The organism is Ralstonia sp. AU12-08 (assembly GCF_000442475.1).
GTDB classification, from domain to species: domain Bacteria; phylum Pseudomonadota; class Gammaproteobacteria; order Burkholderiales; family Burkholderiaceae; genus Ralstonia; species Ralstonia insidiosa.
Map to the genome: position 1 here is coordinate 112,764 of NZ_ASZV01000007.1, position 115,343 is coordinate 228,106.

A 115,343-nucleotide genomic window follows, 5' to 3' on the forward strand; every position below is an offset into this window, starting at 1 on the left:
CAGTTGCGCCAGTTCCTGTACGACCTGCCGGACAACGCGCGCCCGCGTATCGTCGGCAAGTCCGATGGGGTGGGCGAACTGGCGGGCCCTGCTGGCAACGGCGTGTTTTCCGCCAAAACGGATCTTTCCGTCGCCCAGATCGCCATGGTGATTGCGGATCGGCTCGCACAGTTTCATCCGCAGGGCCGCCTTGCCAAGACGGCAGCGTGGCTGCGTGACCGGCAGGCCTTTCTCGACCGCGAGGTGGCAACGCCCGCGCGCTCGGCTTACTACTGCTCGGGGTGCCCGCACAGCACGTCCACCAAGGTGCCCGAGGGCAGCCTGGCGCTGGGCGGCATCGGGTGCCACATCATGGCCACCGCCATCTACCCCGAGCACAACAAGACCTTCACGCAGATGGGCGGCGAGGGGGCAACGTGGATCGGCCAGGCGCCGTTCTCGCAGGTGCCGCACGTGTTTGCCAACCTCGGCGACGGCACGTACTTCCATTCGGGCTATCTCGCCATTCGCGCGGCGATTGCCGCCAAGGTGAACATCACCTATAAGCTGCTCTACAACGATGCGGTGGCCATGACCGGTGGCCAGCCGGTGGACGGCACCGTGACCGTGCAGGCCATTGCGCGGCAACTGGCGTCGGAGGGCGTGACGCGCATTGCGCTGGTGTCGGAAGACCCATCGCGCCATGACGGCCGTACCGGCTTGCCTGATGGCGTGACCATCCACCCGCGTGAGTCGCTCGATGCCGTGCAGCGCGAGTTGCGTGAGGTGCAGGGCACCAGCGTGCTGATCTACGAACAGGTGTGCGCCGCGGAAAAGCGCCGCCGCAAGAAGAAGCAAGCGGTGCAGGCACCGGCCCGGCATCTCTTCATCAACCCGCTGGTGTGCGAGGGCTGCGGAGACTGCGCCACGCAATCGAACTGCTCCTCCATCGTGCCGCTGGAAACCGAGTTCGGCCGCAAGCGTGCCGTACACCAGGGGTCGTGCAATCAGGACACCTCGTGCGCCAAGGGTTTTTGCCCAAGCTTCGTGACCGTGGAAGGCGGCCGGCTGCGCGGCAGCGGACGCAAGCAGCAGAAGACCGCGTTGCCGGACAACCTGCCAGCCTTGCCGACGTCGCAACGCGCGGCGCTCGACGCGCCGTTCAACGTGCTGATCTGCGGCATTGGCGGCACGGGGGTGATTACGGTCGGCACCATCCTCGGCATGGCCGCGTACCTGGAAGGCAAGGGTGCCTCGGTGCTGGACATGACCGGTATGTCGCAGAAGAACGGTGCGGTGATGTCGCACGTTCGTATCGCGCAGCGGCAGGACGCACTGCACTCGCAGCGTATTCCTGCCTGCCAGGCGGACGTGGTGCTCGGCTACGACATCCTCACCGCGGCTGCGCGTGATGCGGTGGACAAGATCAAGCCCGGCCATACGCAGATCGTGCTGAACACGGAGGAGACACCTCCCGGCCACGCCATCCGGCAGGTGGACTGGCAGTTCCCCACCGAGCAACTACGCCGGCTGTTGGGCGAGACCGCCGAGGCAAAGCTGGAGTTTGTCGATGCAGGTGCGCTCGCCCAGCACCATCTGGGCGATGCGCTGTACACCAACTTGCTGATGCTCGGCTATGCGTTTCAGCGTGGGCTGCTGCCGTTGTCGGAGGCATCCATCCTGCGCGCCATCGAGCACAACGGTGTGGCGGTGCAGGCTAACCAGCGTGCGTTCCAGTGGGGGCGGTATGCCGCGTTCGATGCGGGCATCGGTGCGAGCAAGCCGCTGGCGGAATCCATCATCAAGCTGCAAAAGCCTGCCAGCCTGGATGCTGTGCTCGCGCATCGCCGCGGCTTCCTGACGGCCTACCAGAACGAAGCCTATGCGCGCCGCTACGTGAACTTTGTCGAGCACGTGCGCCAGGCCGAACGCGCCGCCACCGGTAAGCAGACGTTGGCCACCGCCGTGGCGCACAACCTGTTCAAGTTGATGGCCTACAAGGATGAGTACGAGGTGGCGCGCCTGTTCAGTGGTGAAGACTTCCGCCGCGCGCTGGCCGAGACCTTTGAGGGCGACGTCACGCTGCGCTTTCATCTGGCGCCGCCCATCCTCTCTGCGCTGTATGGCGGCGCACCGCGCAAGCGTACGTTCGGGCCCGGCACACAGCGCCTGTTTGCCATGCTGGCACGCTTCAAGTGGCTGCGCGGAACGCGCTTCGACCCGTTCGGCTACACACACGAGCGCCGGCAGGAGCGCGCGCTGATCGTCGAGTACGAGCAGGCCGTGGACATTGCGCTGGGCAAGCTCAATGCGCTGACGTACGACGCTGTGCTGCAGCTTGCCAACCTGCCCAAGCAGATTCGCGGCTATGGCCACGTGAAGGCCGCCAGCATCGAGTCTGCCCGCACCCGCCAGAACGCACTGCTGGCACAACTGACCGGTCACAGCCTCGCGCAGGAAGCGCAGGCGCCCACGTGGCCGGCATTTTCCGGTGCGGATGCCTACGGCCTGCCGCACGAGGTTTCCTGGTAAGGAGGGTGATCGCCATGTCCCAGCTACGCTATATCGTTCCGGTCGGGCGCACGCCCGTGACTGCGCCGCGCCTGCGGTTGTACTGCTTCCACCACGCGGGCGGCAGCGCGGGCAACTTTGCCAAGTGGCCGGCTGGGCTGCGGAGCTTCGAGGTGCGGGCCATTCAGTTACCGCATCGCTTTCTGCCGGCAGGGGTGGCGCGTGCCGGCCATCTCGATGCACTGCTGCCCGGCATGGCTGATGAGGTGGCCGGTGCGCAGGCTGATGCGTTGCCGTTTGCGTTTTACGGGCACAGCCTGGGTGCGCTGGTGGCTTTTGAGCTGGCCCGCACGCTGCGTGCGCGTGGTGGGCCGCAACCGGTGGCGCTGGCCATTTCCGGGCATCGCGCACCGCATCGGCTATTGGGCCGCCCGCCGATCTGCGAGCTGGAGCAGACCGCCTTTATCGACCGCCTGCGTGGGTTGGGCGGCATGCCGGAATCCGTGCTGACGGACACGCGCACGCTGTCGTACATCCTGCCGACATTGCGGGCCGATCTGCGCCTGTCGGAAATCTATGACTACCGTGAGGAGCCGCCGCTGTCGTTGCCGCTGTTCGGTTTTCGCGGCCAGGATGATCCATTGCTGAACGAAGCAGACTATGCCGCTTGGGCCGACGTCACGCGCGGCCCGAGCGTGCTACGCACGCTGCCCGGCCACCACTTCTTTGAACAGGAAGGGCTGGGGGCGTTGCACGCACACCTTGAAGCCGATCTCACGCCGCTGGCCAACCGCCCGACTCGCCGCCGGCGCGATCCGGCGGAGGCGCTCTAGCAACCGACGCTCAGGCGATGGCCGACAGGGTTTGCGCGGGCTGCATCGCTTCCAGGTAGAAGCCGCTGTCGCTCTGCTTGGCGCGGCGCTTGGCCAGTGCGGCTGCCGTGCCGATATCGTCGCTGTTGCGCGCGGCGCCCGGGACCACATGCAGCGCGCCCACCGCCATCGTCACGAAGCGGAAGAACGCCGGCAGGCCCTTGCGGTCTTCCGCGTGGATGCCGCCGGCCAACTGGTCTGCTGGCGTGTACATCGCCAGTGCATTGGTGTTGAACGTGGCGATGGCATGCTCGACGCGTGCATGCCAGTCGGCGCTCTGGAACAGGATCAGGAAGTCATCCCCACCCACGTGGCCGAGAAAGTCGCGCGTCGGTTCGCACGCCGTGGCCAGTACGGCGGCGGCCATCTTCAGCATCTCGTCCCCCTGCCAGTAGCCGTACTGGTCATTGAAGGGCTTGAAGTGGTTCAGGTCCACATAGCAGGCGTAGAACTCCGCGCGCGCTTCCAGCAAACGTTCAATGTGCAGGTTCAGCGGAATGTTGCCGGGCAGGAACGTGAGCGGGTTGGCATAGCGCGCCGCTTCAATGCGGATCTCGGTGACGGTGCGCACGAGTTCTTCGCCCGTGCCCAGGCCCAGGTAGCGGCCGTGCTCGGTGATGATGAAGCCGTCGGTCAGGTAGCGCTGGTCTTCGCTCATCAGCAGCGCCGACATGTCTTCCAATGAGGCGGATTTTTCCACCAGCACCGGCTGCCGGTTGGCAAACGCCAGCGCAGATTTCTTGCCGTACAGCTCACGGTGATACGGCATCGCATAGCGATCAATGAAGGCGCGGCGGGCGATGAGCGCCAGCGGCCGTTCGTCTTCATCGAGCAAGGCCACGGCGTGCAGATCGGGGTGACGGTTGAACAGGTGCAGCACGTCGTCGTTCCTGCAGCGCAGGGGCAAGGTCGGCGCCACGCGCAACAGCTTGCTGGCCGTGATGGCACGCCAGCCCACGCGCACGGCCTGTGGGAACACTGCAATCTGCGACGACTGCAGCACGCGCGCCGCCTGGCTCGACATGTCGCCAGCCGGCTTGTCCTGCGGTCGCCCCAGGAAGAAGCCCTGGCCAAAGCGGATGCCCAGATCGCGCACCACGCCCAGTTCATCTTCCGTTTCCAGCCCCTCGGCAATGATGCTGGTCGCGCCGCCCTTGAGCGTTTGCTGCAAAGAGCGTGCGACGTCCAGCTTGGCCGGGTGCTTGGCAATGTCGCGCAGGAAGTATTTGTCGAGCTTGATGAAGTCCGGCGTCAGCTCGATCAGCAGGTTCAGGTTGGCATTGCCCGTGCCGAAATCGTCCAGTGCGCACTGCATGCCGAAGTCGCGCGCCACCGACAGCGCCTGGGCAAAGCTGGCGAGGTCGTCGATGGGCGTCTGCTCGGTCAGCTCAATGACGATGCGTGACGGGTGCAGATCGTGGTCGGCAATCTCATGCAACAGGCGGGCGTGATTCTGCAGCAACTGGCGCACGCCGAAGGCGCTGAAGTTCAGGAACAGCTTGCCCGGCAGGCGCATGGCCGAGAAATTGGCAATGGCCAGGCGCGCGGCGGTGGTCTCCAGCGCAACCGCGCTGTCCGTGTCCGATGCCGCGGCAAACAACGCGGCGGGCGACTCCATGGCCGTGCCCGCCGGCCCACGCAGCAGTGCCTCGTAACCAAGCACCTCGGTGGTAGACAGGCGGAAGATCGGTTGAAACACCGTACGCAGCATCTCGGGCGCAATGCCCGCCGGCAGGGGAAGCGGTGATGAGGTCATGGGTCAGGACGCAGGATCGGACATTCCGCCTAACGGCCCACTGAACACAGAGTTAAATGAATTTTTTGTGACGTACGCTGTGGTGCGGGTTGGCGGATGATGGCCCCCACCACAGAGGGGCTCAGGCCAAAATGCTGTGTGCGCTTGCGTTTCCCTGCGGCGCCATCCATTCACGCTGCGCTTGACCCTCACACTGCGTGAGGTCCTAGCCTGGGTTCAAGCTAAAAGACAGGAGCAGGCCATGTTGTTGAAAGTGGGCGATCTCGCCAAACGCTGCGGCCTCACGGTCCGCATGCTGCATCACTACGACAGCATCGGCTTGCTCACGCCTTCGGCTCGCTCCGACAGCGGCTACCGGCTGTACGACAAGGCTGACATCGCCCGGCTGCACCAGATCCAGGCATTGCGGCGGTTCGGCATGTCGCTGGCTGACGTTGGAGCTTTCCTGGCAAGCCCGGACGTTGCCCTGACCACGATCATGGAACGGCAGATCGCGATGCTCGATCAGCAGATCACGCAGGCCAGCGTGCTGCGCGACCGGCTGACCCGTCTGCACGACCAGCTCATGCGCAAGGAAGAGCCCGAGCTTGCCGAGTGGCTCACAACCTTGGAATGGATGACCATGTACGACAAATACCTTTCGCAGGAAGAGCGCGAGCGCGCTGAACGGCTGGATGCGGATACCGCGCGCCACGAGCGCTGGGCAGCACTGGTGGCAACCGTGCAGGAGGCGATGACGCGCGGGGTACACGCCCGCAGCACAGAGGCACAGGCGCTGTCCAAGCGCTGGATGGAATTGCTCGCGCAGGATACGGCGGTGGACCCGATTCTCACGGCCAAGCTACACACCATGCACATCAACGAGCCGATCCTGCAGGATCGCACCGGCATCAGCCTGGCCATGCTCGACTTCATCATGGAGGCGGCCAACGAAACCAAGCTGGCGCTCTATGCGAAGTACCTGTCGGCGCAAGAGCTGCAGTACATGCGTGCGAACTTCGGCAAGCGTGCCAACGAGTGGCCGACACTCATTGCCGAGGTGCGGCAGCACTTGGCCAAGGGCACGGCGCCGCATGCGCCAGAGATGCAGCAGCTTGCCCGGCAGTGGATCGATCTGTTCCGCTCCTATGCGGGCGATGATCCGCAGACGCAGGCGAAGATCCGTCTGGCGATGGAGCGTGAGCCGGCGCTTTCCGCCAGCCCGTGGATGGGCCCCGACCTGATCGCCTACGTGCGCGAGGCGATGGATGGGTTGAAGGCGGCGTAGCGGTAGGGCCAAAGCAAAAGCGCCCGCTGTTTCCGGCGGGCGCTTTGCTATTTCGTGATCGATCAATCGATCGAACGATCAGTCGGCCGACTTCTGTTGCCGCCGTTTGCGCCGCACGCGTGCAACCAGCACGCCCACGATCGACAGCACGATCACCCACGGCAACAGGTAGGCCACGGCCGAGATCACGCTCGCGCTGGCATGCACCAGCGACGGCAGGAACTCTCGCAGCGCATTGCCGATGGGCGCCCACAGGCTGCGCGCCGCAGTCTGCCGGGTGCTCAGGTCGATCGACAGCACCTCGCGGTTCACGCGGTCCATCAGATGCGCGCTCTGGCCAGTGGCAGCTTCCAGTTCCGATTGCGTTTCCGACAGCTTTTCTGCGATCAGGATCAGATCTTCCACCTTGGTCGCCTTGCGTTGCAGGTCGAGCAGGCTGGCGCGGTAGTTCTTGAGCATCTCCAGGCGCTTGCCGACCTCGGCGATCGGCTGGCCCAGGTCGTCCACGTGGGTACCCTGGCTGACCACGCCACCGCTGTCGGCAAGACGCTTGCGCATGGCGCGTACGCCCTCGGCGCTGGCGCGCAGGTTCAGGTGAGCGGTGCCGCCGCGCTGGTCACGTTCAAGTTGGATGCTGGCATCCATGACCGTGCAGTGCCAGGTGGCTTCGTTCACGCAGGCGTCCTGCAGCTCGTGGTACAGGTGCTCCATCTGCGGGGCGTCGACTTCCAATGAGACGCGATGCTCGTAGGCGAGAAAGCGGCGCTCGGCACCATCAGCCTGCTTGGCGCGGGCTTCCGGTGCGGCGGCCACCATGCCAGTCGGTCCGGTGCCACCGGCTGCGCCGGGCGCTTCTTCTTTCTTGCCGCAGGCGCTAAGTGACAGCGCGATCAGTAGAACGCCGAGGAGTCTTGTCATGGGCTATATCGGTTCGGGAGAGATCGGGGGAAAATTGCGTGCGCAGTCTAGCGCACGTTTCTGAGCAGCTTCCCGGCCCGGTTTCGCCTGTTCGTTCCGACTGCACCCTCGACGTTTTGGCCATGAACGCTTCCCGCCCATGTGGGAAGCGCCGTTGCATCGACGGCCACGCCGTCGCTTTGCGCGTACTGTGCTGGGCGAATCGTCAGAAGCCCAGGTCGCTCAGGCCGGGGTGATCGTCTGGGCGGCGACCCAGGGGCCAGTGAAAGCGGCGCTCGGCTTCGCGGATCGGCGCATCGTTGATGCTCGCCAAACGACGGCGCATCAATCCGTTTTCGTCAAACTCCCAATTCTCATTGCCGTAAGAGCGGAACCAGTTGCCGCTGTCGTCGTGCCACTCATAGGCGAAGCGGACGGCCACGCGATTCCCACCAAATGCCCACAACTCCTTGATGAGCCGGTAGTCCAGCTCGCGTTGCCACTTGCGCCGCAGGAAGCCGACGATCGCTTCACGCCCCTGCACGAACTCGGCACGGTTTCGCCAGGTGCTGTCGACGGTATAGGCGAGCGCGACTTTTTCAGGGTCGCGGCTGTTCCACCCATCTTCGGCCAGGCGGACCTTTTCGACGGCGGTTTCCATGGTAAAGGGTGGCAAGGGCGGGCGCTGGGTGCTCATTGATGGTCTCCAGGATTGGCAAGGCGAGCGCGTAGCTCGGCGTTTTCGGTTTCGAGCCGGGCCAACTGATCGCGAAGTGGACGGACTGCGTCGCTGACTTCCTGCTCGGTGAAGCGCGGCGTGATGTGCTGCGGGCAATTCCAGTCGAAGCTCGCGAGGTGCAGCCGGAAGATGCGTTCGGGCATCGCTCGGTAGCCGGGCGCGGCAACGCGTGCAGCCAGCACAGGGTCCGCGTCGAGCGCCAGGGTTTCAACATGGACATACATCTTGAGCCGCGCGCGGTGTGCATAGTCCATGAGGAACAGGCAAGCGCGATCGTCGGCCGCGAGATTGCCGGTGCTGATGTACTGGCGGTTGCCGCGATAGTCGGCAAAGGCAAGCGTGCGGTCATCCAACACCTTGAGGAAGCCGCGGGGGCCGCCTCGATGCTGGACGTAGGGCCAGCCCGTCTCCGAGACGGTCGCCATGTAGAAGCTGTCGCGATCGGCGATGAAGGCTGCTTCGTTGTCGGCGAACCGATCGAACTCGCGGCCCTCCTTCAACTTCAAGGCCTGCCAAACGTGGTCGACACCCATGCTGGCCTGCACCGCCCGCACGCTGGGCGTCACCGCAATATCGAGAAAACCATAGGACATCGTTGGCCTCCGCTGGTGAGAAAGCGGACCAGGGCTTGATTCAGGCCAGGTGCCTCGGTCCGGTTGCCATCGGGTTGCGATTAAGCGGCTTCTGCAGCGAGCACGACGGGAAAATCGATCTCCGTCTTCGCGACTTCGTTCAGGTAGTTCGTGAAGCTGTTCTCAGCAACGAGGCCGACAATCTCCACGATCTGGGCATCGGTAAAGCCGGCGTCGCGGACCGCCTTGATATCGGCGTCGCTAACGTGGCCACGCTCCTTCGCCACCTTATAGGCGAACTGGACAGCCGCGTTTGCCGTGGAATCGCCCGACGCACCCTGGCGATTCAGGGCGATTTCCTCCGCGCTGATCTTCGCCAGGTTCAGGCCGAGATAGGTGTGCGCCGACAGGCAGTAGTCACAGCCATTCACCTGGGCCACGGCCAGCGCGATCCGCTCGCGGGTCTTGACGTCGAGGGTCTTCGAGAGCGCGCCCTGGAAGCTGGTGAAGCCCGCCAGCGTGGCAGGGCTGCTGCCGATCAGCCGGAATAGGTTCGGCACGACGCCGAGTTGCCTGTTGACGGCGTCCAACGTGGGCTTGGAAGCTTCCGGCGCGGTATCAAGGGACGGGATGGAAAGGCGGGACATGGCGTTCTCCAGTGACTCGAGCGCGGAATACGCTCGGTGAAACGGATCTTGCCTCTTTCCATTTCTGTTGATAATCCGGCAATATCAAGAATATCTCTACCAAATTTTGGAAGGATAAGATGGATCGCCTGGAGGCCATGTCGTTGCTGGTGGCGGTTGCGGAGAAAGGCAGCCTATCTGCGGCGGGACGCGATTTGAAGGTGCCGCTGGCCACCCTCAGCCGCAAGATTTCCGAGCTGGAAGCGCGGCTCGGCGCGCGGTTGCTGATCCGCTCGACCCGCAAGCTCACGTTGACGGATGCCGGGATCGCCTATGTGGCGTCAGCACGCCGCATCCTCGACGAGGTGGAGGAGGCGGAGCGCCAAGCGGCCGGCGAGTTCACCGTGCCCAAGGGGGAGTTGGTCGTCACCGCGCCGCTCATGTTTGGGCGCCTGCACGTGCTGCCGGTTGTCACCGACTTTCTGGCGGCGTTTCCTGAGATCAACATCCGGCTCATCCTGTCCGATCGCAACGTGGATCTGATTGGCGACCACGTGGACATGGCGGTGCGCATCGGGAAGCTGCCGGACAGCTCGATGGTGGCAACGCAAATCGGCGTCATGCGAACGGTCACGTGCGCCAGCCCCGGGCTCCTTGCCGGTCGCGGCACACCGCAGGCTCCCGATGATCTGTCGCGTCTTCCGTGTGTGAGCGTGGACACGCCCATGCCATCGCCGTCGTGGCGTTTCCTGCACCCGCGATCCGGCACGGTGATCGACGTCCCCATCCTGCCGCGTCTGACCGTCACGACCCCGGAAGCGGCAATGCAGGCGGCAGTCCGCAAGGTCGGCATCACGCGGTTGCTGCATTACCAGGCGGCGGAGGCTGTCGAACGCGGCGAGCTGCAAGTCTGCTTGGAGGCGTACGAGCCGGAACCCGCCCCTGTTCATCTCGTGCACGTGGCACGTGGGCAGATGCCGTTGAAGATGCGTCGCTTCCTTGATTTTGCCGCGCCACGCCTGCGGCAGGCACTCAGCGACGTGGCTTCTTCTCGGGGCAAGTCAGCGATGCGCCGGGAGTCAAACTGAGGCGCTGTCCAGCGAACAACGGTGCTGAATGAAGCCATCGTGAAATAAAAAACGCCCGCCGGCGAACCGGACGGGCGTTTTTTCTGAGGGTGGCGATGCTGGTATCAGACGCCTTGCGGTACGCCGCGCGGTGCGCGCTTGCCGCTTTGCGCCGGCGCGTCTTCATGCACGTGCTCGACTTCATCCAGATAACGGGTGTGCCAGCCGCTGCGCACACCCCAGTGGTAGAAGAACAGAGAGATCGCCGCCACGATGCCCATGTCCCAGCCGTACGGGATGTAGCCATGGCCGCCAAACTCCTTGCTGCCGCAGTACGACAGCGCGGCGATGGTGGGCAGGTAGGCGATCATCCACCAGGCGCCCTTGAGTTCCGTCTTGAAGTCGGGCCAGCCGGCCTTGGCCTGGTAGTAGAAATACACGGGCAGGGCCACCAACATCAGCACGATGATCTCGCCGGTGAGCGGCCACTTGGCCCAATACAGGATCAGCGATGCGCACACGAAGGCAAACGGTGCGATCAGCGACAGGCCTGCCAGGCGCAGCGGGCGGTGCAGACCCGGGGAGGTCTTGCGCAGCGACATCACGCTGATCGGGCCCGTCAGGTACGAGATGACGGTCGCCACCGAAATGACGGCTGCCAGCGCACCCCAGCCGCGGAAGAAGAACAGGAAGATGAACGACACGCCCAGGTTGAACCACATGGCCGGACGCGACACGCCAAACACCGGGTGCACGCGGCCGAAGATGGCCGGCATGGTGTTGTTGCGCTCCATCGCATAGATCATGCGCGTGGTGGTGGCCATGTACGTGCTGCCGGTGCCCGACGGGCTGACGAACGCATCGATGTACAGAACGATGGCCAGCCAGTTCAGGTTGAGCGCAATCGCCAGTTGGGCAAACGGTGAGTGGAAATCAATGCCGTGCCAGCCGCCCACCAGCGACTCCGGCGGTACCGCGCCCAGGAAGGCGATCTGAAGCGCCACGTAGATCACGGCCGCCAGCAGGATTGAGCCGATCACCGCAATGGGCACGTTGCGGCCCGGGTTGCGTGCCTCGCCCGCCAGGTTGATCGGGCTCTGGAAACCGTTGAAGGCGAACACGATGCCGCTGGTGGCAATGGCGGTCAGCACGGCGGACCAGCCATAGGGGGCGAAACCCTGTGCCGCGCCACTCGCGCCTTCGGTCATGCCGAAGTTGCTCGGGTGGAAACCTGCGCCAATGAGCGCCACAGCCGTCGCCGCCGGAATGATGAACTTGAAGATGGTGATGGCGTTGTTGGCCTTGGCAAACACCTTCACGCCCCAGTAGTTCAGCAGGAAGTACACGATCACCAGCACGGCAGAGAGCACCAGCCCCACCGGCGTCAGCTCGCCATGTTGGAACAGCCCCTGCGCCCACGGCCACGGCCACGAGCTCATGTACTGGATGGAGGCCTCGGCCTCAATGGGGATGACGGTGACGATGGCGATCCAGTTGGCCCAGGCCGCCACAAAGCCCACCAGCGAGCCGTGCGAGTAGCGCGCATAGCGCACCATGCCGCCGGACTCGGGGAACATCGCGCCCAGTTCGGCATACGTCAGGGCGATGGCCAGAATAACGATTGCGCCGATGACCCAGGTGAAGATGGCGGCAGGGCCTGCCACCTGTGCGGCGTGACCTGCACCGAACAGCCAGCCCGAACCGATGATCGAGCCCAAGCCGGTCAACATCAGGGGCCAGGCGCCAAGGTTGCGTTGTACGTTTTTTTCCAAGGGAGTCTCCACCCCGGCGAGTTCGGACGCTCGACAGGGCATCGCGGCTTGCTTAACAGTCCGCTTAGTTCTACCGAGGCGACGCTGTTTTGGCATCGCCCACCGTCCCATGTGATGGGTTTCACCAGCCTGGGACATGCGTGCACGGATTGACGCGTAGCACCAACCGTACCTGTCCGGTCGCGTTGAAAGGCGGGGGCACGGTGCCTGCCTTCCGGGGGGATTCGCGTATAGTCATCGGCGACGTTGTGCAGGGTGCCGCACTTGTCGCAAGATTGCCGGAACTCGCAATGGGGCGCAATCATAGCGAAATCGCCGGCGGTTGCACCTCTTTTTCATCCGATTTTCACTGTCCCTCCCCATTTTTTACCCCCATGGAGTCCTCATCCGTCACATCGGTTGCACCTGCTGCGCCTGTGCAGTGGCATCGGCGCGTGCTGACGCTGGCGTTTCCCATCGTGCTGGCCAACCTGACGCAGCCGATCCTGTCGGCGGTGGATACGGCCGTGGCGGGGCACTTGCCGGGGCCGGAATACATCGGCGGGGTGGCGCTGGGCGGGGTGTTCTTCAACTTTGTGTTCTGGGGCTTCGGCTTCCTGCGCATGGGCACCACGGGGCTGGTGTCGCAGGCGCATGGTGCGGGCGATGCACGTGCACTGCGGGCGAGCGTAGTGCGTGCCTTGCTGCTGGCACTGACCATTGGTGCGTTGTTGCTGGTGCTGCAGGGGCCGGCCATCCGCATCACGCTGACGCTGCTGGGGGCAAGTGACACCGTCACCCGCATGGCCGAGGTGTATTGCCATGCGCGTATCTGGTCAGCGCCGTTTGCGCTGGCCAACTATGTGGTGCTTGGTACCTTGCTCGGGCGCCAGCAGGTGCGGCGCGCGTTGCTGCTGCAGGTGCTCATCAACGCGGTCAATATGGCGGCGGTGCTGGGCCTGGTGCTGGGGGCGGGCATGGGTGTCGGTGGCATCGGTGCGGCGACAGCGCTGGCGGACATCGCCGGTTTTGCGCTGGGCATGTTGCTGCTGTGGTTGCAGCGGCCGCTGGGTTTGCCCCCGCTCACGCGCGCTGAACTGCTCGCGCGCGATGCCTGGCGCCGGCTGATGGGTTTGAACACCGACATCTTTCTGCGCACGCTGTGCCTGTTGGGCGCCTTTGGCTGGTTTGCCCACGGGGGCGCCAAGCAGGGCGACGTGGTGTTGGCTGCCAATGCGCTGCTGCTCAACTTCCTGACCTTCATGGCCTACGGGTTGGATGGCTTTGCGCATGCCGCCGAGGCACTGGTGGGCGCCGCACTGGGCGGGCGTGACCGCCATGCACTGCGCATGGCAATCCGCGTATCGACGTTCTGGTCCGTGCTGGGGGCGGGGCTATTTGCGGCGGTGTATGCGCTGGCGGGCTCGGCCATCATCGGTGTGCTGACCGATCAGCCGGCCGTGCGCGAAGCCGCGCGCCACTATCTGGTGTGGGCGGCGCTGCTGCCGATCGTGTCGGTGTGGGGCTTCCAGTTTGACGGCGTGTTCATCGGCGCCACGCGCACGCGTGAACTGCTGGTGACGATGGCCGTGGCCGCCGCTGCGTTCTGGGGGCTGTCGGTCACGTTGCAGCCACTGTGGGGTAACCACGGGCTGTGGGTGTCGATGCTGGGTTTTATGGCGCTGCGCGGGTTGATGCTTGGAGTATTGCTGCCGAGGGTGTGGCGGGCGGCCTAGGGTTCAAACGGAAAATGCTGCGCTTCGTACCGCTCGTGTTCAGATTCACTTAACTTTGAACTTTGTTCGTTTAACTCTGAACTCCCCGCGGCACACGCCCCTCGGTACGGTCGTGGGTAAGGAACACGGAAGTGCCAAACGGGGACGGCCGGGCAACCGGCAGAAAGCGAGGCAGAGGTCGGAACCGGGGCGCGATCGGCAGAACGGGGAGGATATTAGGCTCAGTTCGGCCAGGAAGCGGGCACCCAATAGGTCAAAGAACATAACATTCAGCTATCGCGAGGAACCAACTAATCATGCATAGAACAGAAATCTCTCATTTTTATCTTGGCCGGGTAGTTGATTCCTCACGATATACAAAATTTCTCGCAGAACACTACGGCGAGGATGAAGAACAACCAATTTCCGAATTTTACGGCTCTCAGGGTGAGTTCTTTTGTGACCACGATTTCATGGAAACTGGGCTGCGGGAGCCGGGCACTTCGCTGGAGGAATTCTTTGCTCCCCACTCGTACTCGGACAAATGGTCGGGGGCGCTATGTGAAGCGGCGCGCGCGGCCAATTTGGGAGATGCGAACGCGCTGATTTTCATAAATTGCGAACAGATAAAATCACCAAGGTCAGTGCATGGAGAAGGGTTCGAACTGGTCTACATCGGGATGTTCGAATATCCAATTTGAGCTTCTCGAAGTTAATTTTGCCCGATGCGACGCCTGCTGCTAGGCGACCGCTTTCGGCCATAAGCAGTCAGTGTCCAGTAAGCCGAATCCATCAGAAAACAGCTCCGCCGGTCTTCAATATTTGGAAGTGACACGTGTGAGTAGAATTTTCTAATGGCCGCAAGTAGAACTGCTTAACTTCGAAAATATCGTCGAAAAGCGAGAGAACATAATATCCCTCAATGCTGAGGATCGCTGATATTCTCCAGCGTCTATTATCGGTGGTGCTAATGTGGGCTTGCTCACGAAAGCAATCTCCATTGGCGTACTCCACGATACCCACAATCGTATTGTCGTCAATATAGTCAAGAAGACCGCAGCAGAACAGAATGCGAAAGGCTAAACCAATTATCCCCCCGCCCCGCGATTAGTCCTGAAGCGTAAGGCCCGTCGCACTTCCACTGGAGGGACAAGCGATTGTCAGCATCACATTGGTAACGCGCCACACGAAGAACGTCCGCAGTCTCGGCGCTTAGCACTCGCTCAAAAACCGCGTGCCTGGGCGCCATATTCTCGCAAGTTCGAAGTGCGCACCCCGTAAGCTTGCTATTGACCGTATATTTATCAGCGTCGATGCCAACTGAGGAGCGGAACTCCTTCTGGGCTGCAGCGAGATCCTCTGGCAGCAAAATACCCGCGTGTGCCTGTTTAGTCAGTAAGACGCCGATAGCCATCCCGCAAAGCAGCTGGCGGATTAGTCGATGTGTTCGCATGATCACAGACACTACCAGCCTCGATAGGCTACTTGCTATCCGCATGGTTGGAATTTGTTGCCAATATGCGACTGCCAACTAAATCGAAGCAGATTGAGTCGCGTGGATTGTCAACATTCTGTCGTTCCGCTCTGTGAGTTGCGCTGATGTCCGCTTCCGGAGTAACCGAACTTCCCCAACGGGTCGATCACGGCCGGCCCGTGCTATTTCTGACGTTGGAAACGTAGCCGGAAAGTTCAGAGTTAAGAGAACCAAAACTCGGATAGTTCAACGTTAAGTGAACCAGCGATTCAGACTTAATTGAGCGCGGTCTTTGGAAAGCACGGCGCTCGCTGATGCGAGATTCAGCGTTGAGTGAATCTCAACAGTTCGATCGGCCCGGTCATGATTCCGAGGCGATTTCCATCTGTCGTGCCTGGCTTAGCGGCAGCATCGACGAGTTTCGACACGATGGCGAGCGCCTCGTTGTAATCGTCTTCAGTCTGTAGCAGTTGCGTGTCCGTTGTTTGCGTTCACTACTGCGCACACTCCACCACCAGCAACGCCGTCGCCACCGTCTTCCCCGCATTCGAAATCGCGTGCTGCACGTCCGCCGGGTAGCGCGCAGATTCTCCGTGCCGTACCTTTTTCTCGCTCGACCCGGATTGCACCGTCAGCGTGCCGCTGAGCACCGACAGGTGCTCCTTCGTCCCCACCTCATGCGGTTCTGACGCCAGCACACCGCCTGGCTGGATCGACAGCTCATACCACTCAAAACGCGCCGCCAGGTCCACCGGCCCAAGAATCTTCAATTCGCACTTGCCATCCGGGCTTTTGATGACTGGGATGGAGTGAGCCGGGATGACCGTGACGGACGGCGCTGCATCCGCTGCACCTTCGGGCGAGAGGAAATCTGCCAGCCCCACACCCAGCGCGGTTGCCAAGCGCCACAGCACGGCCACGGTTGGGTTGGCGAGGTTGCGCTCGACCTGCGAGAGCATCGATTTGGACACGCCGGCGCGGCGCGAGAGTTCGTCCAGCGATAGCTTGCGTGCCTGACGCAGCACTTGCAGCTTGGCGCCAACGGCGGGCGGGCCTTCGGCAAGCCCTTCATCGAACGGACGGGTGGCAGGGGCTTGTGCCATCGGTTGGTATCTTGTAAATTGAACAAATTATTCGATATATCGAACTTGTTCGATTTATCGATCAACGCAGTCTACAGGAGGAGCACCATGGGGACAACGGCAGCGAATGCTTCCAACAACGCTTCGACGGGGGCTTCGATCGAAGCTTTCTACGCCAACATCCGCCACGAGTTGGAAGCCATTGAAGAGGCCGGTCTGTACAAGACCGAGCGCATCATCACCTCGCCGCAGGGCAGCGTGATCCATACGGCTGACGGCAAGGAGGTCATCAACCTCTGTGCCAACAACTACCTGGGTCTGTCGTCGCACCCCGAGGTGCTGAAGGCCGCGCATGAAGCGCTGGACTCGCACGGCTTTGGCCTCAGCTCCGTGCGCTTCATCTGTGGCACGCAGGATCTGCACAAGACGCTGGAAGCGCGGCTGGCCAAGTTTCTCGGCACGGAAGACACCATCCTCTACGGCTCGGCGTTCGATGCCAATGGCGGGTTGTTTGAGACGCTGCTTGGCGCGGAAGACGCCGTCATCAGCGATGAGCTGAACCACGCGTCCATCATCGATGGCATCCGCCTGTGCAAGGCACAGCGCTATCGCTACAAGCACAACGATCTGGATGACCTGCGCGCGCAACTGAAAGCCGCGGATGCAGCCGGCGCGCGCTTCAAGCTGGTCTTTACCGATGGCGTGTTCTCGATGGACGGCACCATCGCGCGCCTCGATGAAATTCGCGCCATTTGCGATGAGTTTGGCGCGCTGCTGGGCATTGATGAGTGCCACGCCACGGGCTTCCTGGGCAAGCGCGGGCGCGGCTCGCACGAGCACCGCGGCGTGTTCGGCAAGATCGACATCATTACCGGCACGCTGGGCAAGGGCCTGGGCGGCGCATCGGGCGGTTTCACCAGCGCGCGCAAGGAAGTGGTGGCGCTGCTGCGCCAGCGCTCGCGGCCGTATCTGTTCTCGAACACCGTGGCACCGGCCATTGTTGGCGCCAGCATTAAGGTGCTCGACTTGCTGGAAGCCGATACATCCCTGCGCGACAAGCTGGAAGACAGCGCACTGTACTTCCGCCGCAAGATCGTTGAACTTGGTTTTGACATCAAGCCGGGCGACCACCCCATCGTGCCGATCATGGTGTACGACGCGCCCAAGGCGCAGGCGCTGTCCAAACGCCTGCTGGAGCTGGGTGTGTATGTGATCGGCTTCTTCTACCCGGTGGTGCCCAAGGGGCAGGCGCGTATCCGCGTGCAGATCAGCGCAGTGCACGAGCGTGAGCAGCTCGATGCGGCACTCAAGGCGTTCGAAACCGCCGGCAAGGAACTGGGGATCATCTGATGAGCAGCAGTACTAGCACTGGCACCGCGCCGCGCATTCTCATCATCGGCGCCAACGGGCAATTGGGGACGGAGCTGGCGGCGGCGCTGGCCGAGCGTTACGGCACCGGCAACGTGGTGACGAGCGACATGGTGCCCAAGGGCCGCCATCCGCAGATCCGCCATGAAATGCTCGACGTGACCGATCGCGGGCAGTTGCGCGAGATCATCGAGCGCCACGGCATCACGCAGATCTATCACCTGGCGGCAGCGCTCTCGGCAGCGGCGGAGCAATCGCCCACGTGGGGCTGGCAGCTCAACATGAACGGCCTGCTGAACGTGCTGGAGGCCGCGCGCCAGCACAATATCGAGCGCATCTTCTGGCCGAGTTCGATTGCGGCATTTGGGCCCACCACGCCGGCCGACAACACGCCGCAGAGCACGATCATGGAGCCCAAGACGGTCTATGGCATCTCCAAGCTGGCGGGCGAGGGCTGGTGCCGCTGGTACTTCGAGCACCACGGTATCGACGTGCGCAGCCTGCGCTATCCGGGGCTGATCTCGTACAAGACCGCGCCGGGCGGCGGTACGACCGATTACGCCATCGACATCTTCCATTCCGCCGTGAAGGGCGAACGCTACACGTGCTTTCTGGAGAGCGACGAAGCGCTGCCCATGATGTACATGCCCGATGCCGTGCGCGCCACGATCGAACTCATGGAAGCACCGGCCGAGCACATTACCGAACGCGGCAGTTACAACCTGGCGGGGGTAAGCTTTACGCCGGCAGAACTGGCGGCGGAAATTCGCCGGCATCATCCGGCGTTTGAAGTGGCGTACGCGCCGGATTTCCGTCAGGCGATTGCCGCAAGCTGGCCCAATTCGATTGACGATTCGGTCGCCCGGCGCGACTGGGGCTGGAAGCCCGAGTACGGCGTGGCGGAAATGACGACCGACATGCTGAAGAACCTCGCGCACCTGGCGCATTGAGCACCTGCCCGGCAGTCGGCGGAAATAGAGCCGATGTGCAGGGCTGCTCCCAGTATCGGCCGGACAGGTTGTGCCAACCATGCGGCATGCCCTGTCCGCCGCACCCTCTTCGTGATGCGGCGTAAGCGCCTGAGCGGCGCTGCATCCGTCACCTCCGCATTGCTTGCAGCACATGTTTCCGTGACCCAGCGGCGCCGGCCTCTCTTGCCTGGTAAGTTTTAAAACAGGTTGTAAAAACGTTCAGTTATCGACCAACGGCACGAGCGTGCATTCGCCACGCGTCCTGAAGTCGTCACCATCCGGTGACAAAATCGGGTGCGTGCGCGGCAGTGCAGCAAACGGTGCTGCAGGCCATTGAGCCTTTGCTACAGCAGGTTTCAACCACCTTCCGACCGGTCGGTTTTGTGCCAAGTGTGTAAGCAGATGTTGCATTGCACGGTTCTGGCCCGATGCTTGCTCCAATGTCGTGCGGTCACGCTGCGTGAGCAAGCGCTTTGCGCCTCACGCACACAACGTTCTTCCAAATAAGCGGATCCGGAGCAATCCACGGCATTCGCACTTCGCTTCTCCACTGCTGGCGCTCTCGCACTTCGCCGGTGGCAGGGCGCTTCTTTCGGACGGGCCCGGGGTTTCAACGGTCGACTACGCGCACGTGCACGCCTGCCGCGGCAGGCTCGGTATGCGCGCGACCGGAATCGCTTCACCAGAAAACGAGGAAACCATGAAAGCAGTCCTGCTGGAGAATCATCCGTTGCTGCGAGCCGGACTTGGCGCACTGCTCAAGCATCCCACCCTGGGCCTGGAAGTCGTTGCCCCCGTATTGCCGGTTGGCGAGCCGGGCGACGTGCATGCCGTTGATACGCGTGCCGACCTGCTCGTCATCGGCCTGGACGAAGCTGATGGCCCTGTCGACACGGCCCAACTGCGTGAAGCCATTGCTTGCAGCGAGGCCAGCCGCGTGGTTCTGCTCGCGGCCCGCCTGTCGGCAGAAGAGGCGCACGTTGCGATGACGTGCGGGGTGGATGCCTATGCCGCCAAATCACAGCCGCCTGAAGTGCTGCTGGCCACGCTGCAGCTGGTGCTGGCGGGTGGGCAGTCGTATCCGGCATTGATGCCACGCCCGGCCGCCACGGCCGTCACCATGCTCGCGCTTGATGCGTCGGAAGCCGCGCAGCGGTTGAATGTGTCGCTGCGCCAGTACGAGGTGCTGGTGCTCCTGTCGCGTGGGCATTCGGTCAAGGGTGTTGGCCGCCTGCTCGGCATTTCGGAAGCCACCGTCAAAACGCACGCGTGCACGCTGTATCGCCGCCTCAATGTGCGCAACAAGAGCGAGGCCGTGTACGCGGCTATGCGCCTGGGCATTCCGCTGGAGCTGCAAGGCAGTGCCATGGCGCAGGGTGAAACCACTGCCGCCGTGCAGGAGAGCGCCGCCGTGTTTGTCCAGACCGCTGCCGGCCCGTCGCGCGCGTCTGCGTCCACCTCGATGTCTGCTACCGATGCTGTGATGAGCGCGCCCCGCGTTGCGGTGGCCGACCACGGTGCGGAATCGCGGTGGGCGGCCATGACACGCGCCTTTGGCGGCGTGACACCCGCCAAATCACCACGCCCGCCCGTGCGTACCGCCAACGGCACAGCCCGTCTGGGCTGACGCGCTCAGGTCTCCTGGGTCCGATCCCCACATCACGCGGTTGACCGCGTTGAGCGCATCGACGTGCTGTACGGCTTCTGGCGTCGGGCAACATCGTTGCGGACGAAGACTGATCGCTTGAACCGGCAGACGGCCATGGCGCGCCTTTCCCTGGAAGGCGTGCGTCTTTTATCGCATGTCATTCACGCTTGTTGAGGCTGGGCGCTCTTGGGCGGATAGGCCTCCTCCAGCGCAATGGCGCCCGTCTCCAGCAGCGACTTCAGGTTGGAAAGGATCTTCGGCCAACCACCCGACACGGCTTCGATCAGCTTCGAAGGTGCACGCTCAATGGTGTGCGTAATCGTCAGCTTGACTGCCGTGCTGCTGGGCTCCAGTTCCATCGTGCAGAGCGACGGGCCCTCGGCCTTGAGTTCGGGTTTGGTCTGGTGCTGCCAGCGGATCACCAGACGGCGGGGTGGGTCGGCCTCCATGATCTCGCCGTCGTCGAAGACCACACCGTCGCCGGATATCAGCGCCCACGAAGCGCCCGCCGTCCATTCGCTTTCACAGCGCATGCCGAACCAGTACTGCTTTATGGATTCAGCATCGGTCAGGGCGTGCCACAGCCTCTCAGGTGTCGTGCGGATATAGGTCACATAGGCAAAGGTCGACTGCGGCATGGGCGTTCTCCCGTTGTTGTTTCAGCATAGAACGCGCGACTACGCACGAAAACCGGGGTGGCGCGTTGCGTCGCCCACGTTATGAGTTCCAGTTTAATGGATGCGAAATCCAGTATGATGGAAATCATCGAACCGCTGCACCGGAGCTTGCATGACTTCCCCCGCACCCCATGACGACATCCGCCTGATCGACTGCACCGAGGCCGAGCATGCGTCAGCCATTCTTGAAATCCTGAACGAGGCCATCGTCAACTCCACCGCGCTGTACGACTACGTGCCGCGCCCGCCGCAAGCCATGGAGACCTGGTTTGCTGCCAAGCGCGCGGGTGGCTTTCCGGTGGTGGGCGCGGTCGATGCCGCGGGCAAGCTGCTGGGCTTTGCGAGCTGGGGCACGTTCCGCGCGTTTCCCGCCTACAAGTACACGGTGGAGCACAGCGTGTACGTGCATCACGCATGCCGTGGCCGCAAGCTTGGCGAGCGGTTGCTGCGCGAACTGATCCGCCGCGCAAAAGAAAAGCAGGTGCACGTGCTGGTGGGCTGCATTGATGCGGCCAATGGGGCGAGCATCGGCCTGCACACCCGCCTGGGGTTCGTGCACGCGGGCACCGTCAAAGAAGCCGGCTTCAAATTCGGCCGCTGGCTGGATGCCGCGTTCTATCAATTGAATCTGCAAATGCCTGAGCAACCGGTCGACGGTTGATTGCTGCACCAGCAACAAGACGCAGATCAGCCTTCAGATGCCTTAGCGCAAAAAGACTAGGGCACACACACAAGGCCAGCGCAATCGTTGTCACCCGTTCGCGCGTTTTGAGGGCAAACGTATGTCGCCCGGCAAGGCGCGTAAACGTGTGAACGATCGTGCAGCGCATCACGCAGACGTGGTGAGCGGGCGCCTTGATTGGTCGTTCACGCACGCCTATGCTTGGTTCTCCTGCAGGCCGGCACAGCACGCGCGCGCTCATCTTCATCGGCTCTTGCAGTGCTCATGGTGTCAGTGAATCAAGCCTATCGTCACGGCGGCCCTTCCGTGACCGACAACCACGATGGAGTCGACTGTGCTGAGTCCCCATGAATTTGCCGTCCTGCTTCTCGTCAACGATGGTGCCGAGCCCGATGAACTTGATCGTGCCGATGTCGAGGCGCTGATCGAGCGGCAGCTCGTCACGCTGGAGCATCGTGGCCCCGACCGTTGCTACGCGCGGGTGACCCTTCAGGGGTATGTCTTCCTCAAAGCTTCGGGCCTTGTTCGCGCCAGCGGGCGAAGGTTGGCCACCGCCACTGCGCATTGAACGCACGGCTTCGCGCACGAACGTTTCCTCATTCCTGATGTGCAGCCAATACGGCATCCGGCCGTGACCGTTGCCATTTGCGGCCTCGATCGTGCGCGGTGTGCGGATCACCGCTGTCCATAGGCCGCCAAGGATCACGAGCGCGAAATGCGCGATGAAATGCGCGAGCACGTGGAGCATTGATCCACTCACGCGATGACAACACCAAGCGGCCCATGTGGTGCATCTACATGGGCCTTTTTGCTGTGCTGAGGCGGGCGAATATGGGTTGGGGTCGCGACGGTATCGGTGCAACACTGAAGCAGTTGGTGTGCCTCGCACGGAGGCGGACATGTTGAAGATCGGTCGAAGTGTGGGCATGGCAGCACTGATGTCCATTGCGCTTGCCATCGGCACGGCGCAGGCACAGTCACCGCAATCGTCATCGTATGAAGGCGTTGCCGTGCCGATTGGCAGTGCACCGCACGACGTTGCGCCATCCCCCGACGGCACCGTGTGGTACACCGCACAGGCGCAAGCCGCGGTGGGCCGGTTGGACCCACGCAGCGGCAAGGCGGATCGTGTTGCGTTGGGCACCGGTTCAGCGCCGCATGGCGTGATCGTCGGCCCCGACCTGGCCGCGTGGGTGACCGACGGCGGCCTCAATGCCATCGTGCGCGTTGACCCGAAAACGCTCGCCGTCACGCGTTTTCCGCTGCCGAAGAACCGGGCGGGCGCCAACCTGAATACCGCCGTTTTCGACAAGCAGGGGCACCTGTGGTTTACCGGACAGAGCGGCATCTACGGCGAGCTGGACCCCGCCAGCGGAAAGATGCGCGTGTTCGATGCGCCGCGCGGCCCCGGTGCCTACGGCATCTGCGTCACCCCAAACGGCAACCTGTACTTTGCATCACTGGCCAGTAGCTACCTGGGCCACATCGATCGTGAGAGCGGCGCCGCGCAGGTCATTGAGCCGCCAACGCCAAAACAGGGCGCACGCCGCGTCTGGGCGGATTCAAAAGGGCGCGTCTGGATCAGCGAGTGGAATGCGGGAAAGGTCGGTGTGTTCGATCCGGCAACCCGTCAATGGCGCGAATGGAAATTGCCCGGTGAAGACCCACACGCCTATGCCATCTTTGTCGACGACAAGGACATCGTTTGGCTCAGCGAGTGGACCGCCAACGCACTGGTGCGCTTTGACCCCCGCACCGAGACGTTTGACGTGTTGCCGATGCCCCGGCCGCATGCGCGCGTGCGTCATATGATGGGGCGACCGGGTGAGCTGTGGCTGTCGGAATCCGGCACTGATCATTTGCTGCGCTATCAGACGAACGCAGCAGGGGCGAGCGGGAACTGAAGGTGCAGTGCTGCCGCGGGGATGATCCGCTACAGCAGCCGGATTCCGGCAGCAGCCACAATCGACGCCAGAACATGTGCGGGTGCCATCGGAGCCGGCTTATCAGGGGGCAGGCGCAGAAAGATGCGAATGGTCCCCCAGAGAAGCAGCGTGCCGGCCAGCACGATCAGCAAGGTTGGGACGGCGCTGATGCCGAACCAGGCTCCCGCCATTGCAAGACATTTGGCATCTGCCCCGCCCAGAGAGAGCTCTCTCCCCCTGCGCAACTGGATCAGTGCGCCAAAGGCTGTTGCCACCACGTATGCCGCCGCTGCTCCAAATACAGCCTGCGCGCTGCTGCCGAAATAGGCGTGCTGCAGTAATCCGGCCCACAGCACCGGCAAGACCACGAAGTTGGGCAGTAAGTGGTGCTTGATGCCGGTGATAGCAAGCATCACGAGTGCAAAGCCGTAGAAGCACAAGAGCAGGCTGTCGACGGACACGCCCTGCCGGATCAAGATGGCGGCTGTCACCACGGGCGCAACCACCAGGATGATCAGCTTGCCGCGCAGTGTCAGTACGTACGGCGATATGGTGGCAGCACGTTCAAACTCGTGCATGTAGTACTCGACTTCCAGGCGCCAATGCGCTTCTTCACGGCGCGGCAAGACCTGGATCAGGTAAATCATCGCTGCTGCGGCGCCAAGGCCGACGATTGCGGCAAGTACCGCCGTGGAGAGAATGTCAGGCATCACGCGTTCTATGAAATGCATGGGTTGCTGCGCGCTTTCAGGAAAACCGCACGATGTGCGCGGTGGTCACTCCACGTCGGCCGATGCACCGGTCGCAGTGGACTCCTTGAAGACACCCTGCTGGTGCACCGCAGGAGCCGATGGAGGCTGGTTCGGCTTGTCACCACGCAGATAGAGATGGTCGATGTCGGCCTGGAGCTTTTTGTTGTTCGCGGCCAAGCGTGCCTTCTCGCGGCGCAATGCTTGCTGGACGGATACGTCACTCATCATCGACATCGGCCAATGCCGCTTCGCAACGCAGGCGACGATCTGACGATCGAATGCCGGGCCTGGGTTCGCACTCTGGTAAGGCGTGTCAAGGTCATAGACCTGCGTGATTCGGAAGACCTCGTCGCAGACTTCGGGGCTCGGTGCTTTCTTGACGAGCGCCGCAACGGCTTTTTGTGAGAGCGGTGGCGGCGGTTGCCGACCATGGCGCGGGTCGACCGGGTCTGAGCGGAATGCCTGCGTTGGTGGAGGCACGGGCATCGGATCGGTTGGTGCCAGGAGCTTGTTGGCGATGGTGCTCTGCCCCGAAGACACGGTTGGCTGTGGCCCCGAGCCATTGCTGAGGAGGCGAGCACCATTCACCAGGATGACAAGCAGCAGCACCATCCACCAGCCACTCCTGCGTGATCCGGTGGAGGTTGGGTGCTGTGGCAGTTGCCCCAGGGGTACTTGCTTGCCGCGCTTGCTAGGCGGCAACGCGGCATACAGTTCTCGCCAACGCGGCAATTGGCTGACGTCGGTGATGATGCCCAGCCACGTTGGAAAATTCCTAACCGTGTTTTCCAGCAGTAGGAAAGAGTCCTGCAGCTCCCGACGGTTCGGCTCCGACGGATTGCGCAAGCGCTGGATGAGCGCGCGTTGCTGAGCGCGATCCTTCGGCGGCAGGCGATCGAACAGCGCGCGCTCCTGCAAAGCACGGTCGAGCACGAAGCCAATGTTTCCGAAGCTCTGCAGGTGCCGGCGGTCTTCGTTCCAGCGGAACACATTGGTTGCCGCGACGAGCAGCGCTTCATGACCGGGCTTCCACCCCTGTGTGAGCAGGGCCGCGAACTTGTACTCGAACAGCTCCCGCGCGGTCATGCTGATTAACGCGTCGCCGGCCATGATCTTTTCGAGTGCGGCCTGCCACGTGTGGTAGTCCGGCATGGTCTTCGGGTTGGCCGCGGCTGCCTTGAATGTATCCATGAAGCCGGCAAACGCGGTGTTGGCATGCGCTGCGGCGTCGTCTTGCTGTGTCGGCACCGGCACGGGCGCTGCTGCTGGAGGCGGCGAGGTCGCCTCCACGCGTAGCTTGGGGATCGCCACGTTCGGCGGCGCAAAGGATGCCGTGGGCGCCGGGCTTGGCGCCGCGTCGGCTTCGTCCTCGTCCTCTGCGTCAAGGTCTTGTTCCGGCGCTGATCTGCTGGGCTGTCGCGCCCACATCAGCGCCGCATCGTAAGCGGCGCGCAGAGCCTGAAAGCCCGCCGGGTCGGCTTCCTGGTCGATCTTCTTGAGCTTCTGGGCGTACGCGCGCCGTATTGCGCGCTCGTCCGCCGAGGTATCGAGTTCGAGTTGCTGCAGAAAGCGCGGCACCATGATCATTCCGGTCACGAATCAGGCTTGGGGTTCTGGCTGCGGGAAGACGCGGATCTGGCGCTCGACGTGCTCCACCAGTTCGTCGAATTTCTGTCGATCAGCCTGAATGCGGTGCAGCTCCTGCGATGCCAGTGACGCTTCGAACAGCCGGATCTGGGCGCCGAACCATTCACGCTCCTTACCGCGCAACTGCTGATACAACCGTTCCGCGCGCGCCATCAGCGTGCGGTTCTCCATTTGGTCACGCGGATGGATCTTGAGCGTCGACAGCGCGGCGAGCTTCTCTGCGATCTCCTCTTCAGACAACAGGCCTGGGTTGTCTTCGATGATGAGGCTCACGGTTTCCTGCGTCTTCTGCACCGTGGCTTCGACCTGCAGCAGGCCATTGACGTCATAGGTGAAGCGCACGTCGACGGCACACTGGGCGCGCGGGAGGTCCGGTAAGGGCACTTTCAATGTGCCCAGCTGAATGTTCTCGGTCACGAGACGGGCTTCGCCTTGATAGACGTGCAGATCCACTGCGCGTTGCTGTTCGCGGATCGGGCTGTAGGTCTTCACCCGGCTGATCGGCACCGGGCTATTGCGCTCGATGATCGGGTCAAAGTGGCCATCGGTATAAGAGCCGTCAGGGAGCTGCATGGCCACGGCGACGCCGAGCGAGTAGGGCGCGACGTCTGTCATGACGACATCATCCAGCGCGGCATCCTTCATCTTCAGGCCGGCCTGTACGGCAGCCCCCAACGCCACCACCTCATCCGGATTGATTTCGCACTCCGGAAAGCGCCCGAACATGCGGGCGACCATGCGCCGGACCACTGGCATGCGCGTGGCACCGCCCGCCAACACGATCTTGTCCAGATCCGTACCGCGCAGGTTGGCGTCGCGCAGGGCGCGTTCCACCGGCGCACGCAGCCGCTGCAGTAGCGGTGCGCAGATCTGTTCGAACGTGGCTTCATCCAGTTCCAGCGTGTACGTATCGCTGTTGTGAGCGACCTCGATCGTGGCCGCAGGCTGTTCCGACAGCGCGCGTTTGGCTGCTTCGACCTGCGCGGTGAGCCGTTGCATGAATGCGGCATCGGTCTTGAGCTTGGCCGGTGCCTTGGCTTGGTCGAAGAAGCGGTCGATGATGCAGGCGACAAAGTCTTCGCCACCGAGGAAGTTGTCGCCGGCAGACGCCCGGACTTCCATGACGCCCTCGAACATGTCGAGCACCGACACGTCGAACGTACCGCCGCCCAGGTCGAATACAAGGAAGCGGGTCTCGGCGCCAAGCTGATGAATGCCGTAGGCCAGGGCTGCCGCAGTGGGTTCGTTCAGCAGCCGATCGACTTTCAGGCCTGCCATGACACCCGCTGCGCGCGTGGCCTTGCGCTGCGCATCGGAGAAATAGGCGGGAACAGTGATGATGGCTTCGGTGATCGGCTGGCCCAGCGCGGCTTCCACGTCTTCTTTGAGCGAACGCAGTACCAATGCCGAAAGCTCTTCCGCACGGAACTCGCGCTTGCCAAGGCGAATGGTGCGCTCGCTACCCATGAAGCGCTTGAACACGGCGGCGGTCTTGTCTGGATGTGTTTGCAGCCGCTCGCGCGCCGCGCGCCCGACCAGGATGGTGCCGTCTTCGTCCAGGCTCACACAGGAGGGTGTGAGGAATTCCCCGAGGCTGTTCGGAATCAGGCGTGGTCGCCCATCTTCCCAAACGGCCGCCAGGCTGTTTGTCGTTCCCAGATCAATGCCGATGATCATCCCGCCCCCAACAACTTTGATGCGGCCTTCAGGCCACTTGTGATTTCTGTCGGATGCGTAACGTGAATCGCAGGGGCCTGTCTGTCATGCCGCCAATGCGGCGACCGACATAGCATCGCGCACCGGATGGCGCGATCAGGCAACGGAATCACGACGCGGCGGCCAAGATACCACGGCAGAAGTGCCGGGGCCGCCGCACAGGAGAGGGGTGTTGTGGTGTTGCGTTGAGGGGCGCGCTGCCTTTAAGCCTCCACTTCCGCCAGCGCCTTGAGCCCCACCGACAGCATGGCCAGATCGGCCTGCCCGGCAGCCACCTGATCGGCAATCACGCGGTTGTAGCGCGCCAGTGCCTCCTGCCGGGTGGCTTTCCACGTATCGACCAGCGCCTCCGCCCCTACGCCGGCTGGCGCATCGCGCAGCACCGAGCCGGTCAGCCTGCGGCGCAGTTGCCCCAGTTCCTCAAGCAACGTGGCACGCGCCAGCATCTGCCAGTGGGTTTGCGTGGGCAGGTTGAGGATGCCGCCTTGCAGCCAGCCATAACCCAGCGGCTGGTCGAGCGCAAAGTACACGCGTGCGGCGAGTTTGGCGTCACAACCGCTTGCGGCGGCCACTTCGGCAATGTCGAGCAGCGACACGCGCGCCGGCACACCTGCCGCGGTGCGTGCCAGCGCTTCGGGCACGCCCTCGTCGGCAAGTGCCTGTTGCTGTTGTGCCGACGTGCGCGCGGAGTCTTCCGTTTGCAAACCATCCACTTCCGGCGCCAGCGCATCCACCGCATCGCGGAAGCGCACCACCGTGGCCGGCACGTCTGCTATGCGCCGCCGCAGGAACCACAGCGTAGCGCGCTCGTGTAGCTGTGCAAATGCGGTGAACAGCGCCGTCTGCGTTTCGTGCGGCACCTGCGCATCCAGCCCGTCGACTTGCTCCCAGAGCGGGTCCATCCGATAGACCGCGCGCGCCACCAGGCTGGCCCACACAACAGCTAGCGGCTCGGCGCCGGTTTCTTCGGCAAGGCGGTGCACGAACGTTACGCCGGCGCGGTTGATGAGCGCATTGGCGTGCATGGTGGCAAGGATCTCGCGCCGCAGCGGGTGCCGTGGCATGGTCGGGCCGCAACGTGCCTGCAGCGGATGCGGAAAGTAGCCGGGCAGGCCGTCGGCCACGAAGGGCTGGTCGGGCAAATCGCTGGCCAGCAGCGCGTCATACAGCCACATCTTGCTGTAGGCCATCAGCACCGCACGCTCCGGTGTGGTGAGGCCCCCGCTGGCGGCGCGCCGGGCGTCGATCTCCTCGTCGGGTGGCAGGAATTCAATGACCCGGTTCAGGCGTCCGGTGCGTTCCAGATAGCGCATCAGCCGCGCTTCGGCATCCAGCCACTGTGTCGTGCGCGTGCGTGCGAGTGAAAGCGCCTGCGTCTGGAAGTAGTTGTCGCGCAGCACCAGCGTGCCCACTTCGTCGGTCATCTCGGCGAGCAATGTGTTGCGCTGCTTGAGCGTCATCTCGCCGTCGGCCACCACCAGGCCCAGCAGGATCTTGATGTTGACCTCGTGGTCGGAGCAATCGACACCGGCCGAGTTGTCGATGGCATCGGTATTGATGCGGCCGCCATGCAGCGCATATTCAATGCGGCCGAGTTGCGTGCAGCCAAGATTGCCGCCTTCAGCGACGACCTTGCAGCGTAGCTCTGCACCGTCCACGCGCAGCCCGTCGTTGGCGCGGTCGCCCACCTGGGCGTGCGTTTCGCTGCTGGCCTTGACGTAGGTACCGATGCCGCCGTTGTAGAGCAAATCCACCGGCGCCTTGAGGATGGCGTGCAGCAGATCATTCGGCGCCATCTCCGTCGCCGTCACATCCAGCATCGCGCGCACTTCGGGCGATAGCGGAATCGACTTGACTGTGCGCGGGAAGATGCCGCCCCCCTGGCTGATCAGCGTCTTGTCATAGTCGGCCCAGCTTGAGCGCGGCAGGTTGAACATGCGTTCGCGCTCGGCAAAGCTGGTGGCCGCATCGGGGGATGGATCAAGAAAGACATGCCGATGATCGAACGCCGCCAGCAGACGGATATGGCGTGATAGCAGCATGCCATTGCCGAACACATCGCCCGACATGTCACCTACGCCCACCACGGTGAAGTCCTGTGATTGCGTATCGACGCCCATCTCACTGAAGTGCCGCTTGACCGATTCCCACGCGCCGCGTGCGGTGATGGCCATCTTCTTGTGGTCATAGCCGACCGAGCCGCCGGAGGCAAACGCATCGCCCAGCCAGAAGCCGTATTCCGCAGAGATGGCGTTGGCGTAGTCGGAGAACGTGGCGGTGCCCTTGTCGGCGGCCACCACCAGGTAGGGGTCGTCCTCGTCATAGCGCACCACGTCGCGCGGTGGCACGAGGTGGCCGTCGACGTAGTTGTCGGTCAGGTCAAGCAGGCCGCGCAGGAAGGTCTGGTAGCACGCTACGCCTTCGGCCAGGTACGCATCGCGGTCACCGGCAGGCGGCGGTTGCTTGACGATGAAGCCGCCCTTGGAGCCCACCGGCACGATGACGGTGTTCTTGACCATCTGCGCCTTGACCAGTCCCAGCACCTCGGTGCGGAAATCTTCGCGCCGGTCAGACCAGCGCAGCCCGCCGCGCGCCACCTTGCCACCACGCAGGTGCACGCCCTCCACACGCGGCGAATACACCCAGATCTCGAACATCGGTTTGGGCTCGGGCAGGCCCGGCACGCGTGCGGGGTCGAACTTGAACGACAGGTAGGGTTTGGATTGCCCGGCCTGCCCACCGTCTGCCGCACTCTGGAAGTAGTTGGTGCGCAGCGTGGCCTCCAGCACGCCCAGGAACTGACGCAGGATGCGGTCTTCGTCCAGGTTCGGCACCTCTTCCAGCGCTTCGGCAATCTGTGCGCGCAGCTTGTCGGCATCGCGCGTGCGTTCGGCCTCGTTGAGTGCCGGGTCAAAGCGCACCAGGAACAGGCGGACCAATGCCCGGGCAATGGACGGATTGCCCGTCAGCGCGCTCTCCATGTAGGCGTTGCTGAACGTCGAGCCGATCTGGCGGATATAGCGCGCATACGCTCGCAGGATGCGTACCTCGCGCCAGGTCAGACCCGCCTGCAGCACGAGACGGTTGAGATCGTCGTTCTCGACCTCGCCCGTCCAGATGCGGGCGAAGGTGTCTTCAAAGCGCACGCGTGCTTCATCGAGATCGACTTCGCTGCCGTCAATGGTCTCCATGCCGAAGTCGTGCATCCAGATGGGGACGGCATCGGCAGGTTCGACGCAGTAGGGGCGCTCTTCGTTGACGCGCACGCCAAGGTGCTCAAGCATCGGCAGGCTGCGCGACAACGAGGTCGGCTCGCCTGCGCGGTAGATCTTGAAGCGCAGGGCACCGGTGGGGGCCTCCAGCGGCCGGTAGAGCTGCATCGTGAGGGTGCCGGCGGCAGCGGCTTGCTGTGCCGATGGTGCAGCCGCCAGCAGTGGCTCCATCAGTTCGATGTCGCGCACGGCGAGTCGCGCGGGGTAGTCCTCGCGGAAGCCAGCGGGGAAGGCATCGCCATAGCGACGCAGCAGGCGGTTGCCGCGCTCCTCACCACCGCGCTCCAGCAGGGCATCGGCCAGGTCGTCCTGCCAGCGCCGTGCGGTCTGCACGATGCGCTCTTCCAGTTCGGCCACATCCACCTCGGGCACGTTGCCCGGCTGTGTGCGCACGGTGATGTGGATGCGCGCGAGCATCGACTCCGACAGCAACGGTGTGAACTCAACCCCCGTACCGTGATAGGCGTCCTGCAGCAGCTTCTGAATGCGAATGCGCAGGTCGGTGTTGAACTTCTCGCGCGGCACGAACACAAGGCACGATACGAAGCGGTCAAAGCGATCACGCCGCACAAACAGGCGCGTGCGCTGCCGCTCCTGCAGCCGCAGGATGCCGAGCGCGATGTCGTGCAGCTCCTCACCCTCAAGCTGGAACAGCTCATCGCGCGGATACTGTTCGAGAATCGTAATGAGTGTCTTGGCAAGGTGCCCGTTCGGCAGGAATCCGGTGCGCGCGATCACGCTGGCGACCTTGCGCCGTGCCAGCGGAATGCTCTCTGCCGGCACCATGTACACGGTGGAGGTGTACAGCCCCAGGAAGCGCCGCTCGCCGCAGGTGCGGCCTTCGGCATCAAAGCGCTTCACACCCACATAGTCTAGATAGCCGGGGCGGTGCACCGTGGCACGCGAGTTGGCCTTGGTGATGAAGATGGGGGCCGGGGCGTTGATGATCTTGACCGCGCCCGGAGCAAGTCGCGACAGGTCTGGGCTACCCGCATCGCGCAACGCTTCGCGCAGCACGCCCAGGCCCGTGCCCGGCAGACCTTGCAGGTAGTGGCCATCTTCTTTCACGACGAGTTCGTAGTCGCGATAGCCCAGGAAGGTGAAATGCCGATCAAGCATCCATGCCAGAAAGGCTTGTGCCTCGGCAATCTCCGTGCGCTCTGTTTCATCGGCCGAAGCATGCGCGGCGCGCGCGCCCAACGCATCGATGGCGGATTGCGCTGCAGCTTGCATCGGCTTCCAGTCTTCCACGGCGGATCGCACGTCGCGCAGCACGCGCACCAGGCCGTCGTGCAGCGCCTGCAGCCGTTGCGGCTCAGAGAAACGATCGACCTCGATGTGGATATACGACTCGTAGTGCGCGTCGCCATTCGTGTCGTCGTTGGCGTCGGCTGGCGTGTCACCCGCGAGTGCGGCCGGCCGCAGCACGCCGCCGGCTTCTACCGCCGTGCGGGTGCCCGAAGCATCGCGCCGCATGCGGTAGACGGGGTGGAAAGCGGAATGGAGCGCTAACCCTTGCCGGTTGATCTCCATGGTGACGGAGTCAAACAGGAAGGGCATGTCGTCGTTGACGATCTCGACCACCGTGTGGCCGCAGTACCAACCGTGCTGTTCCAGGCTTGGGTTGTAGACCCGCACGCGTGGTTGCCCTGACACGAACTTCTGGCCGAGCTGCCAGTGCGCCATTGCTGCGCCGTAGAGATCGGCCACGCTGCGCGAGACGACGTCTTCGGGGTCGGCCAGTCCGTAGTAGTGCCGCATGAATGGCTCGAACAGCGTGGCTATGTCTGGCGCACGTCCGCGTGCGAGGGCCACTGCATCCGCCATGTGCTGACGGACTTTTTCTTCGTGCTGGGCAGACATGGGCGATCTCCCGAAAAGCGCGGAAAAAACGGCTTTTCCATGCTACGCCGCGTGCCCTTGGGCCGCAACGTGCAACCCGTGTCAATCGAAAAGGGGAGCGTGGGTCAGGCGCGCTTTTTTGTGCGGCGCGTTTGCAGATCGGTTGAGGGTGTTTTTGCGGCGCCTTGCGTGATCTTGTCGAGCACGCGCTTGGTCCGCCCTGCGCAGCTCTCGCTTTCCGTGCGGTTGTTGATGTCGCCGACGAGCGCGAGCAGGTGGTGTTTGGTCTGTGCCAGGCGTTGCTCCAGCAATTCGATCTCGCTGATTTTGCGGTGCAGCGCTTCGAGCAATTCCTGATGCGGCCATTTTTCCAGATCGGGCGGCAGGATGGCGCGGATTTCCTCCAGCGAGAACCCCGCACCCTGCGCACACAGGATGATCTCCAGCCGGGTCAGCGTGTCGGGCGTGTACTCGCGGTAGCCGTTGGCTTGTCGCTGTGCGGGCTGCAGCAGGCCGCTGGCTTCGTAAAAGCGGATGCGCGAGGCGGCTACGCCACTCTGCTCCGCCAGTTCGCCGATTTTCATACGTATGCTCCGTGGCTTGACATTAAAGTCAACTTTAAGCTTAAGGTTAGGGCGTCGTCAAACCGGAGTGCCCCTCATGAAGCTGTTCAGACCTCTTACGTTGCCCAATGGCGCGGTGATTGCCAACCGCCTGGCCAAGGCCGCCATGGAAGAGAACATGGCCGATGCGGACCACGCGCCGTCCGATGCGCTGGTGCGCTTGTATGAAGCCTGGGCGAAAGGCAACGTCGGCCTGATGCTCACCGGTAACGTCATGGTGGACCACCGCGCCATGACCGGGCCCAACGGCGTGGTGTTGGAAGACGATGCCCACCTAGACCGCTTTCGGCGCTGGGCAAACACCGCACGCGCGCACGGCGCGCATGTCTGGATGCAGATCAACCACCCAGGCCGTCAAATGCCAGCGGCGCTTGGCCAGACCACGGTGGCGCCGTCTGCCGTGGCGATGGATCTGGGCGCGCTATCCAAGCAGTTTCCCGTGCCCCGGGAGATGACCGCCGCCAAAATTGCCGACGTGCAGCAACGCTTCACGCGCGCAGCGGTACTGGCCGAGCAGAGCGGCTTTACCGGCGTGCAGATTCACGCGGCACACGGCTATCTGCTGAGCCAGTTTCTCTCCCCGATCACGAACAAGCGGCAGGACCAGTGGGGCGGCCCGATCGAGAACCGCGCGCGTTTGCTGCTCGACATCGTGCGTTCGGTGCGCGGCGCGGTGTCGCCGCAGTTTGTGGTGGCAGTCAAGCTGAACTCGGCGGACTTCCAGCGCGGCGGCTTCAGCCCGGACGATGCCAAGCGCGTGGTCGAACTGCTCAACCCGCTGGGTGTGGATCTGGTGGAGTTGTCTGGCGGCAGCTACGAAGCGCCGGCCATGCAAGGGCAAGCCCGCGACGGCCGCACGTTGGCCCGCGAGGCCTACTTTCTGGAGTTCGCACGCGACATCGTTGCCATTGCGCAGATGCCGTTGATGGTGACGGGTGGCATCCGCCGCCGCGCGGTGGCAGAGCAGGTGGTCGACAGCGGTATCGCCATGGTTGGCATCGCGACTGCATTGTCGATTGAGCCGAACCTGCCGCGTGATTGGCAGGCGGGCAAGAACACCGCACCGGTGCTGCGCCCGATTACGTGGAAAAACAAGGTGCTGGGCTCGCTGGCCAACATGGCGGTGGTCAAGTTTCAGCTGCAACGGCTGAGCCAGGGGCGTGGGACGCACCCGCGTGTTTCGCCGTTCAGGGCGCTGGTGGTGCAGCAGTTGGCCAACGCCTGCCAGACACGGCGCTACAAGCGCTGGACGGCGCAGCGCGCTGTAGATTGACCGCGCTAGTGCAGGAGGGTGGCTTGGGCAATGCCAGCGGCTGCGCAGAGGGCCACCACGGCAAGCGGTGGCAGCTTCCACCGCGTTAGCAGGCAGAACCCGACGGCGGCAATCGCAAAATCCAGCGGAGCATGCACCGCGCTGGTCCAAACCGGCGAGTACAGTGCGGCGGCCAGCACGCCAACCACGGCCGCATTCACCCCTGCCAACAGCGCCGCCATGGACTTGCGCGCACGCAGTGCCTGCCAGTACGGCAACGCGGCAACAACCAGCAGCAAACCAGGCAGGAAGATGCCCGCCGTGGCGAGCACGGCACCGCCCAGGTGATTGGGCACGCCGCGCATCATCCAGCCGAGAAACGCGGCGAACGTAAACAGTGGCCCCGGTACCGCCTGCGCGGCGCCGTATCCGGCAAGAAAGTCGCTGGACGTCACCCACCCCGTGGCAACCGTCTGCTCCTGCAGCAGTGGAAGCACGACATGGCCGCCGCCAAACACCAGCGCGCCTGAGCGGTAGAACGCGTCGAATACACGAACAGCATCGCCAGCGCCGGCTTGTACTAGCGCAGGCAACCCGAGCAACAGCACGCCAAAGAGCACCAGCGCGATGGCACCCGCGCTGCGGGAAATGCGAAACCCCGCGTGCTGCGCAGGCACAGCGGTGACGCCTGTCACGGATGTGTCTTGGCACAGCGCAAGGCCCAGCACCGCGCCGAGCGCAATGGCGATGAGCTGCGCATAGACAGAGGCCGTCAGGCCCAGCAGCACGACGGCTGCCAGTGCGATGCCGGCCCGACGCAAATCGGGGCACAAGCGCCGCGCCATGTCCCACACGGCCTGCGCAACCACGGCAACCGCCACCAGCTTCAACCCGTGGATCAATCCATCACCCAAGGGGCCGCCGAGCGTTGGCGCCAGCATGGCAAAGGCAATCAGCAGCACGACGGATGGCAGCGTGAACCCGCACCACGCAGCCAGACCGCCAAGCCACCCGGCGCGCAGCAAGCCGATCGAAAAGCCGACCTGGCTGCTGGCCGGCCCCGGCAGGAATTGGCACAGGCCAACCAGATCGGTGAACGTTGCATCGTCAAGCCAGCGCCGCCGCTCGACAAACTCGCGGCGGAAGTACCCGATGTGTGCCACCGGGCCGCCGAACGACGTCAGCCCCAGCTTGAGGAAGACAGCGAGCACGCCCAGCGCGTTGGTTGCCTGTGCGGGCCGTGATGCATCCATGTTGGTGTCCATTGCTGTCTGCGCGCCGTTTAACGGATGTCGCTTGCCGCGTCCCACAGGTCGCGCGTGCCGAGCGTTGCATGCCAGGCTTCGAAGCGGGATCGCCATTGCTCAAAGGGCTCGCCAAGCGGGTGCCTGGGGTCGTCGCTCAACGCATAGGCCATGCCCTCGATCAGCCATCCGGGGCGGGTGGCCACCGCATAGTTGCCCAACACTTCCGCCTGCCGAAAGTGAATGAGCTCATGCGTTACGTAATAGGTGTGCCACCCACGTGGTGCGATGACCAGGCCGAGGTTGCCCACGGCTTCTGCCGCACGCCGCCCAATGCCGAACGTATTGGCACAAGCCGTTGTTGTGCAGAACACCATGCGCGGTGCGCGCTGGAATGGCCCAACCACATCAGCGGTCTTGGCGTAGCCCTCCTGGTACAGCCGTTGCGCATCGCTCAGGCTGGCAATGTTGTCGGTGCAGATGTTGGGCAGCGGACAGGACACCCCCGGCATGAGCGATGGCGCTACAACCCGCAGCGGCTTGACGAAGGCAAGCGCAGCAGCGGGCAATGCGATCAACAAGGCGGCACTGGTGGCCAGCAGGATCCGGGTGGGCTTCATGGGTTGGCGGCAGAGAGATAGGCGGTGGCGAACATTATCAGGTATCCGCACCGCCCGAGGGGTGCCGCCGCCACTGCGCGGCCGCCATGTCAGTCGTAGAGAATCTGCACCGTGACCACGGCAGTAAACGGTCCGATCTTCGGCGCGCCGAGCGGTTTGAGCGTGGCGCTCAGCGGTACATCGATATGCGTATCGGCAGCACCGAAGTTTGCCAGCGGAAACGGTTCACCGATCGGTAACTGTTGCCCGCGCTGATCCTGGATGCTGATGCCGAAGTTGCTGTCGGCGGTGGGCAGGATCAGATTGTTCTGCACCGGGTTGGCGGTTTCAAAGTAGCCGTTGATGTTGACCGGTGTTGTGCACTGCGTCTTGTTTAGGGCCAGACTGAACGGCTTCGTGGGTGAGGTCGGAGAGAACCCGGTGGGTGTGGCCTGCACCTGCCCGAAGTTGACGATGCCAGGCTCGGGTGTGACCGTCACGTCAACAATGCATGGTGTGGGTTTCAGGTTGTCCAGCCCGCTCAAGATGTACTGGAAACTGGTGTTGCAGCAGTTGATGCCGTAAAAGCCATCAAACTGAAACGCAGCGTAGGTGTCCTGCGGAACGCCAACCCAGGTGCCACGTTTTCGAATGACGACCTGATAAGTGATGCTCACGGGGATCTTTGGGCAAAGCCCTGCATTGAAATCCGCGTCAGAGCAAATGGGTACGACATAGCCGGTTGGCACGCCGGTGCCAGGCTGATTGCCTGCGCCAAAGTAGTCGACCCCCTTGTAGCGAATGCCAATTTCCAGCCCCCACGCTGCCGGGTCCATCTTGCCCGGGTTCGCATAGAAGCTGACAGGGTCCTCATAGGAGAGACCACCGCGCAAGTCCTTGTAGCAGTAGCCGGTGGTGGTGCGGGTGGGTGAGATCCAGATGATGTAGCCGTCCGGCGCGTTGACCGGGTAGGTCTGCACAGAGCCGATAGGTTCGATGAACTTGTCCGCGCCGCCGGAGGTAAGGCAGCGCAGGGCCATTGCCGACTGCGAACCCAACAGGAACGCCAGAGCAAGCAGCGCTTGCATCAACACACGCTGCATCTGGCTGTAACGGACGGTGTTCATGGCTGCACGCTCCGGCACGTGCTGGCATCACACGTGTATTTGACGGCATTTTGGCCGCCCCAGTCGTTCATGTGCGATACGTAGAGCGTAGCGGGCAATGCACCCGTGAAGTCCACCTCTGCGGTGGCCTTGGGTTCGACCATCACTGCGTCGAACTTCAACACCTTCTTCTCTTCGCCCGCGGCCAGCTCAACCACGGTCACGTGGTAAGGCGTGGGGTTGTCGAACACCAGTTTGTGATGTGTGGCATCCAGGCGCAGCGTCATCGGCAAAGACACATCCTCATCCTGCTGAGGCTGCACGCCCTTGGGGCGGTAGAACAGTTTGATCTTGGAATGCAGCGCAATCTGGATAGCGTTCTGCACATCCGTCTTGGGCGGGATCTCGCGCACGTTCAGGTAGAACACTGATTCACGATCAGTAGGCAACGCATCGCCCGGCAGCTTGACGATGCGCACGATGTTGCGCTCGTTTGGCTCAATGCGTTGCAGCGGTGGCAGCACCATGAACGGCGAGGTGATACGGCGGCCGGTGCTGTCTTCAATCCACGATTGCACGACGTACGGGTACGTTGCGCTCTTGTTGGAGATGGTCAGGCTTTCCGATTGCGCATCGGCGTTATAGATGACACGGGTGCGATCCGGCACCACGGCCGCTTGAGCGGCGGCGGCACACAGTTGCAGGGTAAGGGCAATGCCGGCTAGCCGGTAGAAATGGGTAGGAAAGCGTCGCTTCATGATGAGGGTGTCGGAGTGGGGTTGGCCGACGCCACGCAGGACATCGGGATCGGATCTGGCGTCAGGTGGAGCGGCTGGCTGAGCGGGCCGATGTCGCAGACCGCTTGGTCCGCTTGTCGAACTGACAGCACGGTATCTGGGCGAATGCCCGCGAGATAGACGACGCCATGTTCACCAACGATGCCCAGCTCCTTGCCGCTGGTGAGGTCGATGACAGATGCCCCGAACGGCACTTCCTTGCCCGATGGCAAGGTCAATGCAACCAAGGCGTTGCTTCCATGCGTGGCGTCAAAGCGCAGGAAGCCGATGGCGCCGTCCGTCAGGACGACGCGCTGTACAGGGTTGGCCACCGTGGTTTCCAGTGACATGGCTTTGGTGTTGACGCGGGCGTCGTACGGATTGAACGGCGCCACCGAGCCGATCACGGCGTAGCCGCGGGCATCCGTTCTGGCTTGCGAGCCCGAGAAGGCCACGTCAGGTACGCCGTCGGATGACACGAGCAGGCGTGTGTCGCCGTTCATGCCGACTGCGTGTGGTTCGACGCCGTACTGGGTGGCCACCAATGAACCATCCAGTTCAAGCGACGCCGCGCTGTAAGCGTTGCCCGTGGCCGAAGCCTGTGCGTTGACTTGCACGGCGCTGGTTTGCTTGCGCACGTTGGCGCTGAACGATGCGCGGCCATCGGTGGTGCCCGCGTAGGCGGCGTAGCTCAAGCCCTCGTCGTTGCCACCTGAGTAGCCGGTGCTGATGTTGGTGCCGCCCGTGCTGGACGAGGTTACGCTGGTGGACACCACTTGCCGGTTGCCCAGTGGAATCGTCACCGCCAGAAAGACCTGATTGCCGTTGCCCGTCACACCGCGTGTGTGATACGCAGAAACGTTGAGCGAAACGTTGCGCAGCGCGCCAATTGACACCGTGCGTGCCAGCGTCAAACCAAAACGATCGTCCGACGAACGGTTCCAGTAGCTCGTGTGGTCAATTGACACGAAGGTCGAGATATTGCCAAGGCGCTTAGCCAACGATACGGAAACGCGTTGTCGGCTGCCAGCCAGCCCGGCGGCGGTCGGGTCTCCGAAGAACTGAGGGAAACTCGTATAGGTACTGTCGGAAAAGCGGTAGCCAAAGAAGCGCAAGTCCGAGTCGAGCGTGTCGAAGTGCTTGGCGTAGTTGAAGCGATACGACCGGCCAGTTTGTGTATTGCCAGTCCACCACAGGCGGGCACGCGCGAAGGTCACGTCTGCGGAGACGGCGCCGAACTTGCCGAGATTCTTGCCCGCCCCCGTTGCCACGGACGTATAGCCATCAGCCCCGATGGCGCCGCCGTACACCGTCAATTCATGGGGCAGGCCGTAAGCGGCTTCGACAAAGCCAAAGGTGGGTGAAATGCCGTTGCCGCCAAACAGGCGGGGTTGGCCGGTGGCGGCTTTGTAGCGCAACTCGCCTTCACGGGCGAGAAACGGCACGGCCGCAGTGGTGACGGTAAAGCGCTGCTCCGTGCCGTCTTCTTCCTGCACGGTCACGTCCAGCGTGCCTTGCACGTTGGCGGAAAAATCCTGCAGCGCAAATGCGCCGGGTGGCACACGCGTGGCGTACAGCACGCGCCCTTGCTGCGACACCGTCACCGTGGCGTAGGTGCGCGCCACGCCGGTAATGGGCGCAGCGTATCCGCGCATGCCTGGTGGCAGCATGCGGTCGTCGCTCTGGATGGCTGCACCATTCAATGCGAACGTGTCGAAAATGTCGGAGTTCAGGTACGTCTGCCCGAGCGATACCGTTGACTGGATGCTCGGTAACGCGCGGTAGGCGTACAGCCGGTTGAACTGGAACGTCTTGCTCGACCCGCCAAAGTTGGCGGCCGAGCCCGAGGCTGTTTGCGCTTGATAGTCACCCCGCAAGCGCCAGGCGCCGGCATTCGCGCCCAAGGTGCCGTAGGCCTGCAACGTGTTGGTAGACCCGCCGGGTGCGTTTTGGGTGGTGCCGATGACGCGATAGTCGAGCATCGCGCCTGGAATGCCGTCACTCCAGCGCTGCGGCGGAATGTAGTTCGGGTCTGCATATTCCAGCGCCACTTGCGACACCGTGATCAGGAGCTGACCCTTGCCTTTGTTGTGCCGGACAACGGTGCCATCGATGGCATTGATGTCAATGCAATGGCCGTCGTGCGTGCTGGGCAGTGCGTCTCGGGTGGCGGGCTTCAAGCCGAATTGATCGACCAGCGTGGCGGGCAGGCACGCCTGACTCAGGCCAGGGTCTGACGGTGACTGCATGAACACGATGCTCTCGCGTTGCAGCAGCTGGCCGTTGAGCACCACATCCAGCAGGTACGTGCCCGGTGGCGTGTAGTCGGCGCGCGCAAACTGTGTGAGATTGACGTCGTCCGCTCCATCGATGCTGAGGAACGACGAATTGAATTCCGTGGCCCGAGCGTTTGCGGCCAGCCAAATGCCTGCGACGCTGGCGCAGAGGACCCGTAGCTTGAAGTTCACGTCGATGAGGCCGGAGGAACATCCGGCAGGCGAGGCGGAAAAATGGAAGAAAAAAAGGGGGGCTTGCGCCCCCCCTTTCGGGCACAGCTCTACTTACTGGTAGCGGACCGTGAAGTTGGCCACCGAGTTGGCCAGACCCGGCGTGACCGTTGCGGCCGTGGCTTCGTACATGGCTGCGAACTGAATGGTGTTGTTGCCGTTGGACAGCACCACCGGAGCCTTCTGCTCGGTGCCGTTGTTCAGGTATTCGCCGGCGGCGGTCTGCAGACGCACGCCAACGTGGCCAGCGCTGCCGGTGGTGGCGAACAGGCCCGGCGTGACGGTGTCAGCGGTGCCAGTGAACGTGAAGAACGCGTTCTTGGCGGTGGTTGTATCGCAGTCGGTCAGCTGAACGTTGAACGGCACAGCTTGCGAGCGATCACCCAGCTTGGCGAACACGTGTGCCGGCACTTGGCCCAGCGGCACGGTTTGATCCAGCGTGTCAGGGCTGATGCCGCAGGCGCCAGCAACGATTTCACCGTTGAAGGTGATGGTGCCCGGGTTGCCAGCGGCAAAGGCGGAAACGGAAAGGGCTGCGAGAGCGGCAGCTGCAAATGCTTTTTTCATGGAGGTTGCGAATCAAAGAAGTTGGTAAGCGCGATGCGGTGTTTGTGCATGCGGAGCAGATTATTGGTCGGACGTGCAAGAACCGAAATGGGACGTGTTCGAATTGCCATCCAGTGTTGATGACACGCGTCAAATTAGGAAAATGCGAGTCAGGACAGCGGGTCCATGTAGGCCGACGGTGATGCAGAAGACGAGATCAGTCCCATCTCTATCGCGTAGCGGAACAAATCCGCTTCTCGCTCAATGCCCAGTTTGCGCATGGCCATGATCTTCTGAGTGCTGATGGTTTGTTTACCCCGGTTCAAACGTTGAGCAATGTCCCCAATCGACAGGCCCGACACAAACAAGCGGATGACTTCCATCTCCCGGCGTGTCAGAGGTCGCGAGCTTGGTCCTTGCAGCTCGCGCGACGCCTTCAGGATTGCCTGCATCGTGGGCGAGACGTACATTTGCGCTTGCATGGCCGCACGCAGGGCAAGTGGGATATGTTCAACGTCATCGGATTTGCTCAACACACCATGCACACCCGTTGCAACAATGCCAGCCAGGATGGCGGGGTTGTCCAGCATCGTTAGGACGACGATGCGCAATGCGGGGTAGCGGCGCGTGAGAAACGAGAGCAGCGGAACGCCGTCTCCATAGTCTCCGCCGGGCATGGCGTAGTCGGTCAGCAACACATCGCAGGGCTGGTGGTCCAGGAATGCCACGATCTCGGTCGAGCTGCTTGCTGCAGCACTGATCCGGATGTCGTGCTCCTGCTCGATTGCTGCGCTCACGCCAGCAATGACGGCAGGATGATCATCGGCCAATAGCACTCGGATTGGGGTATTCATTGGATGTAACCCACGTTCACTAGGGCGGTTGAAAAACGGCCCCCATACGGGGGCCGCCTTGTGCACATCGATAGGCTGATCTAGCCGGTTACCACTGGTACGACGCGCCCGCCCCGTAGGTCGTGCCCGCACCGCTCATGCTGGCGCCCATCTTGACCTTGATGCGCTCGCTCAGGCGGGCGCTCACACCAATGGCCGAAGCCGCATAGCCTTGGTACGAGCCCACACCCACGCCCACGGCAACCGTCTTGCCTACGTCCACATCCGGGATCATCGTGAGCGCCGTGGCACCCGCGATGCCCGAGTACGCTTTGCGTGACACATCACCCAGCGCTTGCTGCACCATGCCGACTTGCTGGTCGGTGTAGCTCTTGGCACCGGCCACGGCCGTGTCCATCGTGCGCTTGTTGACCGCATCGGTGTCTTGCACGGCATCGGCCACGTTGGCGACGATACGTTCGGCGCCCACCGAGCCAACTGAGACGGTGTTGTCGCGAGTGGTGGTCGAACCTGCGCCCAGCGCCACGCTGTTGTTGTTGGATGCCGAAGCACCTGCGCCCACTGCCACGGCGTTGTCACCGGTTGCCGTAGCCGCGTTGGCCTGGTCGCCGCTGGTGACAACGTGTGCATTGACTTCACCGGTGGAGATCACCTTCTCGACCACTGTCACGCGGTCGCCAGTGTCCCCAATGGCCGTTGCCAGTCCGCTCAGGGCGTCACCAACGTTGGTGTAGGTCACGTTGTTCAGCGTGTAGCTCGGGTTGATGAAGGCACCGTCCGAACCGATGGCAGCACCACCGCCCAGCGCACCTGCCAAGCCGCGCAGTTGGCCGACGTTCGCGGCATCCATGTCTGCCATGCCGGCGCGCACGTTCGACAGCAGCACCGGCGCATCCGGCGAGCCGAAAGTGACCGACGTGCGGTTCGAGCCCGCGTCGTACGTCACAGCATCGAGCGTGTTGCCGTTCTGGTCGACCAGGCCGGTCCGCTGGAGCTGGCGCAGATTCACTGCATCGGTTGCAGCCGTGCCGTCCGCGACGTTGTGAAGCTGCACCGGGCCGGCCGCGTTCTGGCCGCCTAGCGTCACGCTGCCGTAGTTGGGCGAGCCGTCCGCATTTACGTCGTACGTTACGGCCGCCAGGGCATTGCCCTTGTTGTCGATCAGCCCCGTCTGCTTGAGCTGGCTCACGTTCACCGCGTCGTGGTCATCCATACCGTTGGCGACACCCGTCAGCTTGCGCGCACCCGCCATGCCGGTGAAGTCGACCACCGCACCATCCGTGCCCGCAGCCACCGTGATGTTGCGCGTGGTCGGGTCCTGCTGCACCAGGCCTACTGAGCCATCACCGATCTGCTTCTGCAGGTTGGTGATGTTGGTTGCATTGGTCGTTACACGGCCATCAAGGTCGGTCACGTTCGTGTTGATCGTGCTGATATCGCCCGTGTTCTTGGCGACCTGCTGGTTGGTCGCATACAACTGCGAGCCGTTGACCGCATCGGTGCTGCCGTCGGCCACCTTGCCATCAGCCACACCCGTGAGCGTGCGCGCGCCCGCCGTACCGGTGAAGTCCACCACCGTACCGTCCGTGCCCGCCGCCACCGTGATGTTGCGCGAATCCGTATCCTGCTGCACCAGGCCGATCGAGCCGCTGCTCAGGTTGTCGGTCAGTTCGTGCAACTGGCTGACGTTCACGGCGTCGGTTGCGGCCGTACCGGCTGCGACGTTCGTGATTTGCCGCTCGTTGCCGGCCGAGCCGACCGACACCGAGTTGTCACGGTCGGCAATGGAGCCCTTGCCGAGTGCAACGGAATACGCGTTCTGCGCTTGTGCCGAGACGCCAAGGGCCATGCTGCTGGCGCCGGCTGCTTGTGCACCAAAGCCGGCTGCAATACCGAAGTTCCCACTCGCTACCGAGTACGGGCCGATGGCGACGCTGACTTGGCCCGAGGCGTTGGCGCCGTCGCCTAGCGCGGTCGATCCGCGGAAGGCTTGCGAATTCGAGCCGACGGCCGTGTTGGTGATCTGCTGGCCCGTATAGCCCGGAGGCACGGTGCCATTGACTCTAATGGTGGTCACGTCAGTGGTGGCACCTGCACCGATTGCAACGGCGCGAAGAGATTTTGCGTTTGCATTCGAGCCGATGGCGACGGAATTGGGCGCGGAGGCGATTGCGTTGTCGGTACCGTTGTTCAAGCCGTTTGCCTGGAAGTAGCGCGTGCCCTTCGTCAGATTGTTCTGCAGATTGGTGATGCTGGTATCCACAGCACCCAGGGCGCCGCCAACGTTGTTGTACGTATTGCCCTGCACGGTGTAGTTCGGTGCCGAGACCGTACCATCCGGGTTGACCTCCGAATTTCCACCCAGCGCGTTAGCCACCGACGTGCTTACGCCATGCAGCTGGCCACCGTTGATGGCGTCCAGGCTATTGGCGGTCACTGCGCCGTCGGCCACCCCCGTCAGTTGACGAGCACCAGCCTTGCCCGTGAAGTCCACGAGATTGCCGTCGGTGTCCTTGGCGACTGTGATGGCGCGCGAATCCGCATCCTGCTGCACCAAGCCGATCGAGCCGCTGGTCAGGTTGTCGGTCAGGTCTGCGATGTCCTTGCTGTTTTGCGAGGCACGGCCGTCCAGGTTGGTGATCGCATCGCCCACGTTGTGCACGGTTGTGCCGTCCACCGTATAGCTCGGTGCCGAGACCGTGCCATCCGGGTTGACTACCGATTCACCACCGAGAGCGGCGGCTACTGACGCGTTTGCGCCGTGCAACTGGCTGACGTTCACGGCGTCGGTGGCGGCCGTACCGGCTGCGACATTCGTGATCTGCCGTTCGCTGCCGGCCGAGCCGACCGACACCGAGTTGTCACGGTCGGCAATGGAATTCAGGCCGAGTGCAACGGAATACGCGTTCTGCGCTTGCGCATTGGCGCCAAGGGCTGTGCTGTTGGCACCGGTTGCCTGTGCGCCAAAGCCGGTTGCAACACCGAAGTTGCTGCTCGCTGTCGAGTATGGGCCGATGGCTACGCTGGCTATGCCTGAGGCTTTGGCGGTGTCGCCCAGCGCGGTAGAGCCGCTGCTCGCATACGAAGAGGCGCCGACGGCTGTGTTGGTGATCGATTGGCCCGTATAGCCCGGAACCGAGCCGTTCGTGTTCGAGACGCGACCGGTGGACGCCGTGGTGGTGGCGCCTGTACCGATTGCAACGGAGCGGATCGATCTTGCGTATGCATTCGAGCCGATGGCGACGGCATTGGGAGCGGCGGCGTTTGCGTTATCGGTGCCGTCGTTTAGGCCGGTGGCTTGGAAGTAACGCGTGCCCTTTGTCAGACTGTTCTGCAGATTGGTGATGTTGGTATCCACCGCACCCAGGGCGCCACCGACGTTGTTGTATGTATTGCCCTGCACGGTGTAGCTCGGTGCCGTGACGGTGCCGTCCGGATTGACGGTCGCACCGCCACCCAGCGCAGTCGCTACGCTCTGGGCGTTGCTCTTGAGCTGCGACAGGTTGACGGCATCGGTGTCCTCTGTGCCATCGGCCACATTGACGATCTGACGTTCGCTGCCCGCGGCACCCACCGAGATGGTGTTGGTACGATCGGCCACGCTGCCTGCCCCCAGGGCCACGGCGTTATCGACCGATGTTGTTGCTCCCATCCCCAACGCCACAGCATTGGCGCCGGTGGACTTCGCGCGCGAGCCCAAAGCCATCGCGCCCGCCGCGCTGGCGTTGGTGCTCTGGCCGATCGCAAAGCTATCTTGCTGCGTGGCATGTGCGCTGCTGCCCAGCGCCGTGGAATTCGTGCCCAGCGCCGTGGAGTTGGTGCCAATTGCCGTCGAATTGGCGGCAGTCGCCTGGGCGCTTTGGCCGATAGCCGTTGCCCACCCACCCGAGGCCATTGCACCTGCGCCAATGGCTTGCGACCAAGCTGCGGCATTGGCATATGCGCCAATCGCAATAGAGTTTGCACCTGTCGTTTTGGCGTGATCACCGATCACGGTGGTGGCACTTGCCGTCGCCGATGCGCTGTTACCAATGATTGTGCTGCATGCCGAGCCGGGCAGGTACGTAGAGTTACAGCCGGCGGCGCTTCCGTCGGCGTTGTCGCCAATGACCGTGTTGTTTGCGTTGCCTTGCTGAGCTCCGTTGCCTGCAACGTAAGCGAAGGACTGTGTGGCGCCGAGGCCCAGAGTCACGGCAGCGAGTGCAACAGCACTACGCGCCAGCGCGCGCTTGCCGCCGGACTTCTTGCGGCCCTTGGCAATTTCGGAGGCGGCTACCCAGGTACCGGTGGCTGCGTTGAAGAGGATGCGGTAGGTCTTGTTCATGGTGACTCCGTAGGTGGATTGATCTGACGGGAGCCACTGTATTTTTTACGTGTACTACGGGATATCTGACGAGTACTAAAACGCCATCTGTGCCACGCTGGCGCTCTGAAACTCGTACGAGTACGAGGCCCGGCATACGAAATTGCGTGGCGCAAGCACCGCAAGACGCACCCGAGGCGGTGCATGCGTGGACCGTTCCACACATTTTCGTTGTCGTCCGATTGCTGGTTGGAGGCGGGGCATCCCACAATCGATTACACGAGGCAGCGATGTCCGATTGACCCTCATGACGCTCAGACGATGCCCTTTACTTCCATGTCTCTCTCAGTTTTACTTCTTGGCTTCGCGCGGCTTTCCGCAGCGGATCGGAAAGCGTTTCTCACGCAGTTGAATCAATTCATCCTGGCTTCACCGCACCAAAGGCGTTCGAAGATCCAAACGTGGGAAGAAGATGGCGGCGCGAGCGCTGCGGCACGCGCCGAGCCGCTTGAGAAACCGATGTGACGTTAGCTGCCGACTTCGGTCTGCGGCAGTGTTGAAGGGGAAGCCAGCCCAGTTTCAATCGCATAGCAGAACAGATCCGCTTCACGTTCCAGACCGAGTTGGCGCATGACTGAGTTTTTCTGCGTGCTGACGGTTTGTTTGCTGCGATGCAGCCGCTTGGAAATCTTTCCAACCGATCGCCCTGACACGAACAGCCGCACGACCTCACTCTCACGGCGCGTCAGTGTCCGCGTTCCTGTGCCCTTGGCCTATTTGAGGCGTCGAGAATGGCGCGCGTGGTGCGGGAGAAGCACGTCTGTCCCAACACTGCCGCATGCACTGCCGGAACGATGTGGGAGAGATCGCCCAATTTGCTCAGCACGCCCAGTACGCCCGTGGCGGCGATCGCAGAAAGCACGGCAGGGTTGTCCATCATGGTCAGCACCGGCACGCGTACACCCGGGTACCGGCGCAGCAGGAACGAGATCAGCGGGATGTGGTTGCCATAATTGCCGCCGGGCATGGCGTAGTCAGTCACCAGCACATCGCGCGGTTCGCGATCGAGATTTGTCCCGCTGAGAAGTAGAGAATCCGCCATGATTCTCACGATCTAAAGTAGAAGACCGCCCCTCGGTCACGATCCCGCTTTGCCGTAAAGGCGCTTCTTTAACGAGGGTTGCCCGAGCCAGTTCCAAGAAATGGGAACGGCGCCGACACCTTGAACTCTGCCGATACCTCGCCGCTGAATGTATTGCGTTGATTTGCCCCAAGGTCGAGCTTGCGCACCGGTGAGCCATTGGAGAAATCGACTTTCTTCAGGTCAACCCAGAACGTGTTGGGGGTGAGTGCCGACTCGAAGAAGTACAACATGCGCTTGTGATCAACGACCGTGCGCCAGCGCGTTGACGAGATATTTGGCTCACCCGGCGTGGAAATGCCAAAGGGGACCGACACATTGCGAATCACGCTCAACACGCTCGCGAGCGCCTTCACTGGATCTTCACTTTTGGGAATGGCATTGATATAGAACGATGCACGTGTGAAACGATCCGATGCTCGATTTGTGCCCGGCAGGAATGTTGTGCCGCCAATCTGCTTCCAGTAAGCGTTCAGTGCCAGTTGCTCGTCAAACGTCGGGGAGTTGGTCATCACCTGGTACTGTTGGCCATGATGAATAACTTGTCGCCCATTGATGTATTCGACGATCGCACTATCTCCTGATGCATCCGACATCGACAGATGTAGCGTGGCAAGCCGAGACTCCCCGGGAACCTTGTCCGTAATGACGGTGAAAGGCTCCTTCTCCAGTGCCGTCACGGCCTCGGCGACCGTAGCGAAATTGTCAAGCACGTACTGCGCCCAAGCAGCAATGGTCAACCCAGGCTTAGCGTTGCTATCGAACTTTGGATACTCTGACTCCACTAGCCAAAGCAATTGCGCGGAGAGGCCCTTCTCGTTGACGCCATCCGTCGTTGACACGTCATATCCGGTGGCTACAACACTTCCGTACTTCGCCGTCCAATGAATCGAATTTGATCCGGCTTCGCCTGTACGCGTAATTCCTCGCGGCAACAAGTACAGATTGGTCGCAACGTCGAGCCGCCAGTCCATGGATCTTGCGGTAATGACATCGCCGTTGGCACCGAGGTACACGACACGGGTGCACGCGATTGACGGAACGGGGGAGAGGGCGATTGCGATTGCAGAAAAAAGGCAAACAAGTGACCCGACAAGCTTGCTGGACATAGCGATATCTCACACTTGGGAAAGGCGTCGCAGAAGAATTCGCAAACGTCGTCAGTATAGTAATAATTTCCCCTAGCCAAGTTGCCCAACAAGCCATTCGTGGTATGACCAACGCCGTCAACGCGCGCAAGCGCCGGACAACCCTCTTGCAGGGGGGCGCACCTAGCCATCTTCGCCGCATATCTGTTCTTATCGGTTGTGCCGTAGCCAGCCAGATTGCACTACGCATCGGCTATTTGCTCGGCTCGGGAGGGCGCTCATTGGCAGGGTGGATTTCTCTCTTTCAACCTGCAGCCGAAACAATCGGATACGTCAGTGCTGAAATGGCATTCCCGTTGCGCCCGGTGCCTGAAAATTCGTACTGGTGAAAGCGCGTAGGGCGAGCAATACAAGATGCATCTGAGGGTGATGCATGCGTGGATCGTTCAACGCATTTTCGTTGTCGTCCGATTGCTGCTTGGGGTGGGGCATCCCACAATCGATTACACGAGGCAGCGATGTCCGATTGACCCTCATGACGCTCAGACGATGCCCTTTATCCATGTCACTCTCGGTTTTGCTTCTTGGCTTCGCGCGGCTTTCCGCAACGGATCGGAAAGCGTTTCTCACGCAGTTGAATCAATTCATCCTGGCGTCACCGCACCAAAGGCGTTCGAAGATCCAATCGTGGGAAGAGGATGGCGGCGCGAGCGCTGCGGCACGCGCCGAGCCGCTTGAGAAACCGATGTGACGTTAACTGCCGACTTCGGTTTGCGGCGGTGTTGAGGCGGAAACGAGTCCGGTTTCAATCGCATAGCGGAACAGATCAGCTTCACGTTCCAGACCGAGTTTGCGCATGGCCGAGTTTTTCTGCGTGCTGACGGTTTGTTTGCTGCGATGCAGCCGCTCGGCAATCTCTCCAACCGATAGGCCTGACACGAACAGCCGCACGACCTCACTCTCACGGCGCGTCAGTGTCTGCGTTCCTGCGCCCTTGGTCTCTTTTGAGGCATTGAGAATGGCGTGCGCGGTCGGGGAGAAGTATGTCTGCCCCAGCACGGCTGCGTGTACGGCCGGCACGATGTGAGAGAGGTCATCCGATTTGCTCAGCACACCCCGTACGCCCGTTGCGGCAATGGCCGAAAGCACGGCAGGGTTGTCCATCATGGTCAGTACCAGTACGCGCACACCGGGGTAGCGGCGCAGGATGAAGGAGATCAGTGGAATGCCGTCGCCATAGTTGCCGCCTGGCATGGCGTAGTCAGTCACCAGTACATCGCACGGTTCGCGATCGAGAAAGGCGACCATGTCGGTCGAGCTGTGCGACGTGCCAATGACCTCGATGCCCCCTGCATCTCTGATGGAGGCTTTTACCCCGGCGATGATGGCCGGATGGTCATCGGCCAACAGCAAGCGAATGGGGGCTTTCATGATGGTGTGGTTCCCCGGGTGACGCGATTGTTGTGACTTATGTGTGCTTTGCCAGTTTGCTCACTCCCGGGACGATTCCCGTCTGCCCTGAGGGGGTGGCTATAGAACGCATTCAAATGCAGTATAGAGCGCTTTCTGTCCGCATCTGGAGATGCTTAAGCAGCCGGCAGGCCTATGCTGATGTTGGTGCGTACGACCCCAACCAACGCTGCACGGCTGACCGATTCAATTGCTACATCTGGGCAAGTTGCGCATAACGTTGCACGGCGTATTTTCGATGGGCACGCTCGTTCGCATAATAGGACAAGATCGAAACGTTCAATGCGCATCGTACGCGTACGAAAAATGCGAGGAGCGGGTGCATCTCGCAGCGGCTGCGTAATACATTAGCGCTTTGCCGGATCTACCAAAAACACCATGCCGATTCAATCTCAGTATTGGCTTCGCCGTGTGCCCGGACTCAAGGAGTTGGGCGTGTTCGGCAAAGTGCAACGCAGCATGCTGTTTGGCGGCGCGGCTATCTTGTCGCTGGTGATCATTGCGGTTGCGGCGATTGCGGCCTACGCCAAGGCTTCAAACTATGTTGCCTACGGGCGCGAAATTTTCCTCACACACAAGGCGCTACTGCTGATCGACGTTGAGACCAAGCAGGCGGCGCTTCAGCGCAGCGTGATCAACGCAGAGCTTCTTTGGGGCGAGCATCGCCCGGCACGGGCCGCCTTGCTGCATGACTTCAAGATGCAGGGTGGCCGCGCTTATCTGCGTGCCAGTCCAAGCCTCCAACCGCAGCTTGCCTTGGGTGACCTAGCGGCCAAATCCCCGGAGGCCTATTCCGACTACCTCGCCTTCAGCGAAGAGCAGGCCTATACCGACAGTGCGAGTGCGCGCCAACGCGGTCGACCGCTGACCGGCTACATCTATTCGCCTGACGAGCACTTCGTATCGATCATGCCGCCGCCCAAAACGGGTGATCCGCTGCAGGCCGTGAAAGCACATTCGCTGGCGGATCTCATCCACACGTTGTCGAAGGATATTGGTGACCTCAGCGATCCGGAGGTGGATCGCAAGCTGCTGGAGAGTCGTCGGGTCATGTGGTTGCCGCCGCATGTGGATCCCTTCACGGGGGACCGCGTGTTTAAGCTGGTGCAACCGGCGTTTGACAACGGCAAGCCTTTCATCGTGTTTGTGACCGATCTACCGGTCAAGGTGCTCTCTGACAGGCTGGCGCAGGCACCATACGATGGCAACATGCTGCTGCTGTCGAAGGAAGGTGAGGTGCTGCTTGAAGGCATCGGCGCCGAGGCAACTTCGGAGGAAGAAGCGCACGCCTTGACCCGCAAGGTCGTGCAAGACCGCATGTGGGAGCGCGGTCTCACGCGCCACAACAATAGCTATCACGACGGCGTCTTCACCATCAGCGAACCGCTTTCCGATACCGGTTGGGTGTTGGTTTACACGTATTCATGGCGAACAGTCTTGAATGCACTGCAAGAGTTGTTGTGGGGGTATCTGGCGGGAGTGCTGGTGGTGTTGGCCCTGCTTTGGACCTTTGTGCTGCTGTTCCACTATCGGGTGTTTCGGCCGGCATATCTTCAATCACTGCGTGTGTATGAAAGTGAGAACCTAAGCCGCACCATTATCGGAACAGCGCCGGTAGGCCTAAGCCTTGTCGCGTTCGGTTCGGGCAAATTGCTGTTGCAGAACAACGTGGCCGGTCACTACCACACCGATGGTCAACCCTTGCACCAGCGGCTGCTGCGTACGTATCAGGAAGACCACCATGGGCCCGACGATGCGGTCAGCCGCGACATCGAAGTGCAGCGGCCGGATGGCCGCACTGCCGAGCTGCACGTAGATCTCGTCCCCACCAAGTACCAGGGCGAAGACGCGCTGCTCTGCAGCTTCATCGACATCACCTCACGCAAGCAGACCGAGCGCGCGCTCCAGGACGCCCGCACTGCTGCGGAAGAGGCCAACCGTGCCAAGTCATCGTTCCTCGCCACGATGAGCCACGAGATCCGTACGCCGTTGAATGCCATTCTCGGCAATCTGGAGCTCATTCAGCACGCACAGACGCTGCATGGAGCGGAGCGTGATCGCCTGGAGGTAGTCTCCACCTCGTCGCATACGCTGGTCGCACTGATCGACGATATTCTCGACTTCTCCAAGATCGAAGCCGGCCAGATGCACCTGGAGTCGATCCCGTTTGATGTGGTGGAGGTGGTCGAGTCGGTCATCGCCGTCTTCCTGCCGGTGGCGGAGGCCAAGGACTTGACGCTGCACTACCGGATTGCGCCCAACCTCGCACAGCGTTACGTGGGTGACCCGACCCGCTTACGGCAGATCCTCAACAACCTGCTGAGCAATGCCATCAAGTTCACGCAGATGGGTTCGGTGTGCATCGAAGTGGAACCACGGGGTGGGCAGGGCAACGATGCGCGACTGGCGTTCAAGGTGTCAGACACGGGCATCGGCATTGCCGAAGACAAGCAGAGCGCGTTGTTCCAAGCCTTTACGCAGGCAGACACCTCCATCACGCGCAAGTTTGGTGGCACCGGGCTGGGCCTCGCGCTGTGCCGCAGGCTGGCCGAGTTGATGCACGGGACCGTGTGGGTGCAAAGCGCACCGGGACGCGGCTCGACCTTTACCGTCGACTTGCTGCTGGGTGTGGCGAGCGGGGCCGACACGCCATCCCAGCCGGCTCAGTCGCTGCGGGACGTCGCTATCTCAGTCCTGTGCGGTGACGAGGTCTGGGTGCAGGCACTGATGCCGCATCTGCAGTTGCGCGGTGCGCGCGTGCAGGCGGGCGCATCCCCGGCTGAGCTGCCGGCCGATTGCGATGTGCTGCTGGTGCATGGCAGTTCACGCAACTGGCAGTTGGCGGATGAAGATGCATTGGCGGCGCGTGCCCGACATGTCATCGACGTGATCGACGATGGCCCGCGCAAGCCGACCCAACACGCCGGTCGCACGGTCGTTTCCAGCTATAGCCTGCGCAATCTTATGGGGGTGTTGGGTGGCGCACGGGAAGCGGCGGTGCCCATGCAGAACGATGTGCCGCGTCCAACCTCGGCACAAGGCGCTGCATTGCGTGTGCTGGTGGCAGAAGACAACCCCGTGAACCGCCTGTTGCTGCGTGATCAACTGACGTTGCTTGGCCATGACGCCACGCTCACGGCCGCCGGTGTGGAGGCGTTGGAACGCTTTCATGTGGGCCAGTACGACGTTGTGCTGACTGACTTGAGCATGCCCGGTATGGATGGTTTTGCGCTGTGCCGCGCTTTGCGCAGCCAGGGTGCGACCGTACCCGTGCTGGCCGTGACTGCGCACGCCAGCGTGGAAGAGCGTGCTGCATGCGAAGCCGCTGGCATGACAGACATGCTGGTCAAGCCGCTCTCAATGGATGCATTGGCACAGGCGCTGCGCGTCTTTGTCGAGCGCAAGAGCCAAGCTGCTCTGCCTCAGGACAATGCGCTGGCGAACGTGAGCAGCCTGGACAGCGGCGGCCCGCTCTCGCACGAAATCTGGCTAGCGCTCACCACGTCGTTCCGTACCTCTATCAACGAAGCGCGCACCGCTGTGGCCCAAGCTGACTTCCACAAGGCAGCCAAGTCCATGCACTTCATCAAGGGCGGTTTTGCGGTGGTGCGCGAGGTGGCGCTGGTAGAGGCATCGCACCAACTGGAAGGGCTGTTGCTGAGAGGGGGCTCCAGTCAGGACATCTCTCTACGCCTGGATGCGTTGGCCGAGCACGCGGAGCACATGTTCGAGCGGCGCGCCCCGCTGGACGTCACACGCTAACGCGGCGACCGGCGACCGCTTCAATTTCGTACCCGTCCAATATCTCGCAGGGCGCTCGATCTTTAAAGTCTGTAACGATTGTTGCGCCCCTGCGGGCGCCTTGTTTCAGACGATAAAGGGATTGCTATGCATGTCGCACTTGTTCACTCTGGCAACATCGATGGGGACTGGGTGGAGTGCGCGTTGGGGCAACTCAGGCACGATGTGGTTCGCTTCGATAGCCTGGATGCGCTGCTGCGCACTGTTCACCACACGTCGTACGATTTGGTCTTGTTGCACAACGGCTTGAGCCGCGCACATATGCTCGATGCATTGGCGGTGCTGCGCTCCCGGCAGCAGCACAGCGTGCCGTCTTTGGTGTACGGCAAGACGCTCGACCATGACGAGATTGCGCGCCTGCTCAACGGCGGCGCAGATGATTACGTCGATATTCCAACGGGTGCGGCAGTGTTTGCCGCGCGCGTGACGGCGCTGCTGCGGCGCGTGTATCCGGCGCGCTTTCAGCAGACCAGCTTCACTGTCGGCAGCTTTGAGATCAACCCGTTCCAGCGCACCATCAAGATCGGCGGCGAACAAGCTAACCTGACGGACACCGAGGCGCGCCTCGCACTGCTGCTGTTTACCAACATAGACCGCACGCTTTCGCGCAACCACATCTTTGCGTTGGCCTGGGGGCGCACCACGCTGCAGATGACGCGCACCATCGATACGCATATCTCACGCCTGCGGCTCAAGCTCGGATTGCATGAAGACAATGGTGTGCGGCTGCGCGCGGTCTACAACGTGGGCTACCGCCTTGAGCGCATTGCACATCAGGGGATCGATCAGTTGACCGATCCGATGCGGCCGCTCGCACTGCAGGCCTGAGCGCGCAGCGCGGGGGAAGGTGCGTCTGTTACGCGCGGGCGATGACGTTGATGCGCAGCGGCTCGCCGCCCGCCACGATGGCGAGCAGGCGGTCAACGTTCGGGTGGGCACCCGGGCGGTTGCGCGCATCAATGGTGTGCTCGGCAAACACGGCCAGACCGTGCTCGGCGGCCTTGGCGTCGAGCTGGCCAAAGGCCTGCTGCAGATAGTGATACACCGCCACCGAGCCTTGCTTGCCGGGCTTGTTCTCGATGTCGGCCACCACGGCGCCCTTGCCGTCGACCAGGTCGATGCGCTCGATGCCGTCAATGGCGGGCAGTTGGGCGAGGTTGTCCTTGAATACGTTGCTCGGCTGAATCACTGAAATTGCTCCGTTGGTTGGTCAGGGTTTGGCCCTGGATGGGGCCGTATGTTAACTGCTCTGACACCACCAACGTGAACCTCAGCGCCGCGCGGTCGACTGGTTCAGGGCCACGGCGGCCTGGATGAGCGCCTTCAGCGCCTTCTCGTTCACCTTGTCGCCTTCGCGAAAATCAATCGCGCGTCGGGTGTTGCCTTCCAGGCTGGAATTGAAGAGGCCCGCGGGGTCCGGCACGGAGGCGCCCTTGGCAAACGTCATCTTCACGGTCTGCTTGTAGGTCTCGCCGGTGCAGAGGATGCCGTCGTGCGACCAGACCGGCACGCTCCACTTCCATTCTTCTACCACCTCGGGGTCGGCCGCCAGGATCAGCGCGCGCAGCTTGGCGAGCATCTCGCCGCGCCAGTCATCCAGCGCTGCGATTTTCGCGTCGATCAATGCCGATGCAGGTGCCGCGTTCTCCGGTGCGCTCTTCTTCATGGGGTCTGCCTCCTGGTGGGATCAGCAGACCATTCTGGCAGGAATGCAGAGCGGTCGCCAATCGAAGGGCTCTGGCGTGCACAGTGCAAGCCCAACGTTCACACGCTGGGCTTGGTGTTGAGGCTTAGAGCCGCTAACAAAACTGCCCTGGCGCCGTTGCGCCTCCCGCAGTGACGAACATTCGGTACTACTTGTACTGTCTGCGTCGGCGCGCCTAGCCAGGACGGTTTTGTTAGCGGCTCTTAGGGGGCTTGCTACTGGTGCGTGAGCGTCAGCGCGTAGAACTTGACCACCGTGCCTGGCGTCGTCAGCGGTGTGCCTGACACCGCAGTCTGGTCATAGTTGCCGGCCTTGAAGTAGAAGCTCTCGCCCACGAAGCTGGAATCCATCGTGAAGGTCTTGACCGCACCGTTGGCCGTGACGGTGATCGTGCTGCCGGTCAGGCTCAGCTCGTAGTCGAAGGTGCTGGCCACTGGCACGTTGGTGATCGGATAGATGTTCGCGCTGCCGCCCTGGTTGGTGTTCTCAAGCAAGAGCTGCACGCCCCCGGTGGAGGTCACTTGCAGCTCGCACAGAGGCTTGCTGGGGCCGGTGCCCTGGAAGATCTGGCCAATGGTCGTGTGGTCGGGCACTTGCGTAACCGCCACCGTGGCGTTCAGCTTGTTGGTGCCGGTGGTGGCCCAGATGGTGTTCTCGCGCAGTTCCACGCGCGGATGCAATGAGCCCGAAGTCGTCCAGCCCTGCGTCGGGTCCATCATGACCATCGCGCCGTCGGTGCTGTCCGTATAGAAGTAGGTGGGGTTGGTGTAGCCGGCAGCGAGCTTGGTGCCCGTCACCGTATCAACCTTGCCCGAAGAGCCGGTGGGCAACTGCAGCGTAAATGGCGCCAGGTTGAAGTTCGACCCCGGCGGGTTGCTGGTGCTGAGCGCCTGGAGTGCCGCGCTGGCGATCTTCTGCACGCTTTGGCCTTGTACCGACAGCGGGCTGCCGTCGCCACCGCCGCCACATGCCGAGAGCGCGCCGCTTGCCAGGGCTGCTGTCAGGCAAATCATGATCCGATGCTTCATCTCGTCTCCTCTTGCTCTTGTTTGCTGCTGGTTGAAAAACCGTCAGATGCTGGCGAGCTGCCGTTGCCAGCGAGGCTACGAGAGGAAACGTTTTCCTGCAACAGGTAATTTTTTTCGTAGATTGAGCAGGCTGGAAGGTATCAGATCACCCTGTCCTAGGTCGCTTATCACAGAAAATCAACGAGGAAATTGGCTTTTTCTGTGGGCGTTGTCCTCGCTCTGTACGCACGGTAGGTGAAGCGCACTTTGAGGGTAACGTTTTCTTTGGCGGAGATGACAACGTTTGCGGAAAGACGACAGCTAGCTTGGCGTCACTTTGATTTATCTAAATCTTAGAAGCGCCTTTCTATTTGATTTGCGGCTAAGCGAAAGAAAATAGGCTGAAAAATATGAATAAATGAAGCGGCTAATATAAAACGGCATGATTCAAATAAACTTGAGGCTTTTTGTGTAATTCCCCACTTGAGTAGGGTGCAAGGCCATTTCAGCCAGAACCCAAGCGGCATGCGGGTGTGCGGCCTGATGCTTGCATGTGGTGATGCGATGTTGCAATGCCATATTTTCTGCTGTGGCAGTCATCGATTGGTCATCTTTCGAATCCAATAATTGCGCCTCCGAAGTCGGTAACGCATAAGGATGCCCCCCACTTTTGAAGGGGGTGGCGATTGGACCGAGAGAATTTCAAATGACGATTCGTCACCGTATTACTTTGCTGATTGTGCTGATGTTTGTCGCCCTGGCGGCCATTGGCGGTTATGCGGTCTACCAGACCCGCAGCAGCGCGTCGGAGGTCAAGCAGGTGACCGAAGGCGTGGTGCCGAGCGCGCTGGCGTCGGCCGATCTGGTGTCGCTGGTGAAGGATGTACAGCTGGCGACGATGGCGCTGGTGTATGCGCCCGACGACAACATCGTCGCGCAAGCGAAAGACGACCTGAAGACCAAGGAAGCCGCGCTGCGTGCCGCGCTGGAAGTGCAGGCCAAGCGCGCCAACAGCCATGCTCAGGAAGGGTTGGTCACGCAGGCCAAGGAAACCGTCGACAGCTACTTCGAGGCCATCCAGCAGACCACCGACATGAAGGTGCAAGGCAAGAACGAGCTTGCGCAGGCCTTCCTGTTTGCCAACGTGGCCAGCTATCGCGATGTACTGGAGAAGATTGTCGAGACGCTGCGCGTCGAGAAGAACCGCGAGAAGGACGACGCCATTGCCGGCCTGAACGGCAAGCTCGCCAGCACGGCCACCACCATCGGCGTGGTAAGCGGCGTGGCTATCGTGCTGCTGACGGCCATCGGCATGCTGCTGTATCGCCAGATCACCCGCCCGCTGACGCGCATGCAGGCCGAGATGAGCGAGATCGCCACCAGTCAGGACTTCACGCGCCGTGTGCCAGTGGTGCGCATGGACGAGATCGGTCACTCGGTGGTGGCGTTCAACCAGATGATCGAGAAGATCCAGGAGAACCAGGCGCTGCTCAAGCAGAAGACGGCCGACATCCAGGCGATGCTGCAGAACATGCAGCAGGGCATCCTGACCGTGGTCGATGCCGGCGTGGTGCACGAGGAGTATTCGATCTACCTGGAATCGATTTTCGAGACGCAGGAGATTGCTGGCCGCAAGCTGATGGACCTGATCTTTGCCGATACCAACCTGGGCGCCGATGCGCTGTCACAGGTGGACGCGGCGGTGGACGCGTGCCTGGGGCAGGACGTCATCAACTTTGCGTTTAACCAGCATCTGTTGGCAAGCGAGGTGGAGAAGCGCATGCCGGATGGCCGCGTGAAGACGCTGGACCTGTCGTGGTCGGCCATCACCGATGAGAGCGACACCATCCTGCGCCTGATGCTGTGTGTGCGCGACGTGACCGAACTGCGCAAGCTGGCTGCAGAGGCCAGCGAGCAGCGCCGCAATCTGGAGATGATTGGCGAGATCCTGGCGGTGAGTCAGGAGAAGTTCCAGCACTTCATCGACAGCTCCACCAGCTTCGTGCACGAGAACGAACGCATCATCCGCCAGTACTCGCAGGCGGACAGCGCGGCCATTGCGGCACTGTTTCGCAACATGCACACCATCAAGGGCAATGCGCGCACGTACAACCTGCAGCACCTGACCAACGTGGTGCACGAGACCGAGCAGACCTACCACGCCCTGCGCGAGCCTGGCAGCGAGCACACATGGGACCAGGACTGGCTGATGCAGGAGCTGACCCGCGTGCGTGAGGCCATCGAGAACTACGCGCGCATCAACGAAAGCAAGCTGGGCCGCAAGGGCGGTGCAGTCCAGGGCGGTGCGGTGCAGGTGGTGCCGGACGCCATGTCGCGTATTCAGGAAAGCCTGCGCCTGCTGGAATCGGCCAACCCGGGCAGCCTGTACGAACTGGTGTCGATGCGTGATTCTGTTTATCACCTGCTGCGCCTGCTGGGCAGCGAAACGGTGGATGAAGTGTTGTCGGGCGTGCTGCAGTCGCTGCCGTCGCTGGCGCGCGAGTTGGGCAAGGAACCGGCCGCCGTGCGCATCGACGACAACGGCTATCGCGTGCGCACGGAAGCCGGCGGCATTCTGCAGAACGTGTTCACGCACCTGCTGCGCAACTCCATTGACCACGGCATCGAAACGCCCGACGTGCGCACTGCGCTTGGCAAGTCGGCCGCCGGCACGATCGACCTCGAAGTCGGTGTCGACCAGGGCATGTTGCAGATCACGCTGTGTGACGACGGCCGTGGCTTGGCACTGGACCGCATCCGCAACATTGCCGTGGAGCGTGGCTGGATTGGCGCCGAAGAGCGCCCGAGCGATGAGGACATCGCGCAGTTCATCTTCCGCCCCGGCTTCTCGACCGCCGAGACGGTGACGGAAATCTCCGGCCGCGGCGTTGGCATGGATGCCGTGCTGGAGTTCCTCAAGCGCGAGCAGGGCCGCATCGAGCTGCGCTTTACCGATGACCACAAGGGCGCAGCGTTCCGCCAGTTCCAGACGGTGGTCTGCCTGCCCGAGCGCTTTGCGGTGGACAGCGTGAATGCGGCACTCGGCGGCCAGCCGGATGTGCATCTGGATATGGATAAGGAAGCGTCGTGATGGGATCGATTGTTCTGGCCGCGCTGGCCGGCGGATTGGTGCTGGGTGTGCTGGCGTGGATGGCACAGCAACGCCGGGTCAACGCGGTGGCACGCATGCTGGGGGACGCTGAGCACCGCATCGCCGCACTGTCGCGTGATTTGGCGAAGCAAACCGCACAGGTGGAAGCCGGCACGCGCGAAGTGCAGACGCTGGAAGCCACCATCGCGCAGATGCAGAGCGCGGCATCCGATCAGGCAGAGCTTGTTGAGCAGTTGCGCACCGAGCTGCAGTCGGCCGCGGAGGCCAAAGAGCAATGGGCCAGCCGCGCCCGGCAGATTACCGACGAAGCTGCGCGCCTGCGTGGCCTGGCGCTGACCTTCGAGCGCTGGCATGAGCAGATGATCTCGCTCATGGAACAGAACCACGACATGCACGCCAAGAACCAGGAGCTGCAGTCGATCGTGCGCCATGTGGTGATCGTCTCGCTCAATGCCTCCATTGAGGCGGCGCGTGCGGGTACGGCGGGGCGTGGCTTTGCCGTGGTCGCCAGCGAAGTGCGCTCGCTCGCAGCGCGCTCGGAAGAGTTGTCCAAGAGCTACCGCAACAGCCTGCATCTCAATGATCTGACCACCACTGCCACGTTCCAGGACATTCAGGCAGGCGGGAAGATGATCACCGCGTCGTTGTCGAGCGTCGAGGCGCTGGCCAACCAGTTTCAAACGCAGCTTCACTAGGCAGGTATGACGTGATCAGCAGTAACGCGCAAGACAGCTTCGATCGCATCTTCCGCAAGGCCGCGCGCTCCAGGCTCGCGCTGCATGCGGAAGACACCTGCGATGTGGCCACCGCAGCCCAGGGCGATGCGGGCGACACCATAGGCGGCGAGCAGGCCATGATCCTGACCATCTCGTCCATCGCATTTCGCCTGTTGCTGGTGCTGCGCTTTGATGAGGGCGAGGCGACGCGTGCGTACTTCACCGGAGAAGGCGTGGGCCGTTCGTTTGAAGAAGCGCGGCTGGAGATCGGCAACCTGTGCTGCGGGGCGGTGAACCAGGAACTGCTGCAGGTGTTTCCGGACCTTGGCATGTCGACGCCCTATGTGGTGAGCGCGCGCTGCCTGCCATATCTGGATGCGCTCAAGCCAGGGTACATGGCCGCCTATACGGTCACGATCAATGACGCCGTGCGGGTAGCCGCAACGGTGTGTGTATGCACCCATGCGCCGCTGGACTTCGTGGCCGATGTACGTGACGAGGTCGAGTCTGGTGGTGAGTTGGAATTGTTTTGATTCAGATTGAGAACGAGGAAAAACCCATGAGCAAGATTCTGGTGGTCGACGATTCGAGCACGGTGCGCGACGAGGTGGCCGGCTTCCTGAAGAAGAACGGGCTGGCAGTGGATACCGCCGTGGACGGCAAGGACGGCCTGGCAAAGATCAAGGCCAACCCTGGCCTCAAGCTGGTCATCAGCGACGTGAACATGCCCAACATGGACGGCCTGACCATGGTCGAGAAGGTGCGCGGCGAGCTGGGCAACAAGACGGTCAACGTCATCATGCTCACCACGGAAAGCAGCCCGGCCATGAAGGACCGCGGCAAGGCGGCCGGTGTGAAGGGCTGGATCGTCAAACCCTTCAAGGGCGACGCTGTGCTGGAGACGTTCAAGAAGTTGGCAAGCTGAGCCAATCCGGTGTGCGCGATGGGGCGGATGAGGGTGTGCCCGTCGTCATGCATTTGGTGGTGACATAAATTTGTCACATATGTGATTGAAGCAAGGTCGCATTGCGCGCAGCTTACCCGTGCGCCGAGAATGCCCGCATTGAAACTTTGGAGGGGCAAGGATGCAGGCCTGGTCGATTCAGCAGTTTCGCGGCTGCTCGGTGCATGTGCTCGCTGTGCTGGGGCGCGGTGCCGGCTTCCAGTACGCCTACACCGGGTTCGTCTGCGCGCCGAAGGGCGACGAGAGTCTGGCCTATCCGCAACTCCAGCGCTTTCACCACACCGCTGCCGATTTCGATTCGGCCGACGACGCCATCTCTGCCGGCATGCAGCAAGGGCAATCCATCGTGGAGCAGTGGTTTGCCTCCAGTGCCGATCCAGGCCGAATGCCCGCCTGACGATTTTCGGCGTTAGGCTGGGCGTACCTTCCCACCAAAGTCACCCAGGGGCCAGATGCCATGACTGCATTGGCCGATGCAGTGCTCGTGCTGCACGCGTTGCTCGTCCTGTTCATCGTGGGCGGGCTGGTCGCTGTCTGGGTGGGTGCAGCGCGCAAACGCAGTTGGGCGCGCAATCGCGTGTTCCGCTTTGTGCATCTCACGGCCATCAGCATCGTTGCCGGGCTGGCGGTGCTGGATGTGCCATGTCCGCTCACAGTGCTGGAGGATCGGCTGCGCACCGGATCAGCCGGCTCCAGCGGTTTCATCCAGCGCTGGGTGAGCGCGCTGCTTTACTACGATCTGCCACTGTGGGTGTTTGCCCTGAGCTATGTCGCGTTTCTGCTGGCAGTGGTGCTCACATGGTGGCGTATTCCGCCACACCCCAAGGCGCCGGGCCCCTCGGGGTGATGGCGTCAACGCGCAGGCTGCGTCGGCTTGCGTTCCGCCAGCAGCTTCTGGATGGCCGCTTCCGTTTCGGCATAACGCCCTTCGCCAAAGTGCTGATAGACGATGCGGCCATCGGCGTCGATCAGGTACTCGGCGGGCCAGTACTGGTTGTTGAAGGCCGTCCATGTGGCATAGCTGTTGTCCTGCGCCACCGGATAGCGGATGTCGAAGCGCTTGAGCGCGGCCTGCACATTCGCGGTCGACTTCTCGAACGGGTACTCGGGCGTGTGTACGCCCACCACAACGAGCCCTTGATCCTTGTACTTCTCGTGCAGCTGCTTTACGTACGGCAGCGTGTTGATGCAGTTGATGCACGAGTACGTCCAGAAATCGACCAGCACCACCTTGCCGCGCAGGTTGCTCATGGTGAGCGGTGGGGAATTCAGCCATTGGTCAATGCCGGTGAACTCAGGGGCAGCAGTGCCGCTGGCCGCAGGTGCGCTGAAGGGGCTGTAGGCGCGTGCGCCGGTGGCAGCAAAGTAGGCCGCGCCAATGGCAATCGCCACCAGGGCGGCGCGTAAGTAGGTGCGCATGATCTCTAGCCTGTGAAAGGTTGGGAGCGGTAGCCAGCCCGATCGCACCGGGCTGGCGGTGGATGGCGTCAGACCAGATTCAGTTCGACATGGATGTTGCCGCGCGTGGCCTTCGAATACGGGCAGAGCTGGTGTGCGGCTTCCACCACGGCTTGCGCAACCTCGCGGTCCAGACCCGGCAGGCTGACGTTCAGGCGGGCCTGCAGGAAGTACGCATCGTCGGTGGTGCCCAGGTCCACTTCGGTATCCAGTGCCAGGTCTGCCGGCAGCTTGATCTTCATCTGGCTGGCCGCGTGGCCCATCGCACCAATGAAGCAGGCCGACCAACCTGCTGCAAACAGTTGCTCCGGGTTCGTGCCGCGGCCGCTGCTGCCCGGGGGCGAGAGCTTCAGATTCAGGCGGTCGTCATTGCTCTGCGCCTGGCCGTCGCGGCCACCGGTGACGTGGACGTTGGCGGTGTACAGCACGTTCTCGATGCGGGTCATGATCGTGTTCCTTGGAGAGAGGGTTTGCATTGGGATTGCGCGGCCGGAGATCGCTTTGCTTACGTTCGGCGCCGGGCCACGAGACGCATTTAAGACGGCGGACGTATCACGCACGTAGCGCCCAGCCCCCCTTTCTGTCAGGGCACGTATCGCGGTGGGCGGCAGATACAAACGCATACAAAGCGCCCCGTGAAGTGGCGGGGCGTTGGCATGGGTAAGGTGGGCAGGTGAGGCGTTTTGCGCCTCGGACCATCCGGCCGAACCACCCGGTATTTAGCCGTGTCGGCCGCAAAGAATCGGCTTCAAAGTTGGCGATTCCTTGATACGCTGGAACGGATTGGGCTCACGGGGCAACGGGTGAAGGAGTCGTCATGCAAGAGCTTGCCTTTCGCACCCTGCTGTATCGCTACTTCTTCTTTGGCTGGCTGTTCAAGGATGCCAGCCACGGCAACCTGTTCGAGCGTTCGGCTGCGTGGCGTTTCAACAAGGCACATGCGCACTGGCTGCTGGCCTATATGCGCCGCTGGCTCTGGTGTGGACTACTTTGTTATGCCCTGGGCGGTTTGGTTGAGCTGGGGCTCAAGACGCCCGGCTTGTCGGCGGTGTTCTACGTACCGAGTGCGCTCAGCGTGCCGATCAACATGGTGATCGGGGTGTTGTGGATCGGCCTGAAGGCGCTGCCGGGGCCTGTGCACGAACGATAGTCCGCACGCGGCTAGACCGTTGCAACGAGCAATTCCTCGGCGTTGTTCGGCGGGCGAAAACCATCGGTCCGGTTGGCAAAGTAGCGTTCGGTCAGCGCGGCTGCAGAAATGTGCTCCGCCTTGCTGAAACCGGCTTCACGGGCCAGAGACTGGATCTGCGGTGGCGTGAAGAAGCTGATGAAGGGCGTGCCGCTGGCCCGTGCACCTTTTTCGGCCATCTCCAGCCCGGGGCGCACGTCGGGGTCTGCCATTTCCAGCGGTAGCAGGAATGTCATCGCCAGCACTGACCCCGGCGCCAGCGTCGCCACTTCGCGCAGCGTGGCCGCATTCGCCTCTTTGGTGAGATACATGCTCACGCCCGTTGACACCGCAACGGCCGGCTTGCTCGCATCAAAGCCTGCCGCCGCAAGACCCGCCTGCCAGGACCCGCCCGCTTCGAAATCAACCGGCACAAAGCGCAGCCAATCGGGCACGCCAAAACCCAGTTCGATCAGGCGCTGGCGTTTCCATGCCTGCGGGTTGGGCTGGTCCACTTCAAACACCTTGAGGTGCGATGCAACATCCGGCCGGCGTTGCGCAAAGCTGTCGAGCCCCGCACCCAGGATGACGTACTGGCTCAGCCCCCGCGCAGCCTGCTCGACGACCAGGTCTTCAATAAAGCGCGCCCGCGCCACGATGGAGGCGCGAAAAGGGCGTGTGAACTCCGGATGCATGTCGCCGCGCTGCTGCCAGCCGGGCTCGGGGGCGAGCAGTTGCACGCCGACGTTGTCTTCCAGCACATGCGGCGGCGCGTCGACTTCAAGATGCAAGGCGCGCCACAGGGTGACGCGTGCTGCGGTACTGTCCGGTGCCAGATCCTGCATGTTGCTTGTGCTCATGCATGCCTCCGCGTAGGTGGATCAGGTGACCGGCTGAAACTCAGGGAACACGGCAGCGGCCTGCACGGGCTGTTTGGTCATGCAGACCTCGAACAGGCGGCTGCCCAACCAACTCCCCAGCCAAGCCTGCAGCGCCGGCATGGGCTGCGCTGCAAACCAATCCGGCTCCACCGCCGCAAACTGGCGCACGAACGGAAAGATCGCCAAGTCTGTCGCGCACGGTGTTGCGCCGCCAAGATACCGCTGCGCTTGTAACCGGGCTTCCAGCGGGGTCAGCAGTGTGGCCACGGCCTGCGCACGCACGGCCTCGCGCGGTTGCCCATCTTCCGGGTAGCGGTCGGGATACTTGTAGCGGTCGAGCAGGCGTTTGAAGTCGCCATCGTTGGTGCGCAGCAGCGTCAGGTTGTCGCCAGTCTGGGCACGGCTCCACCAGCCTTCGAGGTCGGGCGATTCGAGCGCCCAGCGCATGATGTCCAGGCTCTCTTCCAGCACGCTGCCATCGGGCAGATGCAGCACCGGCACCGTCCCCTTGGGCGACAGCGCAAGCAGCGCGGCGGGCTTGTCGCGCATGACGATTTCAAAGGTCTGGAAGCGCCGGTTGGCCTGCAGCATCGCCAAGCGTGCGCGCATGGCATACGGGCAGCGGCGGTAGCTGTAAAGCAGGGGCAGGGTGGTGTCGGTGGACATGGGGTGAGGCAAAAAACGTTGGCGCTGAGCGCGTTAGGGTAACGGGTTTGCTGTGACCAGCAAGTCTTACGCCGCCAGGCGCGAGCGCCCACCACGCCGCACGGACTGCGGCGGCTGCCCGAACACACGGATGAACGCGCGCCGCATGCGTTCCGGATCAGCAAAGCCGACGGCGCGGGCTACCTGTTCCAGGGATTCGTCACCAGATTCCACGCGTGGGCGGGCGGCTTCTGCGCGCAGCTTTTCGACCGCCTTGGCGGGCGTCTGGCCGGTCTCGGCCGCGAAGGCGCGATCAAACTGCCGGCGGCTCAGATGCGCCACTTCCGCCAGGCGATCCACATCGAGCGCCTCGTGCAGGTGCTCGCGCGCATAGCTCAACGCACGCGCAATGCGACTCGATGCCGGGTCCAGCTCCAGCAGCGCCGAAAACTGCGACTGCCCGCCCGGCCGCCGGTGATACACCACCAGCTCACGTGCCACCGCGCGGGAGACTTCAACGCCTAGGTCTTCTTCGATGAGCGCGAGTGCCAGGTCAATGCCAGACGAGATGCCGGCCGACGTCCACACCGGGCCGTCGTGGATGAAGATGTGATCGCTTTGCACCTGAACGTGCGGATAGCGCCGCTGCAATTGCGCGGCCACACGCCAGTGTGTGGTGGCGCGGCGGCCGTCCAGCAACCCAGCGGCGGCCAGCGCAAACGCGCCGGAGCACACGCTCGTCACGCGTCGTGAATGCTGCGCGGCTTCCTGCACGAACGCGATCAGCGCGGCAGAAAACGTGTCCTCACGTGGGCCGTTGCCGCCCGAAATGATGAGCGTGTCGAAGGCCGGGTCGTCCAGCTTATGCGTCTGCATGACGAGGCCGGGCGCGCTCTGCACCTGCGCGCCGTCTTCGGACAGCACGTCGATACGGTAGGCCGGTTGTGGCGCCAGGCGGTTGGCCACATCAAAGGCGGTCAGCGGGCCTGTGAAATCCAGCAGGCTGCAGCCCGGAAACACCAGAAAACCGATTCTGCGCATGATGTCTTGAAATGAGGGAATAACGTCATTTAGGCCTGATCTTCCTCCGCCAGACTGCGTCTGTCAAATGCACTGCTGGAGCGTCGATCATGACTACCGTCGCACTTTCGCCCGCTGGTTCCGCCCCCGTTTCACGCCATCACCGCTGGAAGGTGCTGGGCGTGGGCGTGGCCGCCAATGCCAGCTTTTCTGCCGCGTTTTCAGGCATCCCGACCACGGCGGTGTTCATCCGCTCGGCCTACCACCTGGGCAATGCCGAGCTGGGCATCGCGCTTGGGCTGCTGGGGCTGGGTATTGCCATCAGCGAGCTGCCGTGGGGCCTGCTGACCGACCGCTGGGGCGACCGTGCCGTGCTGCTGGCGGGTCTCGGGCTGACGGGGCTGGCCTTGCTGGTGATGGCGTGTTTCGTGGCCCCCATGCATGGCAGCGTGCCGCCGCTGACGTGGCTGGCGGCCGGCATGCTGAGCGTCGGCCTGCTGGGCGGCAGCGTGAATGGGTCCAGCGGCCGCGCGGTCATGGGTTGGTTTCGAGAGGGCGAACGCGGTCTCGCCATGAGCATCCGCCAGACTGCCGTGCCGCTGGGTGGTGGCATTGGTGCGCTGGTGTTGCCGAGCTTGGCCGCCCACGCTGGGTTTGCCGTGGTGTACGGCGTGCTGGCTGCGGCCTGTGCATTGACGGCGGTGCTGACGTGGCTGTGGGTGCGCGAGGCACCGGACATCGTCACCACCACCGCCAAGACCGCCGCCACCGGCACCGGACGTGGCCCGCTCGGCGACCCGATGCTCTGGCGCATGGCGCTGGCCATTGGCCTCCTCTGCGTGCCGCAAGGGGCGGTTGTTGCTTTCGCCACGGTGTTCCTGCGGGATTTTGCGCACGCCAACGTGCTGACGCTCAGCCTGACGATGGCAGCGGTGCAGGGTGGTGCGGCAGTCATGCGCGTGTGGAGCGGCCGCTGGACGGATCGCCATGGCAATCGCCGTGCTTACCTGCTGGCGTGCGCCCGGCTGAGTGTGGTGTTGTTCGTCGTGCTGGCCGGTGTGGCATGGGCCACGACTGCGGTGCCGATCGATCTGTCGATCATGCGTGTGGCATTGGTGGCGGCCATCGTAGTTGCCGGCATCAGTGTGTCGGCGTGGCATGGTGTGGGCTTTACCGAGATGGCGACGATGGCCGGTGTGCAGCGCGCCGGCACGGCATTGGGCCTGGGCAATACCGGCGCCTTTACCGCGCTCGGGGTGACGTCGCTGTGCCTGCCGCATGTGCTGGCGTGGTCGTCGTGGCCAGTGGTGTGGCTGGTGACGGCGGGCAGTGCGCTGATGGCGTTGCGGGTGCTGCCGGCGGTACAGAAGTAGGCACTGGCCCGACGACAGTCCCCTTCGTTTCTTCCTATAGTGAGCCGCAGGTCGCCCTGGCCTGGATATGGCGGCCGCCGCACAACGAGACGAGGGGGCCACCATGGCAGGCTTGAGCGTTATCCAGCACGTGGTCGTGCTGATGTTGGAAAACCGGTCATTCGACAACCTGTTCGGCACGCTCTACCCCAAGAGCGCCGAGTTTGACGGGCTCTCCGGCACCGAGACCAACCCCGACGGCAGCGGGGAGCCCATCCGCGTGTGGACCACGCCGGCGCCCCCCAACGTAATGACGCTGCCCAGCCCCGACCCGGGCGAGCTGTTCACCGACATTAACCAGCAACTCTTTGGCGCGCAGACCCCGCTGGGGCAGACGCCCGCCATGCAGGGTTTCACCACCAACTACGCCAAGAACGGCGGTGACCCGCGCAACATCATGCATTTCTTCACGTCGGACCAGGTGCCGGCGCTGTCCACGCTGGCACGCAACTACGCCGTGAGCGATGCGTGGTTTGCCTCCGCACCGTGCCAGACGTGGCCCAACCGCTTCTTCGTGCACACCGGCACGGCGCACGGTTATCCGAACAACTCGCCGGTGCACTTTCCGTATCTGATGCCGACGTTGTTCAACGCGCTTGACGGTGTAGTGCCGGACGACTGGCGTGTCTACTACCACGACTTTGCGCAGTCGCTCACGCTCACGCGGCTGTGGATGCATCTGGACCACTTCCACCTGTTCGACGATTTTCTGGACGATGCCGCCAACGGCAACTTGCCCTCGTACAGCTTTATCGAGCCGCGCTACTTTGCTGATCTCGACTGGCCCAATGACATGCACCCGCCGCACGATATCGGCTATGGCGATGCGCTGGTCGCCCAGGTGTACAACGCGCTGCGCACCTCGCCGCAGTGGCACCAGACCCTGCTGATCGTCACCTTTGACGAACATGGCGGCTGCTACGACCACGTGCCGCCACCGTCGGCCGTGCCGCCCAGCCCGCCGCAGCCGGGGCAGCTCTTTGCGTTTGACCGGCTGGGTGTGCGTGTGCCGGCGGTGGTGGTATCGCCGTGGATTCCCAAGGGCACGATCTTTCGCTCGACGGTGGCGCAGCCATACGACCACACCGCCATCATCAAGACGCTGCGCAACCGCTACAACATCCAGACACCGCTCACCGCACGCGATGCCAGTGCGCCGGATCTCGCCCAGGTGCTGGCGCTGGCCGCACCCGATGACAACCGGGACCCCGTCGTCGCCCGCACCATGGTTGCCGACCCGGCCGGCCTGCAGGCCGCGCGCAACGCACCGCTCAACGATTTCCAATGGGCCATGCACGAATCAGCGGCGATGCTGGCGCCGCTGGGCACGGGCATCAGCATTGATGACCACGTGCGCAATCTGTCGACCGATCAGCAACCGCCGGTGCCGGCGGCGCAGAACGCGCAGCAGGCGGCGCAGCACATCAAGGACGTGCTAGCGTCGATGGATTTGCCGTACGCCGGGCAGTAAGGTTGGCTTCATATTTTTGGAAAATCCCCGGGCATAATCGCCACGCCGATTTATGAATAAAAAAGGGGAGTATCGTGGCGACGATTCAGATTTCTGGTTTTCCGGCACTGGTTTGGGCGGCTGGATTTGTAGCTGTGGCAACCGTGCCGGTCTGGTTTGGCGCGCAAGCTGTTGGCGCGGATCGGGCGACGCTGCCGCGCTCCGCGGTGGCGTTGGTGCTTGCCCTGGCGGTGTGCTACCTGTCTTTGGCTGTCACTGGACCTGCCGCGTTTGTTATCGCGCCTCTCCTTTGCATGGCGGTTTTTAAATACATTCTGGATAGCTCGTTCCTGGGGGCGTTTCTCTTGTTGGTGGTTTCCGCCACAGGGCTATGGCTTGCAGGCAAGCTCTTTATGTCAGGTGTGACGTTGTCGGCTTGATCTTGCCTGCCGTATCGTGCTGATCCGTCCCTTCCGCCTTGGTGACGAACCCGCCCTGCACGCGGTCTTCCATTCCGCCGTGCATGAGATCGCTGCCGGACGCTACAGCCCGGTGCAGCTCGAAGCCTGGGCGCCCACTGACTACGACACCGTGCAGTGGGCCGAGCGCATCCGCCGTATCGAGCCCTTTGTGGCCGAGATCGATGGGCAGTCCGTGGGCTACGCCGATCTACAGGTGAACGGCTACATCGACCACTTCTTCGTGGCAGCTGCGCACGCACGGCAGGGTGTGGGGCAGCGTTTGATGAATCACATTCTTAGTCTGGCCGCGCAGCGTCGCCTGCCGCGCGTGCAGGCCCAGGTGAGTTTGTGTGCCGAAGCGTTTTTTGCCCGCAACGGGTTTGCGGTGATGGCACGCCAGACCGTCATGGTGTGCGGCGTGCCGCTGGACAATGCGTTGATGGTCCGGATGCAGTTCTGATTCACAGTTTCTTCACATTGGGCGACGCAAAGCTTTGCGTCGCATTGATGTTGTGACCGCGTCTTTCAGTGATTAAAGATCACTGATTATCTGTCGTTAGCTTGGTTGAAGTCGGTGCGGCTCAAGGCACCCCACAAAAGCAATCTCCCCAAGCAATCGACGGTAGATATGAAGACGCTCTCCATCAAAGCACGGCTGGCATTGGTGCTGTTTGTTCTGGCTGTATTCCTGGCGGGCGTCGGTGCGCTCGGTTTGTACGGCAACCTGCGCTCCAATGCAGCGCTCAAGGAAACCTATGGCAATCAGCTCGCATCGGCGCGGGCCGTGAGCCAGGCCATTGCGCGTGTGGGGCAGGCGCGTACCGCCCTGGATCGTGCCATCTATGAAACAGACGACGCCAAGATTGCACCGCTGGTGAGCGCCGCCGAGGATCGCTTCAAGGAGGGCCTGGCTGCCTGGAAGGCCTACAACGATCTGCCGTTCGCCACGGCTGAAGAAGAGCGCACCGCCGGCGAGGCGAAGGTTGCGCTCGAGGCGTTCATGAAGCAAGGCATGGAGCCGACGTTCGAGGCCTTCAAGCGTCATGATCTGGAAGCCGCCAAGCCGCTGGTGCTGGACAAGCTCTTTGCGCTCTCCACACCGTACCTGACCAAGCTGGAACGCCTCGATGCCATCCAGACCGAGGTCTCGGCTGCGGCGTACAAGGATGCGCAGTCTTTCTTCACCCAGTTGGTGTGGGAATTCCTGATCGTGATCGGGCTGGGTGTGGCGCTGGCGATCGGCTGCTATGTCGTGCTCTCGCGTGCCATCTCGCGCCCGCTGGAAGAGATGCTGGTGCACTTCCGCGAGATCGCCGCCGGCAATTTGACGACCGAGGTGCGCATCCACTCGCGTGACGAGATGGGTGTGCTGATGGAAGGCCTGCAGCAGATGCAGGCCAAGCTGAAGGAAACCGTGGTCACGGTGCGCCGTGGCAGCGAGTCGATTGCTTCGGCCACGCAGCAGATTGCCGCCGGCAACACGAACCTGTCGCAACGTACGGAAGAGCAGGCCAGCTCGCTGGAAGAAACCGCTTCCAGCATGGAAGAGCTGACCAGCATCGTGAAGCAGAATGCCGACAACGCCCGTCAGGCCAGCACGCTGGCGGTGAGCGCCTCCGAGATCGCCGTTCAGGGCGGTGCGGTGGTGCAGGACGTGGTGGCAACGATGGGCGAGATCAGCGAATCGTCGCGCAAGATCACCGACATCATCGCGGTGATCGAGGGCATCGCGTTCCAGACCAACATCCTGGCGCTGAATGCTGCAGTGGAAGCTGCGCGTGCGGGTGAACAAGGCCGCGGCTTTGCCGTGGTGGCCGGTGAAGTTCGCACGCTGGCACAGCGCAGCGCGGGTGCTGCCAAGGAAATCAAATCGCTGATCGAGGATTCCGCCACGCGTGTGGATTCGGGTTCGAACCTGGTGGCGCGTGCCGGCAAGACGATGGAAGAGATCGTCGTGGCAGTGAAGCGCGTGACCGACATCATGGGCGAGATCAGCGCGGGCTCGGCCGAGCAGAGCAGCGGTATCGAGCAGATCAACGAAGCCGTTACGCAGATGGACGACGTGACGCAGCAGAACGCCGCATTGGTTGAGCAGGCTGCCGCTGCCGCACAGGCGCTGGAAGAGCAGGCAGACGAGCTGCGCCGCGCTGTGGCGGTGTTTCGCGTGGCGATGTAACGCACCCTTTCCCAATGGTTTGCCCCGGCAGCAATCTGGCTGCTGCGGCGCTACACTGCGGGGTCGACCTTCGGGTCGGCCCCGCTTTTTTATGCGGTGCACTCATAACGATTATTCGGAGGTGTCATGCGTTTCCAGTGTCGTCGTGTTTCTGTTCGCGCTCTTGTGTCTGCTGCCGTACTGGCATGCAGCGCTGGGGCGATCGCTCAGACCATCCCCGCCAGCAAGCCCGCGCCCACCACGCTCACGCCCGAGCAGCAGCGCTACCACGACATCTACAAAGAGCTGGTCGAAATCAACACGACGCATTCGGCGGGTGACACCACCCAGGCCGCACGTGCCATGGAAAAGCGCCTGGCCGACGCGGGCTTTGCCGCTTCCGACATGCAAGTGATCGAGCCCTTCCCGAAGAAGGGCAACCTGGTGCTGCGCTACAAGGGCACCGGTGCGAAGCAGCCGATCCTGCTGCTGGCCCACATCGACGTGGTGGAAGCCAAGCGTGAGGATTGGAAGACCGATCCGTTCAAGCTGCAAGAGACCGATGGCTACTTCACCGCACGCGGTTCGATTGACGACAAGGCGATGGCGTCGGCGTTTGTCTCCGTGCTGGGGCAGCTCAAGCAGGAGGGCTTCAAGCCCTCGCGCGACATCATCCTGGCGCTGACCACCGACGAGGAACGTGGCGATGTGCCGAGCAACGGCGCGTACTGGATCGTCAACAACAAGCCCGAACTGGTGAAGGCCGAATTCGGTATCAACGAAGGCGGTGGCGGTGAATTGCGCGGCGGCAAGCCGGTGCTCCACCGCATTCAGGTGGCCGAGAAGATGTACACCACCTACGAGCTTGAAGTGCGTGATGTGGGCGGCCACAGCTCGGTGCCGACCAAGACGAACCCGGTGTATGCGCTGTCGGCGGCGCTGGACCGGCTGGGCGCGTATCAGTTTCCCGTGAAGCTGGCGGACGTGACGCAGACCTACTTCGCACGCAGCGCGCCGCTGGCCACGGGGCAACTGGCGGACGACATGCGCTCGGTCGGTACGGGCAAGCCGGATCAGGCGGCGATTGATCGCCTGTCGGCCATTCCGTTCTACAACGCGCAGTTGCGTACCACGTGTGTTGCCACCATGGTCAACGCTGGCCATGCGGAGAATGCGCTGCCGCAGTCGGCCAAGGCGACCGTCAACTGCCGCATCCTGCCGCATGACGATCCGGCCGACATTGATCGTCAGCTTAAACAGGTGATCGGTAACGACAAGATTGCCGTGCGCTACATCAACAAGCCGCTCGCGAGCCCGGCCTCGCCGCTCAATGGTGACTTGGTGAAGACGGTCGATGCGCTGACGCAGCAGACGTGGGGTGTGCCGGTGATTCCAGCCATGAGCACGGGGGCGACTGATAGCCGCTTCATGCGCAATGCTGGTATTCCGATGTATGGCGTGTCGGGTTTGTTTACCGAGCCGGCTGATCTGCGTACGCACGGTCTGGATGAGCGGATCGAGATTGCGCGGCTGTATGACGGGCGCGAGTTTTTGTATCGCCTCGTTAAGCAGTTGGCGGAGTGAGCGTTGGTGCCGCGCTTGTCCTGTGCAGGCGCGGCGAATTTGAATGCTTGTGGTGTATCCCTTGTTTCATCCCCTGCCGGGGCTGACTCACTTTCTTTGTCTTGCCAAAGAAAGTAAGCAAAGAAAGGCGCGCCCGATGCGGCGACCCCCTCCTTGAATTTATGTCGCAGGGAGGGAAGGGAGGCAAACTCGCTGCGCTCAGACAAGCCTCCCTTCTTTTTCCTCCCTGCAACAGAAATTCAAGGCGCCGCATAGGGCAGGTACGGCCAAACCGTCTGGGCGCATGGGCTCGGGGTATGGCCGTTTCAGTGGGCTTCTTAGATGAAGCCGCCGTCCGTCTTGAGTGTGCGGCCGGTGATCCAGCGTGCATCGTCTGAGGCGAGGAAGGCGATGGCATCTGCAATGTCCTCCGGCTCGGCCAGGCGGCCCAGCGGGGTCGATTCGCGCATGCGGTCTTTCACTTCATCGGGAATTGGCGCGGTCATGTCGGTGCGTGTGAGTGCCGGTGCCACCGCGTTGACGGTGATGTTGCGCGGCCCCAGTTCGATGGCAAAGGCGTGCGTAAGCCCGTCGACGGCTGCTTTGCTTGCGGCATACACCGCCAGCCCCGCCCGTGGCCGGTACACCAGGCTCGACGACACGTTCACGATGTGCCCGCCGCGCGCCGGCACGTGTGGCAGCACCGCCTGGGTGACGAGGATGACCGAGAAGGCGTTGGTGCGGAACTGCGCATCGAACGACGTCTGATCGATCTCCCCTACCGGCTGGCCTTCGAGGATGCCCGCGTTGTTGATGAGGATGTCGATGGGGCCAAAGGCTTCACGCACCGTGGTGACCATCGTGTTGACGGATGCCGCGTCGGCCACGTCGGCCTGCACGGCAATGGCTTCTGCACCGGTCTTGCGGATGGACGCGACTACGGCATTGGCCTCGCTGCTGTTGCTGCGATAGACCACGGCCACGCGAGCGCCATCGGCAGCCAGCCGACGTGCAACGGCTGCGCCGATGCCGCGCGAACCGCCGGTGACGATGGCCGTGCGGCCGGCCAGGCGCGGTGCGGCCGAGGATTGGGTTTGCGACATGGTGTTCTCCTGAAAGAGGGCAATGTTTCGGGAGAACAGGTTACGAACTGGCCGGCCTGCGCGCAGCCAGCACGGCAGCGACGCGGCGTTGCAGCATTGGAACGACCGGGGCCGAGGTGGACGATCAGCCTTGCTGGCGTTTGCGGTACTCCGCCACTTTGTGCCGATTGCCGCAGACCGCCATGCTGCACCACCGGCGTTTGTGCGACTTGGTGCGGTCGTAGAACCACAGCGTGCATTCCGGGTGTTCGCACACGCGCACGAGCTGGAAGTCACCTTCCGCCAGCAGGTGGGCGGCGGCTTCGGCCAGCGGGGCGAGGCGCTGTTCGACGGAATCGGTGGGGCGCAGGCGATCCACGCGCGGGGTGTCGCCATCCCATACCAGCACAGGGTGGCTGGGCGCTTGCCGCAGGAACACGTTGAGCGCATCCGCGCTTGCAGGGCGGCCGGCCTTGCGCGCCTCCACCAGCGTGCGGATCACCTCGCGCAGATGCCGCGCCACGGCTAGCAGCACGCCGGGCGGGTAGCCGCCGGCCAGCGGCTCCGTCAACCAGCCGGCTCGCACAAGCCAGTCGGAGACATCTTCGTCGGTCTGCCAGAAGTCGTGTGGCTGGCCGTCGACATTGGCGATGGTGTTGAGCATGTCGAGCACCGGATGGTCGGCGATCAGCATGGGTGCGTCAGGCGATGCGGCGGCGGGCTGGGACATGGGGTGAGTTTCGGCGTCAATGCTGCAATTGTAACCGTATATGGAAATTATTCCAGTTACATTGAGGAATGGGCCACCAGACCGGGATCGCGCGCAAAGTCAGCCGCATTACCATGTCTCCATCCAAGACCCTTGCTGGAGAAGATCATGAGCGCATGGCCTGATGCCCGCGTGCTGGCGTTGTTCAACATTGATGTGCCGATCGTGCTGGGGCCCATGGCTGGCGTGGGTGGTGTCGAGCTGGCGATTGCCGTGGCGCGTGCGGGCGGCCTGGGTTCAATCCCCTGCGCGATGCTGAGCGCAGACCAGATCCGTCAGCAGGTCGAGCAGTTTCGTGCGGCGGTACGCGGCCCGATCAACCTGAATTTCTTCTGCCACACGCCGCCGCAGCCTGATCCGGAGCGTGAGGCCAAGTGGCGTGCGCATCTGGCGCCGTACTACGCGGAGTTCGGCATTGACCTGAACACGCAGGCGCCGGCCGTCAACCGCGCACCGTTTGACGAAGCAACCTGTGCACTGGTTGAAGAGGTCAAGCCTGAAGTCGTGAGTTTCCACTTCGGCCTGCCGGCGCCCGACCTGCAGGCGCGCGTGAAGGCCACCGGCGCGAAGGTCATCGCTGCCGCCACGACGGTGGAAGAAGCGCGCTGGCTGGAAGCCCGCGGCGTGGACGCCATCATCGCCATGGGCAACGAGGCTGGCGGGCACCGCGGCATGTTCCTCACCACGTCTATCGAGTCTCAGGTCGGTACGTTTGCGCTGGTGCCACAGGTGGTGGATGCGGTGCGCGTGCCGGTGATTGCGGCGGGCGGTATTGGCGATGCACGGGGCGTGGTGGCGGCGTTCGCCCTGGGCGCATCGGCGGTACAGATCGGCACGGCTTACATGCTCTCGCCCGAAGCGAAGACGTCGGCCATCCATCGCGCCGCACTCAAGCGGGCCACGGATGCGGATACCGCCCTCACCAACGTGTTCACCGGTCGCCCGGCGCGCGGCATCGTCAACCGGTTGATGCGTGAAATTGGCCCGATGAGTACGTTTGCACCGGCCTTTCCGACGGCCGGTGGTTCGCTGGCACCGCTGCGCGCCAAGACCGAGCCGACCGGCTCGGGCGATTTCATCAACCTGTGGTCGGGCCAGGGCGCCCAACTGGCCACGGAAGACTCCGCCGAGGTCATCACACGCCGTATCGCCGCCCAGGCACTTGAGCGGCTCACCTGAGTTTTCCTGCTGTAGGAATCGCCACGCGGGCACGCCACACGGCGTGCCCGTTTTGTTTTGCATCACAGATCGGAATGCGACCAATGGGAAAATTTCATGTAACTTGAAAAATATAATTTCAATGGTTACATTGGCTGCGGTGCTGTTCCCCAAAATCTCACTAGGAGCCCTGTCATGAACGCCCCAGCCCACCCGGCCGATCTTGTTGCTGATGCCTATGCCCCCACCGCCGTCCGCCATCGCACGGCAGACGTTGGGGGTGTGCGCGTGTTCTACCGCGAGGCCGGCCCGGCCGATGCGCCCACCGTGCTGCTGTTGCATGGCTTCCCGAGTGCCTCGCACATGTTCCGAGACCTGATTCCGCAGTTGGCTGGGCGCTATCACGTGGTTGCGCCGGATCTGCCGGGCTTTGGTTTGACGCAGGCGCCGGAGGGTTTTCGCTACACCTTCGACAACCTTGCGCACGTGGTGGATGGCTTCACGCAAGCGATTGGCTTGTCGCGCTATGCGATCTACGTGTTCGACTACGGTGCGCCGACCGGCTGGCGCCTGGCGATGGCGCATCCGGAACGCATCACAGCCATCGTCACGCAAAACGGCAATGGCTATGAGGACGGCTTTAGTGAGGGCCCGTGGGCGCCAATCAAGGCCTACTGGGCCAACCCGGACGAAGCGCACCGCCGGGAGCTGCACATGCTGGTCTCCGACGAGATGACGCAATGGCAATACCTGAACGGTGTGCCCGATCCAACGCGTGTGGCACCGGATGGCTATCTGCTTGACCAGTACTTCCTGAGCCGTGCGGGCCAGCTCGACATCCAGATGGACTTGTTCCTGGACTACGCGAGCAACGTGGCGTTGTATCCGGCGCTGCACGCGTACTTTCGCGCGCACCGACCGCCGCTGCTGGCCGTGTGGGGCCGCAATGACGCCATCTTTATTCCGCCCGGTGCGGAGGCGTTCAAGCGCGACCTGCCGGATGCTGAAGTGCACTTTGTCGACAGCGGCCACTTTGCGCTGGAGACGCACCACGAGGAAATCGGTGCGCGCATGGTCGACTTTTTCGGCAGGGTGGTGAGGTAAGTGGCCGGTCTCAGTTGATCGGCTGCATGGTGGCTTCCTTGGCAAAACGCTCCCGCAGGAATGCCACCAGCGCCTTCACCGACGGCGGTACACCCGCGCGCGATGGGTACAGCGCATGCAGATCAGCCGGCTCGGGCGTCCAGCTTGGCAACACCGTCTGCAAGCGGCCATCAACCAGCGCCTCGTGGCAGCAGTGCTGCGGCAGGATGGCGAGGCCCAACCCGGCGATGGCCGCTTCGCGCAGCGCGATGATGTTGTCGGCGGCAAAGCGTGGCCGGACGGGCAGCGCCAGCCGATGGCCGCGCGCATCCAGCAGAACCCAGTCACGGCTGCGCGCAAGCGTGCCTTGGCCAAGGCACGGCAGGTTGTCGAGATCCGCCGGCGTGCTCGGCGCTTCCACACGCGCAAGCAGCGTGGGACTGCCCACCAGCACACGCGGCGAGACCGCCAGATGGCGCGCCACCACGTCGCGCGACGGCAACGGCCCGGTCGCCGCGCGAATGGCAACGTCAATGCGTTGCTCGATCAGGTCGACATAGGTGTTGGAGAGGTCCAGCTCGATGCGCAGCTTCGGGTGGGCTTCGGCAAACTCGGCCAGCCAGCCGGCGAGCAAGGTCTCGGCCAGCAGCGGTGATGTGCCCACGCGCAGGACCCCCGCAGGCTCGCTGCGCGCTGCACCCGCCAGTGCTTCGATGGCCGCCGACGCATCGGCCATGTCGCGCGCATGCCGGTACACCGCTTCGCCCACCGGCGTGACGGACACGCGATGGCTGGAACGTTGCAGCAGGCGCGTGCCGAGCTGCGTTTCCAGTTCGGCAATGCGGCGGCTGAGGCGTGACTTGGGGATGCCCGTGGCGCGCTCGGCGGCGGAAAAGCCACCGGCTTCTACCACGCGTGTGAAGAGGTACAGGTCGTCGAAGCGCTTCATGTGAGTGCGGTGTTGCAGTCGACCTGCATTGAAGCACAGGACAGCGATTGCGAACGTCCTGTCACCGGCGTGCGGGCTGCGGGCGTATTGCCTGCGCAGTCGGTGCGATCCACCCTGTTACGGGGCCGAAGGCGCGATCTTGCGCCAACACCTGAAGTGCATGCCGGCGGTTTCATGGAACGCTTTCAGACGCGTCCCCCCCGCGCTGAGCGGCAGGGCGGCGGCGAGGTTCGACAGAACCGACCTCGTCGCCGCCTGGTCGTCACACGTCGAACCGCACGCCCTGCGCCAGCGGCAGCGCGCCGCTGTAGTTGATGGTGTTGGTGGCGCGGCGCATGTAGCCCTTCCAGGCGTCTGAGCCGGATTCCCGGCCGCCGCCGGTTTCCTTCTCGCCGCCAAATGCGCCGCCGATCTCGGCGCCCGATGTGCCGATGTTGACGTTGGCAATGCCGCAGTCGCTGCCTGCCGACGACATGAAGCGCTCGGCATCGGTCAGGCTGCCCGTGAAGATGGCCGATGACAGCCCTTGCGGCACACCGTTCTGGATCGCGATCGCCTCGTCGGTGTCGCCGTCGTACACCACCACGTACAGGATGGGCGCGAAGGTCTCGCTTTGCATCACGTGGGTCGGCTTGGGCATCTTGACCAGCGCGGGGCGCACGTACCAGGCATCGGCACCGAGTTCTTCATGCACGCGTTCACCGCCGAGCACCGTGCCGCCTTCAGCGCGTGCCTGTGCCAGCGCCTGTTGCATGGCATGGAAAGCGGCCTGGTCGATCAGCGGGCCAACCAGGGTGCCGTCGGCCAGCGGGTCACCAATGGCAATGCTCTGGTAGATCTTTTCCAGGCGCGCCAGCAGCGTGTCGGCCACCGAGCGGTGCACGATCAGGCGGCGCAATGAGGTGCAGCGCTGGCCTGCCGTACCGACTGCGGCAAAGGTGATCGCGCGGGCCGCCAGTTCCAGATCGGCCGAGGGTGTGACGATCATCGCGTTGTTGCCGCCCAGCTCCAGAATCGAACGGCCAAAGCGCTCCGCCACCTTCACGCCAACCTGACGGCCCATGTGGGTCGAGCCCGTGGCGCTGACCACCGGCACAAGGTGGCTGGCCACCAGCGCCTCGCCCACGTCGCGCCCGCCGATCAGCAGTTGGCTCAGTCCCGCAGGGATGGCGTCCGGCTTCTCCGCATTGAATGCATCCACCACCTGTTGCATCAGGTGCTGGCACGCAATGGCGGTCAGCGGTGTCTTCTCTGACGGTTTCCAGACGATGGCATTGCCGCACACCAGGGCGAGCGCAGCGTTCCACGACCACACCGCCACGGGGAAGTTGAACGCCGAGATGATGCCCACCACGCCCATCGGGTGCCAGGTCTCCATCATGCGGTGCCCGGGCCGCTCGCTGGCGATGGTCAGGCCGTGCAGTTGCCGCGACAGGCCGACCGCGAAATCGCAGATGTCGATCATCTCCTGCACTTCGCCCAGGCCTTCAGAGGCGATCTTGCCTGCCTCCAGCGATACGAGTTCGCCCAACGCTGCCTTGTGCGTGCGCAGCACCTCGCCCAGTCGGCGCACCAGCTCACCGCGCACCGGAGCGGGCACGGCACGCCATGTCAGATACGCCGTGTGCGCGTTCTGAATGGCGGCCTGCGCTTGCTCGGCGGTGTGCGATTTGACGCGGGCCAATACGGAACCGTCACGTGGGGCGCGGCTCGTCCAGTCCGTGCCTTCGTAGGCCTTCAAGTCCAGGCCTAGGGCGTTTAGTACCGTTTGCAATCGTGTGCGGGAATCTGCCATACATCCATCCTTACTGTTCTTTCGTGTTCAACTGATCAGTGTGCGCTTGCCGGGCGATCAACGCTCGACCACGCGGTTCCAGCGCTTGCTCCACTCCGGGCGCTCGGCGTTGATGACATCCCAGTCCAGCGCGACGGCCGTCTTGAGAATGCCGTTCATCTTGTTCTGCTCTTCCGCAGCCTTGCCCTTGAGCGGTGCTTTCGGATTGACTGGATTGTAGGAGCCGTTTTCCATGGCGAGCGCCTGTGCCTCGGGGCTGATCAGGTAGTCCGCCAGCTTCTGCGCGAGATCGGCATCGGGGTTGTTGGCCAGCACGCACTGTGCGGTCAGCAGAACGACGGCGCCTTCTTTGGGCGCGACAAACTCCATCGGAATGCCCTTGGACTTCATCAGCTCAACCTGCGTGAGCGTGTACGGAAACAATGCTGCATCGCCTGCCTGCATCATCTCCACCACCTTCGACGAGTTGGGGATGTACTCGATCACATTCGGGCCGATGGTGGTGGGCCATGCCTTGAATGCCGGATCGACGTTCTTTTCCGTGCCCCCCTTGAGCCGGTTGAACATCAGGAAGGCGTCCAGCCCAAACGACGATGCCGGCATGGACTGCACCACCACCTTGCCCTTGTATTTCGGGTCAGCCAGGTCGCCCCACGAGGTGGGCGGTGTCCAGCCCTTGTCGGCAAAGATCTTGGTGCTGTAGGCGAGACCCGTCAGCCCCATGGAGAGACCCACGGCGTAATCGCCCTTGAGGTGGGCAATGGCAGGCACGGCCGACAGGTTGGCCGAAGGCTTGAGTTTCTCGCACAGCCCCATGCCGATGGCGCGGAACATGACGCCGTCATCCAGCGTCATCACGTGCATCTGCGCTTTGCCCTTGGTGGCCTGCGCCTTGGCGAGGATGTCGGTCGAGGTGCCGGGCACGACGACCACCTTGACGTTGTTGGCCTTCTCGAACGGCGGGAACACGAACTGCGTGTAGGTGCGTTCCATGTTGCCGCCGTTCATGCCGATGTACAGCGTCTTGGTCTCTGCGTGGGTGATGCCAGCGGCAAGTAGCGCAGCACCGGCAGCCGCTGCAACGAACGATGTTTTCGCGTGTTTCACAAGCATGGTGATCTCCTGGGGCATCAAGTGCATCAAGCTGCATCAAGCGTCGGGATGCAGAAAACGTTGGATGGAAAAGGGTTCGATCGGCGTACTGGTGCGGCCCTCGGCAATCAACTCGGCCATGACATCGCCCACACCCGGGCCAAGCTGGAAGCCAGCACCGGCAAAGCCAAAGGCATGGAACAGGCCGGGGCGACGGGCGCTGGCGCCGATCACGGGTTGGTCATCGGGCAGGTTGCCTTCCGTACCGCTCCAGGTGCGGATGATGTGTGCGCCCTTGAGTTGCGGTAGGAGGGCAGCCAATTGCGGCAACTGGCGCAGGATGGCCACGTGCGATGACCGCGCGCGTTGATCATCGAGCAGGTAGCCGCGCCCGCCGCCGAATACCACGTTGCCGCGCCGCACTTGGCGGCAGTAGATGCCACCGCCTTCCACGCCCAGGCTCCACGGCAGGAAGAAGGGCAACGGTTCGGTCACGCCCATGGTGGGCGGGATGGTGAACATGGGCACCGGCTCGCCCCATTGCGCCGCAAACTGCGCGGCCCATGCACCGGCGCAGTTGACCAGGGTGGGGGCCTTGATCTCCAGGTCACGATCATGCTGGCGCGCGTGTACGACGAAGCGTGCGCCGTCGTGCTCGACCGACAGCACCGGCGCATGCTCGCGCACATCGGCGCCAGCAGCCTGCGCGGCACGGGCAAACGCGGGAGACAGCAGACGCGGATTGGCCTGCCCATCCCCCGGGCACAATGAGCCGCCGACAATCTGGTCGCCCCCCATTGGAAAATACTTCTGCAGTGCGGCCCGGCCCTCGATCAATTGCAGGCCCAGCCCGAAGCCCTGACTGCGCTCGGCATAGTCGGCCAGCGATTCCATATCCGCGATGCTGCGGGCGATCTTGAAGTGTCCGCTGCGTTCGTATTCCGCCTCGGTGCCGATCAACTCAGTGAGGCGCCCCCAGATCTGGTGCGCGCGTTGCGCCAGCGGCAATTGCTCGATAGCGCGACCCTGGCGCCGCACGCCGCCGAAGTTGACGCCGCTGGAGCGCGAGCCGCACAGGTCGCGCTCCAGCAGCGTGACCGTCAGCCCACGCTGGCGCAGGAACAGCGCAGTGGCGCTGCCCATGATGCCGCCGCCGATGATGGCCACGTCGCACGCAAGTTGCTCACGCATGCTCGTCCTCCGCGGCAGTCACATCCAGCGGTAGTGGTTTGATCGGCGCCTGACCGCGCAGGCGGCCCACCTGGGCCAGCGGTACGGAGCGTACGTGCGCCAGGATTTCCGCTGCCGCAGCACCACACATACGGCCCTGGCAACGGCCCATGCCCACCCGGCACAGCGCCTTGAGGCGGTTCAGTTCATGCGCACCGCATTCGTTGGCCGTCTGGCGCAGTGTGCCGGCAGTGACGTTCTCACAGCGGCACACGACCAGATCGTCGCTGGCGTGCGCAGCCCAATCTTCGGGAAAGGGGAACGCCGTTTCCAGCGCGTGGCGGAATCGCTCGATCTTTTGCAAACGCGTTTGCAGACTGCGTACGCGGTCGGTATCGATAGCGACTTGCCGATCCTGCAGCAGCGCCATTGCCGCCAGCGCGCCCGAAGACTCGGCGGCATCGGCGCCCATGATGCCCGCGCCATCGCCCGCCAGGTACACGCCCGCCACCGAGCTGCGCCGCATCGCGTCGATGCGGGGCACGTGGCAGCGGTGCAGCGTGGAGAACTCGAACGTGCAGCCCAGCAGATCGGCCAGTTGGGTTTCGGGCCGCAAGGCGTAACCGATGCCCACGGCGGTGCACGCGGTGCGCTGTTCTCGGCCGGCGCTGTCTTGCCACACGAGTTGTTTCACCGCCGTATCGCCCTCGGCACGTAGCAGCCGCACACCGTGGTGCATGGGAATGCCGTGCAGTTTGAACCAGGCGACCAGTGCCATGCCCTTGGCCATGACGGCGGGCTGGCCCAGCATGGCCGGCGCAGCCTTGTAGCGCGCGGTAGCGGGTGCGGTGTCGAGGACCGCCACCACGTTCGCCCCGGCCTTGGCGTATTGGCTGGCCACCAGATACAGCAGGGGCCCCGTGCCGGCAAACACCACGGCATCGCCAATCGCGCAGCCTTGGTACTTGAGCGCGACCTGCGCGCCGCCCAGCGTGTAGACCCCCGGTAGCGTCCAACCCGGCATGGGCAGTACGCGGTCGGTGGCGCCGGTGGCTACGATCGCGTCGCGCCAGGCAAGGCTGCTGATGCCGCGCGTGGGCACGTGCAGCAGGTCGAGCAGATCGGGCTGCGCATTCCACACCAGCGTTTGCGGGTGATAGTCGATCTGTGGCAGAAGTCGGTCGAAGGTGGCGTGCACGGCCTGCGCCCGCGCGGCCTCGGTGCCATACAGTTCTGCAGCGGTGCGGCCAAAGCCATCGGGTTGCCGACGGTAGATCTGGCCGCCAGCGCGTGGCGCTTCGTCCAGCACGATGGGTTTGAGGCCGTGCGCCAGCAAGGTTTCGGCGGCGCGCACGCCGGCGGGCCCGGCGCCGATGATGACGGGCGGCAAATCGTGCTGGCTCTGACGCTGCAACGTGGGCGCGGCGGGCGCAGTCGTCGTCAGCATTGCGTGGCTCCCTCGCTGCCGGCCGACTGCGTGCAGATATGCATGCCCGGTTCGATCATGGTCTGGCAGGCGCGCAGTGATCGGCCATCGGCCAGGCGTACCCAGCAGTCCTGGCAAGCACCCATCAGGCAGAAGCCGGCACGCGGCTGCTGACTGAATTCATTGATGCGCAATTGGCGTGCTTGTGTGAGCACCGCCGTCAATACGGTGTCGCCGGCCAGTGCTTCGGCGGGCTGACCATCCAGCACGAAAGCCACTGTGGGGCGGTTGCGTTCCTTGAGGCGCTGGAGTTGCGCAACTGCTATTGGTCTTGCAGGAGCATTCATCGTGGTCTCTGTCTCAATGCTTGCCGATCAGGATGCGGTCCAGGCCGTAGACCCTGTCCAGCAACAGCATCAGCGCCAGCGTGAGGAAGACGATCAGCGCCGAGACGGCGGCCATCATCGGGTCGAGCGATTCGGTGGCGTACATGTACATGCGCACGGGCAGCGTGACGGTGGCGGGCGACACCACAAAGATGGACATCGTCAGTTCATCAAAGCTGTTGATGAAGGCCAGCAGCCACCCACCGGTGATGCCCGGCAGGATCATCGGCAGCGTCATGCGGCGGAACACGGTGAAGCCGCTGGCGCCCAGTGAGTAGGCCGCATGTTCCACCCAGTGGTCGAAGCCCACGAGCGCGGCCATCACCAGCCGCATCGTGTAGGGCGTGACGATGAGTGCGTGCGCGAAGATCAGCCAGCCGAAACTGCCTTGCCCGCCCACCAGTGAAAACATGCGCAGCAGCGCCACGCCCAGCACGAGGTGCGGAATGATCAGCGGCGACAGAAACAGCCCCTGCAGAAACTGCAGCCCCGGCGCCCGCGAGCGGACGATCGCCATGGCTGCCGGCACCGCCAGCACCGTGGAGATGGTGGCAGCCGCCACACCCAGCCACAGGCTGTTCCAGAACGACTGCACAAAATCTGGGTGATGCAGCACCTGATCAAACCAGCGCAGCGAGAGATGGCTGGTCGGCAGCGTGAGCGTTTCCTCCGGGGTGAAGGCGACGATGCACACGATCACCAGCGGCGCCAGCATGAAAGTGATGACGAGCGCGTTGAAAGCGAGCGCGAGGGGTCCGTTCTTTTGCATGTGCGCCCCTCAGCCCAGTGTCTTCTTGTAGCGGCTTTCGATCATGCGGTTCCAGCCCAGCATGATGACCAGATTGGCCGCCAGCAGAATCAGCGCGATGGCCGCACCTAGCGGCCAGTTGAGCTCGTTCAGGTACTCGTCGTAGATGAGTGTGGCCACCATCTTTACGCGGCGCCCGCCCAGCAGGCCCGGGATGGCGAACGAGCTGGCCGACAGACCAAACACGATCAGACTGCCCGACAGAATGCCCGGCATGACCTGCGGCAGCACCACGCGGCGCAAGGTGGTGAAGTGCGATGCGGACAGCGAGAGCGCGGCGTTCTCCACCCACGGGTCGAGCTTCTGCAGCGACGTCCACACGGGAATCACCATGAAGGGCAGCATCACGTGCACCAGGGCAATCACGATGGCTGTCTCGTTGTACAGCAGCTTGATCGGGCCGATACCGATGGCTTTAAACACGCTGTTGATCAGGCCTTCGGGCCCGAGCAGCATGCTCCAGCCAAACGCGCGCACCACTACCGAGATCAGCAGCGGCGCCAGGATGACCAGCAGAAAGATCGAGCGCCAGGGCTTGCCCATGCGGCTCAGGATGTAGGCCTCCGGCGCACCGACCAGAATGCACACCACCGTCACCAGTGCGGAGATCCGCAGCGTGCGCCAGAAGATCTCGTAGTAGTACGGGTCCTGCACCACATGCAGGTAGTGCGCGAACGTGAAGGTGCCCGCGATGGGCCCCTTATCGGCATCAAAGGCGTTGAAGGACAGCACCGCGCTCAACGCCAATGGCACGAGCAGCATCACGGTGAACAGGGCCAGCGCGGGGCCCGTCATGCTCAGCGGCACCCAGTTGAATCGGCGGATCATGCGGCCTCCCCGGCGCCGATCACCCGCACATAACGGTCCTGCCAATCCACGCCCACGGTCTGACCGACATCGCACGGCGCGCCGCCGTCGTTGACGGCCGACACCAGTAACGCGCCCAGCGGGGTATCGACGGTGTACATCCACTGATTGCCGAGGAAGAAGCGTTCGGTCACGCGGCCCTCGCAGCGGCCGGTGCCGTCGGCGGTGCAGGTCATCTTTTCAGGGCGCAGCGCCAGCACGACGGAGTTGCTGGCAGGGGTGCCCGGCGGCAACGCCACCTGAACCGACCCGACGGTCGCGCGGATCTCGCCATCACTGCCCGACACCACCGCGGCATGCAGCAGATTGGCCTTGCCGACAAAAGTGGAGATGAACGCATTGCGCGGGTGCTCGTACACGGCGAGCGGCGTATCCACCTGCGTGATGCGCCCGGCTTCCATGACGACCACGCGGTCGCTGATCGACATGGCCTCGGCCTGATCGTGCGTGACCATGATGGTGGTCGTGCCCACCTTGCGCTGGATCTCGCGCAGCTCGAACTGCATCTCTTCGCGCAGTTTGGCGTCCAGGTTGGACAGCGGCTCGTCCAGCAGCAGCACCGGCGGTTTGATGACCAGCGCCCGTGCCAGCGCAACGCGCTGGCGCTGGCCGCCGGAGAGCTCGCGCGGATAGCGGTCGACGTGCTTGTCCAGATGTACGAGCGCCAGCGTCTGCATGGCGCGCTCGCGGCGTTCGGCCGGCGGGCACTTGCGCATCTCCAGGCCGAATTCCACGTTCTCGCGCACCGTCATGTGCGGGAACAGCGCGTAGGTCTGGAACACGATGCCCAGGCCGCGTGCGTTGGCCTTGGCGCGCGTGATGTTCTTGCCGTCCAGCTCGATCGTGCCGGCGGACACCTCTGCAAAGCCCGCAATCATCTGCAGGGTCGTGGTCTTGCCGCAACCCGAGGGGCCGAGCAGCGAGACGAACTCGCCCTTGTGCACCTCCAGGTTGAAGTCTTGAACCACACGGAGGTCGCCGTACTGCTTGGAGACATGGTTGAGGCGCAGAAAACTCATCGGTCATCCTTTGCGACGGGGCCTTAGTTCTGGGTCCTGAGGCCGCATTCTTTGTCTGAAGAATATGGATATGCTATTGCAATGCACGTGCCAAGACATTGGGTTTGCGTAGGTGTATACGCTGTAAACGGAATATTTCTCTAATTTATTCCGATCAACGGAATACAATCGATCAACCTAATTCGCTCCATTCCAGCTTCATGGCTTCTGATTTCGAAGACGACGCGCATCAGCGCAGCGCCATGCACCGCACCTTCCAGATCCTGCGCACCATGGCGGAGCAGCAGCACCAAGGTGTGCGTGTCACCTACCTGGCCAAGACGCTGGGCATGACCCCCGCCACGACGCACCGCCTGTTGCAGGGCCTGACGCAGGAAGGCATGGTCGAGCAGGATCAGCAGAACAAGCTGTACCGGCTGAGCCTGGACTTGTTCTGCCTGGCAGCCCAGGCAGGCACGGTGAACGATCTGCGCGCGGTGGCGCGGCCGGCCTTGCTGCGCCTGAATGCCAGCCTGGGCGACACGGTGTTGCTGTTGGTGCGTTCGGGCTTCGATGCGGTGTGCCTCGACCGCGTGGAAGGCCAGTACCCCATTCGCACCTTTACGGGCGATGTGGGCGGCCGGATCGAACTGGGCGTGGGCCAGGGGGCGATGGTGATCCTGGCGCACCTGCCCGAGGCAGAGCAGGAGGAGGTGCTGCGCTACAACCTGCCGCGCATCCGGCACTACAGCGTGTACGACGAGGTCTACCTACGCTCCGAAGTCAGAAAAGCCCGCGAACAGGGCTACAGCGCCAAGACGGATGGGTTGCTCGAAGGCATGGCCGGCATTGCCGTGCCGGTGTTCGATCGCAACGGCAACGTGGTTGCAGCGCTATCGGTCGGCACGCTGGTCAACCGCCTGAGCGCCGACCGCCTGCCCATCGTGGTCGACATGCTGCTGCGCGAGGCCAACCGGCTGACCACGCAGATCAATCCGTTTGATCCGACGCTGCGCCGCCCCATGCATTCCATGGCGGTGAGCGACGCTTATCGTGCGATCTGAGGCGCCATCGGATCCGTCTGCGCAATCTCACGGTGTCGTGGCTTCTGCCGCCAGCACCCGGCCAGGGTTCAGCAAACACTGCGGGTCCAGCGCCTGCTTGATGGTGCGCATCAACTGCAGCGCCACGGGCGTCTTGTAGTGGGGAAGCTTGTCGCGCTTGAGCGCACCAATGCCGTGCTCTGCCGAGATCGAGCCGCCAAACCGGTGGACGGACTGATAGACCGCATCGCTGATCGCCGTCTCATGCGCCGCGATGAACGCGGCCGCATCCGCACCGGCCGGCGCCTGCATGTTGTAGTGCAGGTTCCCATCGCCCAGGTGCCCGAAGTTGATCAGCCGCACGCCTGGCGCCAGTGTCTGGAGCTGCGCATCGGTCTGCGCCACGAACGCGGGAATGCGTGAGATCGGCACAGACACATCGTGCTTGATGTTGAGGCCCTCGGCCGCCTGCGCCAGCGTGATGCTCTCGCGGATGTGCCACAGGTCATGCGCCTGGCGGATGTTCTCGGCGATGATGGCGTCGGTCACGATGTCGTCTTCCATCGCGGTCTCTAGCAGGTGTTCGAACTGCGCCCTGGCGTGTGCTTCGGATTCGCTGTCGGACGCTTCCAGCAAGACGCACCATAACGTTTCGCGCCACATCGGCACGCGCAGATGGGGGTAGTGCGCGTCAACGAGCTTGAGCCCCTCCTGGTTCATCACTTCAAAGCCGGTGAGCGCTGAAGACAGGTGCCGGTGCGACAAGGCCAACAACGCCGTGGCCGCCTCCAGCGAGGGCACCGCTGCCCACGCCGTCAATTGCGCTGCGGGTTGCGGATACAGCCGCAGCGTGGCCGCCGTGATGATGCCCAGCGTGCCTTCGCTGCCGATGAACAGGTTGCGCAGGTCGTAGCCGGTGTTGTCCTTGCGCAGGCCCTGCAGGCCTTCCCAGACTTGCCCGTCGGCCAGTACCACTTCCAGCCCCAGGCATAGCTCGCGCGCATTGCCGTAGCGCACCACCTGCGTGCCGCCCGCGTTGGTCGCCAGGTTGCCGCCAATGGTGCAACTGCCCTCGGCACCCAGGCTCAGCGGAAACAGCATCCCCGCCTCCTGCACCGCCTCCTGCAGCGACTGGAGCACGCAGCCCGCTTCCACCGTAACCGTCATGTTGGCGAGGTCGATGGCGCGCACGGCTTGCATGCGGCGCAGGCTCAGGATGACCTGCTTGCCGTCGGCATCGGGCACAGAGCCTTCTACGAGGCCTGTATTGCCACCCTGCGGCACGATCGAGACGCCGGCCTGGGCGCATGCACGCATCACCTCGGCCACTTCTGCGGTAGCGCCGGGTCGTACTACGCAGAGCGCCTTGCCGCGCACGCGCTGGCGCCAATCGGTTTCGTATTCGGTGCACGCATCGCCGGTCAGAACATGCGCGGCCCCCACGATGTCGCGCAAGGCAGGGATCAGGTTGTCGGGTGTCATGGCAACGGTGATGAGGGTTGTCAGCGCAGGACTTCAGTCACGGCCGAAGCGAGCCGCTGCACGGCCTGCTCGATCTGCGGCACGTCGGGCGCGGCGAAAGACAGGCGCATGGTGTGGTGTGGCGCGCTGTCGGGGTAGAACGCCTTGCCGGGTACATACAGCACCTGCTGGGCGACAGCGGCATCGAACAGCGCCTGTGGGGCGATCGACTGTGCAAACGTGGCCCAGACGAACATGCCGCCCGCTGGCGGCGCGCAATGCACGTGACCGTTCAAGCTGGAAGCGATGCCTTGCACCAGGGCCTGCATGCGCCGCTGATATTCGATGCGGGCACGCTGCACCGTGGCCGGGTAGCGTCCGCTCTCCAGGTAGCGGGCGGCCACCACCTGCGCCAGTGGCGAGGTGCACAGGTCCACTGTCTGCTTGGCGATCGCGCAACGGCGCAGCAGGCTGTTGTCTGCCAGCATCCAGCCCACGCGCAGTGCCGGGGCAACGGTTTTGGACAAGCTGGACAGATACACCACCGGGTTCACGCCGCCATCGGCCAATCGGTCACCGATGGTGCGTAGCGTTGGCGGCATCGGGCCAGCGGTGTCGAATCGCAGCTCGCCGTAGGGGTCGTCTTCTACGACCCAGAAGCCATGGGTGCAGGCCAGTTGCACCAGCGCCTCACGGCGCTCGGCGGCCAGCAGCGTACCCCGGGGGTTGGAGAAGTTCGGTACGGTGTAGAGCAGCTTCGGACGCTGCGTGTCGGGTAACTGTTGCAGCAGTTCAGCCAGCGCGTCGGCTTGCAGGCCGTGCTCGTCCATCGGCACGGGCACGATGCGCGCCTGCGCAAGACGCAGGGCTTGCAGCGTGGCGGGATAGGCGGGCACCTCCACCAGGACCGTATCCCCCGGTTCGATCAGCACGCGCACCAGCAAGTCGAATGCCTGCTGCGAGCCCGTGGTGACCATCACCTGTTCAGCGCCAGACTGAATGCCGCGTTCGCGCATCAGGGCTACCAGCGCAGTACGGAGGATCGGCAACCCCTCCGTTGCGCCGTACTGCAGCGTTTGCGCATCGCCCGTCATGGCCTGGGCGGCGGCGTGTGCCAGCCCTTCGGCATCGAACAGGCTGGGCGACGGATAGCCGCCGGCCAGCGAGATCATTCCCGGCTGGCTGAGGTACGGGAACAGCTCGCGAATGGGCGAGCCCGCAGGCTGCGCAAACGGGGCGGCAAAGGCCGGCATGTCGCTCATGCTGTGGCATCCACGACGGGCATACCGCGCAGCACAGCGCGCAACTGGTCGACTGAGCGCTGCTGTGCCGCTTCGTAGAGGGTGATTTCGTCATGCACGTGTGCACCCAGCGCGGCCTCAAACGCCTGTTGTGCAGCGTGGGCTTGGTACTGCTTCTGCTCTTCGCCGCCCAGGTTGGACTGGAAGATGCCCGCCGCGCTTACCGGCAGGAAGTCTTCATACGTGATGGGATCGGCTTGCGCCCAGCCTTTGGCCAGGAGCACTTCCAACGATGTCTCAGCGTCGATCTGCGCGGCTTCGCCCGATGCCGTTAGGCTGTAGCGATAGTAGGCCAGCCCTTGGGCACGCAGTGCCTCATGGGTATCGGGGAAGGCGCGGAACGCCAGTGCCAGCCGACTCTCGTAGTCTGGCGCAGCGCTGCCGGCATTGCCCATGTCACGCACCTCGGCCAGCAGTTGGTCGTACAGCGCGCGGCCCTTGCGCGTCAGGGCGACGCCGCGTTGCTCGATCTCGCCAAAGCGCGCCGTATGCGCACCGGCATCATCAGTAAAGCGCACAGCTTCCTGCAGCGCCTTGAAGCTGGTCTGGCGCAGCAGAATCGGGCAGTTGCGCCGCGGCGGGCCTTCCACCACCTCCTTGGCGTCCATGCCGCGCGCGGGCATGGCGGCCTGCGCAGCGTCGATGTCGAGCGTACGCGGCGTCAGGTGGTTGATGTGCGGCCCCCGGAAGCAAACCACGTCGGCCACCAGGCGGTGTGCCGCCTGCAGGGCGCGGTAGGTTTCGGCGTCGACGGTGGCGGTGCTGTGCCAGCGGAAGGTCTCCAGCGCCTCGCGCACGAAGGTATCGGCATCTGTGTCGGCGAGGCCGCCATCGGTCTCGCACTGCGCGATCAATTCCAGCACGCGCGGCGTGAAGATCTGGCGGCGTGCCAGGATGGCTGCCGCCTTCTCGCGCAAGGCCGGATCGGCAATCAACTCAAGCCGCAGCAACGACGTGAACACGCGGAACGGATTGGCCGCCAATGCAGCATCGGCCACCGGACGAAACGCCGTGGAGTGCACCGGCACACCGGCCACCGACAAGTCGTAGTAGCCCACGGGCTCCATGCCCATGACGGCAAACAGCCGCCGCAGCGTCGCCAGCTCGGCCGCTGTGCCGACGCGGATGGCGCCGTGGCGTTCCACATCCAGTCGCTCCAGCTCACCTGCATGCGCCATCTGCGTGTGCAACGTGGGTTGGGCATTCAGCGTGCGCGCGTTGATGTCGGCTACCAGGTCGATCAGGGTGCCGTATTGCGGCACTTCCTGGCGATACATGGCGGACATGGCACGTGAAAAACGCGTGCGGATGTCGTCTGCGGAGACGAAGGAATCGGCCGTGGGTTGATGCGATGCACTCATGACAGGGGCGGGAATGGCGAGGAGTGGATCGATGCTAGGTGGGGCACTGGAAGCCGGTCAAACGATAATTGGGACAGAGTTCATTCCAGAATAGAATGACCTGCCAGACTCCAGCTCGACCCCCCAACCCAATCGCCAGGGCCTTGCATGTTCCCGCCACGCCGCTTTCTGCCGCCCATGTCCCTGCTTTGCGCATTTGAGGCGGCTGCGCGTCACCAGAGCTTCACGGCGGCTGCCGCTGAATTGCACCTGACGCAAAGCGCGGTCAGTCGGCAGATTCGTGCGCTGGAAGATCGCCTGGGGGCCGAGCTGTTCGTGCGTGAGCGCCAGACCGTGCGTCTGAGCCCGGCGGGCCAGGCGTATGCGGAGGACATTCGCGGTGCGTTGATGCGCATTTCCAGCGCCACGGTTGGCTTGCGTGCGAATCCGCAAGGGGGCAGCCTGAACCTGGCCATCCTCCCCACCTTCGGTACCCGTTGGCTGGCGCCGCGCCTGCCGCAGTTTTTCGACCAGCATCCCGGCATCACCATCAACCTGACGACGCGGCTGTCGCAGTTCGACTTCCAGTTGGAGGCGGTGGATGCGGCCATCCATTTCGGCCCGCCGCACTGGCCGGGGGCCGAACTCGCCTTGTTGATGAGCGAGACCGTCGTGCCCGCATGCAGCCCGGCGCTGCTGGCCCGCTACGCCTTTGCACAGCCACGCGACCTGCTGGGTGCGCCGTTGTTGCACCTGGCCTCGCGCCCCGATGCCTGGTCGCGCTGGCTGGCCACCCATCAGGTGGACGGGGGAGATACGCAAGGCATGGTGTTCGACCAGTTTGCGACCGCCGCCCAGGCGGCTGTTGCAGGCCTGGGCGTGGCATTGCTGCCGCGCTTTCTGATCCCTCACGAGTTGCAGCAGGGCGATCTTGTGCTGGCCTTGCCCCATGTGCCGGAGATGGAAAGCGCCGAGCGCTACTATCTGGCCTGGCCCACGGGTCGGACCGACTATCCGCCGCTGCAGGCGTTGCGAACATGGCTCGTGCAAGCGGCACAGGACTTCACGCAGGCATAGGCTGCCGAGTGATATGCAACAGTGGCAAACACTGCATGACGTGTCGATGACTGTTCTGTAAAGTTCGCAGATCGCATCGGGCAACGGTGTGCCATTCCCGATCGCTGAAATACAAGGCCGACGCTACTTTTCGCTCATGTCCATCCAACACGCGCTGCTCACTTCCCTGCTCGAAAAGCCCTCGTCCGGCTATGAGCTCGCCCGCCGCTTCGACAAGTCGATGGGCTATTTCTGGAGTGCCACCCATCAGCAGATCTACCGCGAGCTTGGCCGCATGGCCGAGGCCGGTTGGGTCAGCGTGGAGGAAGAGGAAGACGGCCGCAAGAAGACGTACACGGTCCTGCAGCCGGGGCGCGAAGAACTCGCGCGCTGGGTGCTGGAGCCGACCGTGTCGTCGGATAACCGTGAAGAGGTGCTGGTGAAGCTGCGCGCCGAGGCTGTGATTGGCCCGCTCGGCTTTATCGACGAGATGCAGCGCCTGATCGAGCAGCACCGCACGCGCCTGAACACATTCCGCGAGATCGAGCAGCGCGATTTCATGCGCGCTGATCTCACGCGCGCACAGCGGCTGCAGCATGCGGTGCTCCAGCGCGGCATCGTTTACGAAGAAGGCTGGCTCGCGTGGGCAGACGATGTGCTGCCGTTGCTGGAGCCAGCCTCGGTAACGGCCTAGGGCCAACGGGCCCTAGTGGCCTGACGGTTTAAGCCGTCGCCTTGTCACCCGCCGGGGCGCGCAGCGCCTCGATGCTGTTCAGGCGGCGGCGAGCCACCTCAAACTCCTCGGCAAAACGCTTGACGAGTTCCGCCGCCGGCACCACGCGCTTGACTGCGCCCACGCCCTGGCCGGCGCCCCAGATGTCCTTCCATGCCTTGGCTTTGGCGCCGCCACCGGAGCCGAAGTTCATCTTGCTCGGGTCCGATTCCGGCAGGGCTTCCGGGTCCAGGCCCGCGCTTTCGATGCTCTTGCGCAGGTAGTTGCCGTGCACGCCGGTGAACAGGTTCGTGTAGACGATGTCGCTGGCGGTGGACTCCACAATCGCTTGCTTGTAGCCCTCGATCGCGTTGGCTTCTTCGGTGGCGATGAAGGCCGAGCCCACGTAGGCCAGGTCTGCACCGGCCGCCAGCGCTGCCAGGATGGCGTTGCCGTTGGCAATCGCGCCCGACAGCAGCAGCGGGCCGTCAAACCATTCACGAATCTCGTGGATCAGCGCAAATGGCGAGGTCGTGCCCGCATGGCCGCCCGCGCCGGCCGCCACGGCGATCAGGCCATCCGCGCCTTTCTCGATCGCCTTCTTGGCAAACTTGTTGTTGATCACGTCGTGCAGCACGATGCCGCCGTAGCTGTGCACGGCCTGGTTTACGTCTTCACGCGCGCCCAGCGAGGTGATGACGATGGGCACCTTGTACTTCACGCACAATTCCAGGTCGTGCTCCAGGCGGTCGTTCGACTTGTGCACGATCTGGTTGACGGCAAACGGCGCCGACGGCTTGTCCGGATGCTGCGCGTCGTATTCGGCCAGCTCCGTGGTGATGCGCTGCAGCCAGGTTTCCAGCAGCTCGGCCGGGCGTGCATTGAGCGCCGGAAACGAGCCAACCACGCCTGCCTTGCACTGGGCGATCACGAGGTCGGGGTTGGAAATGATGAACAGCGGCGAGCCCACCACGGGCACGGACAAGCGGTTTTGCAGGATCGGGGGCAGCGACATGGCAGTCTCCGTTGGGAATCGTTATGGAATCAAGAAAGCGGGTAAGCAGTGTGCTCAGGCCTCGGACTTGAGCACCGCGAGCTTGTCGGCCAGCTTGGCACCCATGGCCGCGCCGAGCGCCTGCAGGCCGGTTGCCGGGCGGACCATCACCTCGAACTCGACAATCTTGCCGCTGGCATTGAAGCGGATCATGTCGATGCCCTTGAGCGATTTACCGCTCACGTTGGCGCTGAATTCCAGCACCACGCTCGCGCCATCATCCGTGGCGAAGCTGCGGTGGTATTGGAAGTCTTCAAAGACCGTGTTGACGGTGCGCAGCACCAGCGTGGTGGCCGTGCGGCCCGGGTACGCCGTGTGCGCTACGGGCGAGCGGAAGACGACGTCCTCGGCGAACAGGTCGTCGAGCGCGTCCATGTTGCCGCTCTCAAGCATGGTGTGCCAGGCGGTGAGCGTGGCTTGCGACTGGGCGGACAGAGCGGTAGCGATGTGTCGAACTGCGGGCTGGGTCACAGTGTCTCCTGAACAGAAGTGCAACAGATTGCATCAGCGTGGAGGCAACATAGCACAGCGTTTTTCACTATGCAACAAGTTGCATAGTGTGCCGACTCGAGTGAAAGTGATTCTTCAGCCGCTTGTGTGATCGGCGTGCTGCGCACGTACCACGATGACGGTGCGGCGCGACAGCTTGACGGTACGCTCGGCCACGCTGCCGAGCAGGATGCGCGACAACCCGCTGCGGTTTTGCGAACCGACCACGATGGTGTCGGCCTGCCAGCGCACGGCTTCGTGCTCCAGGGCGTTGCCGATGTCGTCGTCGGTGGAGTCGAGCATCAGGACGCCGGTCTCGACAACAACGCCGGCACCTTCCAGCGTACGTTGCAGCTCGGCCAGGGCGTGGTCGGCGCTCTGGTGTTCGGTGTTGCGCAGCGTATCGACGCTGTAGATCTCGCGCGACTCCGGCATGGTTGGCGAGCCGATCGCCCACACTATGCGCACCCGGCCGCCGAATGCCTGGGCAAGTGCCGCGGCTTGATCGACTGCCAGTCTGGCTTCGTGGCTGCCGTCAAAACCGGCGAGGATGCGTTGATACATGGGGCGCTCCGTGTGTGGGGATGAAGCCACTGTAGCAGCCTCGTTTGATGCCGCCATGCCCGACACGCGCACGCGTTTGCGCCGCATCAAGTCTCGTCAGGCTTCGCTGTCGGCATGCACGGGGTGGGCCAGCAGCAAGTCCAGCAGCCCCTGCGCCGCCACCGACAGGCTGCGCCCGTCGCGCCGGATCACGTACAGCGTGCGTACCAGCCCTGGTAACGGTAGCGGCCGCACCACCAACTCCGGCAGGCGGAACTGGAAGAGCGCCAGCGAGGGGATGACGGTAATACCCAGGTTGGCTGCCGCCAGCGCGGCTGCGGTGGCCAGATGCTCGACCTCCATGCCGCTGCGCAGCTTGGTCGGGTGCAGGGCGGCATCGAGGTATTGCCGGATGCTCGTGTTGCGCGCGAGATGGATGAACGGCGCATCGACAAGATCGCCCACACCGAGCGTGGGCTTGCGCGCGAGCGGGTGATCCTGATGGCAGACGAGATGGAAGTCGTCTGTGCAGAACGGCTGCGCGGTCAACCCGGCCATGTCCGCACCGATGGCGGCAATGGCGAAGTCTGCCGCGCCGCGCCGGACCATGTCGATGCACGGGTCAGACAGCTGATCGTGCAGCGCCAGTTGAATGCCCGGATGCCGCGCAGAGAAATCCGCCAGCACGCCCGGCAAGATGCCTGCCGCAATCGACGGCAGCGCGGCCACTGTCACACGCCCTGTGCGCGCGGCAGCGCGGTCGCGCAGTTCGGCAAAGGTGGCTTCGAAGTCCGCCAGCAGGCGCAGGGCGGATTCAGCAAACGCTTCGCCCTCGGGCGTCAGCTCAACGTGGCGTGTATTGCGATCGAACAGGCGCACGCCGGCATCGGCCTCCAGGTTCTGGATCAGCGCGCTGAAGGCCGATTGCGACAGATGGCAGGTTTGTGCCGCCTGCGTGAAGTTCTTGTGCTCGCGCAGCGCGGCAAAGGCACGGAGCTGCTTGACGGAGAGGTTCATGGCGAAGGCCGGGCGTGGTGCGCCAGCTTATCTCGGAACCAGCGCCGGAATCTCTAGAGTGAGCAGTGCACTCGACAGCGACTTGCCATGCGCATCCAGCGCCAGCGAGCGTGTCACGCCGCCGGCCAGCGCCCCGTGCAGCACGAAGTTGAGCGCGCCCAACTGCGGCAGCACGTAACGTTCAACATTGCCGTGTACGAGATCGGCGAAATGCGCGCGCACGCGTTCGGCTGTCACGTGTTGTTCCAGCACGGCAAAGTCTGCTGCGCGATGGGCGATGACGGAAATGCACGAGATGTCGCCCTTGTCGCCGGCGCGGGTGTGGGCGAGGTCGCGGAGGATGCGGGTCATGTCAGCTCTCCAGAATCTGCACGTTGTGAGGCGCAAGCTCGGCCGGGATCAACGTTGACGCGACGGCAATGATTTCGCGCGCGCTCTTGGTTGCACCGCCGCCGCCGGAGGGGCCACAGGTCAGCAGCGTTTCCACCTCGTTGCCGATGCGTAGAGCTTCGGCCATGGACTCCGTTCGCGCCGCCACCCGCACACGTACCTCGTACGGTTCGGCATCGATGTGGGAGAGGGCGGGGCCGTGCAACGCATCCACGCCAATCAACTCGAAGCGCGTCTCCGTCATCTGCACACCGGTGAGTGCCAGTCGCTCGCGTACGATGTCGAGCGCCAGTCGACCACGCGCCACGGCGTTGGGGCCGGCATAGCTGATCTGGCCCTCGCCGATGTAGCTGTCGAGATAGCCGATCGACACCTTCAACTGGCCGGTGCGCGGCGTGCCCGTTGCGCCTTCGATGACGACGCGATCGGTGCCATCGGTGTGCATGCGTACATTGGAGAAATCGGCCACGACATCCGGTGTGAGGTAGCGTGCCGGGTCGTGGATTTCATACAGCAACTGTTCCTTGCACGTCGCTTCGGTCACGAGTCCGCCAGCCGTGGCGACCTTGGTGATGAGTACCGAGCCGTCTTCCCCAACTTCGCCAATGGGGAAGCCCAGGCGCGCGAGATTGGGCACGTCCTTGATGCCGGGGTCGGCAAAGTAGCCACCCGTGATTTGCCCTGCGCATTCGAGCAGGTGCCCGGCCAGCGTGCCACAGCCCAGGCGATGCCAGTCGTCCATGCGCCAGCCGAAGGCGTGGATGAGTGGCCCAAGCGCCAACGCCGGATCGGCCACGCGCCCGGTGATGACGACGTCTGCGCCTTGCGCCAGTGCATCCACGATGCCCTGCGCGCCGAGGTATGCATTGGCCGACACCATGCGTGCACCGAGCGACGCAACGGGTTCACCACCGTCCATCAGCGTGAAGTCCTGGCCGCGTGCTTGCAGCAGGTCGAACACATCGTCGCCGGTAACCGCAGCTACGCGCACCTTAAGGCCCAGCTCACTGGCGATGTCCCGCGTGCGTTCCGCTGCGGCTTGCGGGTTGGCCGCGCCCATGTTGGTAACGATGCGGATGCCGCGCGCCGCGCAGGCCGGCAACACGGCACGCATGCGTGCTTCGAGCAGCGGGTCATAACCGTGCGATGGATCTTTGCGACGCACCTGCTGTGCGAGCGCGATGGTGCGCTCGGCCAGGCACTCGAACATGAGTACGTCGATGTCGCCGTGCTCTGCCAGTTCCAGCGCGGGTTCGATGCGGTCACCCGAGTAACCAGCGCCGCCGCCGATGCGTAGTGTCTTTAACTCGGTCTTCAACGCGTTCTTCATGCCATCACCACGGAAGCACGCCCAGCACCACGGCCACTGCGGTCATCAGCAGCGAGGCACCGAACAGGAAGGGGATCGAGAATTTCTGGTGGTCCGCCAGATCGATGCCGCACAGGCCGACCACAAGGAAGGTCGCGGGCGTAAGCGGGCTGACCGGGAAGCCGGTGGTCATCTGGCCGAGCACAGCAGCCTGCGCCACGTGGACCGGTGCCACGCCCAGCATCTTCGATGCTTCTGCCACCACAGGCAGCACGCCAAAGTAGAACGAATCCGGATCGAACAGCAGCGACAGCGGCATCGACAGCACGCCCAGCACCACCGGAATGTGGTGCGCCATGGCAGGCGGGATGAAGTCGACCGCCGTCTTGGCCATCGCCGTGAGCATGCCGGACTTGCTCATGATGCCGGTGAACACGCCTGCCGCCAGCAGGATGCTCGCCATCATCAGCGCGGCCTTGGCGTGCGCATCCACGCGCTGGCGTTGCTGATCGACGTTCGGGTAGTTGATGAGCAGCGCGGCCACCACGCCCAGCATGAACATCACCACCGGGTCGACCTTGCCGCTCACCATCACGCCCATCACCACGACGGTCAGCACAAGGTTGATCCAGAAATTGCGCGGGCGGCGCAGCGCCTGTTCGGCTTCGGTCAGCGGACGCGCGACGACTTGTGTGGCGCCACCGTGGTTGGCGAGGCCCAGTCGCTTCTCTTCACGCTTGCCCAGCAGCCACGCGCACACGAACACGAAGACGAGCCCCGCAATCTGCACCGGGATCAGCGGGTTGAAGATGTCCGTCACCGGCATGTGCAGCGACGCGGAGGCGCGGATCATCGGCCCCGTCCACGGCAAGGTTCACGCCGCACGCCATCGACGTCACGCACGCCAGGATGCGGCGGTCCATGCCGAGCCGGTCATAGAGCGGCAGCATGGCCGGAATGGTGATGAGGAACGCCACCGCGCCCGAGCCATCCAGGTGAATCAGCAACGCCAGCAGCGCCGAGCCCACCACGATGCGTGGCGGGCGGCTGCCCACGGTGCGCAGGATGCGGTCGATGATCGGGTCCAGCATGCCGGCATCCGTCACGATGCCGAAGTACAGGATGGCGAAGATGAACATCCCCGCCACGGGCGCGACATCCTTGATGCCGCCGATGATGAACTTGCTGGTGTTGAGCCCGAAGCCGCCCACAAGCGCGGCGATGACGGGAATGGCGATGAGCGCAACCAGCGGCGACATGCGTTTCGTCAGGATGACGACAAACAGCGCGACGATGGTCAGCAGCCCGAGCAGTGCGAGCATGGTCTCCTCCGAGTGCTTGGAATCGGAATCCCTGTTGGCGGGATTTGTTGATGGACGACTGTAGAAGCTGCTGATCTGCCTGTGAAACGGAATATTTGGATGGATTGAGCTGATTTGACGATAAGTGATGCAGGCGCCGCTCAATAAATCCCGGCAAAATGTGGCGCGTTCCCACCCGATGCTGGAGACCTTGTGCATACCGCCCCGACCATCCTGATCCTGCCTGGCTGGCAGAACTCTGGCCCCGAGCACTGGCAATCGCGCTGGGAGCGCCTGCATGGGGATCACCGTGTTGAACAACGCGAGTGGTTCACGCCCAAGCGTGCCGACTGGGTGGCCGCACTGGATGCCGCCGTGCGTGCCGCACCGGGCGATGTCGTGTTGGTGGCGCACAGCCTGGGGTGTGTGCTGACGGCGCATTGGGCTGCCGCGTCTGCCCACACAGCGCGCGTGCGCGGTGCCTTGCTGGTGGCGCCACCGCAGCTTGGCCGTGAAGATTCGCCGCCCGAACTGATTGACTTTCAGCCGGTGCCGCAACAGCGTCTGCCGTTTCCGGCCACCCTCATCTTCAGCACCAACGACCCCTTCAGCGATGCCGCCTGGAGCCGCCAACAGGCCGAAGCCTGGGGCGCCACGCCCATCGATTTGGGAGCGCGCGGTCATATCAATGCCGAATCGGACCTGGGCGACTGGCCGGAAGCCCGTGCCATCGTTACTAAGTGGAGCAAAAGCCCCACTTGAAATGAGGGCTTGACCCTAAAGCTTCTTCAGGGTTTTGAATGGAGGCATGAAACCAGATCTCGCCTCCGCCCTGCTGTCCCACAACCACGCCGCCAAGCCGGAAGCGTCTGGCTGCGGTGGTTGCTGCGGCCACGATTATCCCGTTGCCCGGGAGTCTGCTGACCATGAACACAAGCATGGCAACGACCATGAACACGGTCACGACCATGCACATGACCACGGTCACAAGCACGAGCACGGTGATGACCACGACCATGATCACGAGCATGCGGACGGCAAGGCCCACGGCTGCGGCCATGGACACGATCACGGGCACGACCACGCGCATGCGCACGGTCCGGCGCCGGTCGCTCCCCCAGTTGACGCTGCTGCCCTGGCCCGCGCCAAGGGCCGCACGAAAATCCGCATCGAGCAGATGGATTGCCCGACCGAAGAGCGCATGATCCGCAATAAGCTGGGCAACGCCGCCGGCGTGGTCGCGCTGGACTTCAACCTGCTGGAGCGCCATCTCACCATCCACCACACCGTGGACGACGTCACGCCGTTCCTGGAAGCCCTGCGCGCCATCGGCATGGATGGCGAGGTGCTGGAAGCGCATGACCGCGCGGCCGCGGCGCCTGCCGAGCCCACTGGCATCTCGCGTCGCACTTGGCTGCTGGGCATCGGCGGTGTGGCCGCGTTTGGCGCGGAGGCCATCGCCTGGTCCCTGGGTGATCACGCTTGGCCAGTTCTGGCACTGGCGCTTGCGTCCATCGCGCTGGCTGGTGGGCCGACGCTGCGCAAGGGCTGGATTGCCGTGCGCGCGCTCACGTTCAACATCAACTTCCTGATGGCGGTGGCCGTGATCGGCGCGCTGCTGATCGGCAAGTGGGCCGAAGCGGCCATGGTGATTTTCCTGTTTGCCGTGGCTGAAGCCATCGAGGCGCGTGCCCTGGTGCGTGCCCGTGATGCTGTGCGCGCGCTGACTGCCATCGCCCCCGACACAGCAGAGTTGACCGACGGCAATGGCGGCTGGCGCGATGTGGCCGTTGACACCGTTCGCGTCGGCGCACGCCTGCGTGTACGCACGGGCAGCCGTGTGCCGGTCGATGCACGCATCGTGAGCGGCCGCGCAGCGCTGGACGAATCGCCCGTCACCGGCGAGAGCCTGCCGGTGGAGAAGACCCTGGGCGACACCATCCTCGCCGGCACCATCGTCACCGACGGCGTGATCGAGGCCGAAGCCACGGCGGTGGCCGCCGACAGCACGCTTGCGCGCATCGCCGGGGCCATTCAGGAGGCGCAGTCGCAGCGTGCGCCCACGCAGCGCTTCGTCGACAAGTTCTCGTCCATCTACACGCCCGCCATGATGTTGCTGGCGCTGGCGGTTGCCGTAGTCGGCCCGCTGGTTACTGCCGATGGTTGGCTGACGTGGACGTATCGCGCGCTGGTGTTGCTGGTGATCGCTTGCCCCTGCGCATTGGTGATCTCCACGCCGGTGACGGTGGTGAGCGGCCTGGCTGCAGCGGCGCGGCGCGGCATTGTCGTCAAGGGCGGCGTCTATCTGGAAAGCGGCCGGCGCCTGCGTGCACTGGCGCTGGACAAGACCGGCACGCTCACGGCTGGCCGCCCGGTGCTGGATGCGGTGGTGTTGCCTGATGACACACGCGGCACGCGCCGCGCCGTGGCGGATCTGAACGTCGCCACGGATGGCACCCACCTGCAGGCACTGGCTGTGGCCGCTGCGCTGGACGCCAACACCACGCATCCGATTGCCGTGGCGATCGTGCAGGCTGCGCAAGCGCATGGCGCCGTAGATGCGGGTGCGGTTGAGGACCTGTCCGTGCTGCCGGGCCGCGGTGTGGCCGGCACGCTGGGTGGCGTGCGCTGGCACCTCGGTAACGCTGCACTGGTGGCCGAGCGCAGCTTTGATACCGCCGACTGGCGCGCTGCCGCGGAAGGCTTGCAGGCTGAAGGCATGTCCGCCGTCACGCTGTGCGACACGAACGGTGCGGTAGCACTCTTTGGCGTGCGTGACCGCGAGCGCCCGGAAAGCGCACAGGCCATCGCAGAACTACGTGCACTGGGTGTGCAGCCCGTCATGATTACTGGCGACGACCGCCGTGCTGCACAGGCCATCGCCAAGACGGTCGGCATCGACAACGTCCATGCCGAGCAACTCCCCGCCGACAAGCAACGCGTGGTGGGCGAGCTTGCCGCGCAGCATGGCTTCGTCGGCATGGTGGGTGACGGCATCAACGACGCACCGGCCCTGGCACGCGCCGACATCGGCTTCGCCATGGGCGCAGCCGGCACGGCCACGGCACTGGAAGCCGCAGACGTTGCCATCATGGATGACGACCCGCGCAAGCTCGCCGGCTTCATCCGCATCAGCCGTCGCACGGTGGCGGTGCTGCGTCAGAACATCGTGTTGGCGCTCGGCATCAAGGCGGTGTTCCTCGCACTGGCCGTGATGGGTGACGCCACGCTGTGGATGGCGATCTTTGCTGACGTGGGTGCGAGCTTGCTGGTGGTGTTCAACGGGCTGCGGGTGATGCGCACGCGCGTCTGATCATTGCGATCCGACAGCGCGCGCACGGGAGGGCGCTCAACGCAGGCCGGTGACGCGCGCGTCCTTCGGGTAGGTGATGAGGTAGTCGGCGGAGAAGCGGGCGCTCTGTCCAGCCGGAATCGTCTGCTCCCACGCGATCACACCGGGGCGGTGCTCCCAGTCGCGCTTGGCGGGCTCCGGCGAGAAGGTCGAGCGCACCTTGATGTCGTCGGACTGGCTGACCGGCGTGGCTTCCAGGATCTGCACGTCAATCGCATCGCGGTGCCGGTTGCGCACGGTATAGAGCGCGCCAAGCTGACGCTCGTTGCGGTTGTCGAGCAGGCCCACGCTGCGCTGATAGGTCTTGGGTGTTTCCACCACCACGGTCACGAGATCATCGCGGCCGAAAGGCAGCGTGACTTTCTGATCGTCGGCCGCCGGGTTCCATTGCGTATTGCCGACCACGGCACCGTCGCGGCGCAGTTGCAGGTTGCCGGCAGGCCAGATGCCTTGCGGGCGATCCACGGTGGCGATCAAGTAAGCGGCGGTGTCCATGCGCGGCGTGCTGCGTGCGGCCAGCTTGGCGGGCAGTGTTTCGCTGGCCAGCGTGAAGGTCACCTTCTGCGCATCGGATGGCAGTTCCACGGCACCTGGCACCTCAAACTCTGTGGCAAAGGCGGTCTGGACGGTGTTGACCTCGAACAGCGGGGCCTCGTCGGCCTCTCGCGGTTCGTTGCTGCGGCCAAGCTTGGCTCGGGGCGCTGGTGCCATGGCAGCAACCGGCGCAGCCGGATACGGCATCGCTTGCGGCGGCGGTTGAATGTCCAGTTGCCACGCATAGGGCTCTGGCCCGCGTGGCGTGTTACGCGGCTGGCCCGTCGACAAACGCAACCGCACGCCGCGCCAATCTTCCCCTGTCGATTGCGCAAGCGTTGCCTGCCGTTCGACGATGACGTTGGCGCGCACGGAATCCACACTTGCCTGATATGCCGGCCGCCAGCCCGCACGCGCGGTCTGGTAGCTGACACGCAATTCGCCGCCACGCGGTGCTGCCACGGCAATGCGAACCGTGCGCAGCGTGTCGGCGCCTGAACCGTGCGTGCGTTGCAGCGCATCGAGCTGCGCCTTCAACTCGGCGTAGCGCTTCTTCAGTTGCTCTTGCCGTGTGAAGACTTCCTGCGCGTTACGCGCCAGCGCATCGGTGGCGCGGCCTAGCGTGGAGAAATCCGTGGCCGGTGCGCGCCCATCGCCGCCGGTACGCTCACTCACCGCCTTCAGGTAGCTGGCCGATAGCGCATTCGCCTGCAGTTGTACGTCGAGCGCGGCACGCTGGTCTTGCAGGGTGCGGATTTGTGTCTCCAGGGCAGTCTTTGCGCAAGCACTGCCTTCACTGGGCACGGTTTCCACACGCACGTCACCCACGCGGATGGCGCTATCGCCCTCAACACGCAGGCTGTCGGCGTCGAATGTGGTTGGCAGGCAAGTCAGCTCGACACTGCGCGCACCAGCGGTAACGGTGGTTGTGCGCACGATGGTGGCGCTATCCGGATACAACGTGACATCGGTGATGCGTGATGGCGTTGCGGCTTGCGTTGCCGCAGCGGCGGCCATCGTGACCGCGCCGAGTGCCATGCGTTGCTGATGCAGAAAATGCGTTGCCGGTGTCGTCTTCATCCGCCCCACCCACATGTCGTGAAATGCGGCGAGTATCGCACGTCAAAGTGGCGTGCTCGGCAAGAGGAATGGCCCGTCAGCGATGCACGCCGCGGATGTGCCGATGTGCGTGTTCGGCCTCGCCATGATCATGGTTGTGGCCGTGGGGGCTGGTGGCGACCGGCTCCTCATGCAGCGACTGCAGCACGCCGCATTCCGCCACGGATGCGGCCGTCGTGCAGCGCAGCCCGATCGATTCGATCTGGCGCTTGAGTTCGGTCAGCTCCGCAATGCGCGCTTCAACGTGGCGCAGGTGGTCGTCCAGCAGGTGGTTGATCTCTTCGCACGAGGCCTGCGGGTTGCTCTGCAACTCCAGCAGCCGTCGGATTTCGGTATGCGCCATGTCGAGCGACCGGCACTTCGCAATGAAGGCCAGTTGCTCGGCATGCTCGGGTGTGTAGACGCGATAGTTGTTGGCGGCGCGCGCCGGCGGCGGCAGCAGGCCCTGCGCTTCATAGAAGCGGATGGTCTCGATGCTGATGCCCGTGCGCTGGGCGAGTTCGCCAATTTTCATATGCGTTGAAAAAGGGGATTAGAAAACGGTCGGTTCCGCGGTGACGGCTTCAACGCCGGCAACTTTCAGGCAGGCATCCACGCAAGCGCGGCAGGCGGTTGCGCAGGCACTGCAATGGCCCTGTCTGTGATGATCGCATTCTTCCGCGCATTGATGACAGATCTCGGCGCAGTCTTCCAGCAGCAGTTCTGCGAATTCGCTGTTGCGCTCCAGGAATCGGCGCGTAATGGCACAGTACTCCGCGCAGTCCGTACACAGGCCCATGCAGCGCGCCATGACTTCAGCGTGGCCGTTCTTGCCGGATTCCGTCGCGCAATGCTCGCAAGCGGTTTGGCAAGCATGAAGCGCCTGGATCACACTGGCAAAACGCTTGGCATTGTCTTTCGCGGTCGGACGATTGGTCATGTCAGTTCTCCTGTGGCAGTGGGCGTGCACGCTTGCGCGCTTCGGAAGGGATGGGCCGGGGCGTACCCCGTGCCGCATCTCTCCAATTTAGCAACTGGCGCTCCACTGCGTGAGGCCGACCTACACCTAAGACAACTCAGGCGACGGTCGCCTCGGCGTTACCGCGACGCAGCATGCCCTTGCCGGCACGTGCGATCAGGCGGTTCACGCCACCCACCACTGCGCGGATCGACGCTGTCGTCAGATTGGCATCCACACCCACGCCGAATACGCTGCCCGCCACACCCGGTGCGGCCATTTCTGCAAACGCAATGGCATCGGCATTGGCGCCCTGGCCCAAGGCGCGCTCTTCGTAGTGATGGATCGACACGGGCGCCGTCAGCACGTGTGACAGCGCATGCACCAGCGCATCCAGCGGCCCGTTGCCGGTACCTTCACAGATGTGCTCATGGTCGTCGATGTTGACCACCAGGCGGATGTGCTGGCTGCCGTCATCCTGTTCGGTCAGGCGGTGCGATACATAGCCGACGGCGCCGTCCGCGCGCAGATACGTCTGTTGAAACAGTGCCCAGATGTCGGCACCAGTGACTTCACGGCCGCTTTCGTCGGTCAGTTGCTGCACGGTGCTGCTGAACTCCACCTGCAGGCGGCGCGGCATCGCCACGCCATAGCCGGATTCCAGCAGGTACGCGATGCCGCCCTTGCCCGACTGGCTGTTCACGCGAATGATCGAGTCGTACGTACGGCCCACATCGGCCGGGTCGATCGGCAGGTAGGGCATTTCCCACAGCGCATCGGGCTTCTGCACAGCAAAGCCCTTCTTGATTGCATCCTGGTGCGAACCCGAGAACGCCGTAAACACCAAATCGCCCACGTACGGATGGCGCGGATGCACCGGCAGTTGCGTGCAGTCCTCACACGTGCGTGCCACGTCATTGATGTGCGAGAAATCCAGTTCTGGATCGACACCCTGCGAGTACAGGTTCAACGCGAGCGTGACGAGGTCCACGTTGCCGGTGCGTTCGCCGTTGCCGAACAGGCAACCTTCCACGCGGTCGGCGCCGGCCATCACGGCCAGCTCAGCTGCGGCCACGGCGGTGCCACGGTCATTGTGCGGATGCACGGAGAGGATGATCGAATCGCGGCGCGCCAGGTTGCGGTGCATCCATTCGATCTGATCGGCATAGATGTTGGGCGTGGCCATCTCCACCGTGGCCGGCAGGTTGACGATGATCTTGTGCTCCGGCGTCGGCGCCCACACCTCGGTCACGGCGTTGCAGACCTCGAGCGCAAAGTCCAGCTCGGTGCCGCTGAAGACTTCGGGGGTGTATTCGTACGTCCACTGCGTCTCGCGCATCGTCTCCGCAATTTCGCGGATCAGCTTGGCGCTTTGCACGGCAATGCGCTTGACGCCGTCGCGGTCGGTGTTGAACACGGTGCGGCGGAACACCGGCGCCGTGGCGTTATAGACGTGGATGATGGCTTTCTTGGCGCCACGCAGCGATTCCATCGTGCGGCGGATCAGGTCTTCGCGGGCCTGCGTCAGCACCTCGATGGTCACGTCGTCGGGGATGTGTCCGCCTTCGATCAGCTCGCGCACGAAATCGAAATCGGTCTGGGAGGCGGCGGGGAAGGCAGCTTCGATTTCCTTGAAGCCGATCTGCACGAGCATCTTGAACATGCGCATCTTGCGCTCGGCGTTCATGGGCTCGAACAGGGCCTGGTTGCCATCGCGCAGGTCCGTGCTCATCCAGATCGGGGCGCGGGTGATGGTCTTGTTGGGCCAGGTGCGATCGGCGAGGGCGATCTGGGGGAAGGGGCGGTATTTGGTGGCGGGGTTCTTCAGCATGGTGTGGGTGTCCTGTGAGATCGAGATCGGTGGATTACGTCAGGGACGACCGCGCGTGCGGCGTCCGGCGTGGCCGGGTGAACGTTGCGGGTGTGGCGGCCAGACAGCCACGGGCGCGTGGTCTGGCTGCCGGGCGATAGTCGGGTCAGTAGTCGTAGCGAAAGCAGGATCGAGGTCGGCATGGAAGGCTCCAAATCGGTGAACGGATCACCGGATGACGTCACATCAGACGAGGTCCGTCGCCTGTTGCGCAACGGACCGGTCAAACACCGGAACGAGGGGGAAAAGAGAGGTCTACGCGCTTACACGCGTAGTAGGGAAGCGGATAGCGATAGCAGACCGCGCACGCACGAGAGGGTGCGAGCTTGAGCGGTGAGAAGGGCGATCTGCTGGGAGTGCATTTCTCAATACTGCGGGCGGATGGGGGCCGTTGTCAAGTTGCCTGGGCGGAATTCAGGCGGTTCGGGAGCACGCGTCGGAGGCGGAAATTCAATGTGAAGTACTCGCCAGCAAAACGTAAGCGAACCTGCTTTAATACACCCCGTCCATACCGCCAGCCCGCTGTATCAACGGCTTTATAACGGTAAGACTCCCTCATGCCCCACAAGGAGAACACCACAATGGTCACGTTGAACATCAACGGCAAACCGGTGGAAGTTGATGCCGATCCGTCGACGCCGCTGCTTTGGGCGCTGCGCGACAACCTCGGCCTGACCGGCACGAAATTCGGTTGCGGCGTTGCGTCGTGCGGTGCGTGCACGGTGCACCTGAACGGCCAGCCCACGCGTAGTTGTGTGCTGCCGATCTCCGCGGTGGCGGGTCAGCAGATCACCACGTCTGAACACATTGCCGATGACAAGGTCGGCAAGGCTGTGCTCGACGCTTGGATCAAGCACGACGTGGCGCAGTGCGGCTACTGCCAGAGCGGCCAGATGATGAGCGCGGTGGGTCTGCTGCGCAGCAAGAAGAAGCCGACCGATGCCGACATCGATAGCGCGATGGCCGGCAACCTGTGCCGCTGTGCGACGTACCAGCGTATCCGCGCGGCGATTCATGACGCCGCGAAGTCGCTGGCCTGAGCCCCACCGGAGAATTCATGATGCGTATTCGAAATCTTGAAGCACTGGCTGGTGGCGGCGCGCACCCTCAACCGGCATCTGCGGACGCGGGTGTGGCGACACTGGATCGCCGTAGCTTTCTGAAACTCACCTCGCTGGCCGGCAGCGGTCTTGCACTCGGCATTGCGCCGGTGCTGGCGGGCGCGCAGGACGCGAAGGCCAAACCACCTTCACCCCCGCAGGCCTTCATCATCATTGCCCCGGACAACACCGTGAGCGTGGCGGTGAACCGTCTGGAGTTTGGTCAGGGTGTGCACACCGCATTGCCGATGGCGCTGGCGGAAGAACTCGACGTCGACTGGCGCAACGTGCGCGGCGTGCTGGCGCCGGCGGGCGATCCGTACAAGGACCCGGGCTTCGGCATCCAAATGACGGGCGGTTCCACTGCGCTGAACCACTCGTTCCAGCAATACCGCGAGCTGGGTGCGCGCGCACGCGCCATGCTGATTTCGGCTGCTGCGCAGCGTTGGAATGTGGATCCTGCCACGTGCCAGACGGCCAATGGCGTGATCACCTCGGGCAGCAACCGCGCCACGTATGGCGAGCTGGCGCAAGCCGCCATGGCGTTGCCAGTGCCGGCGCAGGTCACGCTGAAGAACCCGTCGCAGTTCCGTATTGTCGGCAAACCCACGCCGCGTCTGGATGCGCGCGCCAAGCTCGACAGCTCGCTCAAGTTCGGCATCGATACGCGCCTGCCGAACATGAAGGTAGCTGTGCTGGCCCGCCCGCCGCGCTTTGGCGGCAAGGTGGCCAAGTACGACACGGCAGCGGCCAAGGCTGTGAAGGGCGTGGTCGATGTGCTGTTGATCCCGACGGATCGTGGCGGCACGGGCGTGGCCGTCATTGCCGATGGCTACTGGCCGGCCAAGCAGGGCCGCGACGCGCTGCAGGTGAGCTGGGAAGACACTGGCTCGACGGTGTCGACGCCAGCGTTGATGGAGGACTACAAAAAGCTCGCCAGCCAACCCGGCACAGTGGCCAAGCCGGCTGACGTGAGCGCCATCCAGTCGGCGCCCAAGCGTATTCAGGCTGATTATGAGTTTCCGTATCTTGCACACGCGCCGATGGAGCCGCTGAACTGCACGGTTGACGTGCAGAGTGCTGGCGGCAAGATCAGCGGTGCGAAAGTGTGGGTCGGCTCGCAGTTCCAGACCATCGACCAGGGCGCGATCGCCAAGGTGCTGGGCGTGGCGCCCGAGAAGATTGAGCTGAACACGATGATGGCTGGCGGCGGCTTTGGCCGGCGCGCGATCACCACGTCGGACTACGTGGTGGAAGCCGCTAATGTGGCCAAGGCGTATGCAGCCGCGGGCCATAGTGGCCCCGTCAAGGTGATCTGGAGCCGTGAAGACGACATCCGCGGCGGCTACTACCGCCCGATGCATCTGCACCGCGTGGATGTGGGCGTCGACAACAGCGGCAAGGTGGTCGGCTGGAATCACGTCATCGTCGGTCAATCGATCCTCAAGGGCACGCCGTTCGAGGCCTTCATGGTCAAGAACGGTGTTGACAGCACGATGGTCGAAGGCGTGATCGAGAACGACTACGGCTTCCCCTTGCAGCTGACGGTGCACCATCCGGACGTGAACGTGCCGGTGCTGTGGTGGCGCTCGGTTGGTCACACGCATACGGCCTTCGTGATGGAAACGATGGTCGATGAGGTGGCGCACGCCGCCAAGCAAGATCCGGTGGCCTTCCGGCTGGCACGCTTGACCGATAAGGAGCACGCGCGTCATCGCGCCGCGCTGCAACTGGCCGTTGACAAGTCCGGCTACGGCAAACGCAAGCTGCCCAAGGGCCAGGCTTGGGGCGTGGCGGTGCACGCATCGTTCGAGTCGGTGGTGGCCTATGTTGTGGAGGTGTCGATCGACAAGGGCAAACCGCGCGTGCATCGCGTGACGGCTGGCGTGCATGCCAACCGCGTGGTCAACCCGATGGGTGCGGAAGCGCAGATCCAAGGCGCCTGCGTGTTTGGCCTGGCGATGATTGCCCCGGGCTTTGCCATCGAGATCGAGAACGGCGCGACCAAGAACAGCAACTTCCCCGACTACCCGCCCGTGCGCATGCCGGACGCGCCGCCGGTGAACGTGTTCTTTGTACCGTCGGAAGATAACCCGACTGGTCTGGGCGAACCCGGTACGCCGGCGATCGCGCCGGCCGTGGCCAACGCGGTGTTTGCATTGACCGGCAAGCGCCTTCGCAAGCTGCCGTTCGACACGGTGTAATTGTCATCATCGCGTGATGCGATTGGAGCCGGCATGCAGCAATGTGTGCCGGCTTTATTGTTCAGCGGATGGTTTCTTGCGTCCGCGCTTGTGTTGTCTATCCACCCGGAGGAGCACGTTATGGCATTGAACATTTTGTACACCGCCCACGCCACCGCCACAGGCGGCCGCAACGGCCACACGCAAACCGACGACGGCCAGGTCTCGCACGACCTGTCGGTCCCGAAGGCAATGGGCGGCCCCGGTAAGCCCAACACCACTACGCCGGAAGACCTGTTTGCCGCGGGCTATGCGGCATGTTTCGGCTCGGCATGCGACTTTGTCGCCAAGAGCATGCTCAAGCTCAATCCGAGCAGTGTCGAGATTCATTGCGACGTGGGCATCGGCACGCGCTCCGAAGGCGGTTTCGGTCTGAAGGTCGGGCTGACCGCGCGCGTTGGCGGCCTGTCGCAAGCCGACGCTGACAAGCTGGTGGCCACGGCACATGAGGTGTGCCCGTACTCCAACGCCACGCGCAACAACGTGGAAGTCACGCTCAAGACCGAGGTGGTTTGATGCATAAGCGGCCCGTTGCTGGTGCTGTTGTTGGGGTATTGCTGGCCGCGGGCCGCGGCAGCCGGTTCGACCCTGCGGGTGCAGCAAACAAGTTGCTCGCTGTATTGCCTGACGGTACACAGGCGGGCACGCCTGTCGCCGTGCAGGCGGCACGGCATCTACTGCAGGCCGTAGGGGACGTGGTGGCCGTGGTGCCCGCCGCCGCTACGCATGGCGCGCAGGTTGAGCAACTGGCCGTGCTGTTGGCCGAAGCTGGTTGTGACGTCTTGCGATGCCCGACCGCGGCCAACGGCATGGGAGCCAGCCTAGCGGCAGGCGTGAGCGCACGTCCCGACGCAGGCGGTTGGGTCATCGCCCTGGCCGATATGCCGTGGATTGCCCCCGAGACCATTGCTCAAGTTGCGCAGGCGCTCGACGTGCACCACTGCGTCGCGCCGTTCCACGCAGGGCAGCGTGGCCACCCCATCGGCTTTGGCGCCGATTTCTTCGCCGGTTTGACCGCGCTCGACGGCGATGAAGGCGCGCGGCGCCTGATTGATCCCGCCACACTCGTCCGCATTGACAGCAACGACACCGGCATCTTGCGCGATGTCGATACCCCCGCTGATCTGGCGTAGTGCCCTGTTTCTTCGCAGTTGCACAATTTGTTCACAGCAACGCCCAAACTGCCTGCGAAACCGGCCGCAACCGATTGACGCACAAGGATTTGTTGCCTGATGTAACGGCCGCACCCGATGTGGATAACTTTCGCCAGGCGTGCCCGTTTTGCGTTGTCGACACGTTTGCGGGAATCCGTCAAGCCCGTTGTCATGCCAAAGGCTAACGGCATGTCGGGTTATGCACAGAACATGTGGATAAGTCTGTGGGAAACGTTGTTCGACCCGCGTGGCGACGGGCTTTGGTCGGCATTGCTCGGGGATTTGGCACACCCCGTCGGGTTGACGCGGTGAGCTTCTTGCAACGTTTGATTACAACCGGAAACAGAATGTCAGGCGGTCTTCGACCAGACTCCCGGTACGCGACGACGGCGATCCTGGCGATCTCGTGTCGCGACCGACGCATTTGAAGGAGAAGAACATGGTCCGGGTACTGACGATTTTTCTGGCGGCTGCCACGGTGTTGACGGCAACCGGTTGTGCCGACATGACGGCGCGTCAACGCAATAACGCCATCGGTGCGGGCGTAGGCGGTCTGGCTGGCGCTGCGCTGATCGGCGGCCCAGGCGCAACCCTGGGCGGTGCTGCGCTGGGCGGACTGGTGGGCAACGTATCGACACGCTGATACGGCGATACGCACATCGTTCAAGCGAAAACGGACCCGGGGTGGAAGCCTCGGGTCCGTTTTTTATGCCTGCGCGCGGCTGAGTGAGCGCAGCAGGCTTTCGAGTGCGGGCACTTCCAGCGGACGACCAAACAGGAAACCCTGCACTTCATCGCAGGCGTGTGTCGAGAGAAAGGCTGATTGCTCGGGGGTTTCCACGCCCTCAGCCGTCACGGTCATGTTCAGCGCGTGCGCCATCGCAATGATGGTCTTCGCCAACGCCACGCAGTCGGCCACTGCAGGCACGCCGCTGATGAACGAACGGTCGATCTTGATGTTGTGGATCGGCAGGCTGCGCAGGTACGACAGCGACGAGAACCCGATACCAAAGTCATCGAGCGAGATGCGCACGCCGCGTGCGGCCAGGCTTGTCAGCAGACGTTGCGTCGACAGGCGATCGGCCAACAGCACGCTCTCCGTCAATTCCAATTCCAGTCGCGACGACGTCATGCCCGATGCCTTGAGTGCTTCATCCACATCGCGTTCGATCACGCCCGCATCGCATTGCCGTGCCGATACATTGACCGCCACGCGCCCCGTGAAGCCGAAGTTGCGCTCCCATACTTGGCCCTGCGTGCATGCCTGCATCAGCGCCCAGCGGCCAAGCTCAAGGATGTAGCCGGACTCTTCCGCCACCGCGATGAACTCGGTGGGCGAAATCGCTCCCAGTTCTGTGTCGGACCAGCGCATCAGCGCTTCCACGGCCACCAGTTCGCCCGACGAGAGCGCGTACTTGGGCTGATACACCAGCCGCACTTGCCCGCGCGCGAGTGCGCGGCGCATGCGTTCGTTGAGGGTGAAGCGGCGCAGCATCTGCGATTCGAGCGCACGCGAGTATCGCGTGATGCGGCTGCGGCCGTTCTCCTTGGCACGGTACATGGCGGCCTCGGCATGGCTGACCAGTGTGCCCGCGTCACTGCCGTCTTCCGGATATGCCGTAACACCAATGCTGGCGGACAGGTGCAGTTCGCGGTCACCGCCGGTAAAGGGCTTGGCCAGCGCATCAAGCACCTGCTGGGCGAGCGCATCAATCGTGTCGGGGTCGTCGATGGCCACGCAAAACTGGTCACCACCCAAGCGCGCCAGCAGCGCACGCTGGCTGACCTCGGCGCGAATGCGCTGCGCCGCCAGGTTCAGTACCTGGTTGCCGATGTGGTGGCCCATCGCCTCGTTGACGGTCTTGAAGTGGTCCAGCCCGATGTAGAGCAGCGCGGCGCGGCCGGTGGAGGGCAGCGCCAGGCGCGCGTCGAGCCGTTCGATGAATGCCGCGCGATTGGGCAGGCCCGTCAGCGAGTCCTTCGTTTCCAGCAGGCGCAGTTGCTCGTGGGTCGAACGTTCCGCGGTGATGTCGGTAAAGATGACCAGCACCGCATGCGGCGAGGCGCTGTCCGGTGAAAACATCGGCAGCACGGATTCGCGCAGCCAGACAATCTGCCCGTTGCCGGTCGGTACGCCCACCACCACGTTGCTGATGGCGCGTCCGGTGCGTGCGGCCAGTGTGGAGGGCCATGCTGCGCGCGGCAGGATGGTGCCGTCTTCGCCGAGCATCATGTCGCTGTGCGCCATGCGCGGGCGACCCTTCCATGACCCGCCCGACAAGCGCAGGATCTCGGACGCGCTGCGGTTGTACGACAGCACGCGGCCGTCGGTGGACAGCGTGAGCACGCCTTCGCTCAAGTGGTTGACGACCAGACGGTATTGATCTCGAAGGTCACGCGCTTGGGCGTACTCGCCTTCCAGGCGCAACAGCTTGACCAGCGCGCTGACATAACTGGCACACGTGGTACGCAATGCAGCGTCGTCGCGTGTCGCGGCTGGTGCAGGGTAGAACAGGCACAGCAGGTCACCGCTCGACGTCATGCCACCATGCTGTGCGGGGATGCGGCATAGCCAAGCGGGTAGCGCCTTGCCGAGCACG

100 protein-coding genes and 1 pseudogene (2 of these 101 cut by a window edge) are annotated in these 115,343 nt (G+C 63.4%); 40 read left to right on the forward strand and 61 right to left on the reverse strand.

All coding sequences use genetic code 11. From position 1 onward, the window contains the following. On the forward strand, positions 1-2,511 hold the 3' portion of the coding sequence (locus tag C404_RS34900) for an indolepyruvate ferredoxin oxidoreductase family protein (protein ID WP_021193360.1). 1,050 nt of this gene lie to the left of the window's left edge; the window shows 2,511 of its 3,561 coding nt (coding positions 1,051-3,561); the start codon falls outside the window, past its left edge; its stop codon occupies positions 2,509-2,511. A gap of 14 nt (positions 2,512-2,525) precedes the next feature. After that, positions 2,526-3,323 (forward strand): thioesterase II family protein, encoded by a 798-nt coding sequence (locus C404_RS0129580; RefSeq protein WP_021193361.1) that lies wholly within the window; start codon positions 2,526-2,528, stop codon positions 3,321-3,323. Positions 3,324-3,333: 10 nt separating this feature from the next. Here the strand turns inward: C404_RS0129580 and C404_RS34905 are convergent, their stop codons facing one another. After that, the gene (locus C404_RS34905; RefSeq protein WP_031328863.1) at positions 3,334-5,118 is read right to left on the reverse strand and encodes an EAL domain-containing protein; all 1,785 of its coding nucleotides are present in this window, start codon (positions 5,116-5,118) and stop codon (positions 3,334-3,336) included. Between the two features lie 241 nt (positions 5,119-5,359). Between C404_RS34905 and C404_RS34910 the strand changes: the two genes are divergently transcribed. Continuing rightward, positions 5,360-6,385 carry a MerR family transcriptional regulator gene (locus C404_RS34910; RefSeq protein ID WP_021193363.1) on the forward strand — a complete coding sequence of 342 codons (1,026 nt, stop codon included), beginning with the start codon at positions 5,360-5,362 and terminating at the stop codon, positions 6,383-6,385. 78 nt (positions 6,386-6,463) lie between these two features. Here C404_RS34910 and C404_RS34915 read toward each other — a convergent pair whose 3' ends face one another. The 4 genes from C404_RS34915 to C404_RS34930 all read right to left on the reverse strand — a co-directional run bounded on the left by C404_RS34915 (position 6,464) and on the right by C404_RS34930 (position 9,240). Then, a complete protein-coding gene (locus tag C404_RS34915; RefSeq protein ID WP_064496314.1) occupies positions 6,464-7,303 on the reverse strand; it encodes a DUF4349 domain-containing protein in 840 nt (279 codons plus the stop codon). Between the two features lie 205 nt (positions 7,304-7,508). Beyond that, a complete protein-coding gene (locus C404_RS34920; RefSeq protein ID WP_021193365.1) occupies positions 7,509-7,979 on the reverse strand; it encodes a nuclear transport factor 2 family protein in 471 nt (156 codons plus the stop codon). After that, positions 7,976-8,614, reverse strand: a complete 639-nt coding sequence (locus tag C404_RS34925; protein ID WP_021193366.1) for a pyridoxamine 5'-phosphate oxidase family protein — start codon at positions 8,612-8,614, stop codon at positions 7,976-7,978. Before C404_RS34925 ends, C404_RS34920 begins: the two co-directional genes overlap by 4 nt. 80 nt (positions 8,615-8,694) lie before the next feature. Continuing rightward, positions 8,695-9,240, reverse strand: a complete 546-nt coding sequence (locus C404_RS34930) for a carboxymuconolactone decarboxylase family protein (RefSeq protein ID WP_021193367.1) — start codon at positions 9,238-9,240, stop codon at positions 8,695-8,697. Between the two features lie 119 nt (positions 9,241-9,359). On the opposite strand from C404_RS34930, the gene C404_RS34935 reads away from it, so the two are divergent. Beyond that, positions 9,360-10,307 carry a LysR family transcriptional regulator gene (locus C404_RS34935; RefSeq protein WP_021193368.1) on the forward strand — a complete coding sequence of 316 codons (948 nt, stop codon included), beginning with the start codon at positions 9,360-9,362 and terminating at the stop codon, positions 10,305-10,307. Positions 10,308-10,411: 104 nt separating this feature from the next. On the opposite strand, the gene C404_RS34940 is transcribed toward C404_RS34935, so the two are convergent. Beyond that, entirely contained in the window at positions 10,412-12,058 is a 1,647-nt protein-coding gene (locus C404_RS34940; protein ID WP_021193369.1) for an APC family permease, read from the reverse strand. A gap of 374 nt (positions 12,059-12,432) precedes the next feature. Here C404_RS34940 and C404_RS34945 point away from each other — a divergent pair, with 374 nt between their 5' ends. Continuing rightward, entirely contained in the window at positions 12,433-13,773 is a 1,341-nt protein-coding gene (locus tag C404_RS34945; protein ID WP_021193370.1) for an MATE family efflux transporter, read from the forward strand. A gap of 296 nt (positions 13,774-14,069) precedes the next feature. Beyond that, the gene (locus tag C404_RS59085; RefSeq protein WP_049286242.1) at positions 14,070-14,453 is read left to right on the forward strand and encodes an immunity 22 family protein; all 384 of its coding nucleotides are present in this window, start codon (positions 14,070-14,072) and stop codon (positions 14,451-14,453) included. A 1,267-nt stretch (positions 14,454-15,720) separates the two neighbouring features. Here the strand turns inward: C404_RS59085 and C404_RS34950 are convergent. Then, positions 15,721-16,329, reverse strand: a complete 609-nt coding sequence (locus C404_RS34950; RefSeq protein ID WP_021193371.1) for a helix-turn-helix domain-containing protein — start codon at positions 16,327-16,329, stop codon at positions 15,721-15,723. Positions 16,330-16,416: 87 nt separating this feature from the next. Between C404_RS34950 and kbl the strand changes: the two genes are divergently transcribed. The 3 genes from kbl to C404_RS34965 all read left to right on the forward strand — a co-directional run bounded on the left by kbl (position 16,417) and on the right by C404_RS34965 (position 20,274). Then, the gene (kbl, locus tag C404_RS34955) at positions 16,417-17,658 is read left to right on the forward strand and encodes a glycine C-acetyltransferase (protein ID WP_021193372.1); all 1,242 of its coding nucleotides are present in this window, start codon (positions 16,417-16,419) and stop codon (positions 17,656-17,658) included. Further along, positions 17,658-18,626 carry an NAD-dependent epimerase/dehydratase family protein gene (locus C404_RS34960; RefSeq protein WP_021193373.1) on the forward strand — a complete coding sequence of 323 codons (969 nt, stop codon included), beginning with the start codon at positions 17,658-17,660 and terminating at the stop codon, positions 18,624-18,626. The genes kbl and C404_RS34960 overlap by 1 nt, the downstream gene beginning before the upstream one ends. Before the next feature lie 721 nt (positions 18,627-19,347). Beyond that, positions 19,348-20,274, forward strand: a complete 927-nt coding sequence (locus tag C404_RS34965) for a response regulator transcription factor (RefSeq protein WP_021193374.1) — start codon at positions 19,348-19,350, stop codon at positions 20,272-20,274. Between the two features lie 182 nt (positions 20,275-20,456). Here the strand turns inward: C404_RS34965 and C404_RS34970 are convergent, their stop codons facing one another. Continuing rightward, a complete protein-coding gene (locus C404_RS34970; RefSeq protein WP_021193375.1) occupies positions 20,457-20,933 on the reverse strand; it encodes an SRPBCC family protein in 477 nt (158 codons plus the stop codon). Positions 20,934-21,084: 151 nt separating this feature from the next. Here C404_RS34970 and C404_RS34975 point away from each other — a divergent pair, with 151 nt between their 5' ends. Beyond that, on the forward strand, positions 21,085-21,633 hold the full coding sequence (locus C404_RS34975; protein WP_021193376.1) for a GNAT family N-acetyltransferase: 549 nt from the start codon (positions 21,085-21,087) through the stop codon (positions 21,631-21,633). Positions 21,634-21,916: 283 nt separating this feature from the next. Here C404_RS34975 and C404_RS60945 read toward each other — a convergent pair whose 3' ends face one another. Continuing rightward, positions 21,917-22,402, reverse strand: a complete 486-nt coding sequence (locus tag C404_RS60945; protein WP_021193377.1) for a hypothetical protein — start codon at positions 22,400-22,402, stop codon at positions 21,917-21,919. Positions 22,403-22,553: 151 nt separating this feature from the next. On the opposite strand from C404_RS60945, the gene C404_RS34985 reads away from it, so the two are divergent. Further along, complete coding sequence (locus tag C404_RS34985) at positions 22,554-23,558, forward strand: Vgb family protein (RefSeq protein ID WP_021193378.1); 1,005 nt, start codon at positions 22,554-22,556, stop codon at positions 23,556-23,558. 29 nt (positions 23,559-23,587) lie between these two features. Here the strand turns inward: C404_RS34985 and C404_RS34990 are convergent, their stop codons facing one another. The 5 genes from C404_RS34990 to C404_RS35010 all read right to left on the reverse strand — a co-directional run bounded on the left by C404_RS34990 (position 23,588) and on the right by C404_RS35010 (position 33,392). Next, complete coding sequence (locus C404_RS34990) at positions 23,588-24,310, reverse strand: prepilin peptidase (protein WP_021193379.1); 723 nt, start codon at positions 24,308-24,310, stop codon at positions 23,588-23,590. Between the two features lie 45 nt (positions 24,311-24,355). Then, positions 24,356-25,912 carry a hypothetical protein gene (locus C404_RS34995; protein ID WP_160170166.1) on the reverse strand — a complete coding sequence of 519 codons (1,557 nt, stop codon included), beginning with the start codon at positions 25,910-25,912 and terminating at the stop codon, positions 24,356-24,358. An 18-nt stretch (positions 25,913-25,930) separates the two neighbouring features. Continuing rightward, complete coding sequence (locus tag C404_RS35000; RefSeq protein WP_021193381.1) at positions 25,931-27,655, reverse strand: Hsp70 family protein; 1,725 nt, start codon at positions 27,653-27,655, stop codon at positions 25,931-25,933. A 242-nt stretch (positions 27,656-27,897) separates the two neighbouring features. Beyond that, positions 27,898-32,829: an NAD-glutamate dehydrogenase gene (locus tag C404_RS35005; protein WP_021193382.1), complete on the reverse strand. Its 4,932-nt coding sequence runs from the start codon at positions 32,827-32,829 to the stop codon at positions 27,898-27,900. Positions 32,830-32,933: 104 nt separating this feature from the next. After that, positions 32,934-33,392, reverse strand: a complete 459-nt coding sequence (locus C404_RS35010; RefSeq protein ID WP_021193383.1) for a MerR family transcriptional regulator — start codon at positions 33,390-33,392, stop codon at positions 32,934-32,936. Positions 33,393-33,468: 76 nt separating this feature from the next. Between C404_RS35010 and C404_RS35015 the strand changes: the two genes are divergently transcribed. After that, the gene (locus C404_RS35015) at positions 33,469-34,704 is read left to right on the forward strand and encodes an NADH:flavin oxidoreductase/NADH oxidase family protein (RefSeq protein WP_021193384.1); all 1,236 of its coding nucleotides are present in this window, start codon (positions 33,469-33,471) and stop codon (positions 34,702-34,704) included. A 5-nt stretch (positions 34,705-34,709) separates the two neighbouring features. Here C404_RS35015 and chrA read toward each other — a convergent pair whose 3' ends face one another. From chrA to C404_RS0129595, 11 genes are all read right to left on the reverse strand, one after another. Further along, a complete protein-coding gene (gene chrA, locus C404_RS35020; protein ID WP_021193385.1) occupies positions 34,710-35,948 on the reverse strand; it encodes a chromate efflux transporter in 1,239 nt (412 codons plus the stop codon). A gap of 17 nt (positions 35,949-35,965) precedes the next feature. Beyond that, positions 35,966-36,547 carry a hypothetical protein gene (locus C404_RS35025; protein WP_021193386.1) on the reverse strand — a complete coding sequence of 194 codons (582 nt, stop codon included), beginning with the start codon at positions 36,545-36,547 and terminating at the stop codon, positions 35,966-35,968. Between the two features lie 89 nt (positions 36,548-36,636). Then, the gene (locus tag C404_RS35030) at positions 36,637-37,629 is read right to left on the reverse strand and encodes a fimbrial protein (protein ID WP_049286086.1); all 993 of its coding nucleotides are present in this window, start codon (positions 37,627-37,629) and stop codon (positions 36,637-36,639) included. A 20-nt stretch (positions 37,630-37,649) separates the two neighbouring features. Next, positions 37,650-38,390, reverse strand: a complete 741-nt coding sequence (locus C404_RS35035) for a fimbrial biogenesis chaperone (protein WP_021193388.1) — start codon at positions 38,388-38,390, stop codon at positions 37,650-37,652. Continuing rightward, positions 38,387-40,876: a fimbria/pilus outer membrane usher protein gene (locus C404_RS35040; protein WP_021193389.1), complete on the reverse strand. Its 2,490-nt coding sequence runs from the start codon at positions 40,874-40,876 to the stop codon at positions 38,387-38,389. The genes C404_RS35035 and C404_RS35040 overlap by 4 nt, the downstream gene beginning before the upstream one ends. A gap of 93 nt (positions 40,877-40,969) precedes the next feature. Continuing rightward, positions 40,970-41,482 carry a fimbrial protein gene (locus C404_RS35045; RefSeq protein ID WP_021193390.1) on the reverse strand — a complete coding sequence of 171 codons (513 nt, stop codon included), beginning with the start codon at positions 41,480-41,482 and terminating at the stop codon, positions 40,970-40,972. Between the two features lie 149 nt (positions 41,483-41,631). Beyond that, positions 41,632-42,315 carry a response regulator transcription factor gene (locus C404_RS35050; RefSeq protein WP_031328869.1) on the reverse strand — a complete coding sequence of 228 codons (684 nt, stop codon included), beginning with the start codon at positions 42,313-42,315 and terminating at the stop codon, positions 41,632-41,634. Between the two features lie 88 nt (positions 42,316-42,403). After that, positions 42,404-46,639 carry a YadA-like family protein gene (locus C404_RS35055; RefSeq protein ID WP_021193392.1) on the reverse strand — a complete coding sequence of 1,412 codons (4,236 nt, stop codon included), beginning with the start codon at positions 46,637-46,639 and terminating at the stop codon, positions 42,404-42,406. Between the two features lie 506 nt (positions 46,640-47,145). Continuing rightward, positions 47,146-47,343 (reverse strand): LuxR C-terminal-related transcriptional regulator, encoded by a 198-nt coding sequence (locus C404_RS58750; RefSeq protein ID WP_021193393.1) that lies wholly within the window; start codon positions 47,341-47,343, stop codon positions 47,146-47,148. A gap of 20 nt (positions 47,344-47,363) precedes the next feature. After that, positions 47,364-47,720, reverse strand: coding sequence for a hypothetical protein (locus C404_RS58755; RefSeq protein WP_021193394.1), 357 nt, complete (start codon positions 47,718-47,720; stop codon positions 47,364-47,366). A 68-nt stretch (positions 47,721-47,788) separates the two neighbouring features. Then, positions 47,789-48,868, reverse strand: a complete 1,080-nt coding sequence (locus C404_RS0129595) for a linear amide C-N hydrolase (RefSeq protein WP_031328870.1) — start codon at positions 48,866-48,868, stop codon at positions 47,789-47,791. A 104-nt stretch (positions 48,869-48,972) separates the two neighbouring features. Here C404_RS0129595 and C404_RS59875 point away from each other — a divergent pair, with 104 nt between their 5' ends. Then, entirely contained in the window at positions 48,973-49,236 is a 264-nt protein-coding gene (locus tag C404_RS59875) for a hypothetical protein (RefSeq protein WP_152524407.1), read from the forward strand. Between the two features lie 364 nt (positions 49,237-49,600). Here the strand turns inward: C404_RS59875 and C404_RS35065 are convergent, their stop codons facing one another. Continuing rightward, a complete protein-coding gene (locus C404_RS35065; RefSeq protein WP_021193396.1) occupies positions 49,601-50,278 on the reverse strand; it encodes a response regulator transcription factor in 678 nt (225 codons plus the stop codon). A gap of 417 nt (positions 50,279-50,695) precedes the next feature. Here C404_RS35065 and C404_RS0129605 point away from each other — a divergent pair, with 417 nt between their 5' ends. Together C404_RS0129605 and C404_RS35070 are read left to right on the forward strand one after the other, a co-directional pair. Continuing rightward, positions 50,696-54,079: an ATP-binding protein gene (locus C404_RS0129605; RefSeq protein WP_080981162.1), complete on the forward strand. Its 3,384-nt coding sequence runs from the start codon at positions 50,696-50,698 to the stop codon at positions 54,077-54,079. Between the two features lie 285 nt (positions 54,080-54,364). Continuing rightward, positions 54,365-54,946, forward strand: coding sequence for a response regulator transcription factor (locus C404_RS35070; protein ID WP_160170167.1), 582 nt, complete (start codon positions 54,365-54,367; stop codon positions 54,944-54,946). A 28-nt stretch (positions 54,947-54,974) separates the two neighbouring features. Here the strand turns inward: C404_RS35070 and C404_RS35075 are convergent, their stop codons facing one another. From C404_RS35075 to C404_RS60250, 4 genes are all read right to left on the reverse strand, one after another. Next, positions 54,975-55,307, reverse strand: coding sequence for a DUF2322 family protein (locus C404_RS35075; protein WP_021193399.1), 333 nt, complete (start codon positions 55,305-55,307; stop codon positions 54,975-54,977). A gap of 81 nt (positions 55,308-55,388) precedes the next feature. Then, positions 55,389-55,784, reverse strand: coding sequence for a DUF1801 domain-containing protein (locus C404_RS35080; protein ID WP_021193400.1), 396 nt, complete (start codon positions 55,782-55,784; stop codon positions 55,389-55,391). A gap of 254 nt (positions 55,785-56,038) precedes the next feature. Beyond that, complete coding sequence (locus tag C404_RS35085) at positions 56,039-56,851, reverse strand: polysaccharide lyase family 7 protein (RefSeq protein WP_021193401.1); 813 nt, start codon at positions 56,849-56,851, stop codon at positions 56,039-56,041. Positions 56,852-57,277: 426 nt separating this feature from the next. Next, positions 57,278-57,430: a hypothetical protein gene (locus C404_RS60250; RefSeq protein WP_160170168.1), complete on the reverse strand. Its 153-nt coding sequence runs from the start codon at positions 57,428-57,430 to the stop codon at positions 57,278-57,280. Positions 57,431-57,536: 106 nt separating this feature from the next. Here C404_RS60250 and C404_RS35090 point away from each other — a divergent pair, with 106 nt between their 5' ends. From C404_RS35090 to C404_RS35115, 6 genes are all read left to right on the forward strand, one after another. Further along, a complete protein-coding gene (locus tag C404_RS35090; RefSeq protein WP_021193402.1) occupies positions 57,537-59,921 on the forward strand; it encodes a HAMP domain-containing protein in 2,385 nt (794 codons plus the stop codon). Further along, on the forward strand, positions 59,921-60,637 hold the full coding sequence (locus C404_RS35095) for a methyl-accepting chemotaxis protein (protein ID WP_021193403.1): 717 nt from the start codon (positions 59,921-59,923) through the stop codon (positions 60,635-60,637). Before C404_RS35090 ends, C404_RS35095 begins: the two co-directional genes overlap by 1 nt. Positions 60,638-60,648: 11 nt before the next feature. Then, the gene (locus C404_RS35100; protein WP_021193404.1) at positions 60,649-61,191 is read left to right on the forward strand and encodes a hypothetical protein; all 543 of its coding nucleotides are present in this window, start codon (positions 60,649-60,651) and stop codon (positions 61,189-61,191) included. Between the two features lie 26 nt (positions 61,192-61,217). Next, the gene (locus C404_RS35105; RefSeq protein WP_021193405.1) at positions 61,218-61,583 is read left to right on the forward strand and encodes a response regulator; all 366 of its coding nucleotides are present in this window, start codon (positions 61,218-61,220) and stop codon (positions 61,581-61,583) included. A gap of 160 nt (positions 61,584-61,743) precedes the next feature. Beyond that, the gene (locus tag C404_RS35110; protein WP_021193406.1) at positions 61,744-62,019 is read left to right on the forward strand and encodes a hypothetical protein; all 276 of its coding nucleotides are present in this window, start codon (positions 61,744-61,746) and stop codon (positions 62,017-62,019) included. Positions 62,020-62,079: 60 nt separating this feature from the next. Further along, positions 62,080-62,469, forward strand: coding sequence for a DUF2784 domain-containing protein (locus C404_RS35115; protein WP_021193407.1), 390 nt, complete (start codon positions 62,080-62,082; stop codon positions 62,467-62,469). 5 nt (positions 62,470-62,474) lie between these two features. On the opposite strand, the gene C404_RS35120 is transcribed toward C404_RS35115, so the two are convergent. Then, positions 62,475-63,041: a thioredoxin family protein gene (locus tag C404_RS35120; RefSeq protein ID WP_021193408.1), complete on the reverse strand. Its 567-nt coding sequence runs from the start codon at positions 63,039-63,041 to the stop codon at positions 62,475-62,477. Between the two features lie 68 nt (positions 63,042-63,109). After that, positions 63,110-63,526: an organic hydroperoxide resistance protein gene (locus C404_RS35125; RefSeq protein WP_021193409.1), complete on the reverse strand. Its 417-nt coding sequence runs from the start codon at positions 63,524-63,526 to the stop codon at positions 63,110-63,112. A gap of 371 nt (positions 63,527-63,897) precedes the next feature. On the opposite strand from C404_RS35125, the gene C404_RS35130 reads away from it, so the two are divergent. Further along, the gene (locus C404_RS35130; RefSeq protein ID WP_021193410.1) at positions 63,898-64,230 is read left to right on the forward strand and encodes a hypothetical protein; all 333 of its coding nucleotides are present in this window, start codon (positions 63,898-63,900) and stop codon (positions 64,228-64,230) included. Between the two features lie 11 nt (positions 64,231-64,241). On the opposite strand, the gene C404_RS35135 is transcribed toward C404_RS35130, so the two are convergent. From C404_RS35135 to C404_RS35145, 3 genes are all read right to left on the reverse strand, one after another. Next, positions 64,242-65,108, reverse strand: a complete 867-nt coding sequence (locus tag C404_RS35135) for a class I SAM-dependent methyltransferase (RefSeq protein ID WP_021193411.1) — start codon at positions 65,106-65,108, stop codon at positions 64,242-64,244. 21 nt (positions 65,109-65,129) lie between these two features. After that, positions 65,130-65,795 (reverse strand): glutathione S-transferase, encoded by a 666-nt coding sequence (locus C404_RS35140; RefSeq protein WP_021193412.1) that lies wholly within the window; start codon positions 65,793-65,795, stop codon positions 65,130-65,132. A gap of 66 nt (positions 65,796-65,861) precedes the next feature. Continuing rightward, positions 65,862-66,815 (reverse strand): GlxA family transcriptional regulator, encoded by a 954-nt coding sequence (locus tag C404_RS35145; RefSeq protein WP_021193413.1) that lies wholly within the window; start codon positions 66,813-66,815, stop codon positions 65,862-65,864. Positions 66,816-66,904: 89 nt separating this feature from the next. Here C404_RS35145 and C404_RS35150 point away from each other — a divergent pair, with 89 nt between their 5' ends. From C404_RS35150 to C404_RS35175, 6 genes are all read left to right on the forward strand, one after another. After that, positions 66,905-68,167, forward strand: a complete 1,263-nt coding sequence (locus C404_RS35150) for an MFS transporter (protein WP_021193414.1) — start codon at positions 66,905-66,907, stop codon at positions 68,165-68,167. Between the two features lie 103 nt (positions 68,168-68,270). Next, entirely contained in the window at positions 68,271-69,677 is a 1,407-nt protein-coding gene (locus C404_RS35155; protein WP_031328874.1) for an alkaline phosphatase family protein, read from the forward strand. A gap of 74 nt (positions 69,678-69,751) precedes the next feature. Further along, positions 69,752-70,096, forward strand: a complete 345-nt coding sequence (locus C404_RS35160) for a hypothetical protein (RefSeq protein ID WP_031328875.1) — start codon at positions 69,752-69,754, stop codon at positions 70,094-70,096. A gap of 13 nt (positions 70,097-70,109) precedes the next feature. Beyond that, a complete protein-coding gene (locus C404_RS35165) occupies positions 70,110-70,577 on the forward strand; it encodes a GNAT family N-acetyltransferase (protein WP_031328876.1) in 468 nt (155 codons plus the stop codon). A gap of 168 nt (positions 70,578-70,745) precedes the next feature. Beyond that, positions 70,746-72,293 carry a methyl-accepting chemotaxis protein gene (locus tag C404_RS35170; RefSeq protein ID WP_021193418.1) on the forward strand — a complete coding sequence of 516 codons (1,548 nt, stop codon included), beginning with the start codon at positions 70,746-70,748 and terminating at the stop codon, positions 72,291-72,293. 126 nt (positions 72,294-72,419) lie between these two features. After that, on the forward strand, positions 72,420-73,856 hold the full coding sequence (locus tag C404_RS35175; protein WP_031328877.1) for a M20/M25/M40 family metallo-hydrolase: 1,437 nt from the start codon (positions 72,420-72,422) through the stop codon (positions 73,854-73,856). A 317-nt stretch (positions 73,857-74,173) separates the two neighbouring features. On the opposite strand, the gene C404_RS35180 is transcribed toward C404_RS35175, so the two are convergent. Both C404_RS35180 and C404_RS35185 read right to left on the reverse strand, forming a co-directional pair. Beyond that, positions 74,174-74,938 (reverse strand): SDR family NAD(P)-dependent oxidoreductase, encoded by a 765-nt coding sequence (locus C404_RS35180; protein WP_021193420.1) that lies wholly within the window; start codon positions 74,936-74,938, stop codon positions 74,174-74,176. Positions 74,939-75,062: 124 nt separating this feature from the next. Then, positions 75,063-75,647 (reverse strand): CGNR zinc finger domain-containing protein, encoded by a 585-nt coding sequence (locus tag C404_RS35185; RefSeq protein WP_021193421.1) that lies wholly within the window; start codon positions 75,645-75,647, stop codon positions 75,063-75,065. Between the two features lie 147 nt (positions 75,648-75,794). Between C404_RS35185 and C404_RS35190 the strand changes: the two genes are divergently transcribed. Both C404_RS35190 and C404_RS35195 read left to right on the forward strand, forming a co-directional pair. Then, positions 75,795-76,865, forward strand: a complete 1,071-nt coding sequence (locus tag C404_RS35190; protein ID WP_021193422.1) for an NAD(P)H-dependent flavin oxidoreductase — start codon at positions 75,795-75,797, stop codon at positions 76,863-76,865. Between the two features lie 174 nt (positions 76,866-77,039). Further along, complete coding sequence (locus C404_RS35195) at positions 77,040-77,948, forward strand: alpha/beta fold hydrolase (RefSeq protein ID WP_021193423.1); 909 nt, start codon at positions 77,040-77,042, stop codon at positions 77,946-77,948. A 10-nt stretch (positions 77,949-77,958) separates the two neighbouring features. On the opposite strand, the gene C404_RS35200 is transcribed toward C404_RS35195, so the two are convergent. The 9 genes from C404_RS35200 to C404_RS35235 all read right to left on the reverse strand — a co-directional run bounded on the left by C404_RS35200 (position 77,959) and on the right by C404_RS35235 (position 87,439). Further along, on the reverse strand, positions 77,959-78,876 hold the full coding sequence (locus C404_RS35200) for a LysR family transcriptional regulator (RefSeq protein ID WP_021193424.1): 918 nt from the start codon (positions 78,874-78,876) through the stop codon (positions 77,959-77,961). Between the two features lie 262 nt (positions 78,877-79,138). Next, complete coding sequence (gene amaB, locus C404_RS35205; RefSeq protein WP_031328878.1) at positions 79,139-80,671, reverse strand: L-piperidine-6-carboxylate dehydrogenase; 1,533 nt, start codon at positions 80,669-80,671, stop codon at positions 79,139-79,141. A gap of 57 nt (positions 80,672-80,728) precedes the next feature. Further along, on the reverse strand, positions 80,729-81,784 hold the full coding sequence (locus C404_RS35210; protein ID WP_021193426.1) for an ABC transporter substrate-binding protein: 1,056 nt from the start codon (positions 81,782-81,784) through the stop codon (positions 80,729-80,731). 36 nt (positions 81,785-81,820) lie between these two features. After that, on the reverse strand, positions 81,821-82,954 hold the full coding sequence (locus tag C404_RS35215; protein ID WP_021193427.1) for an NAD(P)/FAD-dependent oxidoreductase: 1,134 nt from the start codon (positions 82,952-82,954) through the stop codon (positions 81,821-81,823). Then, positions 82,947-84,380, reverse strand: a complete 1,434-nt coding sequence (locus C404_RS35220; protein ID WP_021193428.1) for an FAD/NAD(P)-dependent oxidoreductase — start codon at positions 84,378-84,380, stop codon at positions 82,947-82,949. The genes C404_RS35215 and C404_RS35220 overlap by 8 nt, the downstream gene beginning before the upstream one ends. After that, on the reverse strand, positions 84,374-84,706 hold the full coding sequence (locus tag C404_RS0129610; RefSeq protein WP_031328880.1) for a (2Fe-2S)-binding protein: 333 nt from the start codon (positions 84,704-84,706) through the stop codon (positions 84,374-84,376). Before C404_RS0129610 ends, C404_RS35220 begins: the two co-directional genes overlap by 7 nt. A gap of 13 nt (positions 84,707-84,719) precedes the next feature. After that, positions 84,720-85,514 (reverse strand): ABC transporter permease, encoded by a 795-nt coding sequence (locus C404_RS35225; protein ID WP_021193430.1) that lies wholly within the window; start codon positions 85,512-85,514, stop codon positions 84,720-84,722. A gap of 9 nt (positions 85,515-85,523) precedes the next feature. Next, positions 85,524-86,381 (reverse strand): ABC transporter permease, encoded by an 858-nt coding sequence (locus C404_RS35230; protein WP_021193431.1) that lies wholly within the window; start codon positions 86,379-86,381, stop codon positions 85,524-85,526. After that, on the reverse strand, positions 86,378-87,439 hold the full coding sequence (locus C404_RS35235) for an ABC transporter ATP-binding protein (protein ID WP_021193432.1): 1,062 nt from the start codon (positions 87,437-87,439) through the stop codon (positions 86,378-86,380). The genes C404_RS35230 and C404_RS35235 overlap by 4 nt, the downstream gene beginning before the upstream one ends. 200 nt (positions 87,440-87,639) lie before the next feature. Here C404_RS35235 and C404_RS35240 point away from each other — a divergent pair, with 200 nt between their 5' ends. Then, complete coding sequence (locus C404_RS35240) at positions 87,640-88,482, forward strand: IclR family transcriptional regulator (RefSeq protein WP_021193433.1); 843 nt, start codon at positions 87,640-87,642, stop codon at positions 88,480-88,482. Between the two features lie 27 nt (positions 88,483-88,509). Here C404_RS35240 and C404_RS35245 read toward each other — a convergent pair whose 3' ends face one another. The 3 genes from C404_RS35245 to hglS are packed head-to-tail and all read right to left on the reverse strand — an operon-like array spanning position 88,510 to position 92,584. Further along, positions 88,510-89,943 (reverse strand): FAD-binding oxidoreductase, encoded by a 1,434-nt coding sequence (locus tag C404_RS35245; RefSeq protein ID WP_021193434.1) that lies wholly within the window; start codon positions 89,941-89,943, stop codon positions 88,510-88,512. 20 nt (positions 89,944-89,963) lie between these two features. Then, positions 89,964-91,184, reverse strand: coding sequence for an aminotransferase-like domain-containing protein (locus tag C404_RS35250; protein ID WP_021193435.1), 1,221 nt, complete (start codon positions 91,182-91,184; stop codon positions 89,964-89,966). Continuing rightward, entirely contained in the window at positions 91,181-92,584 is a 1,404-nt protein-coding gene (gene hglS, locus C404_RS35255) for a 2-oxoadipate dioxygenase/decarboxylase HglS (RefSeq protein WP_021193436.1), read from the reverse strand. The genes C404_RS35250 and hglS overlap by 4 nt, the downstream gene beginning before the upstream one ends. A 147-nt stretch (positions 92,585-92,731) precedes the next feature. Here hglS and C404_RS35260 point away from each other — a divergent pair, with 147 nt between their 5' ends. Beyond that, positions 92,732-93,640 (forward strand): LysR substrate-binding domain-containing protein, encoded by a 909-nt coding sequence (locus C404_RS35260; protein WP_031328881.1) that lies wholly within the window; start codon positions 92,732-92,734, stop codon positions 93,638-93,640. Between the two features lie 136 nt (positions 93,641-93,776). After that, the gene (locus C404_RS35265) at positions 93,777-94,313 is read left to right on the forward strand and encodes a PadR family transcriptional regulator (protein WP_021193438.1); all 537 of its coding nucleotides are present in this window, start codon (positions 93,777-93,779) and stop codon (positions 94,311-94,313) included. 28 nt (positions 94,314-94,341) lie between these two features. Here the strand turns inward: C404_RS35265 and C404_RS35270 are convergent, their stop codons facing one another. From C404_RS35270 to C404_RS35300, 7 genes and pseudogenes are all read right to left on the reverse strand, one after another. After that, positions 94,342-95,346: an NAD(P)H-dependent flavin oxidoreductase gene (locus tag C404_RS35270; protein ID WP_021193439.1), complete on the reverse strand. Its 1,005-nt coding sequence runs from the start codon at positions 95,344-95,346 to the stop codon at positions 94,342-94,344. Positions 95,347-95,400: 54 nt separating this feature from the next. Beyond that, positions 95,401-95,856 carry a nuclear transport factor 2 family protein gene (locus C404_RS35275; protein WP_021193440.1) on the reverse strand — a complete coding sequence of 152 codons (456 nt, stop codon included), beginning with the start codon at positions 95,854-95,856 and terminating at the stop codon, positions 95,401-95,403. A gap of 114 nt (positions 95,857-95,970) precedes the next feature. Further along, complete coding sequence (locus C404_RS35280; protein ID WP_021193441.1) at positions 95,971-96,438, reverse strand: universal stress protein; 468 nt, start codon at positions 96,436-96,438, stop codon at positions 95,971-95,973. A 96-nt stretch (positions 96,439-96,534) separates the two neighbouring features. Continuing rightward, positions 96,535-97,434, reverse strand: a complete 900-nt coding sequence (locus C404_RS35285) for a LysR family transcriptional regulator (RefSeq protein WP_021193442.1) — start codon at positions 97,432-97,434, stop codon at positions 96,535-96,537. 27 nt (positions 97,435-97,461) lie between these two features. Then, the gene (locus C404_RS35290; protein ID WP_021193443.1) at positions 97,462-97,785 is read right to left on the reverse strand and encodes an AtuA-related protein; all 324 of its coding nucleotides are present in this window, start codon (positions 97,783-97,785) and stop codon (positions 97,462-97,464) included. A gap of 1 nt (position 97,786) precedes the next feature. Then, positions 97,787-99,142, reverse strand: coding sequence for an acyclic terpene utilization AtuA family protein (locus tag C404_RS35295; protein WP_081659337.1), 1,356 nt, complete (start codon positions 99,140-99,142; stop codon positions 97,787-97,789). A gap of 16 nt (positions 99,143-99,158) precedes the next feature. Beyond that, a pseudogene (locus C404_RS35300) lies at positions 99,159-100,455 on the reverse strand (CitMHS family transporter). A gap of 192 nt (positions 100,456-100,647) precedes the next feature. On the opposite strand from C404_RS35300, the gene C404_RS35305 reads away from it, so the two are divergent. Both C404_RS35305 and C404_RS35310 read left to right on the forward strand, forming a co-directional pair. Continuing rightward, positions 100,648-101,196, forward strand: a complete 549-nt coding sequence (locus C404_RS35305) for an RBBP9/YdeN family alpha/beta hydrolase (protein WP_021193445.1) — start codon at positions 100,648-100,650, stop codon at positions 101,194-101,196. A 46-nt stretch (positions 101,197-101,242) separates the two neighbouring features. Next, positions 101,243-103,747, forward strand: a complete 2,505-nt coding sequence (locus C404_RS35310) for a heavy metal translocating P-type ATPase (RefSeq protein WP_021193446.1) — start codon at positions 101,243-101,245, stop codon at positions 103,745-103,747. Positions 103,748-103,783: 36 nt separating this feature from the next. Here the strand turns inward: C404_RS35310 and C404_RS35315 are convergent, their stop codons facing one another. The 4 genes from C404_RS35315 to leuA all read right to left on the reverse strand — a co-directional run bounded on the left by C404_RS35315 (position 103,784) and on the right by leuA (position 108,207). Beyond that, on the reverse strand, positions 103,784-105,400 hold the full coding sequence (locus C404_RS35315; protein ID WP_021193447.1) for a DUF4139 domain-containing protein: 1,617 nt from the start codon (positions 105,398-105,400) through the stop codon (positions 103,784-103,786). Positions 105,401-105,476: 76 nt separating this feature from the next. Beyond that, positions 105,477-105,953: a Cd(II)/Pb(II)-responsive transcriptional regulator gene (gene cadR, locus C404_RS35320; RefSeq protein WP_021193448.1), complete on the reverse strand. Its 477-nt coding sequence runs from the start codon at positions 105,951-105,953 to the stop codon at positions 105,477-105,479. Positions 105,954-105,971: 18 nt separating this feature from the next. Further along, on the reverse strand, positions 105,972-106,358 hold the full coding sequence (locus tag C404_RS35325; RefSeq protein ID WP_021193449.1) for a four-helix bundle copper-binding protein: 387 nt from the start codon (positions 106,356-106,358) through the stop codon (positions 105,972-105,974). A gap of 136 nt (positions 106,359-106,494) precedes the next feature. Next, positions 106,495-108,207, reverse strand: coding sequence for a 2-isopropylmalate synthase (gene leuA / locus C404_RS35330; protein WP_021193450.1), 1,713 nt, complete (start codon positions 108,205-108,207; stop codon positions 106,495-106,497). Between the two features lie 620 nt (positions 108,208-108,827). On the opposite strand from leuA, the gene C404_RS35335 reads away from it, so the two are divergent. From C404_RS35335 to C404_RS35355, 5 genes are all read left to right on the forward strand, one after another. Next, positions 108,828-109,286: a (2Fe-2S)-binding protein gene (locus C404_RS35335; RefSeq protein ID WP_021193451.1), complete on the forward strand. Its 459-nt coding sequence runs from the start codon at positions 108,828-108,830 to the stop codon at positions 109,284-109,286. Positions 109,287-109,306: 20 nt separating this feature from the next. Then, positions 109,307-111,550: a xanthine dehydrogenase family protein molybdopterin-binding subunit gene (locus C404_RS35340; protein ID WP_031328885.1), complete on the forward strand. Its 2,244-nt coding sequence runs from the start codon at positions 109,307-109,309 to the stop codon at positions 111,548-111,550. A gap of 120 nt (positions 111,551-111,670) precedes the next feature. After that, positions 111,671-112,105, forward strand: a complete 435-nt coding sequence (locus tag C404_RS35345) for an organic hydroperoxide resistance protein (RefSeq protein ID WP_021193453.1) — start codon at positions 111,671-111,673, stop codon at positions 112,103-112,105. Then, a complete protein-coding gene (locus tag C404_RS35350; protein WP_031328886.1) occupies positions 112,105-112,722 on the forward strand; it encodes a nucleotidyltransferase family protein in 618 nt (205 codons plus the stop codon). Before C404_RS35345 ends, C404_RS35350 begins: the two co-directional genes overlap by 1 nt. Before the next feature lie 460 nt (positions 112,723-113,182). Beyond that, entirely contained in the window at positions 113,183-113,386 is a 204-nt protein-coding gene (locus C404_RS35355) for a hypothetical protein (protein WP_021193455.1), read from the forward strand. Between the two features lie 63 nt (positions 113,387-113,449). Here C404_RS35355 and C404_RS35360 read toward each other — a convergent pair whose 3' ends face one another. After that, a protein-coding gene (locus tag C404_RS35360; protein WP_021193456.1) for a putative bifunctional diguanylate cyclase/phosphodiesterase crosses the window boundary here: on the reverse strand, positions 113,450-115,343 show its 3' portion. Its footprint extends 740 nt past the window's final position; the window shows 1,894 of its 2,634 coding nt (coding positions 741-2,634); its start codon lies beyond the right edge, outside the window; it ends in the stop codon at positions 113,450-113,452.

Coding starts and splice junctions, on each gene's coding strand:
- C404_RS0129580 (WP_021193361.1), top strand. CDS start 2,526: ATGTCCCAGCTACGCTATATCGTTCCGGTCGGGCGCACGCCCGTGACT.
- C404_RS34905 (WP_031328863.1), bottom strand. CDS start 5,118: ATGACCTCATCACCGCTTCCCCTGCCGGCGGGCATTGCGCCCGAGATG.
- C404_RS34910 (WP_021193363.1), top strand. CDS start 5,360: ATGTTGTTGAAAGTGGGCGATCTCGCCAAACGCTGCGGCCTCACGGTC.
- C404_RS34915 (WP_064496314.1), bottom strand. CDS start 7,303: ATGACAAGACTCCTCGGCGTTCTACTGATCGCGCTGTCACTTAGCGCC.
- C404_RS34920 (WP_021193365.1), bottom strand. CDS start 7,979: ATGAGCACCCAGCGCCCGCCCTTGCCACCCTTTACCATGGAAACCGCC.
- C404_RS34925 (WP_021193366.1), bottom strand. CDS start 8,614: ATGTCCTATGGTTTTCTCGATATTGCGGTGACGCCCAGCGTGCGGGCG.
- C404_RS34930 (WP_021193367.1), bottom strand. CDS start 9,240: ATGTCCCGCCTTTCCATCCCGTCCCTTGATACCGCGCCGGAAGCTTCC.
- C404_RS34935 (WP_021193368.1), top strand. CDS start 9,360: ATGGATCGCCTGGAGGCCATGTCGTTGCTGGTGGCGGTTGCGGAGAAA.
- C404_RS34945 (WP_021193370.1), top strand. CDS start 12,433: ATGGAGTCCTCATCCGTCACATCGGTTGCACCTGCTGCGCCTGTGCAG.
- C404_RS59085 (WP_049286242.1), top strand. CDS start 14,070: ATGCATAGAACAGAAATCTCTCATTTTTATCTTGGCCGGGTAGTTGAT.
- C404_RS34950 (WP_021193371.1), bottom strand. CDS start 16,329: ATGGCACAAGCCCCTGCCACCCGTCCGTTCGATGAAGGGCTTGCCGAA.
- kbl (WP_021193372.1), top strand. CDS start 16,417: ATGGGGACAACGGCAGCGAATGCTTCCAACAACGCTTCGACGGGGGCT.
- C404_RS34960 (WP_021193373.1), top strand. CDS start 17,658: ATGAGCAGCAGTACTAGCACTGGCACCGCGCCGCGCATTCTCATCATC.
- C404_RS34965 (WP_021193374.1), top strand. CDS start 19,348: ATGAAAGCAGTCCTGCTGGAGAATCATCCGTTGCTGCGAGCCGGACTT.
- C404_RS34970 (WP_021193375.1), bottom strand. CDS start 20,933: ATGCCGCAGTCGACCTTTGCCTATGTGACCTATATCCGCACGACACCT.
- C404_RS34975 (WP_021193376.1), top strand. CDS start 21,085: ATGACTTCCCCCGCACCCCATGACGACATCCGCCTGATCGACTGCACC.
- C404_RS60945 (WP_021193377.1), bottom strand. CDS start 22,402: ATGCTCCACGTGCTCGCGCATTTCATCGCGCATTTCGCGCTCGTGATC.
- C404_RS34985 (WP_021193378.1), top strand. CDS start 22,554: ATGTTGAAGATCGGTCGAAGTGTGGGCATGGCAGCACTGATGTCCATT.
- C404_RS34990 (WP_021193379.1), bottom strand. CDS start 24,310: ATGCATTTCATAGAACGCGTGATGCCTGACATTCTCTCCACGGCGGTA.
- C404_RS34995 (WP_160170166.1), bottom strand. CDS start 25,912: ATGGTGCCGCGCTTTCTGCAGCAACTCGAACTCGATACCTCGGCGGAC.
- C404_RS35000 (WP_021193381.1), bottom strand. CDS start 27,655: ATGATCATCGGCATTGATCTGGGAACGACAAACAGCCTGGCGGCCGTT.
- C404_RS35005 (WP_021193382.1), bottom strand. CDS start 32,829: ATGTCTGCCCAGCACGAAGAAAAAGTCCGTCAGCACATGGCGGATGCA.
- C404_RS35010 (WP_021193383.1), bottom strand. CDS start 33,392: ATGAAAATCGGCGAACTGGCGGAGCAGAGTGGCGTAGCCGCCTCGCGC.
- C404_RS35015 (WP_021193384.1), top strand. CDS start 33,469: ATGAAGCTGTTCAGACCTCTTACGTTGCCCAATGGCGCGGTGATTGCC.
- chrA (WP_021193385.1), bottom strand. CDS start 35,948: ATGGACACCAACATGGATGCATCACGGCCCGCACAGGCAACCAACGCG.
- C404_RS35025 (WP_021193386.1), bottom strand. CDS start 36,547: ATGAAGCCCACCCGGATCCTGCTGGCCACCAGTGCCGCCTTGTTGATC.
- C404_RS35030 (WP_049286086.1), bottom strand. CDS start 37,629: ATGCAGCGTGTGTTGATGCAAGCGCTGCTTGCTCTGGCGTTCCTGTTG.
- C404_RS35035 (WP_021193388.1), bottom strand. CDS start 38,390: ATGAAGCGACGCTTTCCTACCCATTTCTACCGGCTAGCCGGCATTGCC.
- C404_RS35045 (WP_021193390.1), bottom strand. CDS start 41,482: ATGAAAAAAGCATTTGCAGCTGCCGCTCTCGCAGCCCTTTCCGTTTCC.
- C404_RS35050 (WP_031328869.1), bottom strand. CDS start 42,315: ATGAATACCCCAATCCGAGTGCTATTGGCCGATGATCATCCTGCCGTC.
- C404_RS35055 (WP_021193392.1), bottom strand. CDS start 46,639: ATGAACAAGACCTACCGCATCCTCTTCAACGCAGCCACCGGTACCTGG.
- C404_RS58755 (WP_021193394.1), bottom strand. CDS start 47,720: ATGGCGGATTCTCTACTTCTCAGCGGGACAAATCTCGATCGCGAACCG.
- C404_RS0129595 (WP_031328870.1), bottom strand. CDS start 48,868: ATGTCCAGCAAGCTTGTCGGGTCACTTGTTTGCCTTTTTTCTGCAATC.
- C404_RS59875 (WP_152524407.1), top strand. CDS start 48,973: ATGACCAACGCCGTCAACGCGCGCAAGCGCCGGACAACCCTCTTGCAG.
- C404_RS35065 (WP_021193396.1), bottom strand. CDS start 50,278: ATGAAAGCCCCCATTCGCTTGCTGTTGGCCGATGACCATCCGGCCATC.
- C404_RS0129605 (WP_080981162.1), top strand. CDS start 50,696: ATGCCGATTCAATCTCAGTATTGGCTTCGCCGTGTGCCCGGACTCAAG.
- C404_RS35080 (WP_021193400.1), bottom strand. CDS start 55,784: ATGAAGAAGAGCGCACCGGAGAACGCGGCACCTGCATCGGCATTGATC.
- C404_RS35085 (WP_021193401.1), bottom strand. CDS start 56,851: ATGAAGCATCGGATCATGATTTGCCTGACAGCAGCCCTGGCAAGCGGC.
- C404_RS60250 (WP_160170168.1), bottom strand. CDS start 57,430: ATGACTGCCACAGCAGAAAATATGGCATTGCAACATCGCATCACCACA.
- C404_RS35090 (WP_021193402.1), top strand. CDS start 57,537: ATGACGATTCGTCACCGTATTACTTTGCTGATTGTGCTGATGTTTGTC.
- C404_RS35095 (WP_021193403.1), top strand. CDS start 59,921: ATGGGATCGATTGTTCTGGCCGCGCTGGCCGGCGGATTGGTGCTGGGT.
- C404_RS35105 (WP_021193405.1), top strand. CDS start 61,218: ATGAGCAAGATTCTGGTGGTCGACGATTCGAGCACGGTGCGCGACGAG.
- C404_RS35110 (WP_021193406.1), top strand. CDS start 61,744: ATGCAGGCCTGGTCGATTCAGCAGTTTCGCGGCTGCTCGGTGCATGTG.
- C404_RS35115 (WP_021193407.1), top strand. CDS start 62,080: ATGACTGCATTGGCCGATGCAGTGCTCGTGCTGCACGCGTTGCTCGTC.
- C404_RS35120 (WP_021193408.1), bottom strand. CDS start 63,041: ATGCGCACCTACTTACGCGCCGCCCTGGTGGCGATTGCCATTGGCGCG.
- C404_RS35125 (WP_021193409.1), bottom strand. CDS start 63,526: ATGACCCGCATCGAGAACGTGCTGTACACCGCCAACGTCCACGTCACC.
- C404_RS35130 (WP_021193410.1), top strand. CDS start 63,898: ATGCAAGAGCTTGCCTTTCGCACCCTGCTGTATCGCTACTTCTTCTTT.
- C404_RS35135 (WP_021193411.1), bottom strand. CDS start 65,108: ATGAGCACAAGCAACATGCAGGATCTGGCACCGGACAGTACCGCAGCA.
- C404_RS35140 (WP_021193412.1), bottom strand. CDS start 65,795: ATGTCCACCGACACCACCCTGCCCCTGCTTTACAGCTACCGCCGCTGC.
- C404_RS35145 (WP_021193413.1), bottom strand. CDS start 66,815: ATGCGCAGAATCGGTTTTCTGGTGTTTCCGGGCTGCAGCCTGCTGGAT.
- C404_RS35150 (WP_021193414.1), top strand. CDS start 66,905: ATGACTACCGTCGCACTTTCGCCCGCTGGTTCCGCCCCCGTTTCACGC.
- C404_RS35155 (WP_031328874.1), top strand. CDS start 68,271: ATGGCAGGCTTGAGCGTTATCCAGCACGTGGTCGTGCTGATGTTGGAA.
- C404_RS35170 (WP_021193418.1), top strand. CDS start 70,746: ATGAAGACGCTCTCCATCAAAGCACGGCTGGCATTGGTGCTGTTTGTT.
- C404_RS35175 (WP_031328877.1), top strand. CDS start 72,420: ATGCGTTTCCAGTGTCGTCGTGTTTCTGTTCGCGCTCTTGTGTCTGCT.
- C404_RS35180 (WP_021193420.1), bottom strand. CDS start 74,938: ATGTCGCAAACCCAATCCTCGGCCGCACCGCGCCTGGCCGGCCGCACG.
- C404_RS35185 (WP_021193421.1), bottom strand. CDS start 75,647: ATGTCCCAGCCCGCCGCCGCATCGCCTGACGCACCCATGCTGATCGCC.
- C404_RS35190 (WP_021193422.1), top strand. CDS start 75,795: ATGAGCGCATGGCCTGATGCCCGCGTGCTGGCGTTGTTCAACATTGAT.
- C404_RS35195 (WP_021193423.1), top strand. CDS start 77,040: ATGAACGCCCCAGCCCACCCGGCCGATCTTGTTGCTGATGCCTATGCC.
- C404_RS35200 (WP_021193424.1), bottom strand. CDS start 78,876: ATGAAGCGCTTCGACGACCTGTACCTCTTCACACGCGTGGTAGAAGCC.
- amaB (WP_031328878.1), bottom strand. CDS start 80,671: ATGGCAGATTCCCGCACACGATTGCAAACGGTACTAAACGCCCTAGGC.
- C404_RS35210 (WP_021193426.1), bottom strand. CDS start 81,784: ATGCTTGTGAAACACGCGAAAACATCGTTCGTTGCAGCGGCTGCCGGT.
- C404_RS35215 (WP_021193427.1), bottom strand. CDS start 82,954: ATGCGTGAGCAACTTGCGTGCGACGTGGCCATCATCGGCGGCGGCATC.
- C404_RS35220 (WP_021193428.1), bottom strand. CDS start 84,380: ATGCTGACGACGACTGCGCCCGCCGCGCCCACGTTGCAGCGTCAGAGC.
- C404_RS0129610 (WP_031328880.1), bottom strand. CDS start 84,706: ATGAATGCTCCTGCAAGACCAATAGCAGTTGCGCAACTCCAGCGCCTC.
- C404_RS35225 (WP_021193430.1), bottom strand. CDS start 85,514: ATGCAAAAGAACGGACCCCTCGCGCTCGCTTTCAACGCGCTCGTCATC.
- C404_RS35230 (WP_021193431.1), bottom strand. CDS start 86,381: ATGATCCGCCGATTCAACTGGGTGCCGCTGAGCATGACGGGCCCCGCG.
- C404_RS35235 (WP_021193432.1), bottom strand. CDS start 87,439: ATGAGTTTTCTGCGCCTCAACCATGTCTCCAAGCAGTACGGCGACCTC.
- C404_RS35240 (WP_021193433.1), top strand. CDS start 87,640: ATGGCTTCTGATTTCGAAGACGACGCGCATCAGCGCAGCGCCATGCAC.
- C404_RS35245 (WP_021193434.1), bottom strand. CDS start 89,943: ATGACACCCGACAACCTGATCCCTGCCTTGCGCGACATCGTGGGGGCC.
- C404_RS35250 (WP_021193435.1), bottom strand. CDS start 91,184: ATGAGCGACATGCCGGCCTTTGCCGCCCCGTTTGCGCAGCCTGCGGGC.
- hglS (WP_021193436.1), bottom strand. CDS start 92,584: ATGAGTGCATCGCATCAACCCACGGCCGATTCCTTCGTCTCCGCAGAC.
- C404_RS35260 (WP_031328881.1), top strand. CDS start 92,732: ATGTTCCCGCCACGCCGCTTTCTGCCGCCCATGTCCCTGCTTTGCGCA.
- C404_RS35265 (WP_021193438.1), top strand. CDS start 93,777: ATGTCCATCCAACACGCGCTGCTCACTTCCCTGCTCGAAAAGCCCTCG.
- C404_RS35270 (WP_021193439.1), bottom strand. CDS start 95,346: ATGTCGCTGCCCCCGATCCTGCAAAACCGCTTGTCCGTGCCCGTGGTG.
- C404_RS35280 (WP_021193441.1), bottom strand. CDS start 96,438: ATGTATCAACGCATCCTCGCCGGTTTTGACGGCAGCCACGAAGCCAGA.
- C404_RS35285 (WP_021193442.1), bottom strand. CDS start 97,434: ATGAACCTCTCCGTCAAGCAGCTCCGTGCCTTTGCCGCGCTGCGCGAG.
- C404_RS35290 (WP_021193443.1), bottom strand. CDS start 97,785: ATGACCCGCATCCTCCGCGACCTCGCCCACACCCGCGCCGGCGACAAG.
- C404_RS35310 (WP_021193446.1), top strand. CDS start 101,243: ATGAAACCAGATCTCGCCTCCGCCCTGCTGTCCCACAACCACGCCGCC.
- C404_RS35315 (WP_021193447.1), bottom strand. CDS start 105,400: ATGAAGACGACACCGGCAACGCATTTTCTGCATCAGCAACGCATGGCA.
- cadR (WP_021193448.1), bottom strand. CDS start 105,953: ATGAAAATTGGCGAACTCGCCCAGCGCACGGGCATCAGCATCGAGACC.
- C404_RS35325 (WP_021193449.1), bottom strand. CDS start 106,358: ATGACCAATCGTCCGACCGCGAAAGACAATGCCAAGCGTTTTGCCAGT.
- leuA (WP_021193450.1), bottom strand. CDS start 108,207: ATGCTGAAGAACCCCGCCACCAAATACCGCCCCTTCCCCCAGATCGCC.
- C404_RS35335 (WP_021193451.1), top strand. CDS start 108,828: ATGGTCACGTTGAACATCAACGGCAAACCGGTGGAAGTTGATGCCGAT.
- C404_RS35340 (WP_031328885.1), top strand. CDS start 109,307: ATGCGTATTCGAAATCTTGAAGCACTGGCTGGTGGCGGCGCGCACCCT.
- C404_RS35345 (WP_021193453.1), top strand. CDS start 111,671: ATGGCATTGAACATTTTGTACACCGCCCACGCCACCGCCACAGGCGGC.
- C404_RS35350 (WP_031328886.1), top strand. CDS start 112,105: ATGCATAAGCGGCCCGTTGCTGGTGCTGTTGTTGGGGTATTGCTGGCC.
- C404_RS35355 (WP_021193455.1), top strand. CDS start 113,183: ATGGTCCGGGTACTGACGATTTTTCTGGCGGCTGCCACGGTGTTGACG.